This is a genomic window from Streptococcus oralis, from assembly GCF_019334565.1.
GTDB classification, from domain to species: Bacteria; Bacillota; Bacilli; order Lactobacillales; family Streptococcaceae; genus Streptococcus; species Streptococcus oralis_CR.
In genome coordinates this window covers 1,643,276-1,758,618 of record NZ_CP079724.1, presented here as the reverse complement: position 1 = coordinate 1,758,618, position 115,343 = coordinate 1,643,276, and the positions used below count along the sequence as shown (strand labels likewise).

The following is a 115,343-nucleotide window of genomic DNA, read 5'->3' as shown; positions in this document are numbered from 1 at the left end:
GCCTATGGTGCCAAGCTAGAAGAACTCTTTGGTTTGCCAGTAGACTATCAGGATGAGCGTTTGACAACGGTCGCTGCGGAACGTATGTTGATTGAACAAGCAGATATCAGTCGTAACAAACGCAAGAAAGTTATTGATAAGTTGGCTGCTCAGCTGATTTTGCAAAATTATTTAGATAGAAAATTTTAAGACAGAGGAGAAACTATGTCACACGATCACAACCATGACCACGAAGAACGTGAATTGATTACACTAGTAGATGAGCAAGGAAATGAAACCTTGTTTGAAATTCTTTTGACCATCGATGGGAAAGAAGAATTTGGTAAAAACTATGTTCTGCTAGTGCCAGTTAATGCAGAAGAAGATGAAAATGGTGAAGTTGAAATTCAAGCTTACTCATTCATCGAAAATGAAGACGGAACAGAAGGCGAATTGCAACCAATCCCAGAAGACTCAGAAGACGAATGGAACATGATTGAAGAAGTCTTCAACAGCTTTATGGAGGAGTGATACAGTCTGGGAGACTGTATCAGCCCTGCTTCTAGAAATAAGAAAAAGCAGGAACGTTCAGTGAACGTTTTTACCCTTACGCTAAAAATAAAGACCGTAAGTAAGTCCGTGGGATGTTTTTAACCCTATTGAAATTTATAGTAGCTAGTGATTAGCTAACCAGGTAAGAGGTCGGGATTTTAGTCCCGACCTCGCTTTTTATTTGTAATCATACTTTGATGTGGTAGTTGATTGGACTTTTGTTAAGGAGACATGTATGTTTGAAGTAGAAAAGTGGCTTCATAGTCGGATTGGTTTAAATTTTAGATCTGGACTTGGACGAATGCAGCGAGCAGTGGATTTGCTAGGAAATCCTGAGAAGACTTATCCTATTATCCACGTAACAGGGACTAACGGTAAGGGGTCAACTATTGCCTTTATGAGGGAGTTGTTTGCAACTCATGGAAAAAAAGTTGGTACTTTTACCTCTCCTCATATTATCAGCATCCATGATCGAATCTGTATCAATGGGCTACCGATTGTTAGTGAAGACTTTGTCCGTATAGCTAACCAAGTCAAGGAGATGGAGAAAACTCTTTTGGAAACACATGACCACTTATCTTTCTTTGAGTTGTTGACCTTGATTGCTTTGCTTTATTTTAAAGAGCAGGGAGTGGATCTAGTTCTGCTAGAAGTGGGGATTGGTGGTCTGCTTGACACCACTAATGTCGTAACTGGAGAGATTGCAGTTATTACCTCCATTGGGCTAGATCATCAGGAGACCTTGGGCGATAGCCTGGAGGAAATAGCCAAGCAGAAAGCTGGTATTTTCAAGGCTGGCATGCAGGCGGTCATTGCCAAGCTTACTCCAGAAGCGGAGCTTGTCTGTCAAAAAAGAGCAAAAGAGTTAGCTGTTGAACTTTATCAAGCTGGGCGAGACTTCACCTTGAAAGCTGGAAATTTCTCAAGCAACCTAGCAAGCTTTTCCCAGCTTGAAATCGGTTTGGAAGGTGTTTATCAGCAAGAAAATGCCGCCTTGGCTTTAGAAACTTTTCTTCTGTTTATGGCGTCAAGAGAGGAAGGTGTCGAAGAAGAGCTTGTCAGACAGGCCTTGCAAGAGACCCACTGGGCAGGTCGATTGGAACGGATTTGCCCGCAAATCTACCTAGATGGGGCTCACAATCTGCCAGCCTTGACTCGTCTAGTCGAGTTTATCCAAGGGAAAATCCAGCAAGGTTACCAGGTTCGCATCCTTTTTGGAGCACTTAAACGCAAGGATTATCAGGGGATGCTAGGCTATCTATCTAAGCAGTTGCCTCAGGTGGAACTTAAGGTAACAGGCTTTGATTACCAAGGCTCTCTGGATGAAAAGGATGTGGCGGGTTATGATTTGATTCCTTCCTATGGCGACTTTATCAGAGAATTTGAAGATAAGGCCAATGGCCAGGACTTGCTTTTCGTGACGGGTTCACTCTACTTTATCTCAGAAGTCCGAGCGAGTTTGCTAGGAAGTGACGAGATTAGTTGATCTTCTAGGCTTAAGTTGTTATACTTGAGGTAGGAGGTACATCTGGAAACTGATCCAGCAAAACATTGGCACAAAAGAAAGGAAATCGCTATGAAAACAAAAACATTCACACTTTCTATTGCTTCACTAGCAATTCTTAGTCTTTTGGCAGCTTGTGGACCTAAGGCACAAGCCCCTACCCAGCAATCGGCTCAGCAATCATCTTCTCAACAAGAATCATCTTCTAGCTCTGCTACAAGTGCTAGTCAACCACAGGTGTCCTCAAGTCAAGACACTACTGTAGCTCAACCTACGAATATCGATGGTACCTATACTGGAAAGGATGAAAATGATCAAATCACTCTTGTTGTAACAGGTAAAACTGGTACATGGACTGAGGTCGAGCCAGATGGAGATAAGGAAATCAAGCAAGTCAGCTTTGAGTCAGAAAATCAACGTGTCATTATCGGTGGGGATGTCAAAATTTACACGGTTAATGGTAATCAATTGATTATCGATGATATGGATCGTGACCCATCTGATCAAGTGGTACTAACAAAATAGAACTTCAAATTTAACTAAATAGAAGTTCGGAATTAAGGTTCCGACTTTACCTTCTACGACCTCAATAGCGACTGTCCTAGGATTTGTTCGATATTGAAAAATATAAATAATTATGGAAAGAACTATCATTTTGGTAGTTCTTTTTAAGTTTCTTAATACCCTAGTTAAAAAGATAAGAGGGGCAGCGCTTCATATAGTGTGGGTGTAGTTTAGAAATCTTGCAGTTCTTGGAATAGTTTGCATAGAAAAAGGTAAACGGTTGCCATCTACCCTTGAACTGAGGTATACTAGTAGAAACATGAGTTTATCAAGCAGTTAAGGAGAATGTTAGAAAAGGAAGGGGATTTATGACAGCTAGAAAAATGCAGCTACTCATGTCCAAATATGGTTTTAGTATTACCATCATGTTGGCAGAGTTGTTTATCGTCTTTGGTTTATTTCTCTATCTAGGGCAGATGGCTCCGATTCTCTGGATTATCCTAGTCATTTTAGTGAGCTTAGCGACCATTGTATCGATTGTCAATCGGTCCATGAATCCTGAGAGTAAGGTAACATGGTTGTTAGTAGCCTTTGTGCCAGTTTTTGGCCCCTTGCTCTATATCATGTTTGGAGAACGTCGTTTATCTAAAAAAGAATTGAAGCAGCTAAAGCAGCTCCAATCAATGGTTGACCGAGAGGACAATAGCAGAGCTCTCCGTTTGGAGTTAAAAGAGCAGGACAAGTCAGCTTACGGAGTTATCAAATCACTTCTTAGCATGGATACGAATGCCGATGTCTATGATCGAACGGATACACAATTTTTTGCATCTGGTGAAAGCATGTGGCACCAGATGCTAGAGGATCTCAAGAAAGCTAAGAAGTTTATCTTTCTCGAATACTATATCATCGAAGAAGGTTTGATGTGGAATAGTATTTTGGAGATTTTGGAAGAAAAGGCCGCTCAAGGAGTAGAGGTGAAGCTTCTCTATGATGATATTGGTTGTATGGCAACCTTGCCTGGAGATTACACCATCCAGCTTCGTGGTCGAGGGATTGAAGCCCACAAATTTAACAAGGTGATTCCACGTTTGACCGTTGCTTATAACAACCGTGATCACCGTAAAATCATGATTATAGATGGTCAAATTGCCTATACAGGTGGTGTCAATCTGGCAGATGAGTATATCAACCATATCGAACGCTTTGGTTATTGGAAGGATAGCGGTATTCGTCTGGATGGACCAGCGGTTAAGGCTTTTACCAGACTCTTTTTATCTGCCTGGTACATCAATCGTGGGGAAATTAGCGACTTTGACCAATACCATCTCGAAAATCAGCCAAAAGACGGGATGGGGCTCTGTATTCCCTATAGTAGTGGCCCTAAACCTATTTACCGATCTCAGGTTGGGAAAACGGTCTATCAAAATCTTATCAATCAAGCTACAGACTATGTTTATATCACGACCCCCTATCTGATTGCGGACTATGATCTCACAGAAAGTATCAAAAATGCAGCTCTGAGAGGGGTAGATGTGCGAATTGTGACACCTTGTATCCCAGATAAGAAGGTCATCCAATTGGTTACTCGAGGAGCCTATCCAGACTTGTTATCTGCAGGGGTTCGTATTTATGAGTATAGTCCGGGATTCCTTCATAGCAAGCAAATGCTTGTCGATGGAGAGGCAGCTACTGTGGGGACCATCAATTTTGACTATCGTAGCTTGCTCCACCACTATGAAAATGCTGTTTTGCTTTATAGAACGCAGTCTATCATCGCTATTGAAAGGGACTTCGAAGAGATTTTTAAAGTTTCTCAAGAAATTTATCCCCACACCATCAAAACAAGCTGGTATCAAAGCCTAATCAAGGAAATTGTCCAGTTGTTTGCACCTATGCTCTAACTATCGACCAAGATCTAGCCCAAGGCTGGGTCTTTTTTGTCTTCTTACGAATAGATAAGTAAAGGAGAAAACCATGCTTAATCTAGAAGATGATGATTTTATCAGAGAGTATAGTAATAGTCGATTTCATCGTTTTCGTGAAATCGAACGCTTTGCGTTATTGGATAAGAAATTCAGCAAATATCAATCCCAAGCTGACATTCCTGTAAGATTTTGATATACTAAAACAGATAAACTTAGAGGAGAAATTGAATGAACGTATACGGGAAAATAGATGAGAAACAAGAAGAATCTCATTACCAAGACTTGTCAGTGCCAGAAAAACGAGAAGGAGCTCCCATTCCCTTTTTTAGTATCATGCTTTGGAGTTTAGTGGCCACAGCCATTTCGGTTGCCCTGCCTTTTATTTTTGGTTTAATCAGTCCGCAACAAACTCAAGATCTTTATACCGGTTGGGCCTTGCATCAAAATGGTCAAATGTATACAGATTACTTTGGGACGGAGGGATTGCTCTATTATGTGCTAAACTATCTTTTTCAAGGCAGTATTTTGATTGCTTTGGTTGAGTGGTTGGCCTTATTTGGAGCAGGTATTTTTCTTTTTAAGGCTGCGGATACTCTTGTCGGCCAAGAAAAGGAAGCGAAGCGAGTTGTCTTTATTCTATACTTGCTTGTAGCAGGTCTCGCTTTTGGTGGCGGTTATGCTCTCTTGCTAGCCCTGCCTTTCCTATTTTATTCATTGAGTATCGTTACAAATTATCTCGCTTTTCCGAAGAATGACAAAGGGTTTGTACGAGTGGGGATGAGCCTTGCTCTCGCTTTCTTCCTTGCGCCAATCCCAACCGCCTTGTTTGCGGCTGTACTGGCCTTGGGGATTATCGGCTTTAATTTAGGCAAAGGTCACTTTGTTCATGGCCTATATCAGTTCTTTGCGTCAGCCCTAGGATTTTCACTCTTATTCTATCCTTTAGGCTATTATACAGTGTGGATAGGTAGTTTTGGGGATGCCATTAGCCAGACCTTGTATCCGGTAAATGCTCTTAGCCTCTTTTCGAACTCGCATTTGCTTGAAAATGCAGCCTTCTATGGTTTGCTTGCCATTGGATTAGGTTCCCTTGGCTTGCTCTTTGCAGGCTTGTTCCAGTCAAAACCAGCCAAGCAATATGCCCTCTCAATTGCTGCTAGCTTGGGCTTGTTGGTTTCTTTGGGAATCTTGATTCTCTCCAAAGAACCTATCAACGGTACTCGTCTTGTGGTGCTAATTCCTTTCTTGATCTTGCTCCTTCTGACAGGAATCAAGGAAGATGTTTCTGAGGGAGGGAGTCGTCGTAGAAGAAGACGTGAGAAACAAACTTCTTTCTTTAAAGGAAATTTCTATCTACCACTGATTGCCCTTGCCTACCTCATTGTTCTTCCTATCGTGAGTCGCTACCTTTCGCACCCAGCGACTTATCAGGAGAGAGACCGTCTTGCTAGCGTGGTCAAACAACAAACGAGTTCTGAGGATCGTGTCTATGCTTGGGATGATCGTCCTGATTTCTACCGTGCAAGTGAACGCTTGGCGCCGACTTCTCTATCAACTCCAACACTTTATACTGCAAGCGATGAAAATAAAACCAAACTGATGAATGACCTGAAAGAGAATCAACCGAAGATGATTGTGGTCAATCAAAAAGTTGCCTTGTGGTCAGATGTAGAGAGCTGGCTCAGTGAAAACTATGAGCTTGTTCAGACAGATACTAGCGAGTTCAAACTTTATAAATCAAAATAACAAAAAATCAATATCTTGTGGAATTTTAAAAATTTTAGGATTTTTAACACAAGATATTGATTTTTATTTTTAGAGTGGTATAATACTTCATAGAACAACATTTTAGAAAAGAGCATGGATATGATTGTATTAGAAGAAAAGCTTGCAACCGTTCCCACCTTGTTCGTTGAAAAACGAGATGGTAGACGAGTGGTGTTTGATGTAGACAAGATTGACAAGGCTCTCCACAAGGCGGCGGAAAAGGTTATGGACGTTACGCCTCTAGTAGAAAAACGCCTAAATGGTCTAGTTGAAAGAATCGTGACTGAAATTCACAGCCGCTTCCCTCAAGGTGTCAAGATTTACGAAATTCAAAATGTCGTAGAGCACGAACTCCTTGAAGCTAAAGAATATGCGCTGGCTGAGGAGTATATCACTTATCGGACACAAAGGGATTTTGAGCGCTCAAAAGCGACAGATATCAACTTTAGTATCCATAAACTTCTCAATAAAGATCAAGCAGTTGTTAATGAAAATGCTAATAAAGACAGCGATGTCTTCAACACCCAGCGTGATTTGACAGCAGGGATTGTTGGGAAGTCAATCGGACTGCAAATGCTTCCTAAGCACGTAGCCAATGCTCACCAAAAAGGGGATATCCACTATCATGACTTGGACTACAGCCCCTACACTCCGATGACCAACTGCTGTTTGATTGATTTTAAAGGCATGTTGGAAAATGGTTTTAAGATTGGTAATGCAGAGGTAGAGAGTCCCAAGTCTATCCAGACTGCGACAGCTCAAATTTCACAAATCATCGCCAACGTTGCTTCTAGCCAGTACGGGGGCTGCTCAGCTGACCGTATCGATGAAGTTTTAGCTCCGTATGCAGAGAAGAATTACCAGAAACACCTCAAGGATGCGGAAGAGTGGGTCCTGCCTGAGAAACGGGAAGATTATGCTTGGAAGAAAACCCAAAAGGACATCTACGATGCCATGCAATCTCTCGAGTATGAAATCAACACCCTCTTCACTTCAAATGGCCAAACACCTTTTACTTCGCTCGGTTTTGGTTTAGGAACTAGTCGTTTTGAGCGGGAAATTCAAAAAGCTATCTTGAACATCCGAATCAAGGGGCTTGGTTCAGAACACCGTACAGCTATCTTCCCTAAACTCATCTTTACGCTAAAAAGAGGACTCAACTTAGAGGAAGGTTCACCTAACTACGACATCAAACAGTTGGCCCTCGAGTGTGCAACCAAGCGGATGTACCCAGATGTCTTGTCCTATGATAAGATTATCGAGCTGACAGGCTCCTTCAAGGTTCCTATGGGCTGCCGTTCTTTCCTCCAAGGATGGAAAGATGAAAATGGTGTTGAGGTCAATTCAGGTCGTATGAACCTAGGTGTTGTGACAGTCAATCTGCCTCGTATCGCCCTCGAGTCTGAAGGAGATCTGAATAAGTTTTGGGAAATCTTCAACGAACGTATGAACATCGCAGAAGATGCTCTGGTTTACCGTGTTGAACGGACCAAGGAAGCAACACCAGCGAATGCCCCTATCCTCTATCAGTACGGAGCCTTCGGTCGCCGTCTCGGAAAAGAAGAAAGTGTTGATCAGCTCTTTAAGAATCGCCGTGCGACAGTTTCGCTGGGCTACATCGGTTTGTACGAAGTGGCTACAGTCTTCTTTGGAAATAGCTGGGAAAGCAATCCTGAAGCCAAGGAATTCACACTGGATATCATTCGCGATATGAAACGTCGTGTGGAAGAGTGGTCTGACCAATATGGTTACCATTTCTCTATCTACTCCACACCGTCTGAAAGTCTGACAGACCGCTTCTGTCGCTTGGATACAGAGAAGTTCGGCTCTATTCCTGACATCACGGACAAGGAATACTACACCAACTCGTTCCACTACGATGTTCGTAAAAATCCAACACCGTTTGAAAAATTAGACTTTGAGAAAGTTTACCCAGAAGCAGGTGCGTCAGGTGGTTTTATCCATTATTGTGAGTATCCAGTTCTTCAACAAAATCCTAAGGCCCTGGAAGCTGTTTGGGACTATGCCTATGACCGTGTCGGCTATCTAGGGACCAATACTCCGATTGATCGTTGCTACAAGTGCGACTTTGAAGGGGATTTTGAACCAACTGAGCGAGGCTTTGCTTGTCCCAACTGTGGCAATAGCGACCCTAAAACAGTAGATGTGGTCAAACGTACGTGTGGTTATCTGGGGAATCCTCAAGCGCGTCCGATGGTTAATGGACGCCACAAGGAAATTGCTGCGCGTGTCAAACACATGAACGGTTCAACTATTAAAACAGCCGGACATGAAGTAACAAATTAGAAGGAAACGCAATGGGGAAATACCAATTAGACGATAAGGGACGCGCACAAGTGACCCGTTATCACGAGAAACACTCTAAAGGTGGAACAGGTAAAAAAGAACGCTTGCTCAACCTCAGAGAACAATTTTTAAATAAGCACAAGAAAAAGTGAGAGTCCGCTCTCGCTTTTCTCTTAGGTGGGAGGGGAATATGGAACTACGCAGACCAACATTGGCAGATAAAGAAACAGTTTTAGAGATGATGGCAGAGTTTGAACAGACTCAATCAGCCCACGATGGTGGGTTTTGGAACGCCAACAATTTTGTTTATGAAGAGTGGATAGAAGAAAATCTTCAGGCGGAAGCGGGACTCAATATTCCTGAAAACTGGGTTCCTGCTATCCAGCTGCTTAGTTTTGACGTAGCAGGCCAGGCTCTTGGCTTTCTCAACCTTCGTCTCAGATTAAATGACTACTTACTAGAAAATGGGGGCCATATTGGCTACTCCATTCGTCCATCTGAAAGAGGTAAAGATTATGCCAAAGAATTCCTCCGACAAGGTCTACAAATTGCTAAGGGAAAGAATATTAAACGAGCTCTGGTAACTTGTAGCACAGAAAATCCTGCCAGCCGAGCTGTTATCTTAGCTAATGGTGGTGTCTATGAGGATGTTCGAAACGGAACGGAGCGCTACTGGATTGATGTCGATTAAGGAGGAAGCATGGAGATAAGACGACCAACTTTGGAAGATAAAGAAGCGATATTAGAGATGATTGCGGAGTTCGATGCAGCAAAATCCTATATGCACGGTGGCATGGGCTCCGCTTGGAAGCGAGCAAAGGATTATGAGGATTGTTTAAAGATTGTAGAGCAGCAAGAGGATGCTGCCAACCTGCCAGTGGGCTGGGTTCCTGCAATCAAATTTTTATCCTTTGGTGAGACTGGCTTGCCTTTGGGATTTTTAGCCCTGCGCTTGTCCTTGAATGACAAATTATTTGTGGAAGGCGGTCATATTGGCTATTCTATCCGTCCCAGTCAACGAGGCAAAGGATATGGGAAGGAGCAGTTGAGGTTAGGACTAGCAGAGGCTCGAAAGCAAGGATTGGAACGAGTGCTGATTACCTGCGATGAAGACAACGAAGCCAGCCGCCGCACGATTCTCTTCGCTGGCGGTGTTTACGAAAATACAATCGATAGAAGTCAGCGCTATTGGATAGAGTTGGAGTAGAAGGATGACATGGAATACACCAAAACCTGGTGAATGGAAAAGCGAGGAGCTTAGTAAAGGGCGGATCATTGACTACAAGGCCTTTAACTTTGTAGATGGAGAAGGTGTGCGTAACTCTCTCTATGTCGCAGGCTGTATGTTCCACTGCGAGGGGTGCTATAATGTTGCGACTTGGTCTTTCAATGCAGGGATTCCTTATACGGCAGAATTAGAAGAACAAATCATGGAAGACCTTGCCCAGCCCTATGTTCAAGGATTGACCCTGCTAGGAGGAGAGCCCTTTCTTAATACGGGTATTCTCTTGCCGCTCGTTAAGCGAATTCGAAAGGAATTGCCAGACAAAGACATCTGGTCCTGGACGGGCTACACTTGGGAAGAAATGATGCTGGAAACTCCAGATAAACTGGAACTCTTGTCGCTGGTTGACATCCTTGTCGATGGACGGTATGATAAAAGCAAGCGCAATCTCATGCTCCAGTTTCGAGGGTCTTCTAATCAACGGATTATCGATGTGCAAAAATCTCTCAAAAGTGGGCAAGTAGTGATTTGGGACAAGCTTAATGACGGAAAAGAAAGCTATGAACAGGTGAAGAGAGAATGAAGAAAAAAGACCTGATAGAACAACTGGTTTCAGAGATTGAAACGGGAAGGGTTAGGACGCTGGGGATTTACGGTCATGGGGCTTCAGGTAAATCAACCTTTGCACAGGAATTGTACCAAGCTTTAGATTCCACAAAAGTAAATTTACTAGAGACAGATCCCTATATCACCTCGGAACGTCACCTGGTAGTACCAAAGCAAGCACCAGATCAAAAAGTGACAGCTTGTCTGCCAGTGGCGCATGAACTGGCAAGTTTACAGAGAGATATTCTCGCCTTGCAGGCAGGTTTGGATGTCTTGACAATCGATGAACCGTGGAAGGCTAGCGAGGTCTTGTCTGGAGCAAAGCCGATTCTGATTGTTGAAGGGATGTCTGTGGGCTTTCTACCCAAGGAACTCTTTGACAAAACCATCTGTTTCTACACGGATGAGGAGACCGAATTAAAGAGGCGCTTAGCTCGAGATACGACTATGAGAAATCGCGATGCATCTTTTGTATTAGCTAGCCATCAGATGAGACGGGAGCAGTACCTGCGATACTATAGAGAAACCGAGTCAAAAGCAGATATCTTAGTAGATCAATCAGAAGATAAACTCAAGGTCAAAATGACACATATTATATAGAAGAAAAGGTAGTTTTTTATAGATATAAATCCGTAATTTTGGAAAGATAAAAAGAGAAAACAGTTTCATCTTAAAAAAACGAAAAAAAGCTTACAAATCCCTTGCAATCGCAGGGGCTTTGTGTTATTCTATTATGGTGCTGTAAATTACAGCCTTAGCTTTGATGCAAGAGGTTGCGACACGCTCGGTTGCATTGCCACGCAACACGCGTCGGTTTTCTTGTGGAGCTAGCCTATTATCTTAAATAGACGAAAAGGAGAAAAAGATGGCAAACAAAAAAATCCGTATCCGTTTGAAAGCTTACGAACACCGTACGCTTGATACAGCGGCTGCAAAAATCGTAGAATCAGCTACTCGTACAGGTGCACAAGTTGCGGGTCCAATCCCACTTCCAACTGAACGTAGCCTCTACACAATCATTCGTGCGACTCACAAATACAAAGACTCTCGCGAACAATTTGAAATGCGTACACACAAACGTTTGATCGATATCGTTAACCCAACTCAAAAAACAGTTGATGCGTTGATGAAATTGGATCTCCCAAGTGGTGTAAACGTAGAAATCAAGCTTTAATCCAAAGCTTGAAAACTTGAGCATGAAAAACGCTCGTTAAAAACTTTTTGAATAAAAAATATAGAAAAGGAACTATTTTCTCATGACAAAAGGAATCTTAGGGAAAAAAGTGGGAATGACTCAAATCTTCACTGAAGCTGGCGAATTGATCCCTGTAACAGTTATTGAAGCAACTCCAAACGTTGTTCTTCAAGTTAAAACTGTTGAAACAGACGGATACAACGCTATCCAAGTTGGTTTCGATGACAAACGCGAAGTATTGAGCAACAAACCTGCTAAAGGACATGTAGCGAAAGCTAACACGGCTCCTAAGCGCTTCATTCGTGAATTCAAAAACGTTGAAGGCTTGGAAGTTGGTGCTGAAATCACAGTTGAAACATTCGCAGCTGGAGACGTTGTTGACGTAACTGGTACTTCTAAAGGTAAAGGTTTCCAAGGTGTTATCAAACGCCACGGACAATCACGTGGACCAATGGCTCACGGTTCCCGTTACCACCGTCGTCCAGGTTCTATGGGACCTGTTGCACCTAACCGCGTATTCAAAGGTAAAAACCTTGCAGGACGTATGGGTGGCGACCGCGTAACAATTCAAAACCTTGAAGTTGTACAAGTTGTTCCAGAAAAGAACGTTATCCTTATCAAAGGTAACGTACCAGGTGCTAAGAAATCTCTTATCACTATCAAATCAGCAGTTAAAGCTGGTAAATAATAAAGAAAGGGGAAATCAGTCACAATGGCAAACGTAACATTATTTGACCAAACTGGTAAAGAAGCTGGCCAAGTTGTTCTTAACGATGCAGTATTTGGTATCGAACCAAATGAATCAGTTGTGTTTGATGTGATCATCAGCCAACGCGCAAGCCTTCGTCAAGGAACACACGCTGTTAAAAACCGCTCTGCAGTATCAGGTGGTGGACGCAAACCATGGCGTCAAAAAGGAACTGGACGTGCTCGTCAAGGTTCTATCCGCTCACCACAATGGCGTGGTGGTGGTGTTGTCTTCGGACCAACTCCACGTTCATACGGCTACAAACTTCCACAAAAAGTTCGTCGCCTAGCTCTTAAATCAGTTTACTCTGAAAAAGTTGCTGAAAACAAATTCGTAGCTGTAGACGCTCTTTCATTTACAGCTCCAAAAACTGCTGAATTTGCAAAAGTTCTTGCAGCATTGAGCATCGATTCTAAAGTTCTTGTTATCCTTGAAGAAGGAAATGAATTCGCAGCTCTTTCAGCTCGTAACCTTCCAAACGTGAAAGTTGCAACTGCTACAACTGCAAGTGTTCTTGACATCGCAAATAGCAACAAACTTCTTGTCACACAAGCAGCTATCTCTAAAATCGAGGAGGTTCTTGCATAATGAATTTGTATGATGTTATCAAAAAACCTGTTATCACTGAAAGCTCAATGGCTCAACTTGAAGCAGGAAAATATGTATTTGAAGTTGACACTCGTGCACACAAACTTTTGATCAAGCAAGCTGTTGAAGCTGCTTTCGAAGGTGTTAAAGTTGCCAACGTTAACACAATCAACGTAAAACCTAAAGCGAAGCGTGTTGGACGTTACACTGGTTTTACTAACAAAACTAAAAAAGCTATCATCACACTTACAGCTGATTCAAAAGCAATCGAGTTGTTTGCTGCTGAAGCTGAATAATCTAAGGAGGAAATATCGTGGGAATTCGTGTTTATAAACCAACAACAAACGGTCGCCGTAATATGACTTCTTTGGATTTCGCTGAAATCACAACAAGCACTCCTGAAAAATCATTGCTTGTTGCTTTGAAGAGCAAGGCTGGTCGTAACAACAACGGTCGTATCACTGTTCGTCACCAAGGTGGTGGACACAAACGTTTCTACCGTTTGGTTGACTTCAAACGTAACAAAGACAACGTTGAAGCAGTTGTTAAAACAATCGAGTACGATCCAAACCGTTCTGCAAACATCGCTCTTGTACACTACACTGACGGTGTGAAAGCATACATCATCGCTCCAAAAGGTCTTGAAGTTGGTCAACGTATCGTTTCAGGTCCTGAAGCAGATATCAAAGTCGGAAACGCTCTTCCACTTGCTAACATCCCAGTTGGTACTTTAATCCACAACATCGAATTGAAACCAGGTCGTGGTGGTGAATTGGTGCGTGCTGCTGGAGCTTCTGCTCAAGTATTGGGTCAAGAAGGTAAATATGTTCTTGTTCGTCTTCAATCTGGCGAAGTTCGTATGATTCTTGGAACTTGTCGTGCTACAGTTGGTGTTGTCGGAAACGAACAACATGGACTTGTAAACCTTGGTAAAGCAGGACGTAGCCGTTGGAAAGGTATCCGTCCAACAGTTCGTGGTTCTGTAATGAACCCTAACGATCACCCACACGGTGGTGGTGAAGGTAAAGCACCAGTTGGTCGTAAAGCGCCATCTACTCCATGGGGCAAACCTGCTCTTGGTCTTAAAACTCGTAACAAGAAAGCGAAATCTGACAAACTTATCGTTCGTCGTCGCAACGAGAAATAATAGCAAACTAGTCGCCTAAGCGACTAGGGAATCCGCCAGCTCGGTAGCGCTCCATGTTAGCGCAAGCCGCTGTGGTACAACATTTAAAGGAGAAAAAATAAAAATGGGACGCAGTCTTAAAAAAGGACCTTTCGTCGATGAGCATTTGATGAAAAAAGTTGAAGCTCAAGCTAACGACGAAAAGAAAAAAGTTATCAAAACTTGGTCACGTCGTTCAACGATCTTCCCAAGTTTCATTGGTTACACTATTGCAGTTTATGACGGACGTAAACACGTACCTGTTTACATCCAAGAGGACATGGTAGGTCACAAACTTGGTGAATTTGCACCAACTCGTACTTACAAAGGTCACGCTGCAGACGACAAGAAAACACGTAGAAAATAAGGAGAACATAAATGGCAGAAATTACTTCAGCTAAAGCAATGGCTCGTACAGTACGTGTTTCACCTCGTAAATCACGTCTTGTTCTTGACAACATCCGTGGTAAAAGCGTAGCCGATGCTATTGCAATCTTGACATTCACACCAAACAAAGCTGCTGAAATCATCTTGAAAGTTTTGAACTCAGCTGTAGCTAACGCTGAAAACAACTTTGGTTTGGACAAAGCTAATTTGGTAGTATCTGAAGCATTCGCAAACGAAGGACCAACTATGAAACGTTTCCGTCCACGTGCGAAAGGTTCAGCTTCACCAATCAACAAACGTACAGCTCACATCACTGTAGCTGTTGCAGAAAAATAAGGAGGTAACATCGTGGGTCAAAAAGTACATCCAATTGGTATGCGTGTCGGCATCATCCGTGATTGGGATGCCAAATGGTATGCTGAAAAAGAATACGCGGATTACCTTCATGAAGATCTTGCAATCCGTAAATTCGTTCAAAAAGAACTTGCTGACGCAGCAGTTTCAACTATCGAAATTGAACGCGCAGTAAACAAAGTTAACGTTTCACTTCACACTGCTAAACCAGGTATGGTTATCGGTAAAGGTGGTGCTAACGTTGATGCACTCCGTGCAAAACTTAACAAATTGACTGGAAAACAAGTACACATCAACATCATCGAAATCAAACAACCTGATTTGGATGCTCACCTTGTAGGTGAAGGAATTGCTCGTCAATTGGAGCAACGTGTCGCTTTCCGTCGTGCACAAAAACAAGCAATCCAACGTGCAATGCGTGCTGGAGCTAAAGGAATCAAAACTCAAGTATCAGGTCGTTTGAACGGTGCAGATATCGCCCGTGCTGAAGGATACTCTGAAGGAACTGTTCCACTTCACACACTTCGTGCAGATATCGATTACGCTTGGGAAGAAGCAGATACTACATACGGTAAACTTGGTGTTAAAGTATGGATCTACCGTGGTGAAGTTCTTCCAGCTCGTAAAAACACTAAAGGAGGTAAATAACCAATGTTAGTACCTAAACGTGTTAAACACCGTCGTGAATTCCGTGGAAAAATGCGCGGTGAAGCAAAAGGTGGAAAAGAAGTAGCATTCGGTGAATACGGTCTTCAAGCTACAACTAGCCACTGGATCACTAACCGCCAAATCGAAGCTGCTCGTATCGCCATGACTCGTTACATGAAACGTGGTGGTAAAGTTTGGATTAAAATCTTCCCACACAAATCATACACTGCTAAAGCTATCGGTGTGCGTATGGGATCTGGTAAAGGGGCACCTGAAGGTTGGGTAGCACCAGTTAAACGTGGTAAAGTGATGTTTGAAATCGCTGGGGTATCTGAAGAGATTGCTCGCGAAGCGCTTCGTCTTGCTAGCCACAAATTGCCAGTTAAATGTAAATTCGTAAAACGTGAAGCAGAATAAGGAGAAGGCATGAAACTTAATGAAGTAAAAGAATTTGTTAAAGAACTTCGTGGTCTTTCTCAAGAAGAACTCGCGAAGCGCGAAAACGAATTGAAAAAAGAATTGTTTGAACTTCGTTTCCAAGCTGCTACTGGTCAATTGGAACAAACAGCTCGCTTGAAAGAAGTTAAAAAACAAATCGCTCGTATCAAAACAGTTCAATCTGAAGCGAAATAATAGACTAGGGAAGGAGAAATTTCAATGGAACGCAATAATCGTAAAGTTCTTGTTGGACGTGTTGTATCTGACAAAATGGACAAGACAATCACAGTTGTAGTTGAAACAAAACGTAACCACCCAGTCTATGGTAAACGTATTAACTACTCTAAGAAATACAAAGCACATGATGAAAACAATGTTGCCAAAGAAGGCGATATCGTACGTATCATGGAAACTCGTCCGCTTTCAGCTACAAAACGTTTCCGTCTTGTAGAAGTTGTTGAAGAAGCGGTCATCATCTAATCAAACCTGAAAGGAGAAAACTGAAATGATTCAAACAGAAACTCGTTTGAAAGTCGCAGACAACAGCGGTGCGCGCGAAATCTTGACTATCAAAGTTCTTGGTGGTTCAGGACGTAAATTTGCAAACATCGGTGATGTTATCGTGGCATCTGTAAAACAAGCTACTCCTGGTGGTGCGGTTAAAAAAGGTGACGTTGTAAAAGCTGTTATCGTTCGTACTAAATCAGGTGCTCGTCGTGCTGATGGTTCATACATCAAATTTGACGAAAACGCAGCAGTTATCATCCGTGAAGACAAAACTCCTCGCGGAACACGTATCTTTGGCCCAGTTGCACGTGAATTGCGTGAAGGTGGCTTCATGAAGATCGTGTCACTTGCTCCAGAAGTACTTTAATTGGTTGCTCAAAGAAAATTAAAACAAGTCTAGGAAGTAAGACGAAAACATAACTTAAGTTAGGTGAGTTGAAACTGACGAAGGATTGCTTTGATTTTCGCAGAGCAAAAACAAGCAAACTAGTCCCCTAGCTTAATGCTAGGGTGCCCTTATGGGCGTAAGAAAAATCAAGGAGAAACCTAATGTTTGTAAAAAAAGGCGACAAAGTTCGCGTAATCGCTGGTAAAGATAAGGGAACAGAAGCTGTTGTCCTTACTGCCCTTCCAAAAGTAAACAAAGTTATCGTTGAAGGTGTCAACATCGTTAAGAAACACCAACGTCCAACTAACGAGCTTCCTCAAGGTGGTATCATTGAGAAAGAAGCAGCTATCCACGTATCAAACGTTCAAGTATTGGACAAAAATGGTGTAGCTGGTCGTGTTGGTTACAAATTTGTAGACGGTAAAAAAGTTCGCTACAACAAAAAATCAGGCGAAGTGCTTGATTAATCACGAAGGAAAGGAGAAGTATAATGGCAAATCGTTTAAAAGAAAAATATCTTAATGAAGTAGTTCCTGCTTTGACAGAACAATTCAACTACTCATCAGTGATGGCTGTGCCTAAAGTAGATAAGATCGTTTTGAACATGGGTGTTGGTGAAGCTGTATCAAACGCTAAAAGTCTTGAAAAAGCTGCTGAAGAATTGGCACTTATCTCAGGTCAAAAACCACTTATCACTAAAGCTAAAAAATCAATCGCCGGCTTCCGTCTTCGTGAAGGTGTAGCGATCGGTGCAAAAGTTACCCTTCGTGGTGAACGTATGTACGAATTCTTGGACAAATTGGTTTCAGTTTCACTTCCACGTGTGCGTGACTTCCACGGTGTTCCTACAAAATCATTTGATGGACGCGGAAACTACACTCTTGGTGTGAAAGAACAATTGATCTTCCCAGAAATTAACTTTGATGACGTTGACAAAACTCGTGGTCTTGACATCGTTATCGTAACAACTGCTAACACTGACGAAGAGTCACGTGCATTGCTTACAGGCCTTGGAATGCCTTTTGCAAAATAATATAGGAGGTAAATCTAATGGCTAAAAAATCAATGATTGCTAAGAACAAACGTCCAGCGAAGTTCTCTACTCAAGCTTATACTCGTTGTGAAAAATGTGGTCGTCCACATTCAGTTTACCGCAAATTTAAACTTTGCCGTGTTTGCTTCCGTGAATTAGCTTACAAAGGACAAATTCCTGGTGTAACAAAAGCATCTTGGTAATTTAAGATATCAAGGGCGTCAAAACTCCAAGTGGAAATAGGAAACTTGACGAAGAAACTGAAGTTTCTAGGAAAGTTTATCTTTTTCACACAGAGTTTAGCCCAGGTTCAGTTGGGCTTTCCAATTTGAACACGAGCTACAGCTTTGGCAAAAAAGACCAATTTGCTTTGGAGCATCGCTCCTGCATCAAATTGCCTATTTTTGCTCTTGCTGTTACGCTCTTTGTATCATGTATTAACTAGCAAGTGCAACTTGCAAACTACTAGTAAGAGGAGAAAAACAAAATGGTTATGACTGACCCAATCGCAGACTTCCTAACTCGTATTCGTAACGCTAACCAAGCAAAACACGAAGTACTTGAAGTACCTGCATCAAACATCAAAAAAGGGATTGCTAAAATCCTTAAACGCGAAGGTTTTGTTAAGAACGTAGAAATCATCGAAGATGACAAACAAGGCATCATCCGTGTATTCCTTAAATACGGACCAAACGGTGAAAAAGTTATCACTAACTTGAAACGTGTTTCTAAACCAGGACTTCGTGTCTACAAAAAACGTGAAGATCTTCCAAAAGTTCTTAACGGACTTGGAATTGCTATTCTTTCAACTTCTGAAGGTTTGCTTACTGATAAAGAAGCTCGCCAAAAGAACGTTGGTGGAGAAGTTATCGCTTACGTTTGGTAAAATCAAGATACAAAGCTCGTAAAGAACAAAGCAAAATTAGGAAGTTGGAGAAGTTTGTTTACAAACAAGCCAACTTATCTATTTTGCACAGTTCTTAGAGCGTGTTCAATTTAGCTATTGAACTCAATAAGTATCTTTAACCCCCGTGAAAACTGGCCGTTATGGCCTGACAATTTAACAGGAGAATAAAAACATGTCACGTATTGGTAATAAAGTTATCGTGTTGCCTGCTGGTGTTGAAATCACTAACAATGACAACGTTGTAACTGTAAAAGGACCTAAAGGAGAACTTACTCGTGAGTTCTCAAAAGATATTGAAATTCGTGTGGAAGGTACTGAAGTAACTCTTCACCGTCCAAACGATTCAAAAGAAATGAAAACAATCCATGGAACTACTCGTGCCCTTTTGAACAACATGGTAATTGGTGTATCAGAAGGATTCAAGAAAGAACTTGAAATGCGCGGGGTTGGTTACCGTGCACAACTTCAAGGATCTAAACTTGTTTTGGCTGTTGGTAAATCTCATCCAGACGAAGTTGAAGCTCCAGAAGGAATTACTTTTGAACTTCCAAACCCAACAACAATCGTTGTTAGTGGAATTTCAAAAGAAGTAGTTGGTCAAACAGCTGCTTACGTACGTAGCCTTCGTTCACCAGAACCATATAAAGGTAAAGGTATCCGTTACGTTGGTGAATTCGTTCGCCGTAAAGAAGGTAAAACAGGTAAATAATGTTGAGTGGTTGATTTTTAACCACCAACCTATTTTCCAACTTAGTGCATAGCACACGATTTAAAACTAAAGAGGTGAAAACTGTGATTTCTAAACCAGATAAAAACAAACTCCGCCAAAAACGCCACCGTCGCGTTCGCGGAAAACTCTCTGGAACTGCTGATCGCCCACGTTTGAACGTATTCCGTTCTAATACAGGCATCTACGCTCAAGTGATTGATGACGTAGCGGGTGTAACGCTCGCAAGTGCTTCAACTCTTGACAAAGAAGTTTCAAAAGGAACTAAAACTGAACAAGCCGTTGCTGTCGGTAAACTCGTTGCAGAACGTGCAAACGCTAAAGGTATTTCAGAAGTGGTGTTCGACCGCGGTGGATATCTATATCACGGACGTGTGAAAGCTTTGGCTGATGCAGCTCGTGAAAACGGATTGAAATTCTAATAGGAGGACACTAGAAAATGGCATTTAAAGACAATGCAGTTGAATTAGAAGAACGCGTAGTTGCTGTCAACCGTGTTACAAAAGTTGTTAAAGGTGGACGTCGTCTTCGTTTCGCAGCTCTTGTTGTTGTTGGTGACCACAACGGTTGCGTAGGATTTGGTACTGGTAAAGCTCAAGAAGTTCCAGAAGCAATCCGCAAAGCAGTAGAAGATGCTAAGAAAAACTTGATTGAAGTTCCTATGGTTGGAACAACAATCCCACACGAAGTTCTTTCAGAATTCGGTGGAGCTAAAGTATTGTTGAAACCTGCTGTAGAAGGTTCTGGAGTTGCCGCTGGTGGTGCAGTTCGTGCCGTTGTGGAATTGGCAGGTGTGGCAGATATTACATCTAAATCACTTGGTTCTAACACTCCAATCAACATTGTTCGCGCAACTGTTGAAGGTTTGAAACAATTGAAACGCGCTGAAGAAGTTGCTGCCCTTCGTGGTATTTCAGTTTCTGATTTGGCATAAGAAAGGGGATAAAATGGCTCAAATTAAAATTACTTTGACTAAGTCTCCAATCGGACGCATTCCATCACAACGTAAAACTGTTGTAGCACTTGGACTTGGCAAATTGAACAGCTCTGTTATCAAAGAAGACAACGCTGCTATCCGTGGTATGATCACTGCAGTATCTCACTTGGTAACAGTTGAAGAAGTAAACTAATGAATTTTTAGGGGATGTGGCAATACTCATCCCCTAAAACTAGATATAGTCATCTAAGATGACAATGTATAGGCGAGTTGATAAGGGAGACAACCTTTTCTCTCTTATCGGCGCTAGCATTTTACAAAAGAGGAGAAAATAATAATGAAACTTCATGAATTGAAACCTGCAGAAGGTTCTCGTAAAGTACGTAACCGTGTTGGTCGTGGTACTTCATCAGGTAACGGTAAAACATCTGGTCGCGGTCAAAAAGGTCAAAAAGCTCGTAGCGGTGGCGGAGTTCGCCTTGGTTTTGAAGGTGGACAAACTCCATTGTTCCGTCGTCTTCCAAAACGTGGATTCACTAACATCAACGCTAAAGAATACGCAATTGTAAACCTTGACCAATTGAACGTCTTTGAAGACGGTGCAGAAGTAACTCCAGTTGTACTTATCGAAGCAGGAATTGTGAAAGCTGAAAAATCAGGAGTTAAAATTCTTGGTAACGGTGAGTTGACTAAGAAATTGACTGTGAAAGCAGCTAAATTCTCTAAATCAGCTGAGGAAGCTATCACTGCTAAAGGTGGTTCTGTAGAAGTCATCTAAGAGAGGTGACCCATGTTTTTTAAATTACTAAAAGAAGCGCTCAAGGTTAAACAAGTTCGATCAAAAATTCTCTTTACGATTTTTATCATTCTTGTTTTCCGTATTGGGACAAGTATCACTGTTCCAGGTGTGAATGCAAAAAGTTTGGAAGCTCTCAGTGGTTTATCTTTCTTGAACATGCTTAGTCTTGTTTCAGGGAATGCCATGAAGAACTTCTCCGTTTTTGCACTCGGAGTAAGTCCGTATATCACTGCTTCCATCGTTGTTCAATTGCTACAAATGGATATTTTACCGAAGTTTGTAGAATGGGGCAAACAAGGGGAAGTAGGACGGAGAAAACTAAACCAGGCTACTCGTTACATTGCACTTGTGCTTGCATTTGTTCAATCTATCGGGATTACAGCAGGATTTAACACTCTTTCTGGAGCAAAATTATTAACGACAGCTTTAACACCACAAGTCTTTGTTACTATCGGTATTATCCTCACAGCAGGTAGTATGATTGTAACTTGGCTCGGGGAACAAATTACAGATAAGGGATACGGAAACGGTGTTTCTATGATCATCTTTGCAGGTATTGTCGCTTCAATCCCTGAGATGATTAAAGGAATCTATGTTGACTACTTCGTCAATATTCCAAGTAGCCGTTTGACTTCATCTATTATCTTTGTCGTTATTTTGATTATCGCTGTCTTGTTGATTGTATACTTTACAACCTTTGTTCAACAGGCAGAATATAAAATTCCAATCCAATATACAAAAGTTGCTCAAGGAGCCCCATCAAGCTCATACCTTCCTTTGAAGGTAAACCCAGCGGGGGTTATCCCAGTTATCTTTGCAAGTTCCATCACAGCAGCACCTGCAGCCATTCTTCAATTTTTGAGTGCTACAGGTCATGATTGGGCTTGGGTACGTACAGCACAGGAAATGTTATCTACAACATCTCCAACAGGTGTTGCCATGTATGCCTTGTTGATCATTCTCTTTACATTCTTCTATACATTTGTACAGATCAATCCAGAGAAAGCAGCAGAAAACTTGCAAAAGAGTGGAGCCTACATTCATGGTGTCCGTCCTGGTAAGGGTACTGAAGAATTCATGTCGAAACTTCTTCGTCGCCTTGCGACTGTCGGATCAATCTTCCTTGGTGTGATTTCAATCTTGCCGATTGTGGCAAAAGATGTCTTTGGTCTTTCAGAAGCTGTTGCTTTTGGGGGAACGAGTCTTTTGATCATTATCTCAACTGGTATCGAAGGAATCAAACAGCTAGAAGGTTACCTATTGAAACGTAAGTATGTTGGTTTCATGGACAAAACAGAATAAAAGCAAGATTACTTTTGCTTAGAGAGTGGAGTATGAAGGTCTATCTATCAGAGAGATTTTCGTCTCCCCTCTTCTATTTTGTTTTTAAATAGGGGTTGAAACGAATTTCTGCTTCTATTTAAATACAAAATAAGGAGATCCTATCATGAATCTTTTGATTATGGGCTTACCTGGAGCAGGTAAGGGAACGCAAGCAGCTAAAATTGTGGAGCAATTCCACGTGGCACACATTTCAACTGGAGATATGTTCCGTGCTGCTATGGCTAATCAAACTGAAATGGGTGTACTTGCCAAGTCATATATTGACAAAGGTGAGTTGGTTCCGGATGAAGTTACAAATGGAATTGTTAAAGAACGCCTTTCTCAGGACGACATCAAAGAAACAGGTTTCTTGTTGGATGGTTACCCACGTACGATTGAACAAGCTCATGCCTTGGACAAAACATTGGCGGAACTTGGTATCGAACTGGAAGGTGTGATCAATATCGAAGTGAACCCAGATTGTCTCTTGGAACGTTTGAGTGGCCGTATCATCCATCGCGAAACAGGTGAAACCTTCCACAAAGTTTTCAACCCACCAGTTGACTATAAAGAGGAAGATTACTACCAACGTGAAGATGACAAACCGGAGACAGTGAAGCGTCGTTTGGATGTGAATATTGCACAAGGTGAACCAATCATTGCTCACTACCGTGCCAAAGGTTTGGTCCACGATATCGAAGGAAATCAAGATATCAATGATGTGTTCAAAGACATCGAAAAAGTATTGACAAATTTGAAATAAAGCGTTTTTCACACTTGCAAAAAATCGCTACAAATGTTATACTGAGATAGTCTGACTTATAATTGTTGTCTCTGTTTTCAGAGGCATCGAATCGAAATTTATGGAGGTGCTTTTGCGTGGCAAAAGACGATGTGATTGAAGTTGAAGGCAAAGTAGTCGATACAATGCCTAACGCAATGTTTACGGTTGAACTTGAAAATGGACATCAGATTTTAGCAACAGTTTCTGGTAAAATTCGTAAAAACTATATTCGTATTTTAGCGGGAGATCGTGTTACTGTCGAGATGAGTCCATATGACTTGACACGTGGACGTATCACTTACCGCTTTAAATAATCGAAAAACTTGGAGGGATAAGAAATGAAAGTAAGACCATCGGTCAAACCAATTTGCGAATACTGTAAAGTAATTCGTCGTAATGGTCGTGTTATGGTAATTTGCCCAGCAAATCCAAAACACAAACAACGTCAAGGATAAGATAGAAAGGAGAAAACATGGCTCGTATTGCTGGAGTTGACATTCCAAATGACAAACGCGTAGTAATCTCATTGACTTACGTTTATGGTATCGGACTTGCAACATCTAAGAAAATTTTGGCTGCTGCTGGAATCTCAGAAGATGTTCGTGTACGTGACCTTACATCAGATCAAGAAGATGCTATCCGTCGTGAAGTGGATGCAATCAAAGTTGAAGGTGACCTTCGTCGTGAAGTAAACTTGAACATCAAACGTTTGATGGAGATCGGTTCTTACCGTGGTATTCGTCACCGTCGTGGACTTCCTGTCCGTGGACAAAACACTAAAAACAACGCTCGCACTCGTAAAGGTAAAGCTGTTGCGATTGCTGGTAAGAAAAAATAATATAGGAGGTAAAAGTCTTGGCTAAACCAACACGTAAACGTCGTGTGAAAAAGAATATCGAATCTGGTATTGCTCATATTCACGCTACATTTAATAACACTATTGTTATGATTACTGATGTGCATGGTAATGCAATTGCTTGGTCATCAGCTGGTGCTCTTGGTTTCAAAGGTTCTCGTAAATCTACACCATTCGCTGCTCAAATGGCTTCTGAAGCTGCTGCTAAATCTGCACAAGAACACGGTCTTAAATCAGTTGAAGTTACTGTAAAAGGTCCAGGTTCTGGTCGTGAGTCAGCTATTCGTGCGCTTGCTGCCGCTGGTCTTGAAGTAACAGCAATTCGTGATGTGACTCCAGTGCCACACAATGGTGCTCGTCCTCCAAAACGTCGCCGTGTATAATCATCGCATTACACTGCTTTTCGTTTAAGAGGGAGTAACTAAATGATTGAGTTTGAAAAACCAAATATAACAAAAATTGATGAAAATAAAGATTATGGCAAGTTTGTAATCGAACCACTTGAACGTGGCTACGGTACAACTCTTGGTAACTCTCTTCGTCGTGTACTACTAGCTTCTCTACCAGGAGCAGCAGTGACATCTATCAACATTGATGGTGTGTTACATGAGTTTGATACAGTTCCAGGTGTTCGTGAAGACGTGATGCAAATCATTCTGAACATTAAAGGGATTGCAGTGAAATCATACGTTGAAGACGAAAAAATCATTGAACTTGACGTTGAAGGTCCTGCTGAAATTACAGCTGGAGACATTTTGACTGACAGTGATATTGAGATTGTAAATCCAGATCATTATCTCTTTACAATTGGTGAAGGTTCTTCTCTAAAAGCGACAATGACTGTTAACAGTGGTCGTGGATATGTACCTGCTGATGAAAACAAAAAAGATAATGCGCCAGTTGGAACACTTGCTGTAGATTCTATTTATACACCAGTTACAAAAGTCAACTATCAAGTAGAGCCTGCTCGTGTAGGTAGCAATGATGGATTTGACAAATTAACCCTTGAAATCTTGACTAATGGAACAATTATTCCTGAAGATGCTTTAGGGCTTTCAGCACGTATCTTGACAGAACATCTTGATTTGTTTACAAATCTTACTGAGATTGCTAAGTCAACTGAAGTGATGAAAGAAGCTGATACTGAATCTGACGATCGTATTTTGGATCGTACGATTGAGGAACTGGACTTGTCTGTGCGTTCATACAACTGTTTGAAACGTGCCGGTATCAATACTGTGCATGATTTGACAGAAAAATCTGAAGCAGAGATGATGAAAGTACGAAATCTTGGACGCAAGAGTTTGGAAGAAGTGAAACTCAAACTCATTGACTTGGGTCTTGGATTAAAAGATAAATAAAGGAGGAATACATGGCTTACCGTAAACTAGGACGCACTAGCTCACAACGTAAAGCAATGCTTCGCGATTTGACAACTGACCTTTTGATCAACGAATCAATCGTGACAACTGAAGCTCGTGCTAAAGAAATCCGTAAAACTGTTGAAAAAATGATTACTCTAGGTAAACGTGGTGATTTGCATGCACGTCGTCAAGCAGCTGCTTTCGTACGTAATGAAATCGCATCTGAAAACTATGATGAAGCAACTGATAAGTACACTTCAACTACAGCACTTCAAAAATTGTTCTCAGAAATCGCACCTCGTTATGCTGAACGTAACGGTGGATACACTCGTATCCTTAAAACTGAACCACGTCGTGGTGATGCTGCGCCAATGGCGATCATCGAATTAGTATAAAATCATCAATTTTGTTGAGTGTTATGATGATGGAGTCTTGTGCTCTTAGTCTAGCTCTGGTCTACCGCTGGGACTTCGGTCCTAGCGGGAACACTCATCATCATTTGATAGGGTAGACGCTTGTTTACGAAATTGTTTTTTTCTTAAGAACAACTTCGTAAGCAGGCGTTTTTTAGTATTTTTTACGGAAATATGCTATACTAGGAAAAAAGAAAATCAAAAACGTTCAGGTTTTCTAAAAATCGTAGAAATGGGGTATAAGGATGAAGGCTATTATTACAGTGGTTGGTAAGGACAAGTCTGGGATTGTTGCAGGCGTGTCTACTAAGATTGCAGAGTTGGGTTTGAATATTGACGATATTTCTCAGACGGTATTGGATGAGTATTTTACCATGATGGCTGTCGTATCTAGGGACGAAAAACAAGATTTCACTTATCTGCGAAATGAGTTTGAAACTTTCGGTCAGTCCTTGAATGTTAAAATCAATATTCAAAGTGCAGCGATTTTTGACGCCATGTATAATATCTAGGAGGTCATCATGGATATTAGACAAGTTACTGAAACCATTGCTATGATCGAGGAGCAGAACTTCGATATCAGAACCATCACCATGGGCATCTCCCTTTTGGACTGTATTGATCCAGATATCAATCGTGCTGCTGAAAAGATTTACCAAAAAATCACCACTAAAGCTGCAAATTTAGTGGCTGTAGGAGATCAGATTGCTGCAGAACTTGGCATTCCCATTGTTAATAAACGGGTATCGGTGACTCCAATTTCTTTAATTGGTGCTGCGACTGATGCGACTGACTATGTTGTTTTGGCAAAGGCACTTGACAAGGCTGCCAAGGAGATTGGTGTTGACTTTATCGGTGGATTTTCAGCTTTGGTACAAAAAGGCTACCAAAAAGGAGATGAAATTCTCATCAATTCTATCCCACGCGCTCTAGCTGAGACAGACAAGGTTTGTTCGTCTGTTAACATTGGCTCAACTAAGTCAGGTATCAACATGACTGCGGTCGCTGATATGGGACGTATCATCAAGGAAACAGCTACGCTGTCAGATATGGGTGCGGCCAAGTTGGTCGTATTTGCTAATGCTGTTGAGGACAATCCTTTTATGGCAGGGGCCTTTCACGGTGTTGGCGAAGCAGATGTTATCATCAATGTCGGGGTTTCGGGTCCTGGTGTGGTCAAGCGCGCCTTGGAAAAGGTTCGTGGACAGAGTTTTGATGTAGTAGCCGAGACGGTCAAGAAAACAGCCTTTAAGATTACTCGTATTGGTCAGCTAGTCGGTCAAATGGCCAGCGAGAGACTGGGTGTTGACTTTGGGATTGTAGACCTAAGCTTGGCACCAACTCCTGCAGTTGGCGATTCTGTGGCTCGTGTCCTTGAGGAAATGGGCCTAGAAACAGTTGGTACGCATGGGACGACGGCCGCCCTCGCTCTTTTGAATGACCAAGTTAAGAAGGGCGGAGTGATGGCTTGTAACCAAGTCGGTGGCTTGTCAGGTGCTTTTATCCCCGTTTCTGAAGATGAGGGGATGATTGCTGCGGTACAAGATGGCTCTCTGAATTTAGAGAAACTAGAAGCCATGACGGCTATCTGTTCTGTTGGGCTGGATATGATTGCCATTCCGGAAGATACGCCTGCTGAAACCATTGCAGCTATGATTGCGGATGAGGCGGCAATTGGTGTCATTAACATGAAAACAACGGCCGTCCGTATTATTCCAAAGGGCAAAGAAGGCGATATGATTGAGTTTGGAGGCTTGCTAGGGACAGCTCCAGTTATGAAGGTCAACGGGGCTTCGTCTGTTGATTTCATCTCTCGCGGTGGGCAAATCCCAGCTCCAATCCATAGTTTTAAAAATTAATAAAAAAGCGAGAGGATTTAAGTTGAGTTTAAGGATGACTGTGTATACTATAATCATTAAATAAAGACCTCCTAACTTTATTTAATAGAAATCCTAAACTTTTTCATAATAATCTCCTAGGGAAGCTACCATGAGGGTAGCTTTTCTTTTGGATAATTTACAAATGTTGGCTTTGCTTTTGAAAGCCGAATATTTCTTTGATCCATGATATAATAGAAGAAAATGGAGGATAGAAAATGTCTAAAGTAAGATTGTACTTGGTCCGTCATGGGAAAACGATGTTTAACACAATTGGACGTGCTCAAGGATGGAGTGATACACCCCTGACTGCAGAAGGTGAGTTGGGAATCCATGAACTGGGAATTGGCTTGAGAGAGTCTGGCTTGCAGTTTGACCGCGCTTATTCCAGTGATTCAGGTCGCACTATTCAAACCATGGGAATTATCCTAGAAGAACTTGGCCTGCAGGGAAAAATCCCTTACCGCATGGACAAGCGCATCAGAGAGTGGTGCTTTGGTAGTTTTGATGGAGCCTATGATGGGGACCTCTTTATGGGATTGATTCCGAGAATTTTCAATGTAGACCATGTTCACCAGTTGTCCTATGCAGAACTAGCAGAAGGTTTGGTAGAGGTTGATACAGCAGGCTGGGCTGAAGGTTGGGAAAAACTCAGTGGTCGAATCAAGGAAGGCTTTGAAGCGATTGCCAAAGAAATGGAAGAACAAGGTGGGGGCAATGCTCTCGTCGTCAGCCATGGAATGACCATTGGGACTATTGTGTATCTGATCAATGGTATGCATCCACATGGTCTAGATAATGGTAGCGTGACGATTCTTGAATATGAGGACGGTCAGTTTAGCGTAGAAGTTGTTGGTGACCGTAGCTATCGAGAGCTCGGACGTGAGAAGATGGAAGAAATAAAAAATTAGCTCCAAGTGGGAGCTAATTTTTTCCTGTTAAATAAGTTGGATTTGCGACTCAGTATTTCATTTTATCCAAGTCTAAAAGAACATTTCTCGTCTTTCAAATTCCCCCAAAAATGGTATAATAGTAACATCACAAAATTGGAGAGAGACCATGAGTTTTTATAATCATAAAGAAATTGAACCTAAGTGGCAGGGTTACTGGGCAGAACATCATACATTTAAGACAGGAACAGATGCCTCAAAACCGAAGTTTTATGCGCTTGACATGTTCCCTTACCCGTCTGGAGCAGGTCTGCACGTAGGGCACCCAGAAGGCTACACTGCAACCGATATCCTCAGTCGTTACAAACGTGCGCAAGGCTATAATGTCCTTCACCCAATGGGTTGGGATGCCTTTGGTTTGCCTGCAGAGCAATACGCTATGGATACGGGGAATGACCCAGCAGAATTCACAGCGGAAAACATTGCCAACTTCAAACGTCAAATCAATGCGCTTGGCTTCTCTTACGACTGGGATCGTGAGGTTAACACAACAGATCCAAACTACTATAAGTGGACGCAATGGATTTTCACTAAGCTTTACGAAAAAGGCCTGGCCTATGAAGCCGAAGTGCCTGTAAACTGGGTTGAAGAGTTGGGAACAGCTATCGCAAACGAAGAAGTCCTTCCTGACGGAACGTCTGAGCGTGGAGGCTATCCAGTTGTCCGCAAACCGATGCGTCAATGGATGCTTAAAATCACGGCCTATGCAGAGCGATTGCTTAATGACTTGGATGAGTTGGATTGGCCAGAATCTATCAAGGATATGCAACGCAACTGGATTGGTAAATCAACTGGTGCCAATGTAACCTTTAAAGTTAAGGGAACAGACAAGGAATTCACAGTCTTTACGACTCGTCCTGACACTCTTTTCGGTGCGACTTTCACTGTCTTGGCTCCTGAGCATGACTTGGTTGACGCTATCACAAGTCCAGAGCAAGCTGAAGCCGTAGCAGACTACAAACATCAAGCCAGCCTCAAGTCTGACTTGGCTCGTACCGACCTTGCCAAGGAAAAAACTGGTGTTTGGACGGGTGCTTATGCCATCAATCCTGTCAATGGCAAGGAAATCCCAATCTGGATTGCAGACTATGTTCTTGCTAGTTATGGAACAGGTGCTGTCATGGCCGTGCCTGCCCATGACCAACGTGACTGGGAATTTGCCAAACAATTTGGTCTTCCAATCGTCGAAGTGCTTGAAGGTGGAAATGTAGCAGAAGCTGCTTACACAGAAGATGGTCTTCATGTCAATTCAGACTTCCTAGATGGCCTTAACAAAGAAGACGCAATTATTAAAATTGTGGCTTGGTTGGAAGAAAAAGGTTGTGGTCAAGAGAAGGTTACCTACCGTCTCCGCGACTGGCTCTTTAGCCGTCAACGTTACTGGGGGGAGCCAATTCCAATCATTCATTGGGAAGATGGGACTTCAACAGCTGTTCCAGAAAGTGAATTACCACTTGTCTTGCCAGTAACAAAGGATATTCGCCCTTCAGGTACTGGTGAAAGCCCGTTGGCTAACTTGACTGACTGGTTGGAAGTGACGCGTGAAGATGGCGTTAAAGGTCGTCGTGAAACCAACACCATGCCACAATGGGCTGGTTCAAGCTGGTACTACCTCCGCTATATTGACCCACATAACACAGAAAAATTGGCTGATGAGGACCTCCTCAAACAATGGTTGCCAGTAGATATCTATGTGGGTGGTGCAGAGCATGCCGTTCTTCACCTGCTCTATGCTCGTTTCTGGCACAAATTCCTCTATGACCTCGGTGTTGTTCCGACTAAGGAACCATTCCAAAAACTCTTTAACCAAGGGATGATTTTGGGAACAAGCTACCGTGACCACCGTGGAGCTCTTGTAGCGACTGACAAGGTTGAAAAACGTGACGGTTCTTTCTTCCATGTGGAAACAGGAGAAGAGTTGGAGCAAGCACCAGCTAAGATGTCTAAATCTCTCAAGAACGTTGTCAATCCAGACGATGTGGTGGAACAATACGGCGCTGACACCCTTCGTGTCTATGAAATGTTCATGGGACCACTCGATGCCTCTATCGCTTGGTCAGAAGAAGGTCTGGAAGGAAGCCGTAAATTCCTCGACCGTGTTTACCGTTTGATTACAAGTAAAGAAATCGTTGCGGACAACAATGGTGCTCTTGACAAGATCTATAACGAAACTGTTAAGGCTGTAACTGAGCAAATCGAATCCATGAAATTCAACACAGCAATTGCCCAACTTATGGTCTTTGTCAACGCTGCCAACAAGGAAGACAAACTCTATGTAGACTACGCCAAAGGCTTTATCCAATTGATTGCCCCATTTGCACCTCACTTGGCAGAAGAACTCTGGCAAACAGTTGCAGCAACAGGTGAATCCATCTCTTACGTGGCTTGGCCAACATGGGACGAAAGCAAATTAGTTGAAGATGAAATCGAAATCGTCGTCCAAATCAAAGGTAAAGTCCGTGCTAAACTCATGGTTGCTAAAGACCTATCACGCGAAGAATTGCAAGAAATCGCTCTGGCTGATGAAAAAGTCAAAGTAGTGATTGATGGCAAGGAAATCGTGAAAGTGATTAGTGTACCTAACAAGCTTGTTAATATCGTTGTGAAATAAGATAGGAATCCTTCAGAGTAGAATCTGGAGGATTTTTAAATTGGATTATGCTATAATAGTCCCAACTAAGATAAAAACACAGTTCTGGTTGGTAGTCCAGACGTAGGCAAGCCTATCAGTAACCTTCCTCCTTGGTTGTCCATTCTTAGGGATAGATTTAAGGAGGTGCTGTCGTGGAAATCGTTTCAATTGGCTTGACAGTTTATTTTGAAGATGGATTTTGGCATGGATTGTTTGAACAAGAGTGTGAGGGAACTTATCAAGTTTGTCGTGTGACATTTGGTCAGGAACCAAAAGAGGATGAAATTTTGAAACTTTTACAGACTCAGTTTGCTCGGTTATCTTTTAGTCCAGAGGCAACAGTCAAACAGCATGTGAAGATTAAGAATCCGAAGCGTCTGCAGCGAGCTGTAAAGAAACAGGTGAAGCAGAAAGTTTCTTCTAAGTCACAAGAGCTCTTGCAGTTGCAGTACGAGGAACAAAAAAAGCATTCAAAACAACAGTCTAGTCTCCAAAAGCAATTGCTCAAGCAAGAGAGATTTGAACGCAAACAGCAAAAACGTAGAGAGAAGCACAAGGGTCACTAGTGACTCTCTCTTTCATAAAATAGAACAGCTCTTCTTGGATAACAAGAGCTGTTTTTGCTTGTATTGAAGATTTCTTTCCTAATAGATAGACTTATCGTTAATGGCAGTTTCAAATTCAGGACCATACTTGCTTGCTTCAAATTCAATCCTGCCCCATTCAGCATTTTCATTTTACTAGAAGGGAGTGTGTGCCATGATTTCTGATTCATTTTTTATTGCTTGGTTTAGCGAGAACAATACTATTGACTCCTGGATTTTTCTGCCGGATGCTATAGAATACCTCTTTTGTAGCGCATGTTTAAAAATATAATGTGTGGTTGTAAGTGATTTTAAACTTCCTCTAGTGATTCGATAGGAGAAAAACGGTTGCAGCCTGCTCTACTTTAATTTAACCCCCATTATTTTACCACTTGGCCTTTCATTTTAACTGCTTATCTCAAAAGTCGATTTTTCTTTCATACTTTTTGTTAAACTAGTGTGGTTAAGAGGAGGAAAAAATATGATTTTACAAGCTAAACATTTGACTAAACGGTACGGCAATCATATGGCTGTCGATGATATTCAGTTAGAGTTTGAAAAAGGAAGTTTCAATGCTATTTTGGGACCCAATGGTGCAGGGAAATCAACCACTATTTCCATGTTAATCGGTTTGAAAAAGCCGACAAAGGGTCAGATTCGATATGCGCCAAATACGAAAATCGGAGTTGTTTTTCAAGCTAGTGTACTGGATGAGATGTTGACGGTTAGGGAAAATCTCACGATTCGTGCTCAACAGTATAAGGAGATTGCGGCAAGTCGTGTGGATGATTTGATTCATCAACTGGGTTTGACTGCTTTCCAGAAACAACTATATGGGACTTTGTCAGGTGGGCAAAAACGTCGGGTTGATATTGCGCGTGCTCTTCTTTCGCGACCAGATATTCTTTTCTTGGATGAACCAACGACAGGTCTTGATATTCAAACTCGCAAATCCATCTGGGATCTACTGTATCGACTACAAAAGGATGAAGGGATGACTATTATCTTAACGACTCATTATCTGGATGAAGCAGATGAAGCGGATCAGATCTATATCGTTGATCATGGGAAAGTGATTGCGCAAGGTTCTGCGACTGCTATTAAAAGTCAGTATGCATCTAATATTCTAAAAATTCGTTTTAAGGAAATGAAGGATTTAAAAAAGCTGCTACAGACTGGAATGACAGTAGAGGAAGAAAATGAGTTGAAATATCTTTTTTATCCAAGGACGTCACAGGAAGCCATTGAATATTTGGCAAAAGTTCGAGAAGAAATTGATGCTTTTGAGTTTCGTCCGGGTACTATGGATGATGCCTTTATTGCACTTACAGGAAGAGAGGTTCGCTAATGTTAGCTTTATTGAAACGGAATTTTATCTTATATTTTCGTAATCGTTCGGGAGTATTTTTCTCATTATTGGGGGCATTGATTTCCTTCCTCCTTTATATCATTTTTTTGCAGAAGAATTTGACGGATTCTTGGTCCCAACTCCCTAATAGTACGAACCTTTTAAACAACTGGCTGATGGGTGGGACCTTGGCTGTGACTGGGATGACAACCAGTTTTACGGCTCTTAAACAAATGGTTCAGGACCGCGAAAATCAAGTGGATCAAGATCTTTTCTTGACAGATTTAGGTAACTGGGGCTTACAGGCGTCCTATCTAATCAGTAGTATTGTTATTTCTTTTGTCATGCAGGTGTTTATGTTTGCTGTTATGAGTTTTTATTTTAAAGAGAGCCCAGTTATCAGTCATTTACCGGAAATCGCTTTGATTATGTTGTTAAGCAGTCTGCTTTCAAGTTTGGTAAATGTTCTCTTGATTTACCGTTTTCAATCTGTAGATAGCCTTGGTAAACTGGCAACGATAGTGGGAACTGCTTCTGGATTTTTAGTAGGAACTTATATCCCCATTGGAGTATTACCTGATTCTGCACAGCTTTTCATGAAATGTACCCCTGCAACTTATATTGCTTCTCTCTATCGACAAGTTTTGATGAAAGATCGGTTAGAAACCGCATTTTCAGGAAATAACAGTCTGTTACAGGAATTTCAAGAAAAAATGGGAATCCAAATCAACTGGCAAGAACTATTGACAAAGGAAGAAACATACTTTATAGTGGTTATTATCAGTCTCGTCGCTATTCTTCTTTGGCTTTTATTTGTTAAAGTGTTTAGCAAGAGAAAATAAAGGTGTATTGGAGAGAAAATGAAGATTCGTTTTGAAATGAAGACAGAGTTTTCAGAAAAAGACCCACACATTTTAATTCAGGCAGCTCAGTTAACCGACCAAGCAAGAGAAGTCATGGAGTATTTAGAACAATTTTCAACGACTAATCAGGTGGTCATTCCTATTCGAACGGATGATCATCTGGTTATGGTGAAAATTGAGGATCTTATTCTAGCAGATATCGATAAGAATTTGTTGACCATTTATACGGTAGATGGGATTTATAAAACTAAGGAAACATTGACAAACTTTCAGAATCGAATTAATCGACGTAACTTTATACAGATATCGCGTCATTCAGTTATAAACATTGACCATTTAGAGTCATTATCGGATAGCTTTTCAGGGAACATGATGGCTAAGATGACTCGGGGTCTCAAATCGAGTGTGAGTCGGAAATACGTTAAGTCCTTAATGGATTATCTAGGTTTATAGGAGAAAATCATGAAGCGATTGATTGCTTATTTTGTATCGGGAATGCGTACGGCCTCCTTTGTTTATTTGAGTTTGGTGTTATTGGCTCAGTTTTATTCAGGTATTACCTATCCCGCACCAACGACAAAAAATATTCTAGCTTTGTTTTTGATGAGTGGAATTATGGGTGTATTGACCTTAATCCTTGAAAGGCTAGAGTTTCTTGCTTATAGTATGCGTGTGGGAGTTCATTTGTTAGCGACAGCTACTATTTTAGTATTGACCTATTTATTTTTTGGCTGGGGTTCAGCATTGTTGAGTCCCTTGCTTTGGTTCTTTTTCTTATTAATTTATGGACTGATATGGTTGTACCAGATCTGGCAAACTCACAAGCTCACTCAACGAATTAATCAAGCCTTAGAAGATAAAAGAAAGAAAACGAATCACTAATGTAGTGTTGAGGATGAGGTTTGGGGAGAGTGCTAGTTTCCATATAGAGCAAATTATGATATAGTATTTTCAGCGTAAAACAAGGAGAAAAACAATGCCAGTAAATGAATATGGTCAGATAATTGGTGAGTCAATGGAAGGTTATACACCAGGTGAATTGCCTTCCATTGATTTCTTAGAAGGGCGCTACGCTCAGATAGAGGCTCTTTCAGTGGAAAAGCATGCGGAGGATCTGCTAGCTGTTTATGGTCCTGATACGCCTCGTGAGATGTGGACCTACCTTTTTCAGGAACCAGTGGCAGATATGGAGGAACTGGTTACCGTCTTAAATCAGATGTTGGCTCGTAAGGACCGTTTTTACTATGCGATTATAGATAAGGAAACTGGTAAGGCTTTGGGAACTTTTTCACTCATGCGCATTGATCAGAATAACCGAGTAATAGAAGTGGGTGCTGTCACTTTTTCTCCTGCTCTTAAGGGTACGAGGATAGGGACGGAGGCTCAATATCTCCTAGCTCGCTATGTTTTTGAGGAGCTTAACTATCGTCGATATGAGTGGAAATGCGATGCTCTAAATCTGCCATCAAGACGAGCTGCGGAACGTTTGGGCTTTGTCTATGAAGGGACCTTCCGCCAGGCAGTCGTTTATAAGGGGCGCACGAGGGATACGGATTGGCTCTCTATGATTGATAAGGACTGGCCTCAAGTCAAAGCTCGTTTAGAAACATGGTTAGCTCCTGAAAATTTTGATAAAAATGGACGGCAGTACAAGAGCTTAAGAGAATTCTGAGAGGTGTTGAGATGATGACTATTAGAAAGCAAGAAGTTGTTAAGTTAGAGGATGTTTTGCATCTCTATCAGGCAGTTGGATGGACAAATTATACACATCAACCTCAGATGTTGGAGAAAGCTCTGTCTCACTCACTAGCGATTTATTTGGCACTTGATGGTGATGCCGTGGTAGGCTTGGTCCGTTTGGTCGGAGATGGTTTTTCATCGATTTTTGTCCAGGATTTGATCGTTTTGCCTAGCTATCAGCGCCAAGGGATTGGTAGCGACTTGATGAAAGAGGCTTTAGGTGATTACAAAGATGCCTATCAAGTCCAACTAGTGACCGAACAGACAGAAAAAAACTTGGGATTCTATCGATCTCTGGGATTTGAAACCTTATCTACTTATGATTGTACAGGAATGATTTGGGTGGATCGAAAAAGATAAAAAAATTATTTTTTCTTAAGTAAAGTTTAAGTATCCTCTTGTATCATATAGTTATTAAATAAAGACCTCCTAATACTCTTCGAAAATCTCACCATACTTCGTTAGAGTCGACTTAGCTAACTATAGTTACGCTTGCGTCTATCTGCCTAGTCTGATTTCGATTTTCATTGAGTACCCTTTATTTAATGAAATCCCAAACTTTTCTTTTTCATCATAATCTCCTAAAGAAGTCACCCAATCAGGTGGCTTTTTATGACTTGGAGAGGAAAAATCCATTTGTAAAAAAATTTTTTAAAAAATGATAAATCAGAGAAAAAGTTAAGTTAGCTTTAAGATTCATCTTGTATCATATAACCATTAAATAAAGACCTCCTAACTTTATTTAATGAAATCCTAAACTTTTCTTTTTCATAATAATCTCCCTAAAGAGGCCACCCAATCAGGTGGCTTTTTTGTTTGAAAAAACTCCTTAGAAAAGACTAAGGAGAAAGAATTATGTTTTCTTTTTTAGTTGTTGATTTCGATACTGTCTAGGTGTTAGGTAATAGTGCTGCTTAAATTGACGGTTGAAGTTTGAAAGGTTGGTGAAACCGACCTGGCTTGCAATTTCTTGAATGCTGAGGTTGGTTTGGACGAGTTTCTCACAGGATTTCTCAAGACGTAACTGGAGCAGGTAGTCCATACAACTGGCTCCAGTATGTTGCTTGAAAATACTCATAAAGTGATTTTTACTATATCCAAATGTTGCAGCCAGTTGCTCAATATGAATGGGTTCTGAGTAATGCTGTTCAAGGTAGCAAATCACTTCTTTTAGTTTTTGGTATTTTTGGTAGGTATCATCTGTATAGTGTCGATGGACGTATCTATACTTAAAGAGAAGATGAAGCAATTCGTATAGTTTAGATTTTATGAGTAGGTCGTAGTATATGCCTTTTTCTTCAAGGATAGAAAAGAGGGAAAGAAGGCAGGATTGAATTTGATCATAGGCCTTATCGCCTGGTGATATTTGAGGAGTGAGGCAAAAGTGACCAGAGTGGAGGGGTTGGATATAGCGTTGGCTAAAGCTGTCAATTTGACTTCTACCAAGATAATCTAGATGAATTCGAAAGCTGGTAGAAAATAGTTCTTGATCTTTGTGAGAATAGATAGCATGGAGAGAGGTCGGTTGGATAAGAAAAATATCTCCTTTACGACTTTCAAAGCGTTCTGAGTTGATATGAACGATGGCAGAACCCTTTGTAACATAAATAATCTCTAGCTCAGGATGACAATGATAGATTGTGTCAGGAGATGTTTTGGATAAGATTTGTTTTTCAAAATCATATGGGAAGTCAGATGGGTTATCTCGTAAGAAACGTGAACGGTCTGCCATGGTAAATCCTCCCAATATTCTATTACTACTTTTATTATACCAAAAAAACTTCCTTATCTAGGAAGTTTTCGAGTTTTAAGCTTTCTTTTTCATATAAAAAATAGTAAGCATAAGTCCAATGAAGGCCAAAGCAATAGCCACATAAAAAGCTACACTATAATTTCCATTATTAGCCATTGCCATTTGAACAGCGACCTTGGGAGCGAAAAATGCTGCTAAAGAATATCCAGTGAAGACGATACCGTAGTTGACCCCTTGATTTGCAGGACCGTAATTTTCCATGACGATAGATGGGAAGACCCCCATAACACCACCAAAGCAGATACCAAGCCCAATAATTCCTAAGGTAAACCCGAATTGACCAGGAACGATAGTTAGGGAGAATAAAGCTAGGACAATGACAGAATAGATAATCAATAAGGTCTTTGAACGGCCGATTTTATCAGAAAGTGATCCCCAGATAAAACGACCACTAGAGTTTGCGATTGAATAAAGAGAGACATAGAGAGCTGCAGTGCCTGCAGAGAGTCCAAACATTGATTGACCGATTGGTGATGCTTGAGAGGCAATCATCAAACCAGAAAAGGCGCCAACAAAGAACATGCTAATGATAATGTAAAACAGAGGACTTTGTAGCATTTGTTTCCAGTTCTTATTAGTAGGTCCTTGTTTGGTTGGGATAGGAGCTTTCCAGCCTGCTGGTTGGTAGCCACTTGGAGCTGCCTTGATAAAGAAAATTGCACAGATGATAACAACAATATAGACTAGCCCAATTGTACGAAAAGCAAAGAAGGCATCTTGTTGTTGAATGAGATTGCTCGCGACTGGAGAAGCGATGACTGCGGCAAATCCCATGCCACCTGTCAGAATTCCAGAGGCTAAGCCACGTTTATCAGGGAAGAGGCGAAGTGAATTGGAGAGGGCACCTGAATAGGCAAAACCTTGACCAAGCCCGGCCATTAATCCATAGGTCAAATAAAGCATGGCTGGTGAATTGGCATAGCCGGTTAAGTAAAATCCGCTAGCAAATAGAAGAGCACCGAGGGCGATGGTCCATTTTACGTAACCTTTGTCAACTAAATAACCTCCAAGAATCATGGGGATAGGGCCGATTGCAGAGTTGATAGCAAATGCTAACATAATATCAGACATGGACCAGCCTGTTGAACTGCTAAGTGGTCCGGCAAAAACAGAAAAGGAATAGACGGCACCTGTGCAAAGAAGAATGGCTGTGGACGCGACTAAAATCCGCCAACGATTGAATGTCTCTTTCATAAAAACATCCTCCTTAAATGTATATTTTTTCACCAAGACTATATCATAGTTAAGGAAGCTGGTCAATAGTTTAAGAAGATATTTTGTTAATTTTTTCACGAACTTGTACTAAAGTACGATAATCTGATAGAATAACACGGTCTTTATTATCAAGGATTTACAAGATTTTCTAAAGTAGTATAATGAAAGTAGATTAAATAAATGAAAGGGGTACCAAGATGAAACTAGTTGCTATCGTTGGAACCAATTCAGATCGCTCAACCAATCTGAAACTCTTGAAATTTATGCAAAAGCACTTTTCGGATAAAGCCGACATTGAGGTATTGGAAATCAAACAATTGCCAGCATTTAACGAACCTGAGGACAAGCAAGCACCAGCTGAAGTTCAAGCTTTTTCAGAAAAAATTCTTGCCGCAGATGGTGTGATTATTTCAACACCTGAGTACGACCACACGATACCAGCACCTTTGGCCTCTGCTTTGGAGTGGATTGCTTATACCAGTCGTGCCTTAATCAATAAACCAACTATGATTGTTGGTGCTTCTCTTGGCTTGCTAGGAACATCTAGAGCGCAGGCACATTTACGTCAGATTTTAGATGCGCCGGAGCTTAAAGCGAGAGTTATGCCTGGTACAGAGTTCTTTCTAGGTCATTCTGAGCAAGTCCTAGATGATGAGTGTCATTTGAACAATCCTGAAAAGGTTGCAGAACTAGAAGAACATTTTTCAGAGTTTCAAAATTTTGTTGAACTAACAAAGGCTTTAGTCAAACCAGAAGATACAAATCGTAAGAAATCTTTCATTTGGGAAGAATGGTTGAAAGCATAGGTATTTCAAGAAAGGAGAACAATCCATGAAATTAGTAGCTATTGTTGGGACTAATGCAAAAAAATCCTATAATCGCAACCTGTTGCAATTTATGAAAAGACATTTTGCTCAGAAAACGGATATTGAGATTTTAGAAATAACAGATGTACCAATGTTCAATGAAACAGATGATCAAACAGATACACCTATTATTCAGAAGTTTAATCAAGCTATTTCAGAAGCTGATGGTGTCATTATCTCGACACCCGAGCACAATCATACGATTCCATCAAGTTTGAATAGCTTGCTCGAGTGGTTGTCTTTTAACATTCATCCACTAGACGGAAAGCCGACAATGATTGTCGGAGCTTCTTACGATATTCAAGGTTCCTCACGTGCCCAACTTCATCTTCGTCAGATTTTGGATGCTCCTGGGGTAAATGCAACAGTTATGCCAGGTAGTGAGTTTTTACTTGGTCGAGCGCATCGAGCGTTTGATGACAATGGAGATTTGATTGATGAGCGAACCGTTGATTTCCTAGATAGTTGTTTTTATCGCTTCCTTCGCTTTGTATCCGTCGCAAACCAACTAAATCTTCCTGAAGAAGTCCGCTTTGAACCGGGGACTTACCATGTTACAACTGAAGGTCATAATGGTAAATTACCGATGGATGTAACGGTTTCTGAGGACCGTATTGAAAAAATTGAAATCGATTCTTCTGGAGAATCTTCAGGAATCGCAGATGTCGTCTTTACCCGTATTCCAGCAGAAATCATTGAGGGACAAACCTTAAATGTTGATGCGGTGTCAGGAGCTTCTGTGACTTCAAATGGTGTTTTAGATGGAGTTGCGCGTGCAGTCAAACAAGCCGGTGCAAATCCAGATGTTTTACGGAAGCGTTCAAAAGCGCCATCTGCCCTAGATAAAGAAGATAAAACCTATCAGGCAGACGTTGTCATCGTCGGAGGCGGAGGAGCTGGATTAGCTGCAGCGGCTGCAGTCTTACAAGCTGGTAAGAAGCCAATTGTTGTTGAGAAATTTCCTGCAATTGGAGGAAATACTGTTCGTGCAGGTGGTCCAATGAATGCACCAGATCCAGCATGGCAAGGAACCTTCGCAGCTCATCCAGGTGAGGCTCATACGCTTCAAGAATTGATTGCGACAGATGAATCAACGATTGATCCAGAATATCTAGAGGACTTTAGAGCCTTGAAAGTTGAGGTTGAGCAGTATTTGCAGGACCCGAGCTATTTGTTTGACTCTACCTTACTTTACCGTATCCAAACCTATATCGGTGGGAAACGAAAAGATTTACAAGGAAATGAAATTCATGGGCAATACGATTTGGTTTCTGTATTAACCGAACGAGCCCTAGAGTCTGTTCGTTGGTTGGAAGACATCGGCGTTGAATTTGTTCGTAGTGAAGTGACAATGCCAGTTGGAGCCCTTTGGCGTCGTGGCCATAAGCCGGTTCAACCAATGGGGTATGCCTTTATATCTGTCCTACAAAAAAATGTTCTAGAGCATGGTGGCAAAATCTTGACTGACTCTCCAGTTAAAGAATTGCTTGTAAAAGACGGGGCTGTCAAGGGTGTCAGAGCAGAAGGTCGAAACGGTCAAACCATCATTGTCAATTCAGATGCCGTTGTTCTAGCTTCTGGAGGATTTGGTGCCAATACAAAGATGCTACAAAAATACAATACCTACTGGACTGAAATTGCAGATGATATCGCTACATCTAATACACCAGCTGTAACAGGAGATGGTATTCTTTTAGGGCAAAGTGTAGGTACAGATTTGGTGGGTATGGGCTTTAGTCAAATGATGCCAGTATCTGATCCAGTGACAGGAGCTCTTTTCTCAGGACTTCAAGTTCCTCCAGCAAACTTCATCATGGTAAATACTGAAGGGAAGCGCTTTGTAGATGAGTACGGTAGCCGAGACAAGCTATCTCAAGCGGCGATTGATAATGGAGGCTTGTTCTATCTAATCGCAGATGAACGTATCAAGGAAACTGCCTACAACACTAGCCAAGAAAAAATCGATGCCCAAGTCAAAGCAGGCACTCTCTACCGTGCAGATACGATAGAAGAGTTAGCGGTTCAGATTGGTGTAGATCCACAAGTTCTAGTGGAAACGATTAAGAATTACAATTCCTATGTAGATGCAGGTTTTGATCCTGAATTTAATAAAGGTAGTTTTGATCTCAAGTGTGAGGTTGCGCCATTTTACGCAACACCGAGAAAACCGGCCGTTCACCATACAATGGGTGGACTCAAGATTGATACTTCAACACACGTTTTGAATGAAAACGGTCAGATTATCCCTGGTTTGTATGCTGCCGGAGAAGTCGCAGGTGGACTCCATGCAGGTAACCGTCTAGGAGGAAATTCGCTTACGGATATCTTTACTTTTGGACGTATTGCAGGTCAAACAGCTGTTAAAGAAAATTGTTAGTGATTGATTTAAAAATTAAGGGAATTTTAAGTCTCCTTGTGTATTATATAATCATTAAATAAAGACCTCCTAATACTCTTCGAAAATCTCATCAATCTTCGTTAGAGTCGACTTAGCTAACTATAGTTATGCTTGCGTCTATCTGCCTAGTCTGATTTCGATTTTCATTGAGTACCCTTTATTTAATGAAATCCTAAACTTTTCTTTTTCATAATAATCTCCCTAAAGAGGCCACCCAATCAGGTGGCTTTTTTGTTTGTGGCTTGGATTTTTGATATAATAGAGCCATGAGTAGAATTTTAGATAATGAGATCATGGGGGATGAGGAGTTGGTAGAACGTACCCTCCGTCCTCAGTATTTACGTGAATATATTGGGCAGGATAAGGTCAAGGACCAGCTGCAAATCTTTATCGAAGCTGCCAAAATGCGGGATGAAGCGCTGGACCATGTGCTCTTATTTGGGCCTCCAGGTTTGGGGAAAACGACCATGGCCTTTGTTATTGCCAATGAACTGGGAGTCAATCTCAAGCAAACTTCTGGTCCTGTTATCGAAAAAGCGGGTGATCTGGTAGCGATTTTGAATGATTTGGAGCCTGGAGACGTTCTCTTTATTGACGAGATTCATCGCTTGCCCATGTCGGTGGAAGAGGTGCTTTATAGTGCCATGGAAGACTTCTACATTGATATCATGATTGGGGCGGGTGAAGGCAGTCGCAGTGTTCATTTGGACTTGCCACCATTCACCTTGATTGGTGCGACGACCCGTGCGGGGATGCTCTCAAATCCTCTGCGGGCACGTTTTGGGATTACGGGTCATATGGAATACTATGCCCACGCTGACTTGACAGAGATTGTTGAGCGGACAGCAGATATTTTTGAGATGGAAATCACCCATGAGGCAGCTTCGGAGTTGGCCTTACGCAGTCGAGGAACTCCTCGTATCGCCAATCGTCTCCTCAAGCGCGTGCGCGACTATGCCCAGATTATGGGGGATGGCTTGATTGATGATGTGATTACGGATAAGGCTTTGACCATGCTGGATGTAGACCGTGAAGGTTTGGACTATGTAGACCAAAAAATCCTTCGCACCATGATTGAGATGTACGGTGGTGGTCCTGTCGGTTTAGGAACTCTTTCTGTTAATATTGCCGAGGAGCGTGAGACAGTCGAAGATATGTACGAACCTTACTTGATTCAAAAAGGTTTTATCATGCGAACTCGTTCAGGACGAGTTGCGACCGCTAAGGCTTACGAGCATTTGGGGTATGAGTATAATGAAAAATAAACAAGAAATCTTAGATAGTGTTAGAGAAAATCCTGACATGATGGCTATTCTGAGTGTCATCCGCGACTTGGAGTTGAAAGATTCCTGGTTAGCAGCTGGTTCGGTACGAAATTTCATCTGGAATCTCTTGTCAGACAAATCGCCTTTTGATAGTGAGACGGATGTGGATGTGATTTTTTTTGATCCAGATGTTTCTTATGAGGAAACAGTATCCCTAGAGAAAAAGCTGAGAGAAGATTTTCCTCAGTATCAGTGGGAGTTGAAAAATCAGGTCTATATGCATCTGCACAGTCCCCACACTGCGCCTTACACGAGTTCTCGTGATGCCATGAGTAAGTATCCCGAACGCTGTACGGCGATAGGACTCCGCTTGCATTCCGACGCAACTTTAGAGCTCTTTGCGCCTTATGGTTTAGAGGATATTTTTAACTTTCACGTATCCCCAACTCCTCACTTCTTAGAGAATGAGGACCGAATGAAGCTCTATCAAGAACGCTTGTCCAAGAAAAATTGGCAAGAAAAATGGAAAAATCTAACTTTCTCAAAAAACTTAAGAAAAATTTAAGTTAGGGACGGTATACTAGGTTCATAAGTTAAGAGGAACTTAACTTAAACTCCTAAAACTTTTTCATAATAATCTCCCTATAAAATTAAGTCGCCCAATCAGGCGGCTTATTTTTTGTCTGTACGGAGAGCTAATAACTTACCAATAGAAGAAAATAGGGAAATATGGTATAATGAAACGATAGATTTTTGAATAGGAATAAGAACATGTTTGGATTTTTTAAGAAAGATAAAGCTGTAGAAGTTGAGGTTCCAACACAGGTTCCTGCTCATATTGGCATCATCATGGATGGGAATGGTCGTTGGGCTAAAAAACGGATGCAACCGCGGGTCTTCGGACACAAGGCGGGGATGGAAGCCCTTCAAAAGGTGACCAAGGCAGCTAACAAGATGGGAGTCAAGGTCATCACGGTTTATGCCTTTTCAACGGAAAACTGGACACGCCCAGATCAAGAGGTCAAGTTTATCATGAACTTGCCAGTCGAATTTTATGATAACTATGTCCCTGAATTGCACGCAAATAACGTTAAGATTCAGATGATTGGAGAGACAGACCGTTTGCCTAAGCCGACTTTTGAAGCTTTGAAAAAAGCAGAGGAGTTGACCAAGAACAATACGGGCTTGATTCTCAATTTTGCGCTTAACTATGGTGGCCGTGCTGAAATTACGCAGGCTCTTAAGGGCTTGGCTCAAGATGTTCTAGATGCTAAAATCAACCCTGGTGACATCACAGAAGATATGATTGGGGACTATCTTTTTACGCAACACCTGCCAAAGGATTTGCGGGATCCTGATTTGATTATCCGTACGAGTGGTGAGTTGCGTTTGAGTAATTTCTTGCCATGGCAAGCAGCATATAGCGAGCTTTATTTTACGGATACCTTGTGGCCTGATTTTGATGAAGCTGCCTTGCAGGAAGCTATTGCTGCTTTTAACCATCGCAATCGCCGTTTTGGAGGAGTTTAGGAGAAGATATGACCAAGGATTTACAAAAGAGAACATTGTTTGCGGTATTGGCCCTGGCGATTTTCCTTCCAGTCTTGTTTGCAGGAGGGCTCTTGTTGCAGATAGGGATTGGCTTGTTAGCGATGCTAGGCGTCCATGAACTCTTGCACATGAAGGGACTAAAGACTATGACCATTGAGGGTGCTTTGACTCTTTTTGCGACCTTCGCTCTCACAGTTCCTTTAGAAAATTACCTAACTTTTTTGCCTGTTGATGGAAATGTGGTTGCCTATAGTGTTCTGATTACCATAATGCTAGGGACGACCGTTTTCAGTAAAAACTATACGATTGAAGATGCCGCTTTTCCAATTGCTGTGAGTTTTTATGTTGGTTTTGGCTTCAATGCCTTACTAGATGCTCGGGTGGCAGGTTTTGACAAGGTACTGTTGGCCCTTTTTATCGTTTGGGCGACAGATAGCGCAGCCTACCTGACAGGGATGAATTTTGGTAAACATAAATTGGCGCCAAGAGTTTCTCCTAATAAGAGTATTGAGGGCTTTGTCGGGGGTATTTTAGGTGCGGTACTGATAACGGTAATCTTCATGCTAGTGGACAGTACAGTTGCTCTTCCTTATGGAATTTATAGAATGAGTCTCTTTGCTGCCTTCTTCAGTGTGGCAGGTCAGTTTGGTGACTTGATTGAGAGTGCCATGAAACGCCATTTCGGTGTCAAGGATTCTGGGAAATTTATCCCTGGACATGGCGGTGTGTTGGATCGCTTTGACAGCATGCTGATTGTGTTTCCAATGATGCACTTATTTGGCCTGTTTTAAAGAAAGGAATATTGAATGATTGGATTGCTAACCTTTATCCTCGTTTTTGGGATTATTGTGGTGGTGCATGAGTTTGGACATTTTTATTTTGCCAAGAAATCAGGCATTCTAGTTCGTGAATTTGCCATTGGTATGGGGCCCAAGATTTTTTCCCATATCGGCAAGGATGGTACTGCTTATACCATTCGAATCCTTCCTCTAGGAGGCTATGTTCGTATGGCAGGCTGGGGTGATGATGCGACAGAAATCAAGACAGGAACTCCAGTCAGTTTAACACTTGCTGATGATGGTAAGGTCAAACGGATCAACCTCTCAGGGAAGAAACTGGATCAAACGGCTCTTCCTATGCGGGTAACCCAGTTTGACTTTGAAGACAAGCTCTTTATCAAGGGTTTGGTCCTGGAAGAAGAAAAGACTTTTACAGTGGATCATGATGCAACGGTGGTTGAAGAAGACGGAACCGAAGTGCGCATTGCTCCTCTGGATGTACAGTATCAAAATGCTTCTATCTGGGGCAAGCTCATCACCAACTTTGCAGGTCCTATGAATAACTTTATCTTAGGTGTTGTTGTTTTTTGGATCTTGATCTTTTTGCAGGGCGGTGTTAGAGACACTCAGACCAATCTCTTTCATGTCATGCCAGAGGGAGCTTTGGCTAAGGTAGGCGTAGCTGAGACCGCTCAAATTACCAAGGTCGGCTCGCATGAGGTTAAGAATTGGCAAGACTTGACTCAGGCTGTGGAAGCAGATACCAAGGACAAGACAGCCCCGACCTTAGATGTGACCATTTCTGAAAATGGTAGCGAAAAACAAGTCACGGTAACGCCAGAAGAAAATCAAGGACGTTATATTATCGGGGTTCAACCGGGAGTCAAGTCAGACTTTCTATCCATGTTTGTTGGTGGATTTACAACCGCTGCTGATTCAGGGCTTCGTATCCTTTCGGCTCTGAAAAACTTGATTTTCCATCCAGATTTGAACAAACTCGGCGGTCCCGTTGCCATTTTTAAGGCAAGTAGCGATGCTGCTAAAAATGGAATTGAGAATGTCCTCTATTTCCTAGCCATGATTTCCATCAATATCGGGATTTTTAACTTGATTCCGATTCCGGCTTTGGATGGTGGAAAGATTGTGCTCAATATCCTAGAGGCTATCCGCCGGAAACCCCTTAAACAAGAAATTGAAACCTATGTCACCATGGCTGGTGTAGTTATCATGGTTGTCTTGATGCTAGCTGTGACCTGGAATGACATTATGCGACTCTTCTTTTAGATAATCGAGGAATATTATGAAACAAAGTAAAATGCTAATCCCAACGCTTCGCGAAATGCCAAGCGATGCTCAAGTTATCAGCCACGCACTTATGTTGCGTGCTGGTTATGTTCGTCAAGTTTCTGCTGGTGTTTATTCTTACCTACCACTCGCTAACCGTGTGATTGAAAAGGCTAAGAATATCATGCGCCAAGAGTTTGATAAGATTGGTGCGGTGGAAATGCTAGCGCCTGCCCTTCTCAGTGCCGATCTTTGGCGTGAATCAGGTCGTTATGAAACCTATGGTGAATACCTTTATAAATTGAAAAACCGTGAAAAGTCAGACTTTATCCTAGGTCCGACACACGAAGAAACTTTTACAGCTATTGTTCGTGACTCTGTCAAGTCTTACAAGCAATTGCCACTCAACCTTTACCAAATCCAACCGAAGTACCGTGATGAGAAACGCCCACGTAACGGACTTCTCCGTACGCGTGAATTTATCATGAAAGACGGCTATAGTTTCCATGCTAATTACGATAGTTTGGATGTGACTTATGACGAGTACAAGGCAGCCTATGAACGTATTTTCACTCGTAGTGGCTTGGACTTCAAGGCCATCATTGGTGATGGTGGCGCTATGGGTGGTAAGGATAGCCAAGAATTTATGGCCATTACACCAGCCCGTACAGACCTCGACCGCTGGGTTGTCTTGGACAAGTCAGTTGCCTCATTTGATGAAATTCCTGCAGAAGTGCAAGAAGAAATCAAGGCAGAATTGCTCAAATGGATGGTTTCTGGTGAAGACACTATTGCCTACTCAAGTGAGTCTAGCTATGCAGCTAACTTAGAAATGGCAACAAACGAGTACAAACCAAGCAACCGTGTCGTTACTGCAGAAGAAGTGACTCGCGTCGAAACTCCAGACGTTAAATCCATCGATGAGGTTGCAGCCTTCCTAAATGTCCCAGAAGAACAAACGATCAAAACCCTCTTCTACATGGCAGATGGTGAGCTTGTTGCAGCCCTTCTAGTTGGAAATGACCAACTCAATGAAGTCAAGTTGAAAAACCACTTGGGAGCAGATTTCTTTGATGTTGCGAGCGAGGAAGAAGTAGCAAATGTTATCCCAGCTGGTTTTGGTTCACTTGGTCCAGTTGGTTTGCCAGAAAATGTGAAAATCATTGCAGACCGTAAGGTACAAGATGTTCGCAATGCTGTTGTGGGGGCTAACGAAGATGGTTACCACTTGACGGGTGTGAATCCAGGTCGTGATTTTACTGCAGAATACGTAGATATTCGCGAAGTTCGTGAGGGTGAAATTTCCCCAGACGGACAAGGTGTCCTAAACTTTGCCCGTGGTATCGAGATCGGTCATATTTTCAAACTCGGCACTCGTTATTCAGCAAGTATGGGCGCAGATGTTTTGGATGAAAATGGTCGTGCTGTGCCAATCATCATGGGATGTTACGGTATTGGTGTTAGCCGTCTTCTCTCAGCAGTTATGGAGCAACACGCTCGCCTCTTTGTCAACAAAACGCCTAAAGGGGAATACCGTTACGCTTGGGGAGTTAACTTCCCTAAAGAATTGGCGCCATTTGATGTGCACTTGATCACTGTCAATGTCAAAGATGAAGAAGCGCAAGCCTTAACAGAAAAACTTGAAGCAAGCTTGATGGGAGCTGGTTACGAAGTCTTGACAGACGACCGTAACGAACGTGTCGGGGTTAAATTCAGCGATAGCGACTTGATTGGTCTGCCAATCCGTATCACTGTTGGGAAAAAAGCAGCTGATGGCATCGTAGAAGTTAAGATTAAGGCGACTGGTGACACCATCGAAGTTCATGCAGACAACTTGCTTGAAACGCTTGAAATCCTCAGCAAAAAATAAAAACTATAATCAGAAGAAAAACAAGGCAAAAATGTAACTAGTTTTTACCTTGTTTTTTCTGTATAATGGGAAAAATGAGTAAACGAAGAGGTATAACAATGCTAAAATTTCCAAAGGATTTTGTCTGGGGTTCCTCCACTTCTGGACCACAGACAGAAGGACGAGTGCCAGGTGATGGTAAAGGAGATAATCTCTGGGATTATTGGTATCAGGTGGAACCCAATCGCTACTACAATGGGATTGGACCTGACAAAACATCGACCTTCTATGAAAACTGGGAAAAGGATATTGAGCTTTTGGTAGAGACTGGGCATACAGCCTTTCGTACTTCTATCCAGTGGTCTCGTATTTTCCCACAGGGGCGTGGAGAGGTCAATCCGCAAGGGGTGACTTTCTACCGTCAGGTTTTTGAAGCTATTAAGGCCAAAGGGATTCGTCTCTTAGTCAATCTCTATCACTTCGACCTGCCTTTTGCCCTCCAAGAAGACGGCGACGGTTGGGAAAATAAGGCAACTGTCAAGGCTTATGAAGACTATGCTCGTTTTTGTTTTGAGACATACGGTGACTTGGTGGACCAATGGATTACCTTTAATGAGCCCATCGTTCCCGTAGAGTTTGGCTATTTTTACGATGCCCACTATCCTCATAAGGTAGATGCCAAAGCGGCGGTTAAGGTTGCCTATCACACACAACTGGCTAGTAGTCTTGCGGTTAAGGCCTGTCATGAAGTTTTGCCTGATTCCAAGATTGGGATTGTCCTCAACTTGACACCAGCCTATCCACGTAGCCAGCATCCCGCAGATGTCAAGGCTGCTCGCATTGCGGATCTCTTCCAAGCCCAATCTTTCCTAGATCCGTCTGTCTTGGGAGCTTATCCAGAAGAGTTAGTAGAGATTTTAGCTGAGCATGATTTGCTGCCAGATTCTACAGCAGAAGAGTTAGAACTCATTCGCGAGAACATAGTTGATTTCCTAGGAGTTAACTATTACCAACCTTTGCGCGTTATGGCGCCACGTTTTGCTAAGCATCCTGACAGTCCCCTCTTGCCAGAGCATTTCTACGAACCTTACGTCATGCCGGGCCGTAAGATCAATCCTCACCGCGGTTGGGAAATCTATGAGCAGGGGATTTATGATATTGCCCAAAATATCAAGGAAAATTATGGTAATATTGAGTGGATGCTGACAGAGAATGGCATGGGGGTTGAAGGGGAAGAAAAATTCCGTGAGAATGGCATGATTCAAGACGACTATCGTATCGACTTTGTCAAAGGTCATCTTCTTGAGCTGCACCGTGCTATTGAAGACGGAGCCAATTGTAAGGGCTACTTGATTTGGACCTTTATCGACTGCTGGTCATGGCTCAACAGTTATAAAAATCGCTACGGTCTGGTTGAGCTTGACTTGGAAACACAGGAACGTCGCCTGAAGAAATCAGGCCACTGGTTCAAGGAACTCAGCGACCATAATGGATTTTAAGAATAAAAAAGTGAGATGGTGTTCATCTCACTTTTTATTACAATATCATCACCAAGGTCCCAATCGTAATCAAGATACAGCCAATAATTGTTTTAAACGTCAGGACATCCTGTAGGAAGAAAAAGGCTAGAACGAGGGTAATGACGAGACTGAATTTATCGACAGCAGATACCTCAGTCGCATTGCCCATCTGCAAGGCCTTGTAGTAGCAGAGCCAGGAGGCGCCAGTGGCCAAGCCTGATAAGATGAGAAAGAGCCAACTTTTTCTACTGATGTTGACAATTTCGGTCTGACTATTGGTCAAGAAAACCATGGCCCAGGCCATAAGAATGACGACGACTGTACGAATAGCGGTTGCTAGATTGGATGGAACTCCTTCAATCCCAATCTTGGCTAAAATTGACGTTAAGGCTGCAAAGACAGCAGATAAAAGTGCGAAGAAAAACCACATGGCAAATACCTCCTCTTTTTATTATAAGTAATTGATGCTGACTTGTCAGGTATCAAGTGAAATTCTGATAAAATCCCAGTCAGAAAGACTAGACCAATTTTTATCCTTGACAAGTGAGAGAAACAAGTATATACTGTTTTTGCTGATTCTGTAAAAGGAGAATCAGACTATACCAATTTAAGGGGAAAGCACAGCTGGTCTGTGTCGTATATACTATGTGTGGAATTGTTGGTGTTGTTGGAAACACAAATGCAACTGATATTTTGATTCAAGGGCTTGAAAAGCTCGAATACCGTGGCTATGATTCTGCGGGAATTTTTGTCCTAGGTGGTGCTGAAAATCATCTAGTCAAGGCTGTTGGTCGTATAGCAGAATTGTCTGCCAAGACAGCTAGTGTGGAGGGAACAACTGGTATCGGACATACGCGTTGGGCAACTCACGGGAAACCAACGGAAGACAATGCTCACCCACATCGCTCTGAGACTGAACGTTTTGTCTTGGTGCACAACGGTGTGATTGAGAACTACCTTGAAATCAAGGAAGAATACCTTGCGGGGCACCACTTCAAGGGGCAAACAGATACGGAAATCGCCGTTCACTTGATTGGAAAATTTGCCGAAGAAGATGGTTTGTCAGTTCTTGAAGCCTTCAAAGAAGCCCTTCATATCATCCGTGGTTCTTATGCCTTTGCCTTGATTGACTCTGAAAATCCGGATGTTATCTACGTAGCGAAAAATAAATCTCCACTTCTGATTGGTCTTGGGGAAGGTTATAACATGGTCTGCTCAGATGCTATGGCTATGATTCGTGAGACCAACCAATACATGGAAATTCATGACCAAGAGTTGGTAATCGTCAAGGCTGATAGTGTGGAAGTTCAAGACTATGATGGCAACAGCCGTGAACGTGCTAGTTACACTGCTGAGCTCGACTTGTCAGATATTGGGAAGGGAACTTATCCTTACTACATGCTCAAGGAAATCGACGAGCAACCAACGGTTATGCGTAAACTCATCCAAGCCTACACAGATGATGCTGGTCAAGTAGTGGTTGAACCTGCTATCATCAAGGCTGTTCAAGATGCAGACCGCATCTACATTCTCGCTGCTGGAACATCTTACCACGCAGGATTTGCTTCTAAGAAGATGTTAGAAGAATTGACGGATACACCAGTAGAACTTGGAATCTCATCTGAGTGGGGCTATGGTATGCCACTTCTCAGCAAGAAACCACTCTTCATCTTTATCAGCCAGTCTGGTGAAACAGCTGACAGCCGTCAGGTTTTGGTCAAGGCCAATGAAATGGGTATTCCAAGCTTGACAGTGACAAACGTACCAGGCTCAACTCTTTCACGTGAAGCCAACCATACAATGCTTCTTCACGCGGGTCCTGAAATTGCTGTGGCATCAACAAAGGCCTATACAGCACAAATCGCAGCACTTGCCTTCCTAGCAAAAGCAGTCGGTGAAGCAAACGGGAATGCTAAAGCCCAAACCTTTGACCTGGTTCATGAGTTGTCAATCGTGGCTCAGTCTATCGAATCAACCCTTTCAGAAAAAGAAACCATTGATGCCAAGGTTCGTGACCTTCTTGAAATAACTCGCAATGCCTTTTACATCGGACGCGGTCAAGACTACTATGTAGCCATGGAAGCCAGTCTTAAGCTCAAAGAGATTTCTTACATCCAATGTGAAGGGTTTGCAGCTGGGGAACTCAAGCATGGAACCATTGCCTTGATCGAAGAGGGGACACCTGTTTTGGCCCTCTTGTCAGATCCAGTTCTTGCCAACCATACTCGTGGAAATATCCAAGAGGTCGCAGCCCGTGGTGCTAAGGTTCTCACTATCGCAGAAGAAAATGTTGCTAAAGAGACAGACGATATCGTTCTGACAACCGTCCATCCTTACCTCTCACCAATCTCAATGGTCGTGCCAACACAGTTAGTTGCCTACTTCGCAACGCTACACCGTGGCCTCGATGTGGACAAACCACGTAACCTTGCCAAGTCAGTAACAGTAGAATAAGCAAAGAAAGTCTAGTTCATCTAGACTTTTTTGCTCTCTCTTGGTATACTTGAGTGAGGAGCCACTGTATTAGTAACTAAGTTATTTATCCTGAAAAGAAGTAAAATAGAGGGTCATTATGTTTCAATAGAAACGAAAAAACCTTGATGTAAGGCGATTCTTGAATTTTCAAATTTCAATGTATTGCAATAAAAATCAACCGAATGACTACATTTTTGTGAAATAAATTAGATGTTCGGATATATAGAAAACGCTCTAGTGATATTGTCTAGAGCGTTTTTGTGTTGTTTAAGAGAAATAGATGGTGGTTTTAGATAACTACATATTTCAGTTTTTTAAAATAAGATTTAATCGATGATAACTAGAAAGGAGTATTATGTTTACAAAAAATAAATTTCAATATTGTATTTACAATCATGAGAGATTAGAACTTCATGATCTGCAAAAGGAATATCAAAATGATAAAGCTGGGACAAAACTTAAGTATGAAAACCAATTATTTTGTCCAGGTTGTTACAAAGTGGACTTAGTGATAAATGAGAAAAAAGGGAAAGTCTATCTATCGAGCCATCCTAAATCACTTCATGGTGACGGATGTGAATATTCTTTGGAATCTGCTTCGAAAATAGAACTGAAAGAATACTATGAGAAAATTGATGCAGACTTTGCTGAGCAACTTTTAAATCGCATTTGGGAAGAAAAGGTCACTAGAGAAAAGCTGTTAGGAAACGTCAACGCTCCGCAAGATAAGAACGAAATTTCTGATGTAAAAATTGTTTTAGAAAATAAGGATGGGATTAGAAAATATTTACCTCGCAGATCCCTTCTCCTAAATGAATTAGAAGAATCTGCCCACCTGACTATGTACTATGGAGAATGTAAGGTGTTTATAGGAAAGACTGATAAGAAGTACTACTTACGAATGTTTCGAAACAATGATCATGCGAAGTATATCTGTAATTTAGTAATTCCTGAAAGAGTGTATAGATATTTGGAGGATGAATTAAGATTTATCCCACAATCAGAAGAATTGAGTTTTAAACATTCAAGAGCCAATGCAGTTCCTGTAAAGTTGGCCTTTGTTTCTACCATGAAGAAAAAACAAGAATATTTAAATGGATACTTGAGTTTTTCAAAATTACTTAAGGTGAAGCGTATTTAGATTGTATTAACTCCTAAAATTAGCTTTTTCTATTTAACTTTTAGGATAAAGTACAAAAATCATAGTATTCATTTCCTTACGAATCGATCAACATACTCTTTGAGGTTACTGTAGTAATTTTCGCTCCAATCCCAATCATATTTATCGAGGTGAGCTAAAATCACTTTTCCGTTTCCTCGTTCAATATCATAAACATCGTAGTTATCATTTACAAAAATGCCTTCTATACCATACCAATCAACTAAATTTTTGAAAGATCCCAGTTTTTCTAACCATATTTTTGTTTTTGGCATTTTATATGTAGAAATTAACTTACACTGGTTTCGTTCTTCTTCCGTTTTTGCATCTAGGTATAACTTAATGTCATATAATGTATAATCAATTCTATCACCGAAAACAAAATTACGTCTACTGTTAATTCCATGCTTTTCTTTAGGGAAAAAGAATATTGGGATTTTACGATATATAGCGTACTCTTCAACAGTTTGGATATCAATTCCATATTTTTTGTATATTCTACGGATAGAAAACAAGCCATCTGCTGTACATTGGACTCCATTTAGTTCTCTCAATCCGTTTGAATCTGGATCAATATAGAATGAATAGATCATTTTCCAAAATAATTCTATATCATTGAAATCTACTTCCTTGGCAAATTTATTAAATAAATCCCTTAGAACATCACTAGATAACCTATGTACATCTTCATAACTCATTTTACTTATTCCATAATATCTATGTATGGAATTATTGCATTCGAGAGCATCTCTTAAGATAATATCAGAAAAATATGTATCTTTATATTTTTTATAAAATGAACTTGATTTATACAGACTAATCACTTCATTAACATCACTCATTGGCTCTGCCTACACTTTCTATTTCTTATATATGTTTAATTTTGATATATTTAGCATATCATATAGAGCAAGAGTTTTCAATTAATACTTTACTGAATCTGAAATTTTGTAAATGGTTTATCATAAAAAAAGAGTAAGACATATAATCTACGAATGTTTTGTAATGATGCTTCTGCAAATATTTCGTAATTTAATTATGTAAGAGAATGTTTATAACTGTTTAGAGGATAAATTAAGATTTATACCTCAATCAGAAGATTTAAGTTTTAAACATTCAAGAGCCAATGCAGTTCCTGTAAAGTTAGCCTTTGTTTCTATTATAAAGAAAAAACAAGAATACTATAATGCATTCTTAGGTTTTTCAAAATTACTTAAGGTAAAGCGTATTTAAATTATTTGTCGTATTAAGATTTAAAGTTTAAAAGAGCCCAAAATTCTATCGTAGTACCAAGTTTGTTGCGAGGAAAAGAAAAATTATGTAAAATTTAAATATACGAATAACAAGGAGAAGAAATTATGGTATATGTTCATAGATTTTTAGGACAATGGTTAGACAAAAACAACTCTTCAGATAAAGCCTCGATTATCCAAAAAGCATTGACTATCGGTAGTGGAGTTGACGAATACTTAAAGCAGTTGGAAGTGCGTAGACGGTTCACGCTAGCAGTAGAAAAGAGCAGATATTTTTATATGATTCCTAAAGAAGTATCTATCGAAAATACAAGAGCAGATAGATATTATCGTCTGGAAATGAAAGACTACGAGAATATCGCCTATAATACTGTCTTTTATGGTAATGGTACTTCTATTGTTGTTAAGGCACTATTTGAGAGTAGAGGAGAGATAGTACGTATCTACGAGTATGAAACGTTAGAAATGCTCATAGAGGATTTAAGAGAGGAAGTATCTATCACATTCAGTTGTATCTATAAGCCTTGCTATGTACTAGCAAGTGACTTTGAAGAGTTTAAACCTAGACTTGATTTAGGAAAACTCTATTGCCACTATGCTCATTCGCCTCGCTATCGCAAACCAATTGCTGAAGTAGAAATTTAAAGCTCCAATATTTAATGTACCGCACTCCGAAAGTTAGATTTCTTCTGTTTAACTTTCGGGTTGCATTTTAAAGTCTAAGCCACGGTTTATTGCTAGAAAATCAGAAATTATGTAAAATAGAAATATATGAATAACAAGGAGCCAAACCAAAATGGTAGAAAACATTTATTTATTTTTAATTGACTATGCGAAATCACTATTGTTGCACCCAATAGTAAACGGACTAAATTTGACTTTTTTCATTCTGTTGTGGCAAGGAATTGGAACTTTTGTGATTTTTTCATTGAGTGAGTTTACAGGACTACTACAAAGAAAGCTAAATCTAGAAGTAGATTATTTTATTTTGATTTTTGCTTGTGTAACTGGTTGCTTTGCTTCAATATGTTTTTTAGCAGGCGAGGAAAATGAAAAAGTCTATGGAAGAGTGTTTCGCTTGATTGGTATTTTTGGAATTGTCTTCCTATTCCTTATCCCTACCACAGTTATTCTAGGTGCAGGTATCATCATTCCTATATATTCTATTATAATGTGGATTATTAATGGTATTATTAGTGTCTTACCTATTCTGGCTGGACTTGCAGTGATTATGCCTATCCTATTCTTTGGAGGGATATTCTCAATCGTAGGTGCCATAGTAGGGCGATTGTAAGAAGGCACGGATTGTAAGAGAAAAGAAAGGAAAGAAAAGCTATGGACGACTATAACATTTTTGATTATTGGGACGGGGACGAGAAAAGACCTAAAAGTAAATTCGAAGGACTTTCAAATGATGAGGTTATTGAAATTCTAAAGCAAGAACTCTTAGAAAAAGAGGAAAAAGAGAAGAGAGAGGAAGAAAGAAAAAAACAAGCGTTTATCAAAGCAAAGAAAGACAAGGAGTATCAAGAATATAGTGCCAAGGTGGAATTACTATTTAAGTGGATGATTGGATTTGCTTTATTTGCAGTTATATCTGCTGGATATTGGTATTATAAAGACTATTTCTTCTTGACCCTGCAAGGAGGTATCTCGATTGCAGGACCGACCAAGGCACTTGGGAAAGCGATTGTTGAATTTATTCTTTCTATTGTACTGTGTTTTCTTTCCCCTGCTCTATTAGTTTTTTTTATTGTTGATTTAAAACAAGATGACGAGGAGAAATAATTGATGTTTAAACAAAAAAGTATATTTTTAATTGCAGCTGTCCTGGCTAGCTTAGTAGTTGTTGGAAGTGTTTCTGGAGTATTTTACCTTAAATATATGAAGGCAGAAAAGGAAACTGCGCAACAACTAACAGAGCAAACTACTCAACAAACAGAAACTACACAGGATACTGTGGAGCAAAAGCAACAAGAAAAAGGAAAATTAAGAGAAGAGATCACAGAAGACGATAAGAGTTATAATGAAGCTTTTAGAGCTCTTGAAATGGCAGGACATAAGGTAGATCCTAGTATTGAAAAAGAGGTGAAAGATGCTTTTAAGGTTGTCATCAAGGAATGTAAGAGAGCTCATGATTTAGAGTTTGACTACTCACATGAAAATCATCTAAAAATGGCTACACATGATATGATAATTGCTTTTGCTGTGTCTTTCCAACAGAATGGATATGATGTGAATGTTGATGATATCGAGGTTTATGAATCAAAATCATCTGGAGTGGTTCAATTTATTGTTAAATCTACTAAGAAAGATGCTGATAGCATTTTCTGGGTTGGGAACTACTTCACTTCTGAACATCAAGTCGATATCAAGCGTTACTATGGTGGACACGTAGGAAAGGCTTTTGGGTAAGGAACAACAAACAGTCCATTGAGTTGATTCGGTTTGTATAGATTAGGAGAAATATATGTTATATGTCGTAGCAAGTGTCATTCTATTTTTTACTTTAATTGGAATTTATCAAAAAAAGTTTAAAGTCAACGCATTAATAGTACCAGTAATACTTTACGTGCTGGCGATTGTCTTTAATCTTATATTCAAAGTGATATAATCCGAAGTTGAAAATGAGGAAAAATAAATTAGGAAATAAATGGGGGAAATATGGAGAAGAGTGCTATTTTATCAACTGATAGAAAGTATAGATATGTTCTCACACGAATTTGGGATGAAACAAAACCAACAGTGGTATTTATTGGGTTAAATCCTTCGATAGCTGATGAGGAGACGGATGATCAGACTATTCGAAAATGTATAGGTTACTCCAAAAGATGGAGATATGGTAAATTAATCATTTAGAACTTTTATTAACTAACCACCAACAATCTATAAAAGAATAAAGAAAAGCATTGCATACCCCACAACAAATACTTGAAATTTGGTAGCTAAATTCCTCATTTTCAATATTTGAAACAAAGTAATCTTTTCCTATTTTTTCTATAATATCAATACGTTTCATCTTGCAATTTCCCTTTCAGAAACAACAGAAAAGACCTTCTCACAAAAATGTGAAAAAGTCTGTTTTAGGGCTTGACAAAAAATACGCTTGATTACATAATCAGCGTGAGCTGTGAGCTGTGAGCTGTGAGCTGTGAGCTGTGAGCTGTGAGCTGTGAGCTGTGAGCTGTGAGCTGTGAGCTGTGAGCTGTGAGCTGTGAGCTGTGAGCTGTGAGCTGTGAGCTGTGAGCTGTGAGCTGTGAGCTGTGAGCTGTGAGCTGTGAGCTGTGGTTGGTGTAAACTGGTAGATAGCTCCCTTATTTTATTTATCAAAACCTTGTAAGTTTTTTTGGCGCTCTTCAGTTTGACCCTTGGCATCCAATTTATTACCATTGTAGACAGTGCTTTCCCATGATCCGTACATTGGGTTAGGGAAAATGATGAATTTCTCACCAAACTCTTTTTGTAATTCCTCTAATTTTTGCTCGCGCTCAGTTTCAGAGGTCTTTGAAAACTCTGCAAAGTCCACAAGATTGTCTCCTAGTAGCATGACTAAGTTGGTTTTTTCTTGGACTGCTTGTCTACGACCTTCTTTAGATTTGACGCCTTTTTCTAAGAACATGAGATGATCGCGGCTTTGTACAGGAATTCCTTCATTTTCTAGGTTTTTGATCGTATCATCTACCTGATCTATCGTGCGGTCAGATACATAGTAAATTTGGACACCGTTTTGGTCTGCAAATTGGAGAAAGTCTTTAGCACCTGGTACAGCTTTGGCTGCGGCTTTTTTTACCCAGACATCCCAGTTTTCTGGGGTAAATGCTGTTCCATCTTTGACATTTTGCGCTTGATAAGGGCTGTTGTCTAATACGGTTTCGTCCAAGTCCAAAACGATAGAGTAGGGTTTATCTGTCTGTGTTTTTAGTAGTTCTTTCAAACGATCAGTAGCGACATTGTAACCTTGTAGATAGAGTGCCTTGGTTTCAGCTGCTTTTTGATACCAAAGAGTTGACATAGTATTTTCTCTTGAACGCAACTGATCATAGGTCATGGTAACCTGATTATCAGATGTACTACTTTGTGCTGTCTGTGAATTTGCCGAATTTGTGCCACAGCCAGTCAGTAAAATGACGGAAGTAAGTGTAGAAGCAATTGTAATGGTAACTTTGGATATTTTCATAATCCTATCCTCCTAATAATAGTCTATTAATATTGTAGCGTTTTCATGGGATTTGTGCAAGGAAATATCGAGAGAAAATAAATTTTTCAGTAGTAATTTGGTATTAGGATAAAATTATGTACTTAATTTTGGAATGAAGATGGATATAAAAAAATTCAATCGGCTTGATAGAAAATCTATATCAGCTTCTTTTTGGAAAATAGATGAAAATAAAGTGAATCTTTGAAAGGCTAGTAACATCAAGCTTTTCAGGGATTTTTTTCTTTATAGATATAAAAAATTCCAATCGAGTTGATAGTCAATATATATTGGGAAAAGGGGAAAAGGAGTGGTAAGATGGTTTCAATCCAAATGGAAGGAGAAAGGTATGGCAAGTAAAAGAGATTTAGTCTTTAGAGCGATTCGAGGCGATGAAGTGGAAAGAGTTCCTGTGGGATTTTGGTTTCATTTTGTAACACTCGAAGAAAAGGGGCAGGGATTAAATAATCCACGTATCTTTCAAAAAAGTGTTGACGGACATCGCAGCTATGTGGAAAGGATTCGTCCTGATTTTGTCAAAATTATGAGCGACGGTTTTTTCCTTTATCCAAGTAATGTCTATAGTCCTAAGGTTACAAGCATTCAGGAGCTGTCTTCTATTGAGTCGATTAGTGAGGAGCACCCATGGATTCAGCAACAGGTGGAAGTGGTACAAGCGATTCGAGAGACCTTTACAGAAGAGATTGCTTCTTTCTACAATATCTTTTCGCCTATCTCCTACCTCAAGCGCTGGTTCCGTACAGAAACTTCTCGAGGAGATAGGGAAGTGGCTGATCTATTGCTTGAAAATCCTGAGCAATTCAGAGCGATTCTAGATGTGATTGCAGGAGATATTGCTATCCTAACTCAGAAAATCATCCAGCAAGGCGGTGTTGACGGAATTTACCTCAGCACCCAGGAAATTCAAGATGAGCGCATCACACCAGCACTCTACCAAACCTATATCGAACCGAGCAATATAGCGATCTTGGAGGCAGCTAATCAGGTGGGTGGGACCAATATCCTCCATATCTGTGGTTTTGAAGGTGCGAGCAATGATGTGACGATATTTAAGGACTATCCGGCTCAAGTGGTCAACTGGGCGACCCACCATGAGGATGTTAGTTTGACACAGGGTCAAGAGTTGTTTACAGGCAAGGCCGTTTTAGGTGGATTTGAAAATGGCAAGAAAAGCTTGCTTTATCAAGGTTCCAAGGCGGAATTGCAAAATGAAACAAGACGGTTGCTGGCTGAAGCTGGTAGTAAAGGCGTTCTTCTGGGAGCTGACTGTACTGTTCCAGATGACTTTGACTTAGAGAGGTTGGACTGGATTCGGCAGGCAGCTGTTCTCTAAAAGGAGGAGCTATGAAAAGTAAAAGATGGGGCATCTTCATTGCAGTTGTCGGTTTGCTGGCCTTGGTTGCCATAAGCGTCGTAAAAAATGGGCACTGCAAAAATGGAGAGAGATGTCGTGGAATTCAGGATTTTTCCAAGTCCAGTCTCCCCTTTCTACGCTCGAATGATATCGCAAGCAGTTTATTAGTTGAAAAAGTAAGAAATGGAGAATAAGAATGTCAGAAAAAAAAGAATGGGTTTTAAAAGCATTTAAAGGTGAAAAGGTTGATCGTGTGCCAGTTGGCTTTTGGCACCATTTCACATCCGAAGACGAATGGCTACACGGTTTCTCAAATCCAGCCATTATCGAGAAGAATATCGAGGGCCATAAGCGCTTTATCCGAGAAGTTCAGCCAGACTTTATCAAACTCATGAGTGATGGCTACTTTGCTTATCCAAATCCAGCGATTGCCAAAGGAAAATCACTTCAAGAATTGGCAACCATTCAACCACTCGGACCAGAGCACGCTTGGATAAAAGAGCAAGTGGACTTGGTTAAGAAAATCAAGCAAGAATTTACAGAAGATATCGTTGCGATTTACAATATTTTTGCTCCTGTGACCTATCTCAAGTGGCTACTGGGGGAAGTGTCTGGTGGAGATGACCTCATTGCAGACTTTCTGGTGGAAGATCCTGAAGCTCTGAAGAAGGTGTTGGATGTGATTGCAGAGGATATTGCGAGTCTCAGCCGAGCTGTTATCGAAGAGGCTGGTGCTGATGGAATCTACCTCAGCGTGCAGAGTATCCAAGATCAACGAGTGTCGGCAGCAGAGTATCAAGCCGTCATTGCCCCTAGCGAGATAACGGTTCTGGAAGCGGCTAGTGCTGTTGGTGGCGTCACTGTTCTTCATATCTGTGGCTACGAGGGGGCGCGAAATGATATTCACCTTTTTGCAGACTATCCAGCCCAAGTCTTTAACTGGGCTGTAGGACCAGAGGGAATCACTCTCAAGGAAGGTCGTGAGATTTTCAAGGGACGTACGGTTCTTGGAGGATTCGAAAATGGCAAGACAGGCTTACTGTATACTGGTAGCAAGGATGCCATTCAGGCAGAAGCAAAGAAACTAGTTGCAGAAGCTGGGAAACAGGGCTTGGTACTTGGAGCAGATTGTACCATTCCAAGTGATATCGCAGTTGAACGTATCCAGTGGGTGAGAGAAGCGCTTGAAAACTAAAGGAGAAAAAGATGAGTAAAAAAGCATGGATTATCGGTGGTGTAGCAGTTGTTGCAGTAATTGGGGCAACGATTATCGGGAGAAGTTTAGCTGGCGTTCCAGCCAAGGAGGGAGAAACGGCTTCGTCTGCTGAAGTCATAACTTTGAAGGTTGCCCATACACAAAACTATGTACCTTATGACTTTGTCAATGAAAAAGGGGAATCAGATGGTTATGAAGTAGCTGTTTTGAAGGCTGTTGATGAGAAGTTGGCAAACTATCAATTTGAATATACAGGTACCAGTGATGATGACCTCTTGATTGGTCTGGAATCAGGCAAGTATGACATCGGAACCAAGGGAGCTTGGTACACAGATGAACGAGCTAAAAAGTTTGTCATTCCATCTGAACCAGTGGGAGCGAGCATCATCGGATTTACTGTCAGAAAAGAAGATGAACAGAAATACAAAACCATTGATGACTTTGCTAAGAATAAAGGGAAATTGGTTCCCATCTCTCCACAGAATGCTCAATGGAATGTCATCACCAGCTACAATGAAAAACATCAGGATGCACCGATTGAGCTAACAGCAGCTGAATCCTTTAAAGTGGCAGATGCCTATGCCTGGGTCTTAGAAGGACGTTATGACGCCTTCTTTGATATCAAACTGTCCTTTGAAAAAGCAGTTACCGCAGAAGATGGCCCTTACCACCAATATGCGGATAAACTCAGCTGGTTCCCATACAAGGGTATTCCAACTTATCCCTTGATTCACCGTGATGAAAAGGGTGAGCAATTCGCTAAAGAATACGAAAAAGCAATCAAAGAGTTGAAAGAAGATGGCACGCTTGCTAAGCTATCTCAGCAATACTTTAAAGAAGATGTCTTTAGTTATGTAGACAAAGACTAGACCAGAAATTCCAAGACTAGAAAGGGTTTTGCATGGTTTCTTATGATTTTTCCAAGGTCTTTCAGTTTTTGCCAACCTTATGGCAGGCACTTCCTATGACCTTGTCCATTCTCTTTTTTACCACTCTTCTTGGTTCCCTTTTTGGAGGTCTCTTGGCCTGGGCACAAGTAGGAGAAGACAAGAGTTTTGCAGCGATTTCCAAAGGCTATATCTTTACCCTACGTTGTACACCGCCGATTGTCTTGCTTTTTCTAGTCTTTTATGGCTTGCCAGAATTTCTGAAATGGTGGCTTGGTTTGGATATCAACAACTGGTCTAAAACTATTTTTGTTCTCCTGACGATGATTCTCTTGTTTGCCGCTATTGTTGCCGAGGTTTTCAAGGCGAGCTATCAAGCTATTCCAAAGGGGCAGACAGAGGCTGGGCTTAGTATTGGTTTGACTCCAAGTCAGACTTTTTGGAGAATCATTTTTCCCCAAGCTTTTCAAGTTGCTCTTCCCAATATAACAACTGCTATTCTCAATCTTATGCGGGATGCTGCCTTGGCCTATACGATTGGTTTCGTTGATGTTATGGGGGCAGGCAATCTCTTGATTAGTCGCAATTTAGGGAACTACTCTCTGGAAACCTATACGGCAGTTGCGCTTCTTTACTGGGGGATTGCCTTGGTTATTTCTAGCTTGAGTCGTTTGCTTGAGAAGTCTTTGGAAACAAAAGGGAGGTAAGAAATGGATATAGACTATATTGTAAAGACCTTTCTGGAGACCTTGAAGGGTGTGCCAATCACCTTGATTATCATGATTGTGGCTATGGTCTTAAGTTTTTTACCGGCTCTATTTTTAGCCTTGGGGCAGATTTACAAGGTTCGAGGGGTGAGGAGTTTTTCTCTGGTCTATCTGGCTTTTATCCGAGCGACTCCTCCGATTTTATTGATTCTCTTCTTTTATAGTTTGTTTCCAAGTTTGCTGAATCAATTTCTCAAAAGCATAGGAAGCGATTTTGATATTTTCAAGCTTGATCCTCTCTACTATGCCTTTGTCATTTATAGTTTGATGACAGTCGGGAGTTTATCTGAAATTTTGCGTTCAGCTATCTTGACGGTGGACAAGGGACAACTAGAGGCAGCGCATGCGATTGGCTTGACTACGACCCAGGCCTATCTAAGAATTGTTTTTCCTCAAGCCTTGCGCTCAGCCTTGCCTAACTTGGCCAATCTGGTGATCAATATCGTCAAAGGGACCTCCCTGGTCTTTGTTATGACTATCAAGGACATCACCGCTATTGCTCGTGTAGAAGCGTCCTACGGTTACCAGTATTTTGAGTCTTATTTTGTGATCTTTTTGCAGTATATTTTGATCTGTGGTTTGATTCAGTGGGGCTTCTCCCTACTGGAAAAAGGCTATGTGAAAAAAGAAAAAAGTGCAAAAGCATCTAGCGCGCGTTTCGTATAGGAGGACAGGATGTTACAAGTAGAACATATCGCAAAAACATTTGGTGAGAGGCAGGTCTTGGAGGATGTCAATCTTCAGGTCAACCAAGGGGATGTCGTCGTTATTTTAGGACCATCAGGTTCGGGGAAAACGACCTTTCTCCGTTGTCTCAACCACTTAGAAAAAGCTGACAGTGGCCGTTTGACCTTGGCAGGAAAGACTTATGACTTGGCCAAATTAAGCAAGAAAGACATTCTAGAAATTCGCCAAAAAACAGCCTTTGTTTTCCAACACTACAATCTCTTTGCAAATAAAACTGCTCTGGAAAATATTCTAGAAGGCCTAATCGTAGCTCGTAAAGTACCCAAGGAAGAAGCGCTCAAACGTGCAGAATCTGCCTTAGAAAAAGTTGGTTTACTGGCCTATAAGGACTACTACCCTTCTCAGCTATCTGGAGGGCAACAACAACGAATAGGAATTGCGCGTGCCATTGCAGTCAAGCCCGAGGTCATTTTGCTAGATGAACCAACATCGGCACTAGACCCTGAGTTGGTTGGAGATGTTTTGGATGTTCTGAAACAGTTGGCGGGAGAAGGTGTGACCATGGTGGTCGTCACGCATGAAATGGGATTTGCTAGAGATGTCGCTAACCACGTTATTTTCATGGATGGAGGCCGTATCGTAGAGGAGAACAATCCCCACGACTTCTTTAGTCGTCCACAAGAAGAACGAACCAAGCAGTTCCTGGCTCGTATCTTATCAGATGCTAGCTATAGTGTAGAATATATGATTTGATAGATAAGTGTATCATAAAAACAACACCCCATTGACTAGAAGAGTCTTCTAATCAATGGGGTGTTTTTCTATAGGAGGGCTAGTTTATACTCTTCGAAAATCTCTTTAAACCAGGTCAGCTTCGCCTTATCTACAACCTCAAAGCTGTGCTTTGAGCAGCCTGTGGCTAGCTTCCTAGTTTACTATTTGATTTTCATTTAGTGTTAGTTCTTTTTCTTGTTTTGTATCAACCATCCAAGTCCGAGAAGGGCGAGGATGCTGAATCCAGCAAGAGCAAGGAGGGATTTGCTCTCAGTTCCTGTGTTAGGAAGGGCTTTCTGAGAAAGAGCCTCTGCAGCAGTTTCTTGAGTTTCAGGATTGGCTGCTAGGTTTTGAGCTTGACCTTGTTCTGGTTCAACTTCCAAGCTAGAAAGATCAAATTCTGGTTTTTCTTCTACGGCTGGAGCGACGATGGCGCCACCTTGAGACAAGCGGAGAACGACAGCAGTGAGAGCGTTCAATTTCAAGCCTTTTTCAGTCCATTCGATACCTTGAGGGTTGGAAATTCCTACTGGTCCGGCTTGATTTTCATCTGCGAGGACTTCAGCCTTTCTCAAGTGAGCAAAAGCAGTTCCCAAGTTGAATTCGCGAGCCTTATCATCCGCATTGACAAAGACAGCGTAGATATCTCCATTTGGAGCGGTGATTTGGTAGCCAATGACCACGTCTTCCTTTTCAACACCATTTTGGCCTGGGACAGTAATGAGTCGGACGCGCTCCTTGATATCTTGCAGACTCTTAAGTCGGAAAGCGTCTGTAGATTGACGAAGAGCGATCAAACCTTTCATGTAGTCACGGCTCTTGACATTTTCAGGGAAGGCTTTACCATCTGTTGCTTTGGTCCAATCAAACTTGTTGACAGCATCACTTGAGTCGTAAGAGTCATGGATAAAGTAAGGATAGACAAATGGCTTGCCGTCCCTGTCACGCAACAAGTGTGACTTGTTTGGAACCTTATCTTCAGGAACAGGAGTCTTATAGGCTGGGTCAAGGAATTGTTTGGTACGTCCATATTCCTGCCCAGAGTGGATAAACGGAGTTCCTTGAGCAGTCAAGACCATGAGGTTTCCAAGTCGCAAACGACGATGGATCTCAGCGTAGTTTTCAGCCTTGCTTGGGTCTTTTTTGATAGACTGAGCAATGATATCAAAGAGGGTCAAGTTATCATGGGCTGCAATATACTGGATAACATCTCCAGGACTGTCTGCTTCAAAGTTAGTTGGTTGAGCAATGAGATTTTTAAAGATGGTATTGATATCGCGTTTTCCACCTGTGATAAAGGCAGGTTGGCCTTCGTTTGGATAACCGGACTTGAGGTTGTTGCGGATGTCGTCTGAAAAGACAGCGACAGTATCGGTATGTTTCATCCAATCTTGGTCAGCAGCTCTAGTAGGCGTATTTTCATCACCAGTATAGGTTCTCCAACCTTCACCAAGCATGATGAGATTTGGATTAAGGGCTCGTGCAGCCTTGTAAGCTTCTTCGATTGAAGCCGCATCGTGGTCACCCATCATATCAAAGCGGAAACCATCTACTTTGTAGGTTTCAACCAGATACTTGATGGAGTCTACCAAGACACGTTTAGACATGTAGTGGGTAGTTCCCAAACGGCCGCCTCCGAAGCTAGTACGGGGAGTTCCGTCTGCATCCATAAAGTGATAGTAGTTTGGCTCAATATCCTCAAAAATATCAACGTTGGCAGTATGGTTGTAGACCACATCCAAGATAGCCCCCATGCCACGTTTGTGGATTTCGTTGATGAGGTTTTTGAATTCTGCGATACGTTTTTCTGGATCCTTAGGATCGCTTGAGTACATACCAGTCAAGGAGAAGTAGTTTTGAGGGTCATATCCCCAGTTGTAGTTGCTGTTGCTTGAAGCGTAGGCAGACAAACGTTCTTGGTTCTTCAATTCATTGACAAAGTAGTAGGACAAGACAGGAAGGAGTTGGATATGAGTCACACCCAAATCTTTGAGATAGTCCAGTTTTTCGATAAAGGCTTCAAAGGTACCAAATGGCTTGGTCAAGTCTTTTGCGATGGCAGGATCCGAAGTGAAGTCACGCACATGAGCTTCATAGATAACGGCATCTTCACGCGATTTGAAGTTACGAATCTTTCCATAGGTCAAGTCTTGCGGACCTAACTTCGCTGGATCGACAAAGGCAGCTTTAGCGACCTTATGAGCGGCATCTGTTTTTGCTAGGTCACTGTTCCAAGCCGCTAATGATTTGGCATAAGGGTCAAGAACGAGGACAGTTTTACCTTGGCGCTCGATTTGGTAGTGGTAGTAGTAGCCAGTGTAGTTGCTGATACCGAGACCAGAGTTTGCATCCAGAGTTTGTTTCCAGGTTCCTTTTTCTCCTTTTTCAAGGGCGACAGTTCCGACTACCTTTTCAGGGTCTTTCTTGTCGTAGACAACGACAGAAACCTTATCAGCACTTGGAGACCAGAGGGTGAGGTCAACCCGCTTGCCATCTTCTTTGAGAGTTGCGCCGAGTGGCCCATCGTAGCTGTAGGATTCATCCTTGAGGCGCCAGCTTGACCGTGTGGTAAAGCGGTCTGAATTGTAGCTGACAGTGTAAGGGTGTTGGGTGTCAGAGAAGTCGCCGATGTAGGTCACCTTTTTACCTGCCTCATCCACTTCCACGTCTGTGATAGCTACTTTATTCCCTTGGTAATCAGTGATGCTCGTGTGTTTGAGGATATCGTCTTTCTTAGCTCCAACTAGGGTAGAAAAACTGCTTTCGATACGAGATTTAGCCACATGTTGGGCACCAGTCATGCGGATGTCGTGTACATAGTAGGGGTTGGTGTAGATGGTTTCGTCATCATCCTTGAGGAAGATTTGACTGTGATTTTTTAGATCAGTAAATTTATAGTCTTCTTTTCTGATTTTCACATCATCGCCTTTCTTGCTTTCGTCTAGTAATAAAAATCCAAATTCTCTAGCAGCTTCATTGAGTGGGATATCAATGTAACGGCCATATTTTCCAGTTGCTGTAAAGTCAGTACCGTCAGGCCATTCTCCACTACTTGGATTCTTGACATCGCCCCAATACCAGAGTGATTTCTTGTCATAGTTGCCATCGGTGCGGTAGTAGTTGACACGGACTGTTCCCGCTGGCTGAGGACGGTAGTTGTATACCTTATAATTTTCATCTAGCCAAGCCTCGTTCATTTTTGGAGAGAGGCGCTCTACTGAACGGTCCCCTGTCAGGTTGTCCCCTTTGGAATTATTGATGAGGAAGCTGACTTTCTTAGCTTGATCATTCTTAAGTTTGACATCGAGATAATAGCCATAGTCATCTTTCTTGGCATCCTTGAAGGACTTGGCTCCATTGGGCCAGTTTTCAGAAGGTTTTTCAACATCGTCCCAAGTCCAAAGGCCTTGAGAATCCTTGTTTTCCTCAGGGAGTTTTTTCACATGGATGCGGAAGTAGTTATCTTCGATTGGTTCTTCAGAACTAGTGTCTGCTTGTGGTTTTTGATCAGAATTTGGCGCCGAAGTGCTGGCATCTACTTTCTTTTCCGTGCTATTAGCCTGGCTTGTAGTAGCATCTTCTGTTTTAGGTGTTTCTGGTGCTGTAGTAGTTTCTACAGCTGGAGCTTCTTTTTTAGAATCAAGGGAAGCGTTTGCATTATTTTGTTCAGAAATAGGCGTTTCCTTTTGAGTTTGACTCGTTTCAGTCTCAGTAGGGGCCTTGGTCACAGCGCTAGTGTTTTCCTGAGTTTGAGGAAGATTTTCGTTAGCTGAAATGGTTGGCATTGCAGCAGAAAGTAGGACAATGCTGGCACCAATAAGGACAGAACCAGTTCCGTTCTTCAAGGAACGGATACCGTAAATCATTTTTTTCTCAGTTTGAGATGGGATCTTTTTCATCACAATTCTCCTTGTGTAGTTGTTCCCTATCAGTATAGCACGAGGTAAACATTAGTGCAAGCGTTTTCCTAAATTTTAAGAGAAAATATAATGCTTCATTCTCTTGAAATTTTAAAATAATATATAGGAAAAGATTGTTTAAAAAATAGTAAAAAAACCTTGAAAAATCTAGCTAAATAAGGTATAATATAAGTAATCATTTGTCGTAGGTTTTGTCTGAAATATTGTCCAGACAAGGCTCACAGCAGTTAAATCTTCTGAAAAAGTCAGATTTAGCTGCTCTTTTTGTGCTTTTTTTCAGGTTTTTGAGTGCTTGTAACAAAGATTTAAAGATTCTGAAAATTCGTCAAAGGGACACGGTGATAGGGGTTTTAAAAACCATATGACGATTAGAAAAGCCTGATTGACAAGGCTTGGAATTTATTTACAAAGGAGAATCATCTTGGCAGGACATGACGTTCAATACGGGAAACATCGTACCCGTCGTAGTTTTTCAAGAATCAAAGAAGTTCTTGACTTACCAAATTTGATTGAAATTCAAACGGATTCATTCAAAGATTTCCTAGATCACGGTCTTAAGGAAGTATTTGAAGATGTATTGCCAATTTCAAACTTCACAGACACAATGGAGTTGGAATTTGTTGGCTATGAAATCAAGGAACCAAAATACACGCTCGAAGAAGCTCGTATCCACGATGCTAGCTACTCAGCACCAATTTTTGTAACCTTCCGCTTGATTAATAAAGAAACAGGCGAAATCAAGACCCAAGAAGTCTTCTTTGGTGATTTCCCAATCATGACCGAAATGGGTACTTTCATCATCAATGGTGGTGAACGTATTATCGTATCTCAGTTGGTTCGCTCACCCGGTGTTTACTTTAATGACAAAGTAGACAAGAACGGTAAAGTGGGTTACGGCTCAACTGTTATCCCTAACCGTGGAGCTTGGTTGGAACTTGAAAGCGACTCAAAAGACATTGCCTATACTCGGATTGACCGTACTCGTAAGATTCCATTTACAACCTTGGTTCGTGCGCTTGGTTTCTCAGGTGATGATGAAATCTTTGATATCTTTGGTGATAGTGAATTGGTTCGCAACACCGTTGAAAAAGATATCCACAAGAATCCAATGGACTCTCGTACAGACGAAGCCTTGAAAGAAATCTACGAACGCCTTCGTCCAGGTGAACCTAAGACTGCTGAGAGCTCACGTAGCTTGCTTGTAGCGCGTTTCTTTGATCCACGCCGCTACGATTTGGCAGCAGTTGGTCGTTACAAGATCAATAAAAAACTCAACGTTAAAACACGCTTGCTCAACCAAACCATTGCGGAGCCATTGGTAGACCCTGAAACAGGAGAAATCTTGGTAGAGGCTGGTACCGTTATGACTCGTAGTGTGATTGAAAGTATCGAGAGTCATTTGGATGGCGACTTGAACAAAATTGTTTATATTCCAAACGATGCAGCTGTTTTGACAGAACCAGTTGTCCTGCAAAAATTCAAGGTTGTTGCCCCAACGGATCCAGACCGTGTTGTAACCATCATCGGAAATGCCAATCCAGACGACAAGGTTCGTGTTGTAACTCCTGCGGATATCCTTGCAGAGATGAGCTACTTCCTCAACTTGGCAGAAGGTATCGGACGTGTGGATGATATCGACCACCTTGGGAACCGTCGTATCCGTGCAGTTGGTGAATTGCTTGCCAACCAAGTACGTCTTGGACTTTCTCGTATGGAACGTAATGTCCGTGAACGCATGTCTGTTCAGGACAATGAAGTCTTAACACCTCAACAAATCATCAATATCCGTCCTGTAACAGCTGCGGTTAAAGAATTCTTTGGTTCATCACAGTTGTCACAGTTCATGGACCAACACAACCCGCTTTCTGAGTTGTCTCACAAACGCCGTTTGTCAGCCTTAGGACCTGGTGGTTTGACACGTGACCGTGCTGGATATGAAGTACGTGACGTGCATTACACTCACTATGGCCGTATGTGTCCAATCGAGACACCTGAAGGACCTAACATCGGTTTGATTAATAACTTGTCATCTTACGGGCACTTGAACAAGTATGGATTTGTTCAAACACCATACCGTAAGGTTGACCGTGAAACAGGTGTTGTTACCAACGAAATCGTTTGGTTGACAGCCGATGAAGAAGATGAATTTACTGTAGCGCAAGCTAACTCTCGTCTCAACGAAGATGGTACTTTTGCTGAGAAAGTTGTCATGGGACGTCACCAAGGGGTCAACCAAGAGTATCCAGCAGAAGTGGTTGACTACATGGACGTTTCACCAAAACAGGTAGTTGCCGTTGCGACAGCATGTATTCCTTTCTTGGAAAACGATGACTCCAACCGTGCCCTCATGGGTGCCAACATGCAACGTCAGGCTGTGCCTTTGATTGATCCAAAAGCACCTTACGTTGGTACTGGTATGGAATACCAAGCAGCTCATGACTCTGGTGCTGCTGTTATTGCTCAGTATGATGGTAAAGTTACATACGCAGATGCTGACAAGGTAGAAGTACGCCGTGAAGATGGTTCATTGGACGTTTACCACATCCAAAAATTCCGTCGTTCAAACTCAGGTACTGCCTACAACCAACGCACGCTTGTTAAAGTTGGCGATGTCGTTGAAAAAGGCGACTTTATCGCTGACGGACCTTCTATGGAAAAAGGGGAAATGGCGCTTGGACAAAACCCAATCGTTGCTTACATGACATGGGAAGGTTACAACTTCGAGGATGCCGTTATCATGAGCGAACGCTTGGTCAAAGACGATGTCTATACATCTGTCCACCTCGAAGAATACGAATCAGAAACGCGCGATACAAAGCTTGGGCCTGAAGAAATTACTCGTGAAATTCCAAACGTTGGTGAAGATGCCCTTAAAGACCTTGACGAAATGGGTATTATCCGTATCGGTGCTGAGGTTAAAGAAGGGGACATCCTTGTCGGTAAAGTCACACCTAAGGGAGAGAAAGACCTTTCAGCTGAAGAACGTCTCTTGCACGCTATCTTCGGAGACAAGTCTCGTGAAGTGCGTGATACTTCTCTTCGTGTACCTCACGGTGCCGATGGTGTCGTTCGTGATGTTAAGATCTTTACACGTGCAAATGGAGATGAGTTGCAATCAGGTGTGAATATGCTAGTTCGTGTCTACATCGCTCAAAAACGTAAGATCAAGGTCGGAGATAAGATGGCCGGACGTCACGGAAACAAAGGGGTTGTCTCTCGTATCGTTCCTGTAGAAGACATGCCTTACCTTCCAGATGGAACTCCAGTCGACATCATGTTGAACCCACTTGGGGTGCCATCACGTATGAATATCGGTCAGGTTATGGAACTCCACCTTGGTATGGCAGCCCGTACTCTTGGTATCCACATCGCAACACCAGTCTTTGACGGAGCAAGTTCTGAAGACCTTTGGGACACTGTTAAAGAAGCAGGTATGGATAGCGATGCTAAAACAATCCTTTACGATGGACGTACAGGTGAGCCGTTTGACAACCGTGTATCAGTTGGTGTCATGTACATGATCAAACTCCACCACATGGTTGATGATAAATTGCACGCGCGTTCAGTCGGACCATACTCAACCGTTACCCAACAACCACTTGGAGGTAAAGCTCAGTTTGGTGGACAACGTTTCGGTGAGATGGAAGTTTGGGCTCTTGAAGCCTACGGTGCGTCAAATGTTCTCCAAGAAATCTTGACTTACAAGTCTGACGATATCAACGGACGTTTGAAAGCTTATGAAGCTATTACAAAAGGAAAACCAATTCCAAAACCAGGTGTTCCAGAATCCTTCCGAGTTCTTGTAAAAGAATTGCAATCCCTTGGTCTTGACATGCGTGTCCTTGACGAAGATGACCAAGAAGTGGAACTTCGCGACTTGGATGAAGGAATGGACGAAGATGTCATCCACGTAGATGACCTTGAAAAAGCCCGCGAAAAAGCAGCCCAAGAGGCTAAAGCAGCCTTTGAAGCTGAAGAAGCTGAGAAAGCAACAAAAGCGGAAGCAACAGAAGAAGCTGCTGAACGAGAATAAGCAGTTCACTTAGAATAGAAAGGGAAGAAATAGTGGTTGATGTAAATCGTTTTAAAAGTATGCAAATCACCCTAGCTTCTCCAAGCAAAGTCCGTTCATGGTCTTATGGAGAAGTCAAAAAACCTGAAACAATCAATTACCGTACGTTGAAACCAGAACGTGAAGGACTCTTTGACGAAGTCATCTTTGGTCCTACAAAAGACTGGGAATGTGCTTGTGGTAAGTACAAACGCATTCGTTACAGAGGGATTGTTTGTGACCGCTGTGGGGTTGAAGTAACGCGTACGAAAGTTCGTCGTGAGCGTATGGGGCACATCGAGTTGAAAGCTCCTGTATCTCACATCTGGTATTTCAAGGGGATTCCAAGCCGTATGGGCTTGACCCTTGATATGAGTCCTCGTGCCCTCGAGGAAGTTATCTACTTTGCGGCTTACGTGGTAATTGATCCTAAGGATACTCCACTTGAGCACAAGTCTATCATGACAGAGCGCGAATACCGTGAGCGCTTGCGTGAGTATGGTTATGGTTCATTCGTTGCCAAAATGGGTGCCGAAGCCATCCAAGACCTTTTGAAACAAGTAGATCTTGAAAAAGAAATTGCCGAACTCAAAGAAGAGTTGAAGACAGCTACTGGACAAAAACGTGTCAAAGCCATCCGTCGTTTGGATGTTTTGGATGCTTTCTACAAGTCTGGAAACAAACCTGAATGGATGATTCTCAACATCCTTCCAGTTATTCCACCAGATCTTCGTCCAATGTTGCAGTTGGATGGTGGCCGTTTTGCCTCATCTGACTTGAATGACCTTTACCGCCGTGTTATCAACCGTAACAACCGTTTGGCTCGTTTGCTTGAGTTGAATGCACCAGGTATCATCGTTCAAAATGAGAAGCGTATGCTTCAAGAAGCGGTTGACGCTTTGATTGACAATGGTCGTCGTGGTCGTCCGATCACAGGACCAGGTAGCCGTCCACTGAAATCATTGAGCCACATGCTCAAAGGGAAACAAGGACGCTTCCGTCAAAACTTGCTCGGTAAACGTGTTGACTTCTCAGGACGTTCTGTTATCGCCGTTGGTCCAACGCTTAAGATGTATCAATGTGGTGTGCCACGTGAAATGGCGATCGAGCTCTTTAAACCATTCGTCATGCGTGAAATCGTTGCCCGTGACATCGTGCAAAACGTGAAAGCAGCTAAACGCTTGGTGGAACGTGGAGACGAACGTATCTGGGATATCCTTGAAGAAGTAATCAAAGAACACCCAGTACTTTTGAACCGCGCACCGACCCTTCACCGTTTGGGTATCCAAGCTTTCGAGCCAGTCTTGATCGATGGTAAGGCCCTTCGTTTGCACCCGCTTGTCTGTGAAGCCTACAACGCCGACTTTGACGGGGACCAAATGGCCATCCACGTACCGCTTTCAGAAGAAGCCCAAGCAGAAGCTCGTATCTTGATGCTCGCTGCTGAGCATATCTTGAACCCGAAAGATGGTAAACCAGTTGTTACTCCATCTCAGGACATGGTTTTGGGTAACTACTACTTGACTATGGAAGAAGCTGGTCGTGAAGGGGAAGGAATGGTCTTCAAAGACCGTGACGAAGCTGTTATGGCTTATCGCAATGGTTATGTTCACCTCCACTCACGTGTTGGTATCGCGACAGACAGCCTCAACAAACCTTGGACTGAAGAACAAAAACACAAGGTCTTGCTGACAACAGTTGGTAAAATCCTCTTCAACGACATCATGCCAGAGGGTCTGCCTTACTTGCAAGAACCAACAAATGCCAACTTAATAGAAGGTGTTCCAGCTAAATACTTCTTGCCACTAGGTGGAGATATCAAGGAAGCAATCAGCAATCTTGAACTCAACCCTCCATTCAAGAAGAAAAACCTTGGGAATATCATCGCTGAAATTTTCAAACGTTTCCGTACGACAGAAACTTCTGCCCTACTTGACCGCATGAAGAATCTCGGTTACCACCACTCAACTCTTGCAGGTTTGACAGTGGGTATTGCAGATATCCCAGTTGTTGAAGACAAGGCTGAAATCATCGAAGAATCACACAAACGTGTAGAACAAATCACCAAACAATTCCGTCGTGGTATGATTACAGACGACGAGCGCTACAACGCTGTTACAGCTGAATGGCGTGCTGCCCGTGAAAAATTGGAGAAACGTTTGGTTGCCAACCAAGATCCTAAGAACCCAATCGTTATGATGATGGACTCTGGAGCCCGTGGTAACATCTCAAACTTCTCACAGCTTGCCGGTATGCGTGGTCTGATGGCCGCTCCGAACGGACGTATCATGGAATTGCCAATCCTTTCAAACTTCCGCGAAGGTTTGTCAGTACTCGAAATGTTCTTCTCAACTCACGGTGCCCGTAAAGGTATGACCGATACGGCCCTTAAGACAGCCGACTCAGGTTATTTGACTCGTCGTTTGGTTGACGTTGCTCAAGACGTTATCATCCGTGAGGACGACTGTGGAACAGACCGTGGTCTCTTGATTCGTTCTATCGCAGAAGGAAAAGAGATGATCGAGTCTCTCGAAGAACGTCTCAATGGTCGTTATACTAAGAAAACTGTTAAACATCCAGAAACTGGTGCAGTGATCATCGGTCCAAATGAGTTGATTACAGAAGACAAGGCGCGTGAAATTGTCAATGCTGGTGTGGAAGAAGTGACTATCCGTTCCGTATTTACATGTAACACTCGTCATGGTGTCTGCCGTCACTGTTACGGTATCAACTTGGCGACTGGTGATGCAGTTGAAGTTGGTGAAGCAGTTGGTACAATCGCTGCCCAATCTATCGGGGAACCTGGTACACAGCTTACAATGCGTACCTTCCACACGGGTGGGGTTGCCTCAAATACCGATATCACTCAGGGTCTTCCTCGTGTCCAAGAAATCTTTGAAGCCCGCAATCCTAAAGGGGAAGCGGTCATCACAGAGGTCAAAGGACAAGTTACAGCTATCGAAGAAGACGCGTCAACTCGTACCAAGAAAGTCTTTGTTAAGGGTGAAACTGGCGAAGGTGAGTACGTGGTTCCATTTACAGCACGTATGCGTGTCGAAGTTGGAGACCAAGTCTCTCGCGGTGCAGCATTGACAGAAGGTTCTATCCAACCAAAACGTCTCCTTGCTGTTCGTGATGTCTTGTCAGTTGAAACCTACCTCCTCGGTGAAGTACAAAAAGTTTACCGTAGCCAAGGGGTAGAAATCGGTGACAAACACATCGAGGTAATGGTTCGTCAAATGATCCGTAAAGTTCGTGTCATGGATCCAGGTGACACAGACCTTCTTATGGGTACCCTCATGGATATCAACGACTTTACAGATGCTAACAAGGATGTTCTTATCGCAGGTGGAGTTCCAGCGACTGGTCGCCCAGTTCTTATGGGAATCACCAAAGCCTCACTTGAAACAAATAGTTTCTTGTCAGCGGCTTCCTTCCAGGAAACAACTCGTGTCCTTACAGATGCAGCCATCCGTGGTAAGAAAGATCATCTCCTTGGACTCAAGGAAAATGTTATCATCGGTAAGATCATCCCAGCTGGTACTGGTATGGCTCGCTACCGTAACCTTGAACCACAAGCTATCAATGAAGCAGAATATCTGGCTCCAGAACAAGAAGAGGCAGAACTTGCTCCTGTAGAGGAAGTTGTGGAAATCCAAGTTGAAGAAACAGTAGAATAAAAGCAAACAAGAGAACCTTTGGGTTCTCTTGTTTTATTTCAGAAAATTTTCCCACTTTTTCATAAAGTATGGTAGAATAGAAGAACTAAAATGCCAAGGAGGTGTCCATATGGAACAAACATTCTTTATCATTAAGCCAGATGGTGTGAAAAGAGGGTTGGTTGGCGAAATTCTGCAAAGAATGGAACAACGAGGTTTCAAACTCGAAAAATTAGAGCTACGCTCAACAGTTTCAGAAGCTTTGATTGACCAACACTATCAAGACTTGGTTGAAAAAAGTTTTTATCCTCCTATCCGTCAGTTTATGACTTCAGGACCAGTAGTGGTGGGCATTCTATCAGGTCCGAAAGTAATTGAAACTTGGCGGACCATGATGGGGGCTACTCGTCCAGAAGAAGCTCTGCCAGGAACTATCCGAGGAGATTTTGCCAAGGCTGCAGGAGACAATCAAGCCATTCAAAATGTAGTTCACGGCTCCGATTCGGAAGCTTCTGCAAAACGCGAAATTGCTCTCTGGTTTAAGGATTAGACTGGTAAAAGAACAGTTCTGTACACAACAGAGCTGTTTTTTGGTCAGTTGAGCACAAAAAATGGACACTTGAGGCGGAAACAATCATTTTAAACTCCTCACAAGGTATAATCCCATATAGGGAGGGAAAAGAAATGGTAAAATCAATTCGCCTATTGTTACTGATTGCAGTCATCCAGATTAGTTTTTCTAGTTGTCTATTATGGAAAGAATCCTTTTTATCTTTAAAACAGACCAATGCTTATTTTTTGATTTTGATAGTAGGATTTTCTGTTCTTTGTGCTGGGATAAATTATTTCCATACAGCAGACCAGTCTAGACATAGTATTTTACATGTTCAAAAGAAAGTGAGTCTGGTTTATTGCCTCCTTTTAGTAGTCAATCTTCTGGCAACCTGTCTGGTTCTCTCAGAAAGCATCCAGACCACTAGCAAATTGCAGCAGGAATTGGTTGACCTCTTTTTACCCTCCTTCTTTTTCTTGCTAGGAGTAGATCTATTGATTTTCTTACCTTTTGATAAAATTTTTCGCGATATAGAAAATCACCTAAATAAAAAGAAAACAGTCGTCATTTCCGTTCTAGCCACGTTGGTTTTCTTGAGGAATCCCTTAGTGATTTCCTCGATTCTCCTTTATATCAGTATTGGTTTTCTATGCGCACGTTTCCTTTTTCCAAAATGTATTCAAAGGGAAATCTCCTTTTATGGGCACCTGATTCGGGATATCCTGTTTGTTTTTTCAATAGTTGTATTCTTTTAAGTAGAGGAGAATTTTTCAAAATTGTTATAGTAAGTCCATAAAGAAAATTCACACAAAAGAAAACTTTTTGGTATAATAGTAGCATGCACACAAAAAATGAAGAAGAGCTTCTAGCTCTCGGAGAAAGATTAGGTCATTTGCTTCAAAAAGACGATGTTCTGATCTTGACTGGAGAGTTGGGTGCGGGTAAAACAACCTTTACAAAAGGCCTTGCTAAGGGCTTGGATATCCGTCAAATGATTAAAAGTCCAACCTATACCATTGTCAGAGAGTACGAAGGGCGTTTGCCACTTTACCACTTGGATGTCTACCGTATCGAAGGTGATGCTGATTCTATTGACTTGGATGAGTTTCTCTTCGGTGGTGGTGTGACTGTTATTGAGTGGGGGCATCTTTTGGGTGAAGATTTACCAGATTCTTACTTGGAGTTGGAAATTTTGAAAGAAGCTGAGGGTCGTTGTCTTCATTTTACAGCTCATGGCTCTCGGGCTGAACAACTCATCAAGGAGCTTCAAGATGGAGTATGAGTTGTGTATTCGTGAGGCAGAGATTTCAGATGCTACAGCCTTAATTGCATTTTTAGATTGTGTCGGTCAAGAGACAGATTTTACTAGCTTGGATGAAAATGGTATCATGATGACAGATTCTGAAATGGCTCTTTTTATCGAAAAACAAGCTGCATCAGAGAATCAAATTACTCTCCTCGCCTTACTGAATGATGAGATTGCAGGAGTCTTAAATATCACAGCAGACCAACATTTAAGAGTTCGACATATCGGTGATGTTTTTCTAGCAGTTCGAAAGAAATTCTGGAACCAAGGCTTGGCGACTATACTTCTAGAAGAAGGCATCGAGTGGGCTAAATCCAGTGGTGTCTTGTGCCGTTTGCAACTCAGTGTACAAAAACGAAACGAGGCTGCGATCCACCTCTATTCAAAAATGGGATTCATCACAGAAGGCTTACAAGAAAGAGGAGCCTATTTAGCAGAAGGGATATTTTTAGATGTTTGTCTTATGGGCAAGCTGATAAATGAATAACGAGATGATTAAAAAATTAATTGGAATGGTGCTAGGTTTCCTAGCAGTAACAGTTTTAGGTGTAGCGGTTTATGGCTATACCATCTACCAACAGGGAACAGAAACCCTAAGTAAAAAGACTTACAAAAAAATCGGGGAAGAAACCAATGTTATCGAAGCGACGGAGCCTCTGACTATCCTCTTGATGGGGGTAGATACGGGAAATGTGGAACGTACAGACCCGTGGGCGGGAAATAGTGATTCCATGATTCTCCTGACGGTTAATCCCAAAACAAAGAAAACCACAATGATGAGTTTGGAACGGGATATTTTGACCAAGATTGAGACTGGAAACGGTCAAGTTCAGGAAGCCAAACTCAATGCGGCCTATGCTAATGGTGGTGCAGAACTTGCAATTTCTACTATTCAAAAGATGATGAATATCCACATTGACCGCTATGTGATGGTTAACATGCAGGGGCTTCAACAATTGGTGGATGCAGTTGGTGGGATCACCGTCAACAATACACTTGGTTTCCCAATTTCGATTGCTGACCAAGAGGAGTTTAATAAGATTTCCATCGGTGTTGGAGAACAAACCTTGAATGGTGAGGAAGCTCTGGTGTATTCACGGATGCGTTACCAAGACCCAGAAGGAGACTATGGTCGTCAAAAACGTCAACGTGAAGTCATTCAAAAAATCGTTGAGAAGGTTTTGAGCCTAAACAGTGTGAGCCATTATCAAGGTATCCTCAAAGCTTTGAGTGATAACATGCAGACCAATGTGGACTTGTCAGCTAAAAGCATTCCACAATTGCTCGGCTATCAAGATTCTTTCAAGAATATCGAAACGCATCAATTGCGTGGGGAAGATGCTGAGCTACAGGGAATTTCTTATCAGATTGTCACTTCAGAACATATGCTCGAGATGCAAAATCTCTTGCGTAGTTCGCTAGGTAAAGAGCCAGTGACAGAATTGGAAACCAATGCGGTACTGTACGAAACAGCCTTTGGTCGGACAGCTCCTTCAACCAGTACGAACGCTTCAAACGAAGAAGCAGAATAAGAAAAGAATCAAATCGTGGGAAATTTCCTGCGATTTTTTCAAAAAAATTCGAATAGATAAGTAGGAGGAAACATGAAAGCAGAAATTATTGCTGTCGGAACAGAAATTTTAACAGGGCAGATTGTCAATACCAATGCTCAGTTTTTATCAGAGAAACTAGCCGAAATCGGGGTAGATGTCTATTTCCAAACTGCTGTTGGAGATAATGAAGCTCGTCTTTTGTCCTTGCTGGAGATTGCGAGCCAACGTAGTAATCTTGTGATTTTGACAGGGGGCTTGGGACCAACTGAGGATGATTTGACCAAACAAACCCTGGCAAAATTTTTAGGAAAAGATCTAGTGTTTGACCCTCAAGCGCAAGAGAAACTGGATATTTTCTTTGCTCATAGACCTGACTATGCTCGGACACCGAATAATGAGCGCCAAGCCCAAATTGTAGAAGGGGCGACTCCACTGCCAAATGAGACAGGTTTAGCAGTAGGAGGGGTGTCGGAAGTGGATGGCGTGACCTACGTGGTCCTCCCGGGACCACCTAGTGAATTGAAACCTATGGTCTTAAATCAACTCTTACCTAAGTTAATGACTGGTACCAAGTTATACTCACGTGTGCTCCGTTTCTTTGGAATTGGGGAGAGTCAGTTGGTGACCATTTTGGCGGATTTGATTGACCATCAAACCGATCCGACTTTGGCGCCGTATGCCAAAACAGGAGAAGTGACCTTGCGCTTGTCTACAAAAGCAGTTAGTCAAGAAAAGGCTGATCAAGCGCTGGATATCTTAGAAAATCAAATCTTGAGTCGCCAAACTTTCGAGGGAATTTCTTTACGAGACATCTGTTACGGATATGGGGAAGAAACCAGCCTCGCAAGTGTCGTTGTAGAAGAGCTAAAGAAGAGACAGAAAAGCATTACTGCGGCAGAAAGCTTGACGGCAGGTCTCTTTCAAGCGACATTAGCAGACTTTTCGGGCGTTTCAGCAATCTTTAATGGCGGTTTTGTCACTTACAGCCTAGAAGAAAAGTCCAAGATGTTGGATATTTCCGAGCAAGAGCTAAAAGAACACGGGGTTGTTTCTGAGTTTACGGCTCGAAAAATGGCAGAGCAGGCACGGATCAAGACTCAGTCTGATTATGGAGTCAGTCTGACAGGTGTAGCTGGGCCAGATAGCCTAGAGGGTCATCCAGCTGGTACAGTTTTTATTGGACTGGCACATGCCAAAGGGACAGAGGTGATCAAGGCTAATATCGCAGGACGGAGTCGAGCAGATGTCCGACATATTGCGGTCATGCATGCCTTTAACCTAGTTCGCAAGGCTTTATTAAGTGACTAAATTTTGGTATAATGAAAGATAGGTCTAAGGACCAGTAGAATATAGGAGAACAAAATGGCGAAAAAACCAACAAAAAAATTAGATGAAATTGGGAAAAAATTTGGAGCAGACCGTGAAAAAGCATTGAACGATGCTCTTAAATTGATCGAAAAAGACTTTGGTAAAGGCTCAATCATGCGCTTGGGTGAGCGCGCGGAGCAAAAAGTTCAAGTGATGAGCTCAGGCTCATTGGCTCTGGACATTGCTCTTGGTTCAGGTGGTTATCCTAAAGGACGTATCATCGAAATCTATGGACCAGAATCATCTGGTAAGACAACGGTTGCCCTTCACGCTGTTGCGCAAGCACAGAAAGAAGGTGGTATTGCAGCCTTTATCGATGCGGAACATGCTCTTGACCCAGCCTATGCTGCAGCCCTTGGTGTGAACATTGACGAATTGCTCTTGTCACAACCAGACTCAGGAGAGCAAGGTCTTGAAATTGCTGGAAAATTGATTGACTCAGGTGCAGTTGACCTTGTCGTTATCGACTCGGTTGCGGCCCTTGTACCTCGTGCGGAAATTGATGGGGATATTGGAGATAGTCACGTTGGTTTGCAAGCTCGTATGATGAGCCAGGCCATGCGTAAACTTGGTGCTTCTATCAATAAAACCAAAACAATTGCCATCTTTATCAACCAATTGCGTGAAAAAGTTGGAGTCATGTTTGGAAATCCAGAAACAACACCTGGTGGACGTGCTTTGAAATTCTACGCTTCAGTCCGTTTGGATGTTCGTGGAAGCACACAAATCAAGGGAACTGGTGATCAAAAAGATACCAATGTCGGTAAGGAAACCAAGATCAAGGTCGTGAAAAACAAGGTAGCTCCACCATTTAAGGAAGCCTTTGTTGAAATCATGTACGGAGAAGGAATTTCTAAGACTGGTGAGCTCTTGAAGATTGCAAGTGATCTCGATATCATCCAAAAAGCGGGAGCATGGTACTCTTACAAGGGTGAAAAAATCGGACAAGGATCTGAAAATGCTAAGAAATACTTGGCGGATCACCCAGAAATCTTTGATGCCATTGACCACCAAGTCCGTGTTCAATATGGTTTGATTGAAGATGAAGAAAGAACAACTCCTACCTCTGTTGCAGAAGATTTAGCACCTAACCAAGAAGTAACACTTGACCTAGGCGACGGACTCGAAATCGAAATTGAAGATTAAAAATAAAAGCGGAGAAGTCTTTCTCTGCTTTTTATGTTTAAATATTAAGTCTCCATAAGCTTCAAAAGCGTAATAAAAGAGTATTTAATCAAAAAAATTAAATCATTCTATAAAAAGGAGACTACTATAATGGAAAAACGCCTTGTTCGAAACGTACAAGACAAAAAGATTGCTGGTGTTTGTGCTGGTATCGGTGACTACTTTAACATGGACCACACACTTGTTCGTGCACTTTGGATTATCTTCACCCTACTTGGTGGTTCTGGAATCTTAGCTTATGCTATTCTCTACTTCCTTCTTCCGGAAGGCAATGCAGAAGCTTAAGCCATAGAGAGAATAAAAGTTTATTCTGATCAGTTGAAAATAAAAAATGCATGTAATCGTAGATTACATGCATTTTTATATGTAGCTTCTATCGAAAAAGAGAGGTTCTTCACTGGATGGATAAGTCCTGTTTAATGGTCACTAAAACGACGATACTCTATATGAAAGTCAAAATAATGTTCATTCTGTAGCTTTTGGAAGATGTCGCGATAGGCTTCTTCGTCAAAATAGTCGCCACGGTAGAGAATTTCAAAACTCAAACCTTCGTACTCTAGAAAAGCATTGGCTGTTTTGAAACCATTTTGGCGGTAGAAGTCCATGCGTGCCTTTCTCTGCTCCAAGTTATCGCATTCTTCGTCCAATCGCTCGACTTCCAATAACATGGTTCGCTGGTAAAAATCAGTCAGCTTTTCGATGATTTCTTTTCCATATCCGTGGCTTCTCAAGTGGGGCATGATGGCAAAAAAGCTGATATAAAAAGCTTTTTGATTGGAGATGGCAAAAGCAAAGCCGACAAACTCTTCTTGGTTATAAAAGGCAAAAAAGTGAGCGTCTTCTCGGTCCTGATAGCGCAAGAACTCGGATAGAGGGACTCGTTCTTCCTTGGGGAAAGCTTCCTTGTTTAGCTTTTCAACCTTATCCAGATCGGGAAATGCATCGGTTATTAATTGACTGGTCAAATTCATAAATGACCTCCTTTTCTTGATTATAGCAAATTGTCTCTCTGTAAGCAATTGATTGCAAACTTAGTGATAGAGCCTTGTCGCTCCTTTAGAAAGCTGATATAATAGCTTTATGAATAAGAAACGATCCGTGGACTTGATACATGGTCCTATTCTTCCTGCGCTGTTAAGCTTTGCCTTTCCAATCTTGCTGTCAAATATTTTCCAACAGCTCTATAATACAGCTGACGTCTTGATTGTTGGACGATTTCTTGGTCAAGATTCCTTGGCAGCAGTAGGGGCGACAACTGCCATTTTTGACTTGATTATAGGCTTTACGCTTGGTGTTGGCAATGGCATGGGGATCGTCATTGCCCGCTATTATGGGGCTCGGAATTTTACAAAGATCAAGGAAGCAGTAGCAGCTACCTGGATTTTAGGTGCTCTTTTGAGCATTGTGGTCATGCTGATGGGATTTGTCGGTCTGTATCCACTCTTGCAATATTTAGATACTCCTGCAGAAATCCTTCCTCAGTCCTATCAATATATTTCTATGATTGTGACCTGTGTAGGCGTCAGCTTTGCCTATAATCTCTTTGCAGGTTTGTTGCGGTCCATTGGAGACAGTCTAGCAGCTCTTGGATTTCTGATTTTTTCTGCCTTGGTCAATGTGGTTCTGGATCTCTATTTCATTACGCAACTGCATCTGGGAGTTCAATCTGCGGGGCTTGCTACCATCATCTCGCAAGGCTTATCAGCTGTTCTCTGCTTTTATTATATCCGTAAGAGTGTTCCAGAACTGCTTCCTCAACTCAAGCATTTTAAATGGGACAAGGCCTTGTACGCGGATCTTTTAGAGCAAGGTTTGGCTATGGGTTTGATGAGTTCCATTGTGTCTATCGGTAGTGTGATTTTACAATCTTCGGTCAATACTTTTGGAGCTATGATTATTAGTGCCCAAACAGCAGCTCGACGCATTATGGCTTTTGCTCTCCTTCCGATGACTGCTATTTCTTCTGCTATGACGACCTTTGCCTCTCAAAATCTCGGGGCCAAGCGACCAGACCGCATTGTTCAAGGACTTGGTATTGGGAGTCGCCTGAGCATGTCCTGGGCAGGTTTTGTTTGTATCTTCCTCTTTTTTGCCAGTCCTAGTTTGGTTTCTTTCTTGGCCAGTTCGACAGATACTTACTTGGTAGAAAATGGTAGCCTCTACCTGCAAATCAGTTCAGTCTTTTATCCGATTTTGAGCCTCTTGCTGATTTATCGTAATTGCTTGCAGGGCTTGGGGCAGAAAGTCCTTCCTCTAGTTTCCAGCTTTATAGAACTCATCGGGAAAATCGTTTTTGTGGTTTTGATTATCCCTTGGGCAGGCTATAGGGGGGTTATCCTTTGTGAACCCCTTATCTGGGTTGCCATGACTACACAACTGTACTTTTCACTTTTCCGCCATCCCCTGATAAAAGAAGGCAAGGCAATCTTGGCAGCCAAAGGACAATACTAGCTGGGTTTGCTGAACAAAATCCATTTCCTCTAGTGAAAATCGAAAAAACTTGTGTTATAATAAGAAAGATTAAAATGTGAAAAAAGGAGATTCCTAATGGGACGTAAATGGGCCAATATCGTAGCCAAGAAAACGGCTAAAGATGGAGCTAACTCTAAAGTATATGCAAAATTTGGTGTAGAAATCTATGTAGCAGCTAAAAAAGGGGATCCAGACCCAGAATCAAACACTGCTTTGAAATTCGTTATCGACCGTGCGAAACAAGCCCAAGTGCCGAAACACGTTATCGATAAAGCGATTGATAAAGCAAAAGGAAACACAGACGAAACCTTTACAGAAGGACGTTACGAAGGATTTGGACCAAATGGTTCTATGTTGATTGTGGATACCTTGACTTCAAACGTCAACCGTACCGCAGCTAATGTCCGTGCAGCTTTTGGTAAAAACGGCGGAAACATGGGTGCTTCAGGTTCGGTTTCTTACCTCTTTGACAACAAGGGTGTGATCGTATTTGCTGGTGAAGATGCGGATGCCATCTTTGAACTCTTGCTCGAAGCAGATGTGGATGTGGACGATGTAGAAGCAGAAGAAGGAACAATTACTGTTTACACTGCTCCAACAGATCTCCACAAGGCTATCGTTGCCCTTCGTGAGTCTGGCATCGAAGAATTCCAAGTGACTGAATTGGAAATGATTCCTCAGTCTGAAGTGGAATTGTCAGGCGAAGACCTTGAAACCTTTGAAAAACTTTACAGCGTCCTTGAAGACGACGAAGATGTACAAAAGATCTACACAAACGTAGATGGATTCTAATAGAAAAACGAACAGTTTTACTAGCTGTTCTTTTTTTTTGATATTAGAACTTAGACTCTGCTTTCAGAGTCGTTTTGTTGCTTGCTTTTTCCTTGACTCAGACCGACTGCATGTTTTTGGACGAGCAGGAGCTGTCCATTTTCCTGTTTTGCAAAAGTTAAGGTAACAGTCTTGATCTTGTCACCAATGGAGATATAGGTGATTTTTCTCGTATCGTACCCTCCGATAGTGGAGTCAAACTCGGAGTCTGGTAGTCCGTGTTTTTTGATAATATCCTTGTAGTTGGTACCACCTTTTCCTTTGTTGTCAAGGTCACCTTCGATTAAGGCGTCAAACTCTTTTTGGGTCCAGGTGAAGGTGTCGTCTTCTTCCTCCTCAGGGATGGAATAGGCGCTATCATCTGTCAAGTCGCTTTCTTCTTCGCGCTCCATTGAGGCACTTGCCTCGCTGTAGGAACGGTTAAACTCCCTGACAAACTCTTTGTAGACATTAGCGTACAGTACTTGGGTCGTAAAGAAAAGTACAACAGAGGCAACTGCCAGGGATGTTCCGATAATGGCCATTGTTTTTCGTTTTTTGAGGTTGACGATAAGGCCGATAATCCCCAAGATAAATGCGACAATGGCGATGAAAAATGATAGATAGTTAATAAACGGGATCCAGGATCCTAAAAGTGCGATGGCTCCAAAAATGGTTGCTAAGATTCCTAAAACTCTTTGTTCTTCTGGTTTCATTTGAACGTTTTCTCCCTTCATCGAGTGAATGGATTTCTATCCACTGTAGTTAGTGCTTATTATAGAAAAAATATTGCCTAATGTCAATTTAAACTAAAATAGTTCTCTTGGAAACTTTTTTTCTTGACATCTTTTCTGAAAATGATAAAATAGTTCTCATGGAAACTAATATAGTTCTTGTGAGAACTATATTTATCGTAAGAAAGGAGCAATCATGGACAAGCCGATGTTGATTTTTAAACGCTTTGGGCACCAGGTTCACCTGATGGTACAGAAAGAAGCCAAGCGTTGCGGCATTGAATTTATGGGTGGACCGCAAGGGCAAGTTCTGCGTTTTTTAGATCATTGTGAGCAAAAAGAGGAACTGGTCCTGATTAAAGATATCGAGCAGGAACTCAATATTACCAAATCTGTGGCGAGTAATTTAGTCAAGCGCATGGTGCAAAATGGTTTGGTTGAGCTAGAGGCGAGCCCGAGTGATAAGCGGGCAAAGTTTGTTCGCTTGACGGATAAATCGCGTTCGCAGATGCAAGAAGTTAAGGCTTTTTTTGATCGGATTGATCAGAGTCTGCTAGACGGGGTTTCAAAGTCAGACTTAGCAATCTTTGAAAAGGTACTCGGGCAATTGCAAGCAAATGTTGAGAAGATAGGAGGAGAGAATGAAGAAACTCGCTAAACGTATTACAGGAAAAGAGTGGGGAATGATCGTCCTTACGATTCTGTTCACTTGTTTCTCGGTCTATCTCGAGTTAGAGGTGCCGACTTATATTTCGCAAATTACAGAATTACTGGGAACGTCTGGAACGCAGTTGGGTGAACTCTGGTCACCAGCTGCGAAGATGATTGGTTTGTCTTTATTGGCTTTCTTTTCATCTGTTATGGTTGGTTTCTTTGCCGCTCGTGTTGCAGCATCCTATACAACCCATCTACGCACTGACGTATTTCATCGTGTTTTAGATTTTTCGCAGACAGAGATCAAGCGCTTTTCAATCCCAAGTCTTTTGACTCGGACGACCAATGATATTACCCAGGTACAGATGCTCTTTACCATGGGCTTGCAAGTGGTTACTCGTGGGCCGATTATGGCTATCTGGGCCATTGGAAAAATCCTTGGGAAATCGGAATACTGGCTCTGGGCGGTCGTTGTGGCTGTTATTGTGAATGTCTTGATGACCACTGTTCTTATGACTCTGGCCTTTCCAAAACAATCTGTCATCCAAAAATTGACAGATAAACTCAATAGTATCACTCGTGAAAGTTTGACGGGGATTCGAGTTGTTCGTGCATACAATGCGGAAGATTACCAAGATAAGAAATTTGAAGCTGCCAACGACGAGGTAACACGTCTCAATCTCTTTGTCAATCGATTGATGGCCATTATGAACCCGATCATGATGGCAATTTCGAGCGGATTGAGTTTAGCCATTTACTGGATTGGTGCCTATATCATCAACGATGCAAGTTTGACAGAACGTCTGCCACTCTTTAGTGATATGGTGGTCTTCATGTCCTATGCTATGCAGGTCGTGATGGGCTTCCTTCTCATGGGAGCACTCTTTATCGTTCTTCCTCGTACCTTGGTTTCGGCAGGACGTATCAATCAAGTATTGGATCTGCATTCTTCTATTGAAAATCCTAGTCATACACAGACAGCGGATCCTTCAGTTCAAGGACAAGTGGAATTCCGTGATGTGACTTTCCGCTACTCTAAAAACTCAGAAGCAGTCGTGGAACATGTCACTTTCAAAGCAGAAGCGGGTCAAACCGTAGCCTTCATCGGATCGACTGGATCAGGTAAGTCTACGCTTGTCAACCTCTTGCCACGTTTTTACGACGTTTCAGATGGACAAATCCTAGTGGATGGTGTCAATGTGCAAGATTACGACTTGGAAGACTTGCGTAATAAGGTCGGCTATATTCCACAAAAAGCAGTCCTCTTCTCAGGGGATGTCAAGGGGAACTTGGACTTTGGTAAGAGCAAAGAAACTCCTCTAAGCGAAGCTGCTATGTGGCAAGCCCTTGAATTGGCCCAGTCTAAAGCATTTATCGAGGACAAGGAAGCAGGTCTTGCATCAGAAGTAGCCCAAGGTGGAACCAACTTCTCAGGAGGTCAAAGACAGCGTTTGGCCATTGCGCGTGCCTTGGCTCGTAAACCAGAGATTCTCATCTTTGATGATTCCTTCTCAGCCTTGGACTACAAGACAGATCGTGTCCTACGCCAAGAGCTAGCCGAGAAAACAAAATCCATGACCAAGATCATCGTAGCGCAACGGATTTCTACCATTATGGACGCCGACCTGATCTTAGTTTTGGATCAAGGTAAAGTCGTGGGACAAGGCACCCACAAGGAACTTCTTGCAACCAACGAAGTCTACCAAGAAATTGCCTACTCACAACTATCGAAGGAGGAATTGGAACATGGAAAATAAAAAAGTTTCGGTCTGGAAACAGTGCAAACCTTATATGGCAGGCCTCCAACTTCCTCTCCTAATAGCAGTTGTGGCTGCAGTCATTTCAAGCATCATTACCGTTTATGGTCCAACTAAGATTAAAGAAATTACTAACTTGATTTCAGATGGCTTGGCTACAGAAATCGACTTGGTAGCTGTGTCAAACATTGCTGGATTTTTGGTTGTCCTATATGTGTTTGGAGCTATCCTTAATTATACACAGGCCTATATATTTTCAACGAGTATCCAACATTTTTCAAAACGCTTGCGGACGGCTATCGCTGAAAAAATCAATCGTTTGCCACTTGGCTATTTTGACCGTCATTCACAAGGAGACACCCTTTCGCGCGTGACCAATGATGTGGATACAGCAGCGCAATCTCTCAACCAAAGTCTAGGGACAGTTCTTTCAGCTAGTTTCTTGTTGATTGCTGTCTTGGTGACCATGTTTGGGATGAACTGGATTTTAGCTCTCGTAACAGTGGTCTCTACGCTTGTTGGTTTTGCGGCGGTTTCCGTAATCATGGCCAAGTCACAGGGTTATTTTAAAGCCCAACAAAATAATCTAGCAGCCGTCAATGGTTATGTGGAAGAGATGTACTCTGGCCATAATGTAGTGACCAGCTACAACGCAGTAGACACCTCCAAAGCGAGATTTGCAGGGTTAAACCAAGACTTGCATGACAGTATCTGGAAATCTCAATTTATCTCTGGTATCATGATGCCAGCCATGTTCTTTGTTGGGAACTTTAGTTATGTCTTAGTCATCATCGTTGGGGCCGCGCTGGCGTTAGAAGGGCATATCACTATAGGGATTATCGTAGCCTTTATGGTTTACGTACGGACCTTCTCCCAACCTCTGTCACAGATTGCCCAAGGGATTACGAGCCTGCAACAAGCGAGTGCAGCCATGACTCGTGTATTAGAATTTCTAGCTGAAGCTGAGATGCAGGATGAATCTCATAAGGAGAGACAATTGAGCGACATGAAAGGGGAAGTAGTCTTTGATCACGTGTCCTTTGGCTATACACCAGAGCGCACCATCATCCATGATTTTTCTGCGACAGCTCATGCAGGTCAAAAGGTCGCAATCGTTGGACCGACTGGGGCTGGGAAGACAACCATTGTCAATCTTTTGATGAAGTTCTATGAGCTAGATAAGGGAAGTATCCGCATTGATGGTGTGGATACCAAGGACATGAAGCGCTCTGAAGTGCACGATGCCTTTTCAATGGTCTTGCAGGATACTTGGCTCTTTGAAGGAACCATTCGTGATAATCTCATCTACAACCAAACAGGGATTAGTGATGAACGAATGATTGAAGCAGCAAAAGCAGTAGGAATCCACCACTTTATCATGACCCTACCAGATGGATACGATACTATTTTAGATGATACAGTGACCTTGTCAGTCGGACAGAGACAGCTCTTAACCATTGCTCGTGCCCTTATCAAAGATGCACCACTCTTGATTTTGGATGAAGCGACATCCTCAGTCGACACACGTACAGAGGAGTTGATTCAAAAAGCCATGGACCGTTTGATGGAAGGTCGAACTTCCTTTGTCATCGCCCACCGCTTGTCAACCATCCGAAATGCAGACTTGATCTTGGTCATGAAAGATGGAAATATCATCGAACAAGGCAATCATGAAGAACTCATGGCTCAAGGTGGTTTCTATGCGGATCTCTATAATAGTCAGTTTACAGAAGACGAAGCAGAAGAATAAATCAAAAGAAGGCTTGACGGCCTTCTTTTTCTGCACTATACTAGAAGACAAACGTCTCACCTGTAGACGAAAACAAAGTAATGAATGAGAAGTATAAATGAAAAATTATCAAGAATGGTATCGAAATATCAGCTCTAGGCTCACCAGCCATCCCACCCTTCTATTTCTGTTACGCAGTTTCAATCGTTTGATGACAGTCGCCATGCCTCTGGTCTATTTGACCTTGCTAGTCACTACTTATCTGCAGCTAGGACTTGGGAAGCAAGTTGTGGTCTATTTGCTTGTCCCCGCTACAGGTTTTGTGATCTTGTCCCTTTTTCGTAAGAAAATCAATCATCCGCGTCCCTACGAAACTTGGGATATCCGTCCCCTGCTTGAAAAAGATAGTTCGGGACAGTCGATGCCTAGTCGCCATGTCTTTTCAGCAACTATCATCTCCATGGCCTGTTTCCATGCTTGGACTTTGATCGGAATGATCTTTCTTATTTGCTCAGGACTCTTAGCCTTGGTCCGAGTACTAGGTGGTGTTCATTATCCCAAGGATGTCTTGGTTGGCTATGCTTGTGGTCTCATGTGGGGGCTCCTTTTCTTCTTATTTTGACATGTAAGTTAAGCTAGTCCTACAACCACTTACTGCTTCAAAATGACCACTTGCTTTTTTGCCCTTGTATTCCTAACTTAGCTTTGATATAGTAGAGTCAGAAAGGAGATGTGATGAAGTTACGAATTGAGATTGACGGCAATTTAGAGGAGACTGAAATTGTCATCAAGACCCCCACTTTGACAGATGAAATTGCAGACTTGCAACGACTTTTGCAAGAGTCAAAGGCTCCGAGGTTGACTTTTTACAAGGGGACAGGTGAATATTATCTAGACCTGTCAGAAATTCTCTTCTTTGAAACAGAAGGGAGCAAGATCTACGCTCATAACCAGAAGGAAGCCTATGAAGTTCGTCTCAAACTTTATGAGTTGGAGTCTATCTTGCCTCGCTATTTTAGTCGAGTTTCCAAGTCAACGATCGCAAACATCCGTCAGATTTACTCAGTGGACAAGTCCTTTTCAGGAACGGGGACCATTTCCTTTTATCAGACGCACAAGGAGGTTCATGTCTCACGGCATTACCAATCCCTCCTAAAAGAAAATCTAAGAAACATGAGGTAAAAAAGATGAAAAAGAAAGCATTTGGTATTGTTTTATTGGTTTTAGCAGCTTGGATCTTGCTGCAAGGGAATTTTGGAATTCCTTCTTTGGATGGCAAGATATGGCCTTTACTAGGTATTGTTTTTTTTGCTTACCAATCAGTTGAAGCTTTGCTTCGTCGTCATCTAACATCAGCAGTTTTTACCGCTCTAGTAGCCTTAATGATTGCGAATCATTTTTATAACATTTTTCCTATTCCAAACCAGTCTTTGTTTTGGGCTAGTATCTTAGCAGTTCTAGGTGTCGGTTATCTTACTCACTCAAGTAAGTTCTGGAATGAAAAAAAATGGTGGTACAATGGGAAAAAAACAGTCGTCACGGATAAGGAAGTCGCTTTTGGTAGCGGGACCTTCTATAAACAGGATCAAGATCTCGTAGATGACCAAGTGGAAGTCGCTTTTGGGGATGCTAAAATCTACTATGATAATGCAGAGATGTTAGGTGATTTTGCGACTTTAAATATTGAAGTGGCTTTCGGGAATGCAACCGTCTATGTTCCACAACACTGGCGTGTCGATTTGAAAGTAGAAACATCCTTTGGTGCAGCTAAGGCAGACGCTCCTGTAGCACCAACAAACAAAACCTTGATTATCCGTGGAGAAGTCGCTTTTGGTAAACTTGGAGTTGTTTACGTTAAATAAAAAAATAGTTTAGGCCCTTGATAAATTCAAGAAAGTGTGATAACATAGTACGGTATGTGGTGCTAGCACATCCGCTATATTAGATCTAATAGGAGGAAAACACAATGGCTAAAGTATGTTACTTTACAGGTCGTAAGACTGTATCAGGAAACAACCGTTCACACGCGATGAACCAAACAAAACGTGCCGTAAAACCAAACCTTCAAAAAGTTACGGTTCTTATCGATGGTAAACCTAAAAAAGTTTGGGCTTCAGCTCGTGCTTTGAAATCAGGTAAAGTTGAACGCGTTTAATAAAAATGAAAAGACCGCTTAGGTCTTTTTCTTTTGCTCTAAGGATAAAATCATTTGAAAAATAGAGTAAATATCCGCCGATACAGCATTCTGCTTTTACACTTGGGCTGAAATATGATAAAATAGAGTATCAACTAGTTGAGGTAAAAAAAATGACTGTAAAAATTAATACAAAAGATGGTCAAATCGAACTGACAGATGAAGTGATTGCAACCGTAGTAGGTGGTGCCGCAACTGAGATTTTTGGTGTGGTCGGTATGGCTAGTAAAAATGCCCTCAAAGACAATTTCCAAGCCCTTCTTGGTAAGGAAAATTATTCTAAGGGTGTTGTTATAAAAGCAGCCGAAGATGGTAGCATTGCAGTTGATGTTTATACCGTATTGAGCTACGGAGTAAAGATAAGCGAAGTGTCAAAAAACATTCAAGAGCGTGTTCGTTTTAGTTTAGAAAATCAACTAGGAATTACTGCTCAGACTGTGAATGTCTACATTCAAAATATCAAAGTTGTAGGAGAATAATCGTGTCAAAAATTACTACCAGTTTATTCCAAGAGATGGTGCAGGCTGCATCAACTCGTTTGAATAAGCAAGCAGAATATGTCAATTCATTGAACGTCTTTCCAGTTCCAGATGGAGATACTGGGACAAACATGGGAATGACCATTGAAAATGGTGCCAAAGAAGTAGCAGACAAGCCTGCTTCTACTGTTGGAGAAGTAGCGAGCATTCTTGCTAAAGGTCTCTTGATGGGTGCGCGTGGGAACTCAGGGGTTATCACTTCTCAGCTCTTCCGTGGCTTCTCTCAGGCTATCAAGGAAAAAGATGAATTAACAGGTCAAGACTTGGCTCTTGCCTTCCAATCCGGTGTCGAAGTAGCTTATAAAGCGGTTATGAAACCAGTTGAAGGGACCATTTTGACTGTTTCTCGTGGAGCGGCTATTGGGGCTAAGAAAAAAGCCGAGGAGACAGATGATGCTGTTGAGGTCATGCGTGCAGCCTTGGAAGGCGCGAAAGCAGCTTTGGCTAAGACACCAGAAATGCTTCCAGTCCTTAAGGAAGTTGGTGTGGTAGACTCAGGTGGTCAAGGTTTGGTCTTCATCTACGAAGGATTCCTTTCAGCTCTTACTGGTGAATACAGTGCTTCTGAAGACTTTGTAGCGACTCCTGCTAACATGAGTGAAATGATCAATGCAGAGCACCACAAGTCTGTAGCAGGGCATGTGGCAACTGAGGATATTACCTTCGGTTACTGTACAGAGATCATGGTAGCCCTCAAACAAGGTCCAACTTATTCTAAGGACTTTGACTATGATGAATTCCGTAACTACTTGAATGACTTAGGCGACTCACTCCTTGTTGTCAACGATGATGAGATCGTCAAAGTTCACGTCCATACAGAAGATCCAGGTCTTGTCATGCAAGAAGGTCTCAAATATGGTAGCTTGATCAAGGTAAAAGTGGACAACATGCGTAACCAACACGAGGCGCAAGTTGAAAAAGAAGCAAGTCAAGGCAACAAGCCTGCTGAAACAAAAGAGTATGCCCTTATCGCAGTAGTAGCTGGTCAAGGTTTAGCAGATATCTTCCGTGCCCAAGGTGTGGATTATGTCATCGAAGGTGGTCAGACGATGAACCCTTCAACAGAAGACTTTATCAAGGCTGTTGAACAGGTCAATGCTCGCAACATTATCTTCTTGCCAAACAACAAAAATATCTTTATGGCAGCTCAGTCTGCGGCTGAAGTGCTTGAACAACCAGCTGTTGTGGTAGAAGCACGTACAATTCCTCAAGGATTGACCAGTCTTCTTGCCTTTGATCCAAGCAAATCAATCGAAGAAAACAAAGAACGCATGACTGCAGCCCTTGGTGATGTCATCAGCGGTAGTGTAACAACTGCCGTTCGTGATACAACTATCGATGGATTAGCAATTCATGAAAATGACAATCTTGGTATGGTAGATGGGAAAATCCTCGTGTCAAATCCTGACATGCACCAAACCTTGACTGAAACTTTGAAGCATATGTTGGACGAAGACAGTGAAATCGTGACTTTCTATGTCGGAGAAGACGGAAGCGAAGAACTTGCCAATGAAATTGCCCAAGAAATCGCAGAAGAATTTGAAGATGTTGAAGTTGAGATTCACCAAGGTCAACAACCTGTATATCCATATCTTTTCAGTGTGGAATAATCGTGAAAATTAAATGAAAACAACAGAAGGAAGCTGGTTTTACAGCTTCCTTTTTCTATGCAAACGGAGTTATAAAGAAATTTATGTAGAAATGAACATTCTATTGGAAATTCTATTTACTATAAGTTATAATGATAAAGCTGTTATGTTAGATTAAGTATGAATATAAAGGAGAAATGATGAAGAAAAAAATTTTTAATCAATCTTTTTCCCGCTTTTCAATTAGAAAGTTAAGTGTTGGGACCTGTTCGGTATTGCTAGGAACCTTTATGGTGATGGCTACTTCTCCAGTGCAAGCGGATGAAGCTCAAGTCAACAATAAGGAACAACAAACGCAGGCGGAAATTCAACAGAAGGGAAAAAGTGCTGAGAATGGACAGGAAGTCATTTCTGAGCCTCAAAAAGTGGTAACACAGAACGAAGCGGTTAAGGAGCTGGAGGATAAAGCTGAACCGTCCAAAACAGAAGTATCTGCACCAGTCTCTCAGAGCCAACCAGTTTCTCAAGTTGACAATACGAAGGAAGCGAGTCAGCCTTCTTTAGATGAGGAGAAAAAGCAATCTCTAGAATCAACTCAAACTGAGCAGAAAAGCAAGGAAGAAAGTGGCTCTAGCGGGAAAACTTCTTCTAGGCGCAAGAGATCGCTAGATGAAGTCAATGCAGAATTTAAAACTCATTCGCCAATCAAAGATATCCATGCTGTAGATAGTGTTCGTGAGTCCTTGACTTTTAGTATTACTGGACACGAAGCAGATTATTCTGGTGGGTATATCAAAATTCATTTCCAAAATGGGAAGGCTATTAAATTGACCCCTTCTCCAGTTGGTGGTGTAAAGTTCAGCCAAGAAAAAACGAATGGGGACCTTGATTTAAAGATAGAACCTGCAAATCTGAGAGGTGGAGCAAACTATAACTTCGTCTATACTTTTCAGATAGATCCTTTGACTCAGAACTGGGGAGGTGCTGTCCAAGCCATTGGGCCAGACCATAAGGTGACCGCAACTGCTAAGCTCTATGACAAAAATGGCAATGTCCTCAAAGAACTTGGAAGCATTGAACACACATGGAAAGTCTTAGAAAACGGGGTGGGTGGCCTGACTCCAATGTCTGGCAATCAGGTCATTGGCTACGATCGAAATAACGATGGTATTGTCGACGATGATTCATCGGTCGTGTCCTACTATCTATTTAACGGTGCGAAAGATCCTAAGAATAATACGGCAAGAAATGATTACTTCAACTATGGAAATGGTGTCTTTGATGGTCGTATGATCAATGGTATGGGGATTAGTGATGTCGGAGGGCATATCATTGATCCTGTCACTTCTTATACCTATAATATAGAGTTAAAAGAAGGTTATGAATTGACAGATGAAGCTAAAGCTCTAGGATGGACTGCCGATGCGACGGGTTACCATCTGACGATTAACAGAGCTAACAATCCGCTTCAAGATATTAATAACAATAAAAATAAGCTCATTCCAATTTCTTTCAAGTTAAAGAATGCCAAAGTAGCAGATATCAATAGAAAAGCACAAAACCTAACTGTGACGGGGATCTATACAAAAGCAGATGGGACTAGTTATCAAAATACGGCTGTTCTCCCCTATACTCTCTTTGTTCAAAAAACTGATCAGCCAGAATCTTCTCTCTTTGAGTTTAGACACTATAATCAGTCAGATTCGGAGATAATTCGTTCTTATGGTGAAACAGAATACCGTTCTTATGTTCGGCTCTCTTCGGTCGCTGAGGTTGAAAAAGATTATCTTATCAATGACTATACTGTCACTCATAAAATACAGGACCCACGAGAGTCTTATCGGGAAGTCAATGCGATTGAGGAGCGTTATTGGAATGAATTTTTCTCTTCGCCGGATGCATCTGTAGAAGTATACAATAAAGCTACAGGTGAGTTGTTAGGGACTTTTAATAGTAACACCCGTAGTCTACGATTGACGGAAGAGCAAGATGTGAAGGAACTGGAGTACAAGTTTAAAAATATCAAGATGAGGAAGTCCTCAACAAATGATACATCAATGTTTGTTTTCCAGACCAAAACACGCTTTAATAATTGGGAAAGTCTCTATAAAGACTCGACGATTAGTAAGTTGGATTCTAGAACGGATTCCACTTTTAAGAATACTCGTAACACTGTTTCCTTCTCTCAAACGGCTTCAGCCGAATTGACGCGCGTTATCCAGCAAATTTTAATGATTGGACGCCGTCGGACAGATGTCTTCAATCGACATACAGATGCTTCTGGTTTTAAAGAAGATTTTATCACAAGGACTGCGGGTAAAGACACCCCTACCCAGAACTTAGCAAACTTGACGGGAGTTTACCATCTGGCCTATTTGGCTGATCCTCAATTAAACTTTAGTGGAAACCCTAATTTTAAGGTTTATTATAATTACAAAGATACTGGGAAAACTCTCTACTATGCCCAAGTGAAGGGAACCCCAGACTCCCCTATGCCTCCAACACTTTTGAAGTTGGAAAACAAGACAATTCCAAATGGGACCTATACCTATAAAGCGATTGCTTTCTGGGATGAAGAACTTCCTGACGTTCAAGCTCAGAATGGTTATGACTTGGGGGAGCTAGATGGGATTACAGTTACCTCGAAAAATTCGGTTTCTTATGACTTCGATGTGATCGTACAGGCTTCTGAAGCGAGTGGTGTCTACTCTGAAGTGAAGAGAGCTACAGATCAGCACTTTGCCTACAATACCCAAGAGCACTATCCTGGCGATGAGATTGATTTCAGAGTGACCTATAAAAACGCAGCGAAACAGCCTGTTTCAGACGTTTATGTTTTGTCATCCTTGCCGATGAAAGGTGATAAACAGCTAGAATCCAGAAATCGTGGCTCTGAATTTACAGTGAGTTTGACAAAAGCTCTAACACCACCTTCAGGCTGGGAAGTTCAATATAGTCGTACTGCGGGCACTGCTGCAGAAATTAATGCTTCACAATGGCTCACAGCAGACCAAGTGTCGGATTGGTCAGAGATTCGTGCAGTTCGTTGGCATTCGACTGCTCCGGTTGCTGCTGGAAGTAGGGTTCAATTTCCTATCGATGGAGCAGTTATCGAGCAAAATACAACCTCAGGTGCGAGAGCTTATCTTTCTTCGGCCATGGCAAATGGCAATTCTAAGTATACAGAATCTAATAATGTTTCTATCCAAATGTCCACCAAACTGTCATCTGCAAGTTTCACCTTTGTGGATGTAAACGATCCGTCTAAGGAAGTGCAACTAGGACAGGTAGACACAGTTGTAGGAAAACCTAATGGACCAATTTCTTATGATCCTGCTCGTCGAATTAAGGAATTGGAAGATGCAGGATATGAACTGATCAGTAACGATTTTATAGATCATACCTTTGGTGACTCGGCTAGTCCAAGACAATTCAAGTTTCAGTTTAGACACAAGATTACAGAACTAACCGAAACTGTTCGTGGAACTCGCGAGATTGACTTTGAATATCTCAAAAAAACAAACCATTCTGATTTATCACTCCTTCCTCCAAAACATGTTGAGACTCATTCGTTTACTCGAACCAAGAGAATTGACCAGGTTTTGGCGAAACGGCAACCAAATGATGCGACAGCTGGTGTGACATACTCAGCCTGGTCTGCAGACCAAACTTGGTCTCAAGTGATTTCTCCTGAAATCCCTGGCTATTATCCAAGAGAGGATATTGCTGCAAACACAATGTCGGGAGAAGGAGCTCTCTATGAATATTTAATGAACGCGGATGATCCTAGGGATGAAGAGTTGGAAAAAGAATTTACCTGGTATCGGGTGGTGTATTACGTTCCGCTTCCAGTTGTACCTTCAGCAAGTACAGCGAAATCTAAAGGCCTTCAAGGGCAGAAGCAGGCAGCGACGATTCACTTTGATGAGGATAGAGCAAGCGAGAGTGAGGTTCACTTTATAAAAGGGACAACAACCATTAATGGAGCAAAGAAATCCGTTGACCTAGTCCAAAGTAGTGTCTTTCTTTATGATGAGAATGGACAAAAGGTAACTTCGCTAACCATTGCCAACCAAGGGACATACGATTTAGATCTTGTAAATAAAACAATTGTCTTTACTCCACTGAAAACCTTCTATGGTCCGGCAACTCCAGTTCAAGTTGGAGTGGTGGATAAAAATGGAGAGTCGGCTGTAACGACCTATACCCCAGTTGTTGAAAGAGTAACACCAACAGGTTCAGGTGATAAGACAGAAGGACTTCAAGGTCAAGTCCAAGAAGGTAAAGTGACCTTCACGCCAGGCCATGATTCTGTTCCATTCCCAGCTGATTCAACTCCACTATTTGACAACGGTACAACTGTGAAAGAAGTACCAAATGTTGGTAAGTTCGAAGTAGACGCAGAAGGTAAGGTAACCTTCACCCCAGATAAGCAATTCAAGGGCGAAACACCAGAACTTGAATTGACTCGAGTGGATGTCAACGGCACTCCAGTTACTGTCAAGTACCAAGCGGTGGTAAAAGAAGTAGTTCCAACTTCAACGGATGCCACTTCAAATGGTATCCAAGGTCAACCGCAAAAAGGTACCCCAACCTTCACAGAAGGTAATCCATTGGTTCCAATTGATGATACGAAACCAATGACTTTCGAAGATGGACAGTCAACGAAAACAGTTCCAGGTGTGGGTGAATACAGCATCAATCCAGATGGTTCTATCACCTTTACGCCGGATAAGAAGTATGTTGGAACTCCAGCTCCAGTAACGGTTAGACGGGTAGATCAGAATGGAACTCCAGTCACTGCGACTTATACTCCAACAGTGACCAAGGTAACACCAACAGGAACTGGCGCAACCAGCACAGGCCCTCAAGGTGTTCCGCAAACAGGTACTCCAAGCTTCCAAGGTGGTGACCCACTGGTTCCAATCGATGAAACAGTCGAGCCAACCTTCGAAGATGGTAGCAAAGAGAAGACTATTCCAAGTCAAGGAACTTACACGATTGTACCAGACGGTACAGTGACCTTCACCCCAGACAAACAGTTTGTCGGAAACCCAGCTCCAGTCACAGTTAAACGTGTGGATAAGAACGGTACCCCAGTAACTGCGACTTATACCCCAACAGTGACTAAAGTGACACCTACAGGAACTAACGCAACCAGCACAGGTCCTCAGGGTGTTCCACAAACTGGTACTCCAACTTTCCAAGGTGGTGATCCACTGGTTCCAATTGATGAAACAGTTGAGCCAACCTTCGCAGATGGCAGCAAAGAGAAGTCTATTCCAGGTCAAGGGACTTACACAATTGCGCCAGACGGAACTGTAACTTTCACTCCAGACAAACAGTTTGTCGGAAACCCAGCTCCAGTCACAGTCAAACGCGTAGATAAGAACGGTACAGAGGTTACTGCGACTTATACTCCAACAGTGACTAAGGTAACCCCAACCAGCACTAATGCAACGAGCACAGGTCCTCAAGGTGTTCCACAAACAGGTACCCCAAGCTTCCAAGGGGGCGCCCCATTGGTTCCAATTGATGAAGCAGTTGAGCCAATTTTCGAAGATGGAAGCAAAGAGAAGTCTATTCCAGGTCAAGGAACTTATACGATTGCGCCAGATGGAACTGTAACGTTCAACCCAGACAAGCAATTTGTCGGAAAACCAGATCCAGTCACAGTCAAACGTGTAGATAAGAATGGCACTCCAGTTACTGCGACCTACAGTCCAGAGTTTACGAAAGTGACCCCAACAGGAACTGGCGCAACCAGCACAGGTCCTCAAGGACTTCCACAAACTGGTACTCCAACTTTCCAAGGTGGTGATCCACTGGTTCCAATTGATGAAACAGTTGAGCCAATTTTCGAAGATGGAAGCAAAGAGAAGTCTATTCCAGGTCAAGGAACTTACACGATTGCACCAGACGGAACTGTAACCTTCACTCCAGACAAGCAGTTTGTTGGGAACCCAGATCCAGTCACAGTCAAACGCGTAGATAAGAACGGCACCCCAGTCACTGCGACTTACAGTCCAGAGTTTACTAAGGTGACTCCAACTGGTAAAGATACTTCTTCAGTTAACATTAAGGGTCTTGTTCAAACAGGTACGCCAACATTTGAAGGTGGTAATCCGCTTGTTCCAATCAATGAAACTGTGGCAGCAACATTTGAAGATGGAACAACTGAAAAAGTGATTCCAGGTGAAGGAACTTATGCAATCTCACCAGATGGCACCGTCACCTTCACTCCAGAGGCAGACTTTGTAGGAAAAGGAACAGGCGTAACGATTGTCCGCAAGGATAAGAACGGTACACCAGTTACTGCAAGCTATCGTCCAACAGTTGTAGATCCATCTACTGGTCATGACACGACTTCTACAGGAGCAAAAGGCCAACCACAAGTGGCAACACCAGTGTTTGAAGGACATATCGATTCGACTGTACCACCAACATTTGAGGATGGTAGCACGAATATGATTGTTCCGAGTGAAGGAAGCTATGCAATTGATAAAGATGGTAAGATTACCTTTACTCCAGAACCAGACTTTGTTGGTACAGCTAAAGGATTTGTTGTGAAACGTTTGGATGTGTATGGAAATGTAGTTACTGCTCGCTACACACCAACTGTCCTTGGACAAACACAAGTGAGTGATGCGACATCAGAAGGTCTTAAAGGTCAAACTCAGACTGGTAAACCAAACTTTACAGGTGATGTCGATCTGACAGTTCCGCCAACCTTTGAAGATGGAACAACTGAAAAAGTCGTTCCAGGTGAAGGAACTTATGTAATCTCACCAGATGGCACCGTCACCTTTACTCCTGAGGTAAACTTTGTAGGACAAGCCAAAGGTGTGAAAGTGATCCGTAAAGACCGTAATGGAAATATCATTTCAGGATTCTATACTCCAACAGTAGTAGAACTTCCAGAGCAAGTGAAGCCGTCTGATAAAAAAGAACTTTCAGTACCTGATTTGAAACCAGATCAATTGACTCAAAACATCTCTGTAGAAAAAAATCAACTTCCAAATACAGGAAGTCAAGAAGATGGTTTGAAAAATCTAGGAATTCTGACAGCCCTAGCAGGTGCCATGACACTTGGATTGCTAGGTAAAAAGAAACGAAACGATGAATCAGACTAATCATTTTTAAGAACCGAGAAATCGGTTCTTTTTTATGACATTTGTCATATTTCCTAGTGACAGAAGCATCTAGCTCCGCCAACTTCAAAAGACTATAATTGAAGTATGAAATGGAGGAAGAAGAAATGAAAAATAAAATGATTGTCGCAGTGAGTTTAGTAGCAGCAGGAGTTATGACCTATCTCATGTTTTCAGGATTGGACGAGGGTTTCTATCATTTTCCTTGGGAGCTCTTTGCTGGCTTTGGAATGATGTCTTGGCTTGTCAGAGAAGGTTTGAAATTAGTCAGAGATGTGAAAAAGGAGTTTGAGGAATGAAAAAAGCAATCATCTGTCTCTTTATCGGTCTGTCACTCTTGGTATGGTTAGTGGAAATGTTTACTGGTTGGTTTGACCAAACCGTGCTTCGCCAATTTATTCGTGGTGCTTGGGGTTTTGGGTTTATGATTTTCGTCGTTTTCCCTATGGGAATGAAGTGGTTGAAAGGAGAATCTCATGACTGTGATTAAAGTTGAGAAATTGAGTAAGAAAATAAAAGACAAGGAGATCTTGCGGAACATCTCCTTTGAAATCAACGATGGTGAATGTGTCGCCTTGATCGGACCTAACGGAGCAGGTAAGACGACCTTGATTGATTGCCTCTTGGGCGACAAGTTCGTGAGCTCAGGTCAGATAGCTATTCAAGGCTTTGCACCAACAGATCCTCGATTAAAGCAGCTTATTTCTATCTTACCTCAAGAAAATACGGTGGTTCAAGACTTGAAAGTGAAAGAACTCTTATCCTTCTTTCAATCAATCTATCCAAACAGTCTCTCCAATCAAGAAATTGATGACTTGCTGAGATTTTCGGACAAACAGAAAAATCAGCTAGCGGGCAAGTTGTCTGGTGGGCAAAAACGTTTGTTCTCTTTCGTGTTGGCACTAATAGGTCGTCCGAAAATTCTATTTTTGGACGAACCAACTGCTGCCATGGATACCTCGACACGTCAGCATTTTTGGGAAATTGTCAATCAGTTAAAGAAAAATGGTGTCACCATTGTCTACTCTTCTCACTATATCGAAGAGGTAGAACATACGGCTGACCGCATTTTGGTCCTCCACAAGGGTGAATTGATCCGGGATACGACACCTTATGCCATGCGTGGTGAAGAACAAGAAAAACATTTTACGGTACCACTAACTTATCAGGAAGTTATCAGCACTTTGGACCAGATTCAAGGGCTTGAAATCAAGCAAAATGCTCTTTCCTTCACAACCAAAGAAGCCAGCCAGGTATGGAAAGTCTTGCAAGAACAGGGCTGCATGATCGAAGAAATTGAAGTTCGCAATCGAACTCTCTTAGACAGTATCTTCGAAACGACTCAAGACTAAAGGAGATTGACGATGAAAAATATGACAAGTCTCATGAAAGTGGAAATCATTCTGATGAAACGGCAAGCAGTCTACTATTTGCTATCCATCGGACTTCCAAGTGTGTTTTACCTTATCTTTTCTGGTATGATGTCAGGGTCAGATATTCCAGAAATTGCTCTTCAAGCCTATCTTTTTGCCATGACGCTCTTTAGTATCATGTCAAGTGCTTTTTTCAGTATCCCAAGCACACTCGAGTCTGATAAGACAAACAACTGGCAAAAATTGATTCAACATTCTCCCGTATCTATGGTAGAATATTATGTATCAAAACTGTTCAGTACCCTACTGACTTTCTTGTTATCAATTACAGTTGTCTTTTCAGTTGGTCATTTTGTCCGTGGAGTGACTCTGCCTTGGCTTGACTGGATGGTAATTGGTGCTATTTTGCTGATCGGAAGCGTGGTCTTTATCAGCATGGGGGTCTTGGTGAGCTTGCTACCCAGTGCTCAACTGATGACGGTTGTTGGAAATATTGCCTATATTGCTTTGGCTGTTCTAGGTGGACTGTGGTTCCCCTTGGATTCCTTCCCAGAATGGCTCCAATCTATTGGAAAGCTGACTCCAACCTATCAACTAATGCAGGTCGTCTCTACTTATTTGGAGCACCACGAGTTTAACATTCTTGCTGCCTTGGTTGTGCTAGGCTATACAGTTTTCTTTGGTGTACTGGTAATCCAGCTGAAAAAAAGGATTGAGGTAAAATAAATCTATGTTGGAAAAATTTAAAAACATTCATTATATGTTTCATATTTCAATTGTGTTTATCATCTTTCCTATAGCGGGTGTCATCGTTGGAGATTACCCGCTTTTAACCTTGCTATGGACCCTACTATTTGTACTTGCCTTCTATTCGGTTTTAATCAGTCAGAATCGCACCGTGCAGTGGCTAGCATGGTGGTCCATGCTTGTCTACATTTTTTATACATCTGTTTGGCTAAGTTCAGGTTTCACATGGTTTATCTTTTATTTATCCAATCTCCTTATTTATGAGCTGGATGAGATTTCTTTTCACTCTTGGCGTTTTGTCAGTTTTATTGTCCTGCAACCATTTATTCTGACCGGAATCTATATGGTCAATCATGTTAGTCCCTGGCAGCTACTCTTTTTCTTGGTGACCTTTATCTTTTCCGATGCAATGACCTTTGGTCTTTATCGAATTCGATTGTCGGAGGACATAAAAGAAGAAAAGATGAAACAAAATGCCAAGCTCAATCTTTTCTTGGCTGAAAACGAACGCAGTCGTATCGGCCAAGATCTTCATGACAGTCTAGGCCATACCTTTGCCATGCTGAGTGTGAAGACGGACCTTGCCCTCCAGCTTCTCCAAATGCAGGCCTATCCTCAAGTGGAAAAAGAATTAAAAGAAATTCATCAGATCAGTAAAGAATCCATGAATGAAGTTCGTACAATTATCGAAAATCTTAAAACCAGAACCCTTGCTTCCGAATTTGCGACTGTTAAAAAAATGCTGGAAATTGCAGGAATTGAAACGGAAATCAATCACCAACTAGATACGGCTAGCCTAACTCAGGAATTAGAATCAACGGCCTCCATGATTTTGCTTGAGTTAGTGACCAACATCATCAAACATGCCAAAGCATCGAAAGCTTACTTAAAATTAGAACGAACTGAGAAGGAACTCATTCTAACAGTGAGAGATGATGGCTGTGGCTTTGCTTCTCTAAAAGGGGATGAACTTCATACAGTCCGCGATCGTGTCCTTCCATTTTCAGGAGAAGTAAAGGTAATCAGTCAGAAACATCCGACGGAAGTGCAGGTTCGACTAGCTTATAAGGAGAGAAACTAAGATGAAACTACTTGTTGCAGAAGATCAAAGTATGTTGCGAGATGCCATGTGCCAGTTGCTTACCTTTCAACCAGATGTAGAGTCTGTCCTACAAGCCAAGGATGGCCAAGAAGCAATTCAACTTTTAGAAAAAGAGTTAGTCGATATCGCCATTCTTGACGTAGAAATGCCTGTTAAGACAGGCCTCGAAGTCTTGGAGTGGATACGAGCAGAAAAGCCAAAAATAAAGGTGGTTGTGGTGACGACCTTCAAACGTCCCGGATATTTTGAACGTGCGGTCAAGGCTGGAGTGGATGCTTATGTCTTGAAAGAAAGAAGCATTGCAGACCTCATGCAAACCTTGCACACTGTTCTCGAAGGACGCAAGGAATATTCGCCTGAATTGATGGAAGTGGTGATGACGCACCCCAATCCGTTAACAGAGCAAGAAATCGCTGTTTTAAAGGGAATCGCTCAGGGTTTGTCTAATCAAGAAATCGCAGATCAGCTTTATCTATCAAATGGAACCGTCCGAAACTATGTCACCAATATTCTTTCGAAACTAGATGCTGGTAATCGAACGGAGGCAGCTAACATTGCAAAAGAATCTGGTTGGCTTTGATAAGAAGGGTTAAAAAATTCCTAAATGACAACTTGAATCAAAGAAAAACCATACTAGAAAGGAGGAGGCAAATCGCCTCCTTTTCTGGTTTAGAAAAGCGTTGAAAGCTGGTGTTAAAGAGTGAAAAGATCAGAATAAAAATGAAAAATATCTTGACAATGAAGGAAAAAATGTGTTACAATAATAGACGGTACTTTTTACTTTTGGTCTCTCAAAAGTGTACAGGGACGTGCTGACAAATGTTGCAAAAGTACACACAGATGGTAGCTGTCACCAAGTGTATCATCACCAAAAATAAAAAAACACAGGAGAATGTAGATGCCTACAATTAACCAATTGGTTCGCAAACCGCGTAAATCAAAAGTAGAAAAATCTAAATCACCAGCTTTGAACGTTGGTTACAACAGTCATAAAAAAGTTCAAACAAACGTTTCTTCACCACAAAAACGTGGTGTTGCAACTCGTGTGGGAACAATGACACCTAAAAAACCTAACTCTGCCCTTCGTAAATTCGCTCGTGTACGTTTGAGCAACCTTATCGAAGTTACTGCCTACATCCCAGGTATCGGACACAACTTGCAAGAACACAGCGTGGTGCTTCTTCGTGGTGGACGTGTAAAAGACCTTCCAGGGGTACGTTACCATATCGTCCGTGGTGCACTTGATACTGCAGGTGTTAACGATCGTAAACAAGGCCGTTCTAAATACGGTACTAAACGTCCGAAAAAAGCATAAGGAAAGGGGATAAAGAGAAATGAGTCGTAAAAATAGAGCTCCAAAACGTGACGTATTGCCAGATCCGCTTTACAATTCACAACTAGTTACTCGTCTTATCAACCGCGTTATGCTTGACGGTAAACGTGGTACAGCTGCTTCAATCGTTTACGGTGCTTTTGAGCAAATCAAAGAAGCTACTGGTAACGATGCACTTGAAGTATTTGAAACAGCTATGGAAAACATCATGCCTGTACTTGAAGTACGTGCACGTCGTGTTGGTGGATCTAACTACCAAGTCCCAGTTGAAGTTCGTCCAGAACGTCGTACAACACTTGGACTTCGTTGGTTGGTAACCATCGCTCGCCTTCGTGGTGAACACACAATGCAAGACCGTCTTGCAAAAGAAATCTTGGATGCTGCGAACAACACTGGTGCAGCAGTTAAGAAACGTGAAGACACTCACCGTATGGCTGAAGCTAACCGTGCCTTCGCACACTTCCGTTGGTAATATAGGATGCGAAAGCGTTAAGAAAGTCCAAGAGAAAATAGGGAATCGAAGAAGGTTGCGACTGCAACCAATGAGATTCATCTTTTTCTCCAGACTTTTAGCTTGAGTTCAACTCAGCTAACTTAAGCTTCTAGCCCGAGTTCAATTCAACTTGTCTACAAGTTGAAACCAACAAAAACAAGATAAACATTGAGAACGGGTAGGTCCTGCCTATCCGTTTTTATTAAAATCGTGTTATAATAGAATAGAAATTAAATTAAATAGGAGAAACAAACCTCATGGCACGCGAATTTTCACTTGAAAAAACTCGTAATATCGGTATCATGGCTCACGTCGATGCCGGTAAAACAACAACTACTGAGCGTATTCTTTACTACACTGGTAAAATCCACAAAATCGGTGAAACTCACGAAGGTGCGTCACAAATGGACTGGATGGAGCAAGAGCAAGAACGTGGTATCACTATCACATCTGCTGCGACAACAGCTCAATGGAACAACCACCGCGTAAACATCATCGACACACCAGGACACGTGGACTTCACAATCGAAGTACAACGTTCTCTTCGTGTATTGGACGGTGCGGTTACTGTTCTTGACTCACAATCAGGTGTTGAGCCTCAAACTGAAACAGTTTGGCGTCAAGCAACTGAGTACGGAGTTCCACGTATCGTATTTGCCAACAAAATGGACAAAATCGGTGCTGACTTCCTTTACTCAGTAAGCACACTTCACGACCGTCTTCAAGCAAACGCACACCCAATCCAATTGCCAATCGGTGCTGAAGATGACTTCCGCGGTATCATCGACTTGATCAAGATGAAAGCTGAAATCTATACTAATGACCTTGGTACAGATATCCTTGAAGAAGATATTCCAGCTGAATACCTTGACCAAGCTCAAGAATACCGTGAAAAATTGGTTGAAGCAGTCGCTGAAACTGATGAAGACTTGATGATGAAATACCTCGAAGGTGAAGAAATCACTAACGAAGAATTGAAAGCTGCTATCCGTAAAGCAACTATCAACGTTGAATTCTTCCCAGTATTATGTGGTTCTGCCTTCAAGAACAAAGGTGTTCAATTGATGCTTGATGCGGTTATCGACTACCTTCCAAGCCCACTTGACATCCCAGCGATCAAAGGTATCAACCCAGATACAGACGAAGAAGAAACTCGTCCAGCATCTGACGAAGAGCCATTCGCAGCTCTTGCCTTCAAGATCATGACGGACCCATTCGTAGGTCGTTTGACATTCTTCCGTGTATACTCAGGTGTTCTTCAATCAGGTTCTTACGTATTGAACACTTCTAAAGGTAAACGTGAACGTATCGGACGTATCCTTCAAATGCACGCTAACAGCCGTCAAGAAATTGACACTGTTTACTCAGGTGATATCGCTGCTGCCGTTGGTTTGAAAGATACTACAACTGGTGACTCATTGACAGATGAAAAAGCTAAAATCATCCTTGAGTCAATCAACGTTCCAGAACCAGTTATCCAATTGATGGTTGAGCCAAAATCTAAAGCTGACCAAGATAAGATGGGTATCGCCCTTCAAAAATTGGCTGAAGAAGACCCAACATTCCGCGTTGAAACAAACGTTGAAACTGGTGAAACAGTTATCTCAGGTATGGGTGAGCTTCACTTGGACGTCCTTGTTGACCGTATGCGTCGTGAGTTTAAAGTTGAAGCGAACGTAGGTGCTCCTCAAGTATCTTACCGTGAAACATTCCGCGCTTCTACTCAAGCACGTGGATTCTTCAAACGTCAGTCTGGTGGTAAAGGTCAATTCGGTGATGTATGGATTGAATTTACTCCAAACGAAGAAGGTAAAGGATTCGAATTCGAAAACGCAATCGTCGGTGGTGTGGTTCCTCGTGAATTTATCCCAGCGGTTGAAAAAGGTTTGGTAGAATCTATGGCTAACGGTGTTCTTGCAGGTTACCCAATGGTTGACGTGAAAGCTAAGCTTTACGATGGTTCATACCACGATGTCGACTCATCTGAAACTGCCTTCAAGATCGCGGCTTCACTTGCCCTTAAAGAAGCTGCTAAGTCAGCACAACCAGCTATCCTTGAGCCAATGATGCTTGTAACCATCACTGTTCCAGAAGAAAACCTTGGTGATGTTATGGGTCACGTGACTGCTCGTCGTGGACGTGTAGATGGTATGGAAGCACACGGTAACAGCCAAATCGTTCGTGCTTACGTTCCACTTGCTGAAATGTTCGGTTACGCAACAGTTCTTCGTTCTGCATCACAAGGACGTGGTACCTTCATGATGGTATTTGACCACTACGAAGATGTACCTAAGTCAGTACAAGAAGAAATCATTAAGAAAAATAAAGGTGAAGACTAATCAGTCCTCACTCTAGAAGGAAGTCACTTAGTGGCTTCCTTTTTTTATCTTTAACTATTCATTTTTGCTGAATATAGTATACGAATTTGATCGCTAAGTTAGAAAAATACTAATTCTACCAAGAAAGAAAATATTCTAATTTGATAAATTAAAGTAAATAAAGGTTCCTAATTCCGTAGAAAAGTTAATAAAAATGAGCAAAAGATTCATAAATACACTTTTAGATAGAAAATTCAGAAAATTGACTCTTTTGCCTTGAAAATTTTTGAAAAAATGGTATGATAGTAACAAGCTATTTTTTTAAGAGAAGAGAAAGGGGAACAATGGAGAAAATCAGTTTAGAATCTCCTAAGACGGGGTCGGACCTAGTTTTGGAAACACTTCGGGACTTAGGGATTGATACCATTTTTGGTTATCCTGGTGGTGCGGTCTTACCTTTGTATGATGCGATATACAATTTTAAAGGTATTCGCCACATCTTAGGACGCCATGAGCAAGGTTGTTTGCACGAAGCTGAAGGATATGCCAAATCAACTGGAAAGTTGGGCGTTGCCGTCGTCACGAGTGGGCCGGGAGCAACAAATGCCATTACAGGGATTGCAGATGCCATGAGCGATAGCGTTCCCCTTTTGGTCTTTACAGGTCAGGTTGCGCGAGCTGGGATTGGGAAAGATGCCTTTCAGGAAGCAGACATCGTGGGGATTACCATGCCCATTACCAAGTACAATTACCAAGTTCGTGAGACAGCAGATATTCCTCGTATCATTACGGAAGCTGTCCATATCGCAACGACAGGTCGTCCAGGTCCTGTTGTGATTGACTTGCCAAAGGATGTATCAGCTCTAGAGACAGATTTCATCTATTCACCAGAGGTGAATTTACCAAGTTACCAACCGACGCTTGATCCGAATGACATGCAAATCAAGAAAATCTTGAAGCAATTGTCAAAAGCCAAGAAACCTGTTTTGTTAGCAGGCGGTGGTATCAGCTATGCGGAAGCTTCTAAGGAGCTCAATGAATTTGCTGAACGTTACCAAATTCCAGTAGTCACTAGTCTTTTGGGGCAAGGTACCATTGCAACGAGTCATCCGCTCTTCCTAGGGATGGGAGGCATGCACGGTTCTTTCGCAGCTAACATTGCAATGACGGAAGCGGACTTTATGATTAGTATTGGTTGCCGTTTCGATGACCGCTTGACTGGGAACCCTAAGACCTTCGCGAAGAATGCTAAGGTTGCCCATATCGATGTTGACCCAGCTGAGATTGGTAAGATTATCAGTGCAGATATTCCTGTAGTGGGGGATGCTAAGAAAGCCTTGCAGATGCTGCTCGCAGAACCAACTGTTCATAACAATACTGAAAAGTGGATTGAAAAAGTCACCAAGGACAAGAATCGAGTTCGTTCTTATGATAAGAAAGAACGTGTGGTTCAACCTCAGGCCGTTATTGAACGCATCGGTAAGTTGACAAATGGGGATGCCATTGTTGTCACAGACGTAGGGCAACACCAAATGTGGACAGCTCAGTATTATCCTTACCAAAATGAGCGTCAGTTAGTCACTTCAGGTGGCTTGGGTACCATGGGGTTCGGAGTTCCTGCAGCTATTGGAGCCAAGATTGCCAATCCAGAAAAAGAAGTTATCCTTTTTGTCGGTGATGGTGGCTTCCAAATGACTAACCAGGAACTAGCTATCCTAAACATCTACAAGGTGCCGATTAAGGTTGTCATGTTGAATAACCACTCACTAGGAATGGTTCGTCAGTGGCAGGAATCCTTCTATGAGGGTAGAACTTCCGAGTCAGTCTTTGATACACTTCCTGACTTCCAGCTGATGGCACAGGCCTACGGCATCAAAAACTATAAATTTGATAATCCAGAGACGATAGAGAAGGATCTAGAAGTCATTCTGGAGGATGTGCCCATGTTTATCGAGGTGGATATTTCTCGTAAGGAACAGGTATTACCGATGGTACCAGCTGGTAAGAGCAATCATGAGATGTTGGGGGTGCAGTTCCATGCGTAGAATGTTAACAGCTAGATTACAAAACCGTTCAGGAGTTTTGAATCGTTTTACAGGTGTCCTTTCTCGTCGTCAAGTCAATATTGAGAGTATCTCAGTTGGTGCGACAGAGAACCCCAATGTATCTCGCATCACCATCATTATTGATGTAGCTTCTCATGATGAAGTAGAGCAAATCATTAAACAGCTCAATCGTCAGATTGATGTGATTCGCATTCGAGATATCACAGATAAACCACACTTGGAAAGAGAAGTTATCTTGGTAAAAGTATCTGCTCCTGCTGAGAAGCGTGCAGAAATCTTGGCCATTATCCAACCTTTCCGTGCAACGGTAGTAGATGTGGCTCCAAGCTCAATCACCATCCAGATGACGGGAAATGCTGAAAAGAGTGAAGCTTTATTGCGAGTGATTCGACCATACGGCATTAAAAATATCGCTCGTACGGGTGCAACTGGATTTACCCGCGACTAATACTTTTTGATTTTCAATGAGTATAAAAAATAACTTAAATTTGTTAAACCAGCCTATAAGGCAATAAAAATAGAAAAGAGAGAAAAACTATGGCAGTTCAAATGGAATACGAAAAAGATGTTAAAGTAGCAGCGCTTGACGGTAAAAAAATCGCCGTAATCGGTTATGGTTCACAAGGACATGCGCATGCGCAAAACTTGCGTGATTCAGGTCGTGATGTCATCATCGGTGTGCGTCCAGGTAAATCTTTTGACAAAGCAAAAGAAGATGGATTTGACACTTACACAGTAGCAGAAGCAACTAAATTGGCTGACGTTATCATGATCTTGGCACCAGACGAAATCCAACAAGAATTGTACGAAGCAGAAATCGCTCCAAACTTGGAAGCTGGAAATGCAGTTGGATTTGCTCATGGTTTCAATATCCACTTTGAATTTATCAAAGTTCCTGCAGATGTAGATGTCTTCATGTGTGCTCCTAAAGGACCAGGACACTTGGTACGTCGTACTTACGAAGAAGGATTTGGTGTTCCAGCTCTTTACGCAGTTTACCAAGATGCAACAGGAAATGCTAAAAACATTGCTATGGACTGGTGTAAAGGTGTTGGGGCAGCTCGTGTTGGTTTGCTTGAAACAACTTACAAAGAAGAAACTGAAGAAGATCTCTTTGGTGAACAAGCTGTACTTTGTGGTGGTTTGACCGCCCTTATCGAAGCAGGTTTTGAAGTCTTGACAGAAGCAGGCTATGCCCCAGAATTGGCTTACTTTGAAGTTCTTCACGAAATGAAATTGATCGTTGACTTGATCTATGAAGGTGGATTCAAGAAAATGCGTCAATCTATTTCAAACACTGCTGAATACGGTGACTATGTATCAGGTCCACGTGTGATTACTGAGCAAGTTAAAGAAAACATGAAAGCTGTTTTGGCAGATATCCAAAATGGTAAATTTGCAAATGACTTTGTGAATGACTACAAGGCTGGTCGTCCAAAATTAACTGCTTACCGTGAACAAGCAGCTAACCTTGAAATTGAAAAAGTTGGTGCAGAATTGCGTAAAGCAATGCCTTTCGTTGGTAAAAACGACGACGACGCATTCAAAATCTACAATTAATTCTTGTAAAGAGAGACAGAAGGCGAGTTGGGGGTACCTAACTCGTTTTTTATCTTGAAAAGTACTTGAGGAGGAGACAATGCTAAGTGCAAAAGATGTGGTGAAAGCCCACAAAGTTTTGAGTGGTGTAGTAGTTGATACACCACTAGAATATGATCATTATTTATCAGAAAAATACCAAGCAAAGATTTATCTCAAAAAGGAGAATGCGCAACGAGTTCGCTCTTTTAAAATTCGTGGAGCCTATTATGCCATTTCTCAACTGTCAAAAGAAGAACGCGAGCGTGGTGTAGTCTGTGCCTCTGCGGGAAATCATGCCCAAGGTGTCGCCTATACTTGTAATGAGATGAAGATTCCTGCAACGATCTTTATGCCTATTACAACACCGCAACAAAAGATTGGGCAGGTTCGCTTTTTCGGTGGAGAGTTTGTGACAATCAAGTTGGTTGGGGATACCTTTGATGCTTCTGCTAAGGCAGCACAAGAATTTACATTGACAGAAAACCGCACCTTCATCGATCCTTTTGATGATGCGCATGTTCAGGCTGGTCAAGGGACTGTAGCCTATGAAATTCTTGAAGAAGCCCGTAAAGAGTCTATTGATTTTGATACAGTACTTGTACCAGTAGGTGGTGGCGGATTGATTGCCGGTGTTTCTACTTATATTAAGGAAACCAACCCGACTATTGAAGTGATCGGGGTAGAAGCTAATGGTGCTCGCTCTATGAAAGCTGCCTTTGAAGCTGGGGGACCAGTTAAACTCAAAGAAATTGATAAGTTCGCTGATGGGATAGCCGTACAGAAGGTTGGACAATTAACCTATGAAGCGACTCGTAAGAATGTTGAAACGCTGATTGGGGTGGACGAGGGATTGATTTCCGAAACCTTGATTGATCTTTATTCCAAACAAGGTATTGTAGCAGAACCAGCCGGAGCTGCCAGTGTTGCAGCCTTGGAAGTTTTATCAGACTATATCAAAGGCAAGACGATTTGTTGTATCATTTCTGGAGGAAATAACGATATCAACCGTATGCCGGAGATGGAAGAACGTGCCTTGATTTACGATGGAATCAAGCATTACTTTGTAGTGAATTTTCCACAACGTCCTGGAGCTCTCCGAGAGTTTGTAAATGATATTTTAGGGCCAAATGATGACATCACTCGTTTTGAATATATCAAACGAGCAAGCAAGGGGACAGGTCCTGTATTGATTGGGGTAGCTCTTGCCAATAAGCATGATTATGCTGGCTTGATTCATCGAATGGAAAAGTTTGACCCATCTTATATTAATTTGAATGGGAACGAAACGTTGTATAATATGCTAGTTTAAGCTAAAATAAAATTATTATCATATTATTTGCGTAATGGTAATGATGGTGCTATAATGAGGGTGACGAAAGGGGGAGATTCCCATGGTTTTACAAATTTTACTTGTTTTATTGTTTTTAGTGGTGATTGCATCAGTGATTATGGTTAGTTCTGTGTATGTGGTTCGACAACAATCTGTCGCTATCATAGAACGCTTTGGTAAATACCAAAAGTTGAGCAATAGTGGTATTCATTTACGAGCTCCTTTTGGGATTGATAGGATTGCAGCAAGAGTTCAACTACGCTTGTTGCAAAGTGAGATTGTTGTAGAGACAAAGACGCAAGATAATGTATTTGTAACGATGAATGTGGCAACTCAGTATCGAGTGAATGAAAATAATGTCACAGATGCTTATTATAAATTGATGCGTCCAGAAGCCCAGATTAAATCCTATATAGAAGATGCTTTGCGTTCATCTGTACCAAAGCTAACCCTAGATGAGTTGTTTGAGAAGAAGGATGAAATCGCCTTAGAAGTTCAAAAACAAGTGGCTGAAGAAATGTCTA

General features: G+C 41.9%; 121 protein-coding genes (2 of these 121 running past the window's edge). 112 read left to right on the top strand and 9 right to left on the bottom strand.

Going from position 1 to position 115,343, the window contains the following annotated elements; all coding sequences use genetic code 11:
• The 53 genes from ruvX to KX728_RS08275 all read left to right on the top strand — a co-directional run.
• Positions 1-189 carry the end of a Holliday junction resolvase RuvX gene (gene ruvX / locus KX728_RS08535; RefSeq protein WP_215804289.1) on the top strand. Its footprint begins 231 nt before the window's first position, so only the last 189 of its 420 coding nucleotides appear in the window; its start codon lies off the left edge, out of view; its stop codon occupies positions 187-189.
• A 15-nt stretch (positions 190-204) separates the two neighbouring features.
• Entirely contained in the window at positions 205-510 is a 306-nt protein-coding gene (locus KX728_RS08530; protein ID WP_000017624.1) for a DUF1292 domain-containing protein, read from the top strand.
• 256 nt (positions 511-766) lie between these two features.
• The gene (locus KX728_RS08525) at positions 767-2,017 is read left to right on the top strand and encodes a bifunctional folylpolyglutamate synthase/dihydrofolate synthase (RefSeq protein ID WP_215804290.1); all 1,251 of its coding nucleotides are present in this window, start codon (positions 767-769) and stop codon (positions 2,015-2,017) included.
• A 90-nt stretch (positions 2,018-2,107) separates the two neighbouring features.
• Positions 2,108-2,560, top strand: a complete 453-nt coding sequence (locus KX728_RS08520) for an SP_0198 family lipoprotein (protein ID WP_049477383.1) — start codon at positions 2,108-2,110, stop codon at positions 2,558-2,560.
• A 347-nt stretch (positions 2,561-2,907) separates the two neighbouring features.
• Entirely contained in the window at positions 2,908-4,440 is a 1,533-nt protein-coding gene (cls, locus tag KX728_RS08515) for a cardiolipin synthase (RefSeq protein ID WP_215804291.1), read from the top strand.
• Positions 4,441-4,513: 73 nt separating this feature from the next.
• On the top strand, positions 4,514-4,657 hold the full coding sequence (locus tag KX728_RS08510; protein ID WP_164497043.1) for a hypothetical protein: 144 nt from the start codon (positions 4,514-4,516) through the stop codon (positions 4,655-4,657).
• A gap of 35 nt (positions 4,658-4,692) precedes the next feature.
• On the top strand, positions 4,693-6,210 hold the full coding sequence (locus KX728_RS08505) for a damage-inducible protein CinA (RefSeq protein ID WP_215804292.1): 1,518 nt from the start codon (positions 4,693-4,695) through the stop codon (positions 6,208-6,210).
• 120 nt (positions 6,211-6,330) lie between these two features.
• Positions 6,331-8,538, top strand: a complete 2,208-nt coding sequence (gene nrdD, locus KX728_RS08500; protein WP_049484765.1) for an anaerobic ribonucleoside-triphosphate reductase — start codon at positions 6,331-6,333, stop codon at positions 8,536-8,538.
• An 11-nt stretch (positions 8,539-8,549) separates the two neighbouring features.
• Positions 8,550-8,690 carry a hypothetical protein gene (locus KX728_RS08495; protein WP_215804293.1) on the top strand — a complete coding sequence of 47 codons (141 nt, stop codon included), beginning with the start codon at positions 8,550-8,552 and terminating at the stop codon, positions 8,688-8,690.
• 38 nt (positions 8,691-8,728) lie between these two features.
• The gene (locus KX728_RS08490) at positions 8,729-9,229 is read left to right on the top strand and encodes a GNAT family N-acetyltransferase (RefSeq protein WP_215804294.1); all 501 of its coding nucleotides are present in this window, start codon (positions 8,729-8,731) and stop codon (positions 9,227-9,229) included.
• A gap of 9 nt (positions 9,230-9,238) precedes the next feature.
• Positions 9,239-9,745, top strand: a complete 507-nt coding sequence (locus KX728_RS08485; RefSeq protein ID WP_215804295.1) for a GNAT family N-acetyltransferase — start codon at positions 9,239-9,241, stop codon at positions 9,743-9,745.
• Between the two features lie 4 nt (positions 9,746-9,749).
• Entirely contained in the window at positions 9,750-10,346 is a 597-nt protein-coding gene (nrdG, locus tag KX728_RS08480; protein WP_215804296.1) for an anaerobic ribonucleoside-triphosphate reductase activating protein, read from the top strand.
• Entirely contained in the window at positions 10,343-10,969 is a 627-nt protein-coding gene (locus KX728_RS08475; RefSeq protein WP_215804297.1) for a uridine kinase family protein, read from the top strand. The genes nrdG and KX728_RS08475 overlap by 4 nt, the downstream gene beginning before the upstream one ends.
• Positions 10,970-11,234: 265 nt before the next feature.
• Positions 11,235-11,543 carry a 30S ribosomal protein S10 gene (gene rpsJ / locus KX728_RS08470; protein WP_001284513.1) on the top strand — a complete coding sequence of 103 codons (309 nt, stop codon included), beginning with the start codon at positions 11,235-11,237 and terminating at the stop codon, positions 11,541-11,543.
• Between the two features lie 82 nt (positions 11,544-11,625).
• The gene (gene rplC, locus KX728_RS08465; protein ID WP_000160197.1) at positions 11,626-12,252 is read left to right on the top strand and encodes a 50S ribosomal protein L3; all 627 of its coding nucleotides are present in this window, start codon (positions 11,626-11,628) and stop codon (positions 12,250-12,252) included.
• A gap of 24 nt (positions 12,253-12,276) precedes the next feature.
• Positions 12,277-12,900: a 50S ribosomal protein L4 gene (gene rplD, locus KX728_RS08460; protein ID WP_219108630.1), complete on the top strand. Its 624-nt coding sequence runs from the start codon at positions 12,277-12,279 to the stop codon at positions 12,898-12,900.
• Complete coding sequence (locus tag KX728_RS08455) at positions 12,900-13,196, top strand: 50S ribosomal protein L23 (protein ID WP_001055347.1); 297 nt, start codon at positions 12,900-12,902, stop codon at positions 13,194-13,196. Before rplD ends, KX728_RS08455 begins: the two co-directional genes overlap by 1 nt.
• A gap of 17 nt (positions 13,197-13,213) precedes the next feature.
• The gene (rplB, locus tag KX728_RS08450; protein ID WP_000512910.1) at positions 13,214-14,047 is read left to right on the top strand and encodes a 50S ribosomal protein L2; all 834 of its coding nucleotides are present in this window, start codon (positions 13,214-13,216) and stop codon (positions 14,045-14,047) included.
• A 103-nt stretch (positions 14,048-14,150) separates the two neighbouring features.
• Complete coding sequence (gene rpsS / locus KX728_RS08445; RefSeq protein WP_000533766.1) at positions 14,151-14,432, top strand: 30S ribosomal protein S19; 282 nt, start codon at positions 14,151-14,153, stop codon at positions 14,430-14,432.
• Between the two features lie 11 nt (positions 14,433-14,443).
• On the top strand, positions 14,444-14,788 hold the full coding sequence (gene rplV, locus KX728_RS08440; RefSeq protein WP_000818137.1) for a 50S ribosomal protein L22: 345 nt from the start codon (positions 14,444-14,446) through the stop codon (positions 14,786-14,788).
• Between the two features lie 12 nt (positions 14,789-14,800).
• Positions 14,801-15,454: a 30S ribosomal protein S3 gene (gene rpsC / locus KX728_RS08435; RefSeq protein WP_000529936.1), complete on the top strand. Its 654-nt coding sequence runs from the start codon at positions 14,801-14,803 to the stop codon at positions 15,452-15,454.
• Between the two features lie 3 nt (positions 15,455-15,457).
• Positions 15,458-15,871 (top strand): 50S ribosomal protein L16, encoded by a 414-nt coding sequence (gene rplP / locus KX728_RS08430; RefSeq protein WP_000960946.1) that lies wholly within the window; start codon positions 15,458-15,460, stop codon positions 15,869-15,871.
• Positions 15,872-15,880: 9 nt separating this feature from the next.
• On the top strand, positions 15,881-16,087 hold the full coding sequence (rpmC, locus tag KX728_RS08425) for a 50S ribosomal protein L29 (RefSeq protein ID WP_000772918.1): 207 nt from the start codon (positions 15,881-15,883) through the stop codon (positions 16,085-16,087).
• 24 nt (positions 16,088-16,111) lie between these two features.
• Positions 16,112-16,372 (top strand): 30S ribosomal protein S17, encoded by a 261-nt coding sequence (gene rpsQ, locus KX728_RS08420; RefSeq protein WP_000440801.1) that lies wholly within the window; start codon positions 16,112-16,114, stop codon positions 16,370-16,372.
• A gap of 25 nt (positions 16,373-16,397) precedes the next feature.
• A complete protein-coding gene (gene rplN, locus KX728_RS08415) occupies positions 16,398-16,766 on the top strand; it encodes a 50S ribosomal protein L14 (protein ID WP_000616545.1) in 369 nt (122 codons plus the stop codon).
• A gap of 182 nt (positions 16,767-16,948) precedes the next feature.
• Positions 16,949-17,254, top strand: a complete 306-nt coding sequence (gene rplX / locus KX728_RS08410) for a 50S ribosomal protein L24 (RefSeq protein WP_000497691.1) — start codon at positions 16,949-16,951, stop codon at positions 17,252-17,254.
• Positions 17,255-17,277: 23 nt separating this feature from the next.
• A complete protein-coding gene (gene rplE, locus KX728_RS08405; RefSeq protein ID WP_000013542.1) occupies positions 17,278-17,820 on the top strand; it encodes a 50S ribosomal protein L5 in 543 nt (180 codons plus the stop codon).
• Positions 17,821-17,837: 17 nt separating this feature from the next.
• Positions 17,838-18,023: a type Z 30S ribosomal protein S14 gene (locus KX728_RS08400; protein ID WP_001085697.1), complete on the top strand. Its 186-nt coding sequence runs from the start codon at positions 17,838-17,840 to the stop codon at positions 18,021-18,023.
• Positions 18,024-18,307: 284 nt separating this feature from the next.
• A complete protein-coding gene (rpsH, locus tag KX728_RS08395) occupies positions 18,308-18,706 on the top strand; it encodes a 30S ribosomal protein S8 (protein ID WP_215804298.1) in 399 nt (132 codons plus the stop codon).
• Positions 18,707-18,899: 193 nt separating this feature from the next.
• Positions 18,900-19,436 carry a 50S ribosomal protein L6 gene (gene rplF / locus KX728_RS08390; RefSeq protein ID WP_000086624.1) on the top strand — a complete coding sequence of 179 codons (537 nt, stop codon included), beginning with the start codon at positions 18,900-18,902 and terminating at the stop codon, positions 19,434-19,436.
• 83 nt (positions 19,437-19,519) lie between these two features.
• Positions 19,520-19,876, top strand: a complete 357-nt coding sequence (gene rplR / locus KX728_RS08385; protein ID WP_000624044.1) for a 50S ribosomal protein L18 — start codon at positions 19,520-19,522, stop codon at positions 19,874-19,876.
• Between the two features lie 17 nt (positions 19,877-19,893).
• Positions 19,894-20,388, top strand: coding sequence for a 30S ribosomal protein S5 (rpsE, locus tag KX728_RS08380; protein WP_215804299.1), 495 nt, complete (start codon positions 19,894-19,896; stop codon positions 20,386-20,388).
• Between the two features lie 13 nt (positions 20,389-20,401).
• Positions 20,402-20,584, top strand: coding sequence for a 50S ribosomal protein L30 (gene rpmD, locus KX728_RS08375; protein WP_000057241.1), 183 nt, complete (start codon positions 20,402-20,404; stop codon positions 20,582-20,584).
• Between the two features lie 144 nt (positions 20,585-20,728).
• Positions 20,729-21,169 carry a 50S ribosomal protein L15 gene (gene rplO / locus KX728_RS08370; protein WP_000766089.1) on the top strand — a complete coding sequence of 147 codons (441 nt, stop codon included), beginning with the start codon at positions 20,729-20,731 and terminating at the stop codon, positions 21,167-21,169.
• A gap of 12 nt (positions 21,170-21,181) precedes the next feature.
• Entirely contained in the window at positions 21,182-22,492 is a 1,311-nt protein-coding gene (gene secY, locus KX728_RS08365) for a preprotein translocase subunit SecY (protein WP_000465385.1), read from the top strand.
• A 145-nt stretch (positions 22,493-22,637) separates the two neighbouring features.
• The gene (locus KX728_RS08360) at positions 22,638-23,276 is read left to right on the top strand and encodes an adenylate kinase (RefSeq protein WP_001050433.1); all 639 of its coding nucleotides are present in this window, start codon (positions 22,638-22,640) and stop codon (positions 23,274-23,276) included.
• Between the two features lie 116 nt (positions 23,277-23,392).
• Complete coding sequence (gene infA / locus KX728_RS08355; RefSeq protein WP_001029883.1) at positions 23,393-23,611, top strand: translation initiation factor IF-1; 219 nt, start codon at positions 23,393-23,395, stop codon at positions 23,609-23,611.
• 24 nt (positions 23,612-23,635) lie between these two features.
• Positions 23,636-23,752 carry a 50S ribosomal protein L36 gene (rpmJ, locus tag KX728_RS08350; RefSeq protein WP_001808836.1) on the top strand — a complete coding sequence of 39 codons (117 nt, stop codon included), beginning with the start codon at positions 23,636-23,638 and terminating at the stop codon, positions 23,750-23,752.
• Between the two features lie 17 nt (positions 23,753-23,769).
• On the top strand, positions 23,770-24,135 hold the full coding sequence (gene rpsM / locus KX728_RS08345) for a 30S ribosomal protein S13 (RefSeq protein ID WP_000090781.1): 366 nt from the start codon (positions 23,770-23,772) through the stop codon (positions 24,133-24,135).
• Positions 24,136-24,152: 17 nt separating this feature from the next.
• Positions 24,153-24,536 carry a 30S ribosomal protein S11 gene (rpsK, locus tag KX728_RS08340; RefSeq protein ID WP_001118385.1) on the top strand — a complete coding sequence of 128 codons (384 nt, stop codon included), beginning with the start codon at positions 24,153-24,155 and terminating at the stop codon, positions 24,534-24,536.
• A 42-nt stretch (positions 24,537-24,578) separates the two neighbouring features.
• Complete coding sequence (locus tag KX728_RS08335) at positions 24,579-25,514, top strand: DNA-directed RNA polymerase subunit alpha (RefSeq protein ID WP_000568984.1); 936 nt, start codon at positions 24,579-24,581, stop codon at positions 25,512-25,514.
• An 11-nt stretch (positions 25,515-25,525) separates the two neighbouring features.
• On the top strand, positions 25,526-25,912 hold the full coding sequence (gene rplQ, locus KX728_RS08330; RefSeq protein ID WP_000331493.1) for a 50S ribosomal protein L17: 387 nt from the start codon (positions 25,526-25,528) through the stop codon (positions 25,910-25,912).
• A gap of 263 nt (positions 25,913-26,175) precedes the next feature.
• Positions 26,176-26,442: an ACT domain-containing protein gene (locus KX728_RS08325; RefSeq protein ID WP_215804300.1), complete on the top strand. Its 267-nt coding sequence runs from the start codon at positions 26,176-26,178 to the stop codon at positions 26,440-26,442.
• A 9-nt stretch (positions 26,443-26,451) separates the two neighbouring features.
• Positions 26,452-27,789 carry a PFL family protein gene (locus KX728_RS08320; RefSeq protein ID WP_215804301.1) on the top strand — a complete coding sequence of 446 codons (1,338 nt, stop codon included), beginning with the start codon at positions 26,452-26,454 and terminating at the stop codon, positions 27,787-27,789.
• 236 nt (positions 27,790-28,025) lie between these two features.
• Positions 28,026-28,718: a histidine phosphatase family protein gene (locus KX728_RS08315; protein ID WP_000049279.1), complete on the top strand. Its 693-nt coding sequence runs from the start codon at positions 28,026-28,028 to the stop codon at positions 28,716-28,718.
• 148 nt (positions 28,719-28,866) lie between these two features.
• A complete protein-coding gene (leuS, locus tag KX728_RS08310) occupies positions 28,867-31,368 on the top strand; it encodes a leucine--tRNA ligase (protein ID WP_215804302.1) in 2,502 nt (833 codons plus the stop codon).
• A gap of 173 nt (positions 31,369-31,541) precedes the next feature.
• Positions 31,542-31,955: a YjdF family protein gene (locus tag KX728_RS08305; RefSeq protein ID WP_215804303.1), complete on the top strand. Its 414-nt coding sequence runs from the start codon at positions 31,542-31,544 to the stop codon at positions 31,953-31,955.
• Between the two features lie 499 nt (positions 31,956-32,454).
• Positions 32,455-33,321, top strand: a complete 867-nt coding sequence (locus KX728_RS08300; protein WP_215804304.1) for an ABC transporter ATP-binding protein — start codon at positions 32,455-32,457, stop codon at positions 33,319-33,321.
• Entirely contained in the window at positions 33,321-34,163 is an 843-nt protein-coding gene (locus tag KX728_RS08295) for an ABC transporter permease (protein ID WP_215804305.1), read from the top strand. Before KX728_RS08300 ends, KX728_RS08295 begins: the two co-directional genes overlap by 1 nt.
• 18 nt (positions 34,164-34,181) lie before the next feature.
• Positions 34,182-34,637 carry a LytTR family DNA-binding domain-containing protein gene (locus tag KX728_RS08290; protein WP_000701939.1) on the top strand — a complete coding sequence of 152 codons (456 nt, stop codon included), beginning with the start codon at positions 34,182-34,184 and terminating at the stop codon, positions 34,635-34,637.
• 9 nt (positions 34,638-34,646) lie between these two features.
• A complete protein-coding gene (locus KX728_RS08285) occupies positions 34,647-35,066 on the top strand; it encodes a DUF3021 domain-containing protein (protein WP_000825486.1) in 420 nt (139 codons plus the stop codon).
• A gap of 94 nt (positions 35,067-35,160) precedes the next feature.
• On the top strand, positions 35,161-35,856 hold the full coding sequence (locus KX728_RS08280) for a GNAT family N-acetyltransferase (RefSeq protein WP_215804306.1): 696 nt from the start codon (positions 35,161-35,163) through the stop codon (positions 35,854-35,856).
• A gap of 11 nt (positions 35,857-35,867) precedes the next feature.
• Positions 35,868-36,284, top strand: coding sequence for a GNAT family N-acetyltransferase (locus KX728_RS08275; RefSeq protein ID WP_215804307.1), 417 nt, complete (start codon positions 35,868-35,870; stop codon positions 36,282-36,284).
• A gap of 493 nt (positions 36,285-36,777) precedes the next feature.
• On the opposite strand, the gene KX728_RS08270 is transcribed toward KX728_RS08275, so the two are convergent.
• Complete coding sequence (locus KX728_RS08270) at positions 36,778-37,656, bottom strand: AraC family transcriptional regulator (RefSeq protein WP_125412419.1); 879 nt, start codon at positions 37,654-37,656, stop codon at positions 36,778-36,780.
• Positions 37,657-37,731: 75 nt separating this feature from the next.
• Positions 37,732-38,931: an L-lactate MFS transporter gene (locus tag KX728_RS08265; RefSeq protein ID WP_049519212.1), complete on the bottom strand. Its 1,200-nt coding sequence runs from the start codon at positions 38,929-38,931 to the stop codon at positions 37,732-37,734.
• Positions 38,932-39,149: 218 nt separating this feature from the next.
• On the opposite strand from KX728_RS08265, the gene KX728_RS08260 reads away from it, so the two are divergent.
• The 9 genes from KX728_RS08260 to gmuD all read left to right on the top strand — a co-directional run bounded on the left by KX728_RS08260 (position 39,150) and on the right by gmuD (position 50,443).
• Positions 39,150-39,758, top strand: coding sequence for an NADPH-dependent FMN reductase (locus KX728_RS08260; protein ID WP_132972735.1), 609 nt, complete (start codon positions 39,150-39,152; stop codon positions 39,756-39,758).
• A 25-nt stretch (positions 39,759-39,783) separates the two neighbouring features.
• Positions 39,784-42,195, top strand: a complete 2,412-nt coding sequence (locus KX728_RS08255) for a flavocytochrome c (RefSeq protein WP_215804308.1) — start codon at positions 39,784-39,786, stop codon at positions 42,193-42,195.
• A gap of 287 nt (positions 42,196-42,482) precedes the next feature.
• Positions 42,483-43,481 (top strand): Holliday junction branch migration DNA helicase RuvB, encoded by a 999-nt coding sequence (gene ruvB, locus KX728_RS08250; protein WP_287639050.1) that lies wholly within the window; start codon positions 42,483-42,485, stop codon positions 43,479-43,481.
• Positions 43,462-44,046 (top strand): nucleotidyltransferase family protein, encoded by a 585-nt coding sequence (locus KX728_RS08245; RefSeq protein ID WP_215804309.1) that lies wholly within the window; start codon positions 43,462-43,464, stop codon positions 44,044-44,046. Before ruvB ends, KX728_RS08245 begins: the two co-directional genes overlap by 20 nt.
• A 206-nt stretch (positions 44,047-44,252) precedes the next feature.
• Positions 44,253-45,011, top strand: coding sequence for an undecaprenyl pyrophosphate synthase (uppS, locus tag KX728_RS08240; protein ID WP_000466705.1), 759 nt, complete (start codon positions 44,253-44,255; stop codon positions 45,009-45,011).
• A gap of 8 nt (positions 45,012-45,019) precedes the next feature.
• Complete coding sequence (locus KX728_RS08235; RefSeq protein ID WP_000159119.1) at positions 45,020-45,823, top strand: phosphatidate cytidylyltransferase; 804 nt, start codon at positions 45,020-45,022, stop codon at positions 45,821-45,823.
• A gap of 15 nt (positions 45,824-45,838) precedes the next feature.
• Positions 45,839-47,095 (top strand): RIP metalloprotease RseP, encoded by a 1,257-nt coding sequence (gene rseP, locus KX728_RS08230; protein WP_215804310.1) that lies wholly within the window; start codon positions 45,839-45,841, stop codon positions 47,093-47,095.
• A 16-nt stretch (positions 47,096-47,111) separates the two neighbouring features.
• Entirely contained in the window at positions 47,112-48,965 is a 1,854-nt protein-coding gene (locus KX728_RS08225; protein ID WP_215804311.1) for a proline--tRNA ligase, read from the top strand.
• 98 nt (positions 48,966-49,063) lie between these two features.
• Positions 49,064-50,443 (top strand): 6-phospho-beta-glucosidase GmuD, encoded by a 1,380-nt coding sequence (gmuD, locus tag KX728_RS08220; protein ID WP_215804312.1) that lies wholly within the window; start codon positions 49,064-49,066, stop codon positions 50,441-50,443.
• Positions 50,444-50,480: 37 nt separating this feature from the next.
• On the opposite strand, the gene KX728_RS08215 is transcribed toward gmuD, so the two are convergent.
• Positions 50,481-50,894 carry an EamA family transporter gene (locus KX728_RS08215; protein WP_000264215.1) on the bottom strand — a complete coding sequence of 138 codons (414 nt, stop codon included), beginning with the start codon at positions 50,892-50,894 and terminating at the stop codon, positions 50,481-50,483.
• 215 nt (positions 50,895-51,109) lie between these two features.
• On the opposite strand from KX728_RS08215, the gene glmS reads away from it, so the two are divergent.
• Both glmS and KX728_RS08205 read left to right on the top strand, forming a co-directional pair.
• Complete coding sequence (gene glmS / locus KX728_RS08210) at positions 51,110-52,918, top strand: glutamine--fructose-6-phosphate transaminase (isomerizing) (protein ID WP_219108627.1); 1,809 nt, start codon at positions 51,110-51,112, stop codon at positions 52,916-52,918.
• A gap of 376 nt (positions 52,919-53,294) precedes the next feature.
• On the top strand, positions 53,295-54,080 hold the full coding sequence (locus tag KX728_RS08205; protein ID WP_125328273.1) for a hypothetical protein: 786 nt from the start codon (positions 53,295-53,297) through the stop codon (positions 54,078-54,080).
• A 68-nt stretch (positions 54,081-54,148) separates the two neighbouring features.
• Here KX728_RS08205 and KX728_RS08200 read toward each other — a convergent pair whose 3' ends face one another.
• Complete coding sequence (locus KX728_RS08200) at positions 54,149-54,940, bottom strand: hypothetical protein (protein ID WP_215804314.1); 792 nt, start codon at positions 54,938-54,940, stop codon at positions 54,149-54,151.
• 516 nt (positions 54,941-55,456) lie between these two features.
• On the opposite strand from KX728_RS08200, the gene KX728_RS08195 reads away from it, so the two are divergent.
• The 5 genes from KX728_RS08195 (at position 55,457) to KX728_RS08175 (ending at position 58,210) form a co-directional block, all read left to right on the top strand.
• Entirely contained in the window at positions 55,457-55,996 is a 540-nt protein-coding gene (locus KX728_RS08195) for a hypothetical protein (protein ID WP_065371539.1), read from the top strand.
• Positions 55,997-56,147: 151 nt separating this feature from the next.
• On the top strand, positions 56,148-56,645 hold the full coding sequence (locus KX728_RS08190; RefSeq protein ID WP_125328271.1) for a hypothetical protein: 498 nt from the start codon (positions 56,148-56,150) through the stop codon (positions 56,643-56,645).
• A gap of 41 nt (positions 56,646-56,686) precedes the next feature.
• Entirely contained in the window at positions 56,687-57,139 is a 453-nt protein-coding gene (locus tag KX728_RS08185; RefSeq protein WP_065371541.1) for a hypothetical protein, read from the top strand.
• A gap of 3 nt (positions 57,140-57,142) precedes the next feature.
• On the top strand, positions 57,143-57,766 hold the full coding sequence (locus tag KX728_RS08180) for a hypothetical protein (protein WP_125328269.1): 624 nt from the start codon (positions 57,143-57,145) through the stop codon (positions 57,764-57,766).
• Positions 57,767-58,015: 249 nt separating this feature from the next.
• Entirely contained in the window at positions 58,016-58,210 is a 195-nt protein-coding gene (locus KX728_RS08175) for a DUF1643 domain-containing protein (RefSeq protein WP_369123332.1), read from the top strand.
• On the opposite strand, the gene KX728_RS08170 is transcribed toward KX728_RS08175, so the two are convergent.
• Together KX728_RS08170 and KX728_RS08165 are read right to left on the bottom strand one after the other, a co-directional pair.
• Positions 58,203-58,370: a hypothetical protein gene (locus KX728_RS08170; protein WP_200730336.1), complete on the bottom strand. Its 168-nt coding sequence runs from the start codon at positions 58,368-58,370 to the stop codon at positions 58,203-58,205. The genes KX728_RS08175 and KX728_RS08170 overlap by 8 nt on opposite strands.
• Positions 58,371-58,670: 300 nt before the next feature.
• Positions 58,671-59,528, bottom strand: a complete 858-nt coding sequence (locus KX728_RS08165) for a 5'-nucleotidase, lipoprotein e(P4) family (protein WP_215804315.1) — start codon at positions 59,526-59,528, stop codon at positions 58,671-58,673.
• A gap of 367 nt (positions 59,529-59,895) precedes the next feature.
• Between KX728_RS08165 and KX728_RS08160 the strand changes: the two genes are divergently transcribed.
• The 7 genes from KX728_RS08160 to KX728_RS08130 are packed head-to-tail and all read left to right on the top strand — an operon-like array spanning position 59,896 to position 65,231.
• Complete coding sequence (locus KX728_RS08160) at positions 59,896-60,900, top strand: uroporphyrinogen decarboxylase family protein (RefSeq protein ID WP_215804316.1); 1,005 nt, start codon at positions 59,896-59,898, stop codon at positions 60,898-60,900.
• 11 nt (positions 60,901-60,911) lie between these two features.
• Positions 60,912-61,115, top strand: coding sequence for a hypothetical protein (locus KX728_RS08155; RefSeq protein ID WP_195594733.1), 204 nt, complete (start codon positions 60,912-60,914; stop codon positions 61,113-61,115).
• Positions 61,116-61,117: 2 nt separating this feature from the next.
• Positions 61,118-62,116, top strand: a complete 999-nt coding sequence (locus KX728_RS08150; protein ID WP_057488796.1) for a uroporphyrinogen decarboxylase family protein — start codon at positions 61,118-61,120, stop codon at positions 62,114-62,116.
• Positions 62,117-62,127: 11 nt separating this feature from the next.
• A complete protein-coding gene (locus KX728_RS08145) occupies positions 62,128-63,006 on the top strand; it encodes a transporter substrate-binding domain-containing protein (protein WP_057488795.1) in 879 nt (292 codons plus the stop codon).
• A 32-nt stretch (positions 63,007-63,038) separates the two neighbouring features.
• Positions 63,039-63,731 carry an amino acid ABC transporter permease gene (locus tag KX728_RS08140; protein WP_009729724.1) on the top strand — a complete coding sequence of 231 codons (693 nt, stop codon included), beginning with the start codon at positions 63,039-63,041 and terminating at the stop codon, positions 63,729-63,731.
• 3 nt (positions 63,732-63,734) lie between these two features.
• Positions 63,735-64,457 (top strand): amino acid ABC transporter permease, encoded by a 723-nt coding sequence (locus tag KX728_RS08135; RefSeq protein WP_057488794.1) that lies wholly within the window; start codon positions 63,735-63,737, stop codon positions 64,455-64,457.
• A gap of 9 nt (positions 64,458-64,466) precedes the next feature.
• On the top strand, positions 64,467-65,231 hold the full coding sequence (locus tag KX728_RS08130) for an amino acid ABC transporter ATP-binding protein (RefSeq protein WP_000942251.1): 765 nt from the start codon (positions 64,467-64,469) through the stop codon (positions 65,229-65,231).
• Between the two features lie 203 nt (positions 65,232-65,434).
• Here the strand turns inward: KX728_RS08130 and KX728_RS08125 are convergent, their stop codons facing one another.
• A complete protein-coding gene (locus KX728_RS08125) occupies positions 65,435-69,151 on the bottom strand; it encodes a pullulanase (RefSeq protein WP_084856571.1) in 3,717 nt (1,238 codons plus the stop codon).
• 442 nt (positions 69,152-69,593) lie between these two features.
• Between KX728_RS08125 and rpoB the strand changes: the two genes are divergently transcribed.
• The 10 genes from rpoB to KX728_RS08075 all read left to right on the top strand — a co-directional run bounded on the left by rpoB (position 69,594) and on the right by KX728_RS08075 (position 83,132).
• A complete protein-coding gene (rpoB, locus tag KX728_RS08120) occupies positions 69,594-73,205 on the top strand; it encodes a DNA-directed RNA polymerase subunit beta (RefSeq protein WP_125825656.1) in 3,612 nt (1,203 codons plus the stop codon).
• Positions 73,206-73,237: 32 nt separating this feature from the next.
• Positions 73,238-76,903 (top strand): DNA-directed RNA polymerase subunit beta', encoded by a 3,666-nt coding sequence (gene rpoC / locus KX728_RS08115; RefSeq protein ID WP_215804317.1) that lies wholly within the window; start codon positions 73,238-73,240, stop codon positions 76,901-76,903.
• A gap of 109 nt (positions 76,904-77,012) precedes the next feature.
• On the top strand, positions 77,013-77,432 hold the full coding sequence (ndk, locus tag KX728_RS08110) for a nucleoside-diphosphate kinase (protein ID WP_049501265.1): 420 nt from the start codon (positions 77,013-77,015) through the stop codon (positions 77,430-77,432).
• A 134-nt stretch (positions 77,433-77,566) separates the two neighbouring features.
• On the top strand, positions 77,567-78,190 hold the full coding sequence (locus KX728_RS08105; protein WP_215804318.1) for a hypothetical protein: 624 nt from the start codon (positions 77,567-77,569) through the stop codon (positions 78,188-78,190).
• Positions 78,191-78,273: 83 nt separating this feature from the next.
• Positions 78,274-78,717 (top strand): tRNA (adenosine(37)-N6)-threonylcarbamoyltransferase complex ATPase subunit type 1 TsaE, encoded by a 444-nt coding sequence (gene tsaE, locus KX728_RS08100; RefSeq protein WP_000556959.1) that lies wholly within the window; start codon positions 78,274-78,276, stop codon positions 78,715-78,717.
• On the top strand, positions 78,707-79,228 hold the full coding sequence (locus KX728_RS08095) for a GNAT family N-acetyltransferase (RefSeq protein WP_000455515.1): 522 nt from the start codon (positions 78,707-78,709) through the stop codon (positions 79,226-79,228). Before tsaE ends, KX728_RS08095 begins: the two co-directional genes overlap by 11 nt.
• A 4-nt stretch (positions 79,229-79,232) precedes the next feature.
• Complete coding sequence (gene lytR / locus KX728_RS08090; protein WP_000592175.1) at positions 79,233-80,273, top strand: glycopolymer--peptidoglycan transferase LytR; 1,041 nt, start codon at positions 79,233-79,235, stop codon at positions 80,271-80,273.
• Between the two features lie 72 nt (positions 80,274-80,345).
• A complete protein-coding gene (locus KX728_RS08085; RefSeq protein WP_000642672.1) occupies positions 80,346-81,602 on the top strand; it encodes a competence/damage-inducible protein A in 1,257 nt (418 codons plus the stop codon).
• 54 nt (positions 81,603-81,656) lie between these two features.
• Complete coding sequence (gene recA, locus KX728_RS08080; protein ID WP_001085520.1) at positions 81,657-82,808, top strand: recombinase RecA; 1,152 nt, start codon at positions 81,657-81,659, stop codon at positions 82,806-82,808.
• A gap of 129 nt (positions 82,809-82,937) precedes the next feature.
• Positions 82,938-83,132, top strand: coding sequence for a PspC domain-containing protein (locus tag KX728_RS08075; protein ID WP_000415527.1), 195 nt, complete (start codon positions 82,938-82,940; stop codon positions 83,130-83,132).
• A 131-nt stretch (positions 83,133-83,263) separates the two neighbouring features.
• Here KX728_RS08075 and KX728_RS08070 read toward each other — a convergent pair whose 3' ends face one another.
• Positions 83,264-83,818: a GNAT family N-acetyltransferase gene (locus KX728_RS08070; protein WP_001054828.1), complete on the bottom strand. Its 555-nt coding sequence runs from the start codon at positions 83,816-83,818 to the stop codon at positions 83,264-83,266.
• Positions 83,819-83,927: 109 nt separating this feature from the next.
• Between KX728_RS08070 and KX728_RS08065 the strand changes: the two genes are divergently transcribed.
• Both KX728_RS08065 and KX728_RS08060 read left to right on the top strand, forming a co-directional pair.
• On the top strand, positions 83,928-85,298 hold the full coding sequence (locus KX728_RS08065) for an MATE family efflux transporter (protein ID WP_215804319.1): 1,371 nt from the start codon (positions 83,928-83,930) through the stop codon (positions 85,296-85,298).
• A 96-nt stretch (positions 85,299-85,394) separates the two neighbouring features.
• Positions 85,395-86,111, top strand: coding sequence for a YebC/PmpR family DNA-binding transcriptional regulator (locus tag KX728_RS08060; protein ID WP_000532891.1), 717 nt, complete (start codon positions 85,395-85,397; stop codon positions 86,109-86,111).
• Positions 86,112-86,161: 50 nt separating this feature from the next.
• On the opposite strand, the gene KX728_RS08055 is transcribed toward KX728_RS08060, so the two are convergent.
• Positions 86,162-86,866, bottom strand: a complete 705-nt coding sequence (locus tag KX728_RS08055) for a CD20-like domain-containing protein (protein ID WP_215804320.1) — start codon at positions 86,864-86,866, stop codon at positions 86,162-86,164.
• Positions 86,867-87,059: 193 nt separating this feature from the next.
• Between KX728_RS08055 and KX728_RS08050 the strand changes: the two genes are divergently transcribed.
• From KX728_RS08050 to KX728_RS07935, 24 genes are all read left to right on the top strand, one after another.
• Positions 87,060-87,521 (top strand): MarR family winged helix-turn-helix transcriptional regulator, encoded by a 462-nt coding sequence (locus KX728_RS08050; RefSeq protein ID WP_215804321.1) that lies wholly within the window; start codon positions 87,060-87,062, stop codon positions 87,519-87,521.
• The gene (locus KX728_RS08045) at positions 87,505-89,274 is read left to right on the top strand and encodes an ABC transporter ATP-binding protein (protein ID WP_000731807.1); all 1,770 of its coding nucleotides are present in this window, start codon (positions 87,505-87,507) and stop codon (positions 89,272-89,274) included. Before KX728_RS08050 ends, KX728_RS08045 begins: the two co-directional genes overlap by 17 nt.
• Entirely contained in the window at positions 89,264-91,024 is a 1,761-nt protein-coding gene (locus KX728_RS08040; protein WP_000428384.1) for an ABC transporter ATP-binding protein, read from the top strand. The genes KX728_RS08045 and KX728_RS08040 overlap by 11 nt, the downstream gene beginning before the upstream one ends.
• 97 nt (positions 91,025-91,121) lie before the next feature.
• Complete coding sequence (locus KX728_RS08035) at positions 91,122-91,625, top strand: phosphatase PAP2 family protein (protein WP_000800936.1); 504 nt, start codon at positions 91,122-91,124, stop codon at positions 91,623-91,625.
• 113 nt (positions 91,626-91,738) lie between these two features.
• Positions 91,739-92,185 (top strand): LytTR family DNA-binding domain-containing protein, encoded by a 447-nt coding sequence (locus KX728_RS08030; protein WP_000776591.1) that lies wholly within the window; start codon positions 91,739-91,741, stop codon positions 92,183-92,185.
• 5 nt (positions 92,186-92,190) lie between these two features.
• Positions 92,191-92,865, top strand: a complete 675-nt coding sequence (locus KX728_RS08025) for a LiaF transmembrane domain-containing protein (protein WP_000725755.1) — start codon at positions 92,191-92,193, stop codon at positions 92,863-92,865.
• Between the two features lie 104 nt (positions 92,866-92,969).
• Positions 92,970-93,158, top strand: a complete 189-nt coding sequence (gene rpmB / locus KX728_RS08020) for a 50S ribosomal protein L28 (protein ID WP_001140948.1) — start codon at positions 92,970-92,972, stop codon at positions 93,156-93,158.
• 152 nt (positions 93,159-93,310) lie between these two features.
• Complete coding sequence (locus tag KX728_RS08015) at positions 93,311-93,676, top strand: Asp23/Gls24 family envelope stress response protein (RefSeq protein ID WP_000216434.1); 366 nt, start codon at positions 93,311-93,313, stop codon at positions 93,674-93,676.
• A gap of 2 nt (positions 93,677-93,678) precedes the next feature.
• The gene (locus tag KX728_RS08010; protein WP_139658960.1) at positions 93,679-95,346 is read left to right on the top strand and encodes a DAK2 domain-containing protein; all 1,668 of its coding nucleotides are present in this window, start codon (positions 93,679-93,681) and stop codon (positions 95,344-95,346) included.
• 176 nt (positions 95,347-95,522) lie between these two features.
• Positions 95,523-102,458 carry a YSIRK-type signal peptide-containing protein gene (locus KX728_RS08005; protein WP_215804322.1) on the top strand — a complete coding sequence of 2,312 codons (6,936 nt, stop codon included), beginning with the start codon at positions 95,523-95,525 and terminating at the stop codon, positions 102,456-102,458.
• Positions 102,459-102,568: 110 nt separating this feature from the next.
• Complete coding sequence (locus KX728_RS08000; RefSeq protein ID WP_000390701.1) at positions 102,569-102,775, top strand: hypothetical protein; 207 nt, start codon at positions 102,569-102,571, stop codon at positions 102,773-102,775.
• Positions 102,772-102,966 (top strand): hypothetical protein, encoded by a 195-nt coding sequence (locus KX728_RS07995; protein ID WP_070567316.1) that lies wholly within the window; start codon positions 102,772-102,774, stop codon positions 102,964-102,966. The genes KX728_RS08000 and KX728_RS07995 overlap by 4 nt, the downstream gene beginning before the upstream one ends.
• On the top strand, positions 102,953-103,828 hold the full coding sequence (locus tag KX728_RS07990; RefSeq protein ID WP_000216047.1) for an ABC transporter ATP-binding protein: 876 nt from the start codon (positions 102,953-102,955) through the stop codon (positions 103,826-103,828). Before KX728_RS07995 ends, KX728_RS07990 begins: the two co-directional genes overlap by 14 nt.
• Before the next feature lie 12 nt (positions 103,829-103,840).
• Entirely contained in the window at positions 103,841-104,575 is a 735-nt protein-coding gene (locus KX728_RS07985; RefSeq protein ID WP_000794226.1) for an ABC transporter permease, read from the top strand.
• A gap of 4 nt (positions 104,576-104,579) precedes the next feature.
• On the top strand, positions 104,580-105,677 hold the full coding sequence (locus KX728_RS07980) for a sensor histidine kinase (RefSeq protein WP_215804323.1): 1,098 nt from the start codon (positions 104,580-104,582) through the stop codon (positions 105,675-105,677).
• Between the two features lies 1 nt (position 105,678).
• Complete coding sequence (locus KX728_RS07975; RefSeq protein WP_215804324.1) at positions 105,679-106,278, top strand: response regulator transcription factor; 600 nt, start codon at positions 105,679-105,681, stop codon at positions 106,276-106,278.
• A 318-nt stretch (positions 106,279-106,596) separates the two neighbouring features.
• Positions 106,597-107,013 carry a 30S ribosomal protein S12 gene (rpsL, locus tag KX728_RS07970; protein ID WP_001142333.1) on the top strand — a complete coding sequence of 139 codons (417 nt, stop codon included), beginning with the start codon at positions 106,597-106,599 and terminating at the stop codon, positions 107,011-107,013.
• A gap of 19 nt (positions 107,014-107,032) precedes the next feature.
• Positions 107,033-107,503: a 30S ribosomal protein S7 gene (rpsG, locus tag KX728_RS07965; RefSeq protein ID WP_000087873.1), complete on the top strand. Its 471-nt coding sequence runs from the start codon at positions 107,033-107,035 to the stop codon at positions 107,501-107,503.
• Positions 107,504-107,781: 278 nt separating this feature from the next.
• Entirely contained in the window at positions 107,782-109,863 is a 2,082-nt protein-coding gene (gene fusA, locus KX728_RS07960) for an elongation factor G (protein ID WP_000090339.1), read from the top strand.
• A gap of 323 nt (positions 109,864-110,186) precedes the next feature.
• Complete coding sequence (locus KX728_RS07955) at positions 110,187-111,887, top strand: acetolactate synthase large subunit (protein ID WP_000411746.1); 1,701 nt, start codon at positions 110,187-110,189, stop codon at positions 111,885-111,887.
• The gene (gene ilvN, locus KX728_RS07950; RefSeq protein ID WP_001253813.1) at positions 111,880-112,356 is read left to right on the top strand and encodes an acetolactate synthase small subunit; all 477 of its coding nucleotides are present in this window, start codon (positions 111,880-111,882) and stop codon (positions 112,354-112,356) included. The genes KX728_RS07955 and ilvN overlap by 8 nt, the downstream gene beginning before the upstream one ends.
• Before the next feature lie 89 nt (positions 112,357-112,445).
• The gene (gene ilvC / locus KX728_RS07945) at positions 112,446-113,468 is read left to right on the top strand and encodes a ketol-acid reductoisomerase (protein ID WP_000290683.1); all 1,023 of its coding nucleotides are present in this window, start codon (positions 112,446-112,448) and stop codon (positions 113,466-113,468) included.
• Between the two features lie 79 nt (positions 113,469-113,547).
• Positions 113,548-114,798 carry a threonine ammonia-lyase IlvA gene (ilvA, locus tag KX728_RS07940; RefSeq protein ID WP_000947300.1) on the top strand — a complete coding sequence of 417 codons (1,251 nt, stop codon included), beginning with the start codon at positions 113,548-113,550 and terminating at the stop codon, positions 114,796-114,798.
• A gap of 82 nt (positions 114,799-114,880) precedes the next feature.
• Positions 114,881-115,343: the 5' portion of an SPFH domain-containing protein gene (locus KX728_RS07935; protein WP_000244062.1), read on the top strand. It continues 434 nt past the right edge of the window; only the first 463 of its 897 coding nucleotides appear in the window; the start codon lies at positions 114,881-114,883; its stop codon lies beyond the right edge, outside the window.

Bases quoted from the DNA above. Each gene is read 5' to 3' on its own strand.
- KX728_RS08530 (WP_000017624.1), top strand. From the start codon at position 205: ATGTCACACGATCACAACCATGACCACGAAGAACGTGAATTGATTACA.
- KX728_RS08525 (WP_215804290.1), top strand. From the start codon at position 767: ATGTTTGAAGTAGAAAAGTGGCTTCATAGTCGGATTGGTTTAAATTTT.
- KX728_RS08520 (WP_049477383.1), top strand. From the start codon at position 2,108: ATGAAAACAAAAACATTCACACTTTCTATTGCTTCACTAGCAATTCTT.
- cls (WP_215804291.1), top strand. From the start codon at position 2,908: ATGACAGCTAGAAAAATGCAGCTACTCATGTCCAAATATGGTTTTAGT.
- KX728_RS08510 (WP_164497043.1), top strand. From the start codon at position 4,514: ATGCTTAATCTAGAAGATGATGATTTTATCAGAGAGTATAGTAATAGT.
- KX728_RS08505 (WP_215804292.1), top strand. From the start codon at position 4,693: ATGAACGTATACGGGAAAATAGATGAGAAACAAGAAGAATCTCATTAC.
- nrdD (WP_049484765.1), top strand. From the start codon at position 6,331: ATGATTGTATTAGAAGAAAAGCTTGCAACCGTTCCCACCTTGTTCGTT.
- KX728_RS08495 (WP_215804293.1), top strand. From the start codon at position 8,550: ATGGGGAAATACCAATTAGACGATAAGGGACGCGCACAAGTGACCCGT.
- KX728_RS08490 (WP_215804294.1), top strand. From the start codon at position 8,729: ATGGAACTACGCAGACCAACATTGGCAGATAAAGAAACAGTTTTAGAG.
- KX728_RS08485 (WP_215804295.1), top strand. From the start codon at position 9,239: ATGGAGATAAGACGACCAACTTTGGAAGATAAAGAAGCGATATTAGAG.
- nrdG (WP_215804296.1), top strand. From the start codon at position 9,750: ATGACATGGAATACACCAAAACCTGGTGAATGGAAAAGCGAGGAGCTT.
- KX728_RS08475 (WP_215804297.1), top strand. From the start codon at position 10,343: ATGAAGAAAAAAGACCTGATAGAACAACTGGTTTCAGAGATTGAAACG.
- rpsJ (WP_001284513.1), top strand. From the start codon at position 11,235: ATGGCAAACAAAAAAATCCGTATCCGTTTGAAAGCTTACGAACACCGT.
- rplC (WP_000160197.1), top strand. From the start codon at position 11,626: ATGACAAAAGGAATCTTAGGGAAAAAAGTGGGAATGACTCAAATCTTC.
- rplD (WP_219108630.1), top strand. From the start codon at position 12,277: ATGGCAAACGTAACATTATTTGACCAAACTGGTAAAGAAGCTGGCCAA.
- KX728_RS08455 (WP_001055347.1), top strand. From the start codon at position 12,900: ATGAATTTGTATGATGTTATCAAAAAACCTGTTATCACTGAAAGCTCA.
- rpsS (WP_000533766.1), top strand. From the start codon at position 14,151: ATGGGACGCAGTCTTAAAAAAGGACCTTTCGTCGATGAGCATTTGATG.
- rplV (WP_000818137.1), top strand. From the start codon at position 14,444: ATGGCAGAAATTACTTCAGCTAAAGCAATGGCTCGTACAGTACGTGTT.
- rplP (WP_000960946.1), top strand. From the start codon at position 15,458: ATGTTAGTACCTAAACGTGTTAAACACCGTCGTGAATTCCGTGGAAAA.
- rpmC (WP_000772918.1), top strand. From the start codon at position 15,881: ATGAAACTTAATGAAGTAAAAGAATTTGTTAAAGAACTTCGTGGTCTT.
- rpsQ (WP_000440801.1), top strand. From the start codon at position 16,112: ATGGAACGCAATAATCGTAAAGTTCTTGTTGGACGTGTTGTATCTGAC.
- rplN (WP_000616545.1), top strand. From the start codon at position 16,398: ATGATTCAAACAGAAACTCGTTTGAAAGTCGCAGACAACAGCGGTGCG.
- rplX (WP_000497691.1), top strand. From the start codon at position 16,949: ATGTTTGTAAAAAAAGGCGACAAAGTTCGCGTAATCGCTGGTAAAGAT.
- rplE (WP_000013542.1), top strand. From the start codon at position 17,278: ATGGCAAATCGTTTAAAAGAAAAATATCTTAATGAAGTAGTTCCTGCT.
- KX728_RS08400 (WP_001085697.1), top strand. From the start codon at position 17,838: ATGGCTAAAAAATCAATGATTGCTAAGAACAAACGTCCAGCGAAGTTC.
- rpsH (WP_215804298.1), top strand. From the start codon at position 18,308: ATGGTTATGACTGACCCAATCGCAGACTTCCTAACTCGTATTCGTAAC.
- rplF (WP_000086624.1), top strand. From the start codon at position 18,900: ATGTCACGTATTGGTAATAAAGTTATCGTGTTGCCTGCTGGTGTTGAA.
- rpsE (WP_215804299.1), top strand. From the start codon at position 19,894: ATGGCATTTAAAGACAATGCAGTTGAATTAGAAGAACGCGTAGTTGCT.
- rpmD (WP_000057241.1), top strand. From the start codon at position 20,402: ATGGCTCAAATTAAAATTACTTTGACTAAGTCTCCAATCGGACGCATT.
- rplO (WP_000766089.1), top strand. From the start codon at position 20,729: ATGAAACTTCATGAATTGAAACCTGCAGAAGGTTCTCGTAAAGTACGT.
- secY (WP_000465385.1), top strand. From the start codon at position 21,182: ATGTTTTTTAAATTACTAAAAGAAGCGCTCAAGGTTAAACAAGTTCGA.
- KX728_RS08360 (WP_001050433.1), top strand. From the start codon at position 22,638: ATGAATCTTTTGATTATGGGCTTACCTGGAGCAGGTAAGGGAACGCAA.
- rpmJ (WP_001808836.1), top strand. From the start codon at position 23,636: ATGAAAGTAAGACCATCGGTCAAACCAATTTGCGAATACTGTAAAGTA.
- rpsM (WP_000090781.1), top strand. From the start codon at position 23,770: ATGGCTCGTATTGCTGGAGTTGACATTCCAAATGACAAACGCGTAGTA.
- KX728_RS08335 (WP_000568984.1), top strand. From the start codon at position 24,579: ATGATTGAGTTTGAAAAACCAAATATAACAAAAATTGATGAAAATAAA.
- rplQ (WP_000331493.1), top strand. From the start codon at position 25,526: ATGGCTTACCGTAAACTAGGACGCACTAGCTCACAACGTAAAGCAATG.
- KX728_RS08325 (WP_215804300.1), top strand. From the start codon at position 26,176: ATGAAGGCTATTATTACAGTGGTTGGTAAGGACAAGTCTGGGATTGTT.
- KX728_RS08320 (WP_215804301.1), top strand. From the start codon at position 26,452: ATGGATATTAGACAAGTTACTGAAACCATTGCTATGATCGAGGAGCAG.
- KX728_RS08315 (WP_000049279.1), top strand. From the start codon at position 28,026: ATGTCTAAAGTAAGATTGTACTTGGTCCGTCATGGGAAAACGATGTTT.
- leuS (WP_215804302.1), top strand. From the start codon at position 28,867: ATGAGTTTTTATAATCATAAAGAAATTGAACCTAAGTGGCAGGGTTAC.
- KX728_RS08300 (WP_215804304.1), top strand. From the start codon at position 32,455: ATGATTTTACAAGCTAAACATTTGACTAAACGGTACGGCAATCATATG.
- KX728_RS08295 (WP_215804305.1), top strand. From the start codon at position 33,321: ATGTTAGCTTTATTGAAACGGAATTTTATCTTATATTTTCGTAATCGT.
- KX728_RS08290 (WP_000701939.1), top strand. From the start codon at position 34,182: ATGAAGATTCGTTTTGAAATGAAGACAGAGTTTTCAGAAAAAGACCCA.
- KX728_RS08285 (WP_000825486.1), top strand. From the start codon at position 34,647: ATGAAGCGATTGATTGCTTATTTTGTATCGGGAATGCGTACGGCCTCC.
- KX728_RS08280 (WP_215804306.1), top strand. From the start codon at position 35,161: ATGCCAGTAAATGAATATGGTCAGATAATTGGTGAGTCAATGGAAGGT.
- KX728_RS08275 (WP_215804307.1), top strand. From the start codon at position 35,868: ATGATGACTATTAGAAAGCAAGAAGTTGTTAAGTTAGAGGATGTTTTG.
- KX728_RS08270 (WP_125412419.1), bottom strand. From the start codon at position 37,656: ATGGCAGACCGTTCACGTTTCTTACGAGATAACCCATCTGACTTCCCA.
- KX728_RS08265 (WP_049519212.1), bottom strand. From the start codon at position 38,931: ATGAAAGAGACATTCAATCGTTGGCGGATTTTAGTCGCGTCCACAGCC.
- KX728_RS08260 (WP_132972735.1), top strand. From the start codon at position 39,150: ATGAAACTAGTTGCTATCGTTGGAACCAATTCAGATCGCTCAACCAAT.
- KX728_RS08255 (WP_215804308.1), top strand. From the start codon at position 39,784: ATGAAATTAGTAGCTATTGTTGGGACTAATGCAAAAAAATCCTATAAT.
- ruvB (WP_287639050.1), top strand. From the start codon at position 42,483: ATGAGTAGAATTTTAGATAATGAGATCATGGGGGATGAGGAGTTGGTA.
- KX728_RS08245 (WP_215804309.1), top strand. From the start codon at position 43,462: ATGAGTATAATGAAAAATAAACAAGAAATCTTAGATAGTGTTAGAGAA.
- uppS (WP_000466705.1), top strand. From the start codon at position 44,253: ATGTTTGGATTTTTTAAGAAAGATAAAGCTGTAGAAGTTGAGGTTCCA.
- KX728_RS08235 (WP_000159119.1), top strand. From the start codon at position 45,020: ATGACCAAGGATTTACAAAAGAGAACATTGTTTGCGGTATTGGCCCTG.
- rseP (WP_215804310.1), top strand. From the start codon at position 45,839: ATGATTGGATTGCTAACCTTTATCCTCGTTTTTGGGATTATTGTGGTG.
- KX728_RS08225 (WP_215804311.1), top strand. From the start codon at position 47,112: ATGAAACAAAGTAAAATGCTAATCCCAACGCTTCGCGAAATGCCAAGC.
- gmuD (WP_215804312.1), top strand. From the start codon at position 49,064: ATGCTAAAATTTCCAAAGGATTTTGTCTGGGGTTCCTCCACTTCTGGA.
- KX728_RS08215 (WP_000264215.1), bottom strand. From the start codon at position 50,894: ATGTGGTTTTTCTTCGCACTTTTATCTGCTGTCTTTGCAGCCTTAACG.
- glmS (WP_219108627.1), top strand. From the start codon at position 51,110: ATGTGTGGAATTGTTGGTGTTGTTGGAAACACAAATGCAACTGATATT.
- KX728_RS08205 (WP_125328273.1), top strand. From the start codon at position 53,295: ATGTTTACAAAAAATAAATTTCAATATTGTATTTACAATCATGAGAGA.
- KX728_RS08200 (WP_215804314.1), bottom strand. From the start codon at position 54,940: ATGAGTGATGTTAATGAAGTGATTAGTCTGTATAAATCAAGTTCATTT.
- KX728_RS08195 (WP_065371539.1), top strand. From the start codon at position 55,457: ATGGTATATGTTCATAGATTTTTAGGACAATGGTTAGACAAAAACAAC.
- KX728_RS08190 (WP_125328271.1), top strand. From the start codon at position 56,148: ATGGTAGAAAACATTTATTTATTTTTAATTGACTATGCGAAATCACTA.
- KX728_RS08185 (WP_065371541.1), top strand. From the start codon at position 56,687: ATGGACGACTATAACATTTTTGATTATTGGGACGGGGACGAGAAAAGA.
- KX728_RS08180 (WP_125328269.1), top strand. From the start codon at position 57,143: ATGTTTAAACAAAAAAGTATATTTTTAATTGCAGCTGTCCTGGCTAGC.
- KX728_RS08175 (WP_369123332.1), top strand. From the start codon at position 58,016: ATGGAGAAGAGTGCTATTTTATCAACTGATAGAAAGTATAGATATGTT.
- KX728_RS08170 (WP_200730336.1), bottom strand. From the start codon at position 58,370: ATGAAACGTATTGATATTATAGAAAAAATAGGAAAAGATTACTTTGTT.
- KX728_RS08165 (WP_215804315.1), bottom strand. From the start codon at position 59,528: ATGAAAATATCCAAAGTTACCATTACAATTGCTTCTACACTTACTTCC.
- KX728_RS08160 (WP_215804316.1), top strand. From the start codon at position 59,896: ATGGCAAGTAAAAGAGATTTAGTCTTTAGAGCGATTCGAGGCGATGAA.
- KX728_RS08155 (WP_195594733.1), top strand. From the start codon at position 60,912: ATGAAAAGTAAAAGATGGGGCATCTTCATTGCAGTTGTCGGTTTGCTG.
- KX728_RS08150 (WP_057488796.1), top strand. From the start codon at position 61,118: ATGTCAGAAAAAAAAGAATGGGTTTTAAAAGCATTTAAAGGTGAAAAG.
- KX728_RS08145 (WP_057488795.1), top strand. From the start codon at position 62,128: ATGAGTAAAAAAGCATGGATTATCGGTGGTGTAGCAGTTGTTGCAGTA.
- KX728_RS08140 (WP_009729724.1), top strand. From the start codon at position 63,039: ATGGTTTCTTATGATTTTTCCAAGGTCTTTCAGTTTTTGCCAACCTTA.
- KX728_RS08135 (WP_057488794.1), top strand. From the start codon at position 63,735: ATGGATATAGACTATATTGTAAAGACCTTTCTGGAGACCTTGAAGGGT.
- KX728_RS08130 (WP_000942251.1), top strand. From the start codon at position 64,467: ATGTTACAAGTAGAACATATCGCAAAAACATTTGGTGAGAGGCAGGTC.
- KX728_RS08125 (WP_084856571.1), bottom strand. From the start codon at position 69,151: ATGAAAAAGATCCCATCTCAAACTGAGAAAAAAATGATTTACGGTATC.
- ndk (WP_049501265.1), top strand. From the start codon at position 77,013: ATGGAACAAACATTCTTTATCATTAAGCCAGATGGTGTGAAAAGAGGG.
- KX728_RS08105 (WP_215804318.1), top strand. From the start codon at position 77,567: ATGGTAAAATCAATTCGCCTATTGTTACTGATTGCAGTCATCCAGATT.
- tsaE (WP_000556959.1), top strand. From the start codon at position 78,274: ATGCACACAAAAAATGAAGAAGAGCTTCTAGCTCTCGGAGAAAGATTA.
- KX728_RS08095 (WP_000455515.1), top strand. From the start codon at position 78,707: ATGGAGTATGAGTTGTGTATTCGTGAGGCAGAGATTTCAGATGCTACA.
- lytR (WP_000592175.1), top strand. From the start codon at position 79,233: ATGATTAAAAAATTAATTGGAATGGTGCTAGGTTTCCTAGCAGTAACA.
- KX728_RS08085 (WP_000642672.1), top strand. From the start codon at position 80,346: ATGAAAGCAGAAATTATTGCTGTCGGAACAGAAATTTTAACAGGGCAG.
- recA (WP_001085520.1), top strand. From the start codon at position 81,657: ATGGCGAAAAAACCAACAAAAAAATTAGATGAAATTGGGAAAAAATTT.
- KX728_RS08075 (WP_000415527.1), top strand. From the start codon at position 82,938: ATGGAAAAACGCCTTGTTCGAAACGTACAAGACAAAAAGATTGCTGGT.
- KX728_RS08070 (WP_001054828.1), bottom strand. From the start codon at position 83,818: ATGAATTTGACCAGTCAATTAATAACCGATGCATTTCCCGATCTGGAT.
- KX728_RS08065 (WP_215804319.1), top strand. From the start codon at position 83,928: ATGAATAAGAAACGATCCGTGGACTTGATACATGGTCCTATTCTTCCT.
- KX728_RS08060 (WP_000532891.1), top strand. From the start codon at position 85,395: ATGGGACGTAAATGGGCCAATATCGTAGCCAAGAAAACGGCTAAAGAT.
- KX728_RS08055 (WP_215804320.1), bottom strand. From the start codon at position 86,866: ATGAAGGGAGAAAACGTTCAAATGAAACCAGAAGAACAAAGAGTTTTA.
- KX728_RS08050 (WP_215804321.1), top strand. From the start codon at position 87,060: ATGGACAAGCCGATGTTGATTTTTAAACGCTTTGGGCACCAGGTTCAC.
- KX728_RS08045 (WP_000731807.1), top strand. From the start codon at position 87,505: ATGAAGAAACTCGCTAAACGTATTACAGGAAAAGAGTGGGGAATGATC.
- KX728_RS08040 (WP_000428384.1), top strand. From the start codon at position 89,264: ATGGAAAATAAAAAAGTTTCGGTCTGGAAACAGTGCAAACCTTATATG.
- KX728_RS08035 (WP_000800936.1), top strand. From the start codon at position 91,122: ATGAAAAATTATCAAGAATGGTATCGAAATATCAGCTCTAGGCTCACC.
- KX728_RS08030 (WP_000776591.1), top strand. From the start codon at position 91,739: ATGAAGTTACGAATTGAGATTGACGGCAATTTAGAGGAGACTGAAATT.
- KX728_RS08025 (WP_000725755.1), top strand. From the start codon at position 92,191: ATGAAAAAGAAAGCATTTGGTATTGTTTTATTGGTTTTAGCAGCTTGG.
- rpmB (WP_001140948.1), top strand. From the start codon at position 92,970: ATGGCTAAAGTATGTTACTTTACAGGTCGTAAGACTGTATCAGGAAAC.
- KX728_RS08015 (WP_000216434.1), top strand. From the start codon at position 93,311: ATGACTGTAAAAATTAATACAAAAGATGGTCAAATCGAACTGACAGAT.
- KX728_RS08005 (WP_215804322.1), top strand. From the start codon at position 95,523: ATGATGAAGAAAAAAATTTTTAATCAATCTTTTTCCCGCTTTTCAATT.
- KX728_RS08000 (WP_000390701.1), top strand. From the start codon at position 102,569: ATGGAGGAAGAAGAAATGAAAAATAAAATGATTGTCGCAGTGAGTTTA.
- KX728_RS07995 (WP_070567316.1), top strand. From the start codon at position 102,772: ATGAAAAAAGCAATCATCTGTCTCTTTATCGGTCTGTCACTCTTGGTA.
- KX728_RS07990 (WP_000216047.1), top strand. From the start codon at position 102,953: ATGACTGTGATTAAAGTTGAGAAATTGAGTAAGAAAATAAAAGACAAG.
- KX728_RS07985 (WP_000794226.1), top strand. From the start codon at position 103,841: ATGAAAAATATGACAAGTCTCATGAAAGTGGAAATCATTCTGATGAAA.
- KX728_RS07980 (WP_215804323.1), top strand. From the start codon at position 104,580: ATGTTGGAAAAATTTAAAAACATTCATTATATGTTTCATATTTCAATT.
- KX728_RS07975 (WP_215804324.1), top strand. From the start codon at position 105,679: ATGAAACTACTTGTTGCAGAAGATCAAAGTATGTTGCGAGATGCCATG.
- rpsL (WP_001142333.1), top strand. From the start codon at position 106,597: ATGCCTACAATTAACCAATTGGTTCGCAAACCGCGTAAATCAAAAGTA.
- rpsG (WP_000087873.1), top strand. From the start codon at position 107,033: ATGAGTCGTAAAAATAGAGCTCCAAAACGTGACGTATTGCCAGATCCG.
- fusA (WP_000090339.1), top strand. From the start codon at position 107,782: ATGGCACGCGAATTTTCACTTGAAAAAACTCGTAATATCGGTATCATG.
- KX728_RS07955 (WP_000411746.1), top strand. From the start codon at position 110,187: ATGGAGAAAATCAGTTTAGAATCTCCTAAGACGGGGTCGGACCTAGTT.
- ilvN (WP_001253813.1), top strand. From the start codon at position 111,880: ATGCGTAGAATGTTAACAGCTAGATTACAAAACCGTTCAGGAGTTTTG.
- ilvC (WP_000290683.1), top strand. From the start codon at position 112,446: ATGGCAGTTCAAATGGAATACGAAAAAGATGTTAAAGTAGCAGCGCTT.
- ilvA (WP_000947300.1), top strand. From the start codon at position 113,548: ATGCTAAGTGCAAAAGATGTGGTGAAAGCCCACAAAGTTTTGAGTGGT.